Consider the following 104325-nt stretch of genomic DNA (forward strand, 5'->3'; position numbering starts at 1 on the left):
CCTTCGCTTAAGATGCTGTAGTTAGCGCACCAGTTCAAAGTTAAAGCCGGAATTATGATCATCAAGCTGCTGCAGGATCGTGTTGACGATCAGGCTCAGCAGGTTAAGCGTGCCCTGATACCCGATAACCGGATACCGGTGCATATGATGGCGGTCGAAGATCGGGAAGCCTACCCGCACCAGCGGCACCTCAGCATCCTTAGCTGCAAATTTCAGATGCGAGCTGCCCACCGCTAAGTCCACCTTGTCATTCAGCAGCAGCGAGCGCATATGCCACAGGTCCTTGCCGACATGCACAGTGGCTTCGGAACCATACGGGCTTGCGGCCAGCAGCGCCTCGGCCTCCTCCTTGAACTTGATGTCATTGTAATCGACATCCCCGTTCGAGCAGATGATATGCACCGGCTCCATCCCGGTCTCCAGGCAGAACCCGATCAGGCCGATCAGCAGATCCGGGTCACCCACCAGTGCAACCCGCTTGCCGTGCAGGTACGGATGACTGTCCATCAGTGCATCGACCACCCGGCCGCGTTCCTCCATCAGCGAGGATGGAACCGGCAGGCCGGTCAGCTCGCTGATCGCTTCCAGCAGCTTATCCGTGCCCGTAATGCCAAGCGGCGTCGACAATGCCGCAATCTGCTGCTTCCAAGTGCTGCTGATATAATCCTGCGTCTTCTTCAGCGTATACTTCTGCAGGGACAGCGTGCCCAGTGCATTGGCTGCCTGCGGCACCTCCTCCAGCTTCGTGCCGCCGTAATAATATTCGTATTCGCCGGTTGCCGGCGAATCGTAGTTTCCGCTGTGATCCCCCAGAATCGTATACTTGGTATCGAAGGCGGCCAGAATCTTGCGCATCTCCGTGAAGTTGCCGGTGTACGGCTCGAAGCCCAGCATGACATTCAGCTTCTCCCCGCTCTCCGCCCCGCTGCCCGGCTTGCTCTCAATCCCGGAACGCGTGTAGAGATAGCTCAGAATCCCCTTCAGCATCGCATCGTAGCCGGTGATATGGGAGCCGACGAAGCTTGGCGTATTGCAGTAAGCGACCGGATACTCTTCGCTGATCACTCCCTTGACCCGGGCATTGCCGATAAAAGCGTTCAGGTCATCCCCGATAACCTCGGCCATACAGGTGGTGCAGATGGCGATCATCTCCGGCTTATACAGCGCGATGCTGTTCTCCAGACCATCGATCAGATTGTTCATCCCGCCGAAGACGGCCGCATCCTCGGTCATGGAGGTGGAGACGGACGGCGTAGGCTCCTTGAAATGGCGGCTGAGATGGCTGCGGAAATAGGCGTTGCAGCCCTGCGAGCCGTGCACGAACGGCAGGGTCTTCTCGAATCCGAGTGCGGCCATGACTGAGCCGAGCGGCTGGCAGGCTTTATGCGGATTGATTACGACATTCTGGCGGCTGAAGTTCTTCTCCATATATTCGGCAGACTTGGAGTACGCCAGCGCCTCAGCGGTCTCCTGCCCGCTGCAGGGCGCTTCGAACTGCTTCTTGTTCTCCCGCTGCTGAATATAACGCTCTTCCTTGAACAGGCTGGTATTATCCTTAATATTCAGTTCGTCTCTGCTCATACGCCCGCCTCCTCCGGCTGAATGCTTCCCTTGCGGCCTACCAGCTTCCATACCGGGCTGTTCACGGTCATATCCATATCCTTGGCGAACACCTTGAAGCCGTCAAAACCATGATACGGACCGCTGTAATCCCAGGAGTGCATCTGGCGGAACGGAACCCCCATTTTGTGATAGACATATTTCTCCTTCACACCCGAGCCTACCAGATCAATATTCATCTTCTTGGTCAGCTCCTCCAGCTCATAGGCTGTCGGGTCATCCATGACGATGGTTCCCTCCTCCAGCATCGGCAGCATCTTCTCATAGTCATCCTTGTGGGCGAACTCATAACCTGAAGCTACGATATCCATCCCCAGGTCCTCATACGCTCCGATGGTATGCCGGGAACGCAGGCCGCCGATCATCAGCATGACGGTCTTGTTCTCCAGACGCGGCCGGTACTTGCGGATCACCGCATCCATAACCGGCTTGTATCTGGCAATCATCTGCTCGCAGTTCTCCTGGATCGTCTCATCGAACAGCGCCGCAATCGCCCGCAGGCTCTCATAGGTCTTCGTGGGTCCGAAGAAATTGTATTCCAGATAAGGGATGCCGTAGGCCTTCTCCATATGATCCACCATGTAGTTCATCGACCGGTGGCAGTGAATCAGGTTCAGCTTCGCCTTGTGCGCGATCTCCAGCTCATTAAGCGAGCCGTCCCCTGACCACTGGGCGATCACACGCAGGCCCATCTCCTCCAGCAGGATACGCGAGGCCCAGGCATCGCCGCCGATGTTGTAGTCCCCGATAATATTGACATCGTAAGGTCCGGTCTCCGCCAGCTCGGCACGGCCCATCACGAAATCGCGGATCGCGTCGTTCGCGATATGGTGGCCCAGCGACTGGCTGACCCCGCGGAAGCCCTCGCAGCGCACCGGCACAACCGGCATATCCAGCTCTTTGGACATTTTTTTGGACACTGCTTCGATATCATCGCCAATCAGGCCCACCGGACATTCGGACTGCACCGAGATCCCTTTGGCCAGCGGGAACATCTCGGTGATCTCACGCATAATGACGGCCAGCTTCTTATCCCCGCCGAAGACAATATCCGTCTCCTGAAAATCACTGGTGATCTGCATCGCAGTGAAATTGTCGATGCCCAGCGTCCCGTTCGCGAAGTTGCGGCGCGAGCCCCAGCTATACTGGCCGCAGCCTACAGGACCATGGCTGATATGAACCATATCCTTAATCGGGCCCCAGACGACCCCTTTGGACCCGGCATAGGCGCAGCCGCGCGGCGTCATAACACCCGGACGGGATTTGATATTGGACTTCACCGCGCAGGTGCCGCAGTCAATTGCCTGATCGTTAGCAACCTGGAAGTGCTTCTCACGGTCCTTCCGCGCTTTTTTCGGGTAGGCTTCCAGAATGCCGGCAACGAGCTTCTGATTCTCTTCAATATTCAGCCCCATGAATTGACCCTCCTTTATCTAATGGCTTACTCCTACAGTTCCAAATTTCCCCTCCGCTCCTTTTCGCTTTTCGTTAAGTTCTTTTGTAAGTCTTATAGTCCCGAAGCCTTCAGCTTCTTGATCGCCGCTTCCTCGTCTTCAATGATGCCGAATTCCATCAGCAGCTCCTCCAGCTCCTCCATCGAGATCGGAGTCGGGATGGTCAGCATTTTGTTATTGAGGATCTTCTCAGCCAGCTGCTCGTATTCTTGAGCCTGCGGGTGCAGCGGATTATACTGGGCCACGGTCATTCTGCGCAGCTCGGCGTGCTGGACCACATTGTCACGGGGCACGAAATGGATCATCTGCGTATTCAGGCGGCGGGCCAATTCGGTGATCAGTTCATCCTCGCGGTCGGTGTTACGGCTGTTGCAGATCAGGCCGCCCAGTCTCACCCCGCCGCTGGTCGCATACTTCAGAATCCCGCGGGCGATATTGTTCGCGGCATACATCGCCATCATCTCGCCGGAGCAGACGATATAGATCTCCTGGGCCTTGCCCTCACGGATTGGCATCGCGAAGCCGCCGCATACTACGTCACCGAGTACATCGTAGGAGACGAAATCGAGATCCTGATAAGCGCCCTCCTGCTCCAGGAAGTTGATGGCGGTAATGATCCCGCGCCCGGCGCAGCCTACACCCGGCTCCGGTCCGCCGCATTCCACATTGATGATATCGCCGAAGCCGGTCTGCAGGACATCATCCAGCTCCAGATCCTCTACGGAGCCGAGCTCAGCGGCCATCTCCAGTACAGAGTTCTGGGCCTTCGTGTTCAGAATCAGGCGGGTGGAGTCTGCCTTGGGGTCACAGCCTACGATCATTACTCTTTGCCCGAATTTGGTAGCCAGCTGGGCCAGGGTATTTTGTGAAGTAGTCGATTTGCCGATACCGCCTTTACCGTAGAACGCGATTTGTCTCATGATTGATCATCCCTTCAGATTGGTTTATATTTTCAAAATAAGAGCTGTACTTGATGCTTTCGAGAATGGCTTCACGGATGCCGCCTTTGCGCACGAGCGGCAGCACCCCCGCCTGGCTCAGGCTGGCCTTCGGCACATCGCCGATGCCGGAGCAGAGCAGAATGCGGCAATCGCTCAGAATGGAGACAATCTCCTGCAGGGTATCGGCTTTATCGCCGTTGCAGTCTGCCTTGCCGTGACAATACGCCTGAATCTTGCGGACACCCAGCAGCTTCACCTCTGTTCCATCTGTATCGTAGACTAAGAATTCAGTCGCATGTCCGAAATGCTGGTTCACTTTATCGCCGCCCCGTGTAGCCACGGCAACCCTGGTCCGGGGCCCGCCTTCGTGTAAGCGTCTGGCCTTTCTGGCCTGAACCCGCTCACGGATGGTGTCGTCCAGCTCACGCTGGAACATCGCCCTCGCTTCCTGATCAACCACCGGTTCGGCTCCCATCGCTTCCAGCGGGAAGTCCTGATTACGGTCCTGCCCCAACAGCCCGATAGCGTCGGCCCGGCATTGCCGGCAGTGGCGCATAACCTTCATGCCGCCGCGGCCAAGCTGCTCCTGCAGGTTAAGCAGTTCCTTGGGGCGGGGCGCCTTACGCCCGTCCGCTTCGTACCGGCTGCCCGGGGCGATGATCAGCGGCGTTACATTGTGCAGCGTCGCCCCCAACTCTTTCACCCGCCTGGACACTTCCGGGAGATGGTGATCGTTAACCCCGGGAATCATAATGGAGTTCACTTTGACCAGCACACCCAGCTTTGCCAGTAGCTCTAGGCCCAGCAACTGCCGGCTGATCAGCAGCTCCGCGGCCTCTCTTCCTTCATAACGGATGCCCTCATCAACGACCCAGGGATAGATCGCCTCGGCAACCGCCGGATCGGTGGCATTGATGGTGATTGTGACGTGGCGGATGCCAAGCTCCATAATCTCCTCTATATGCCGGTATAGCGTGAGACCATTGGTACTCAGGCATAGGGAGACATCCGGCACCTGCTTCCTGACCCGGGCAAAGGTCTCGAACGTCTGCTCCGGATTCGCCAGCGGATCACCCGGTCCGGCCACCCCCACCACAGAGAGCTGCATGAGCTGTGCGGCAACGCCCCGCACCTTGCGTTCTGCCTGCTCCGGTGTCAGCACCTCACTGACCACGCCCGGCCTGCTCTCATTCACACAGTCGAACTTGCGGTTGCAGTAATTGCACTGGATGTTACAGGCGGGAGCAACCGGGATGTGCATCCGGGCATAGAACCTGTGGGCTTCCTCGCTGTAGCACGGGTGGCGGCTAATCTCCTCCTCCGCTTCACTTGATAGACATGACGGCTGCATGTTCCCACCTCCTTTACTATTTTCCTGCTTGATGTGGTTCAGATGTCTCTTGTCTGTTTAATGTTATTTTAGTTAACACTCAGCTGACTTGATTGCTTTGATTAGTTTCATCATATTTTCAAGACTGGGGATCGTCAATCGTCCAGGCGCTGTATTTGCCCTCATTTTCCTTTTGTTTGCAGTTTCGCCATAACACATGTCAACTTATATAACCTATAGTTATCATGTTTCCGTTTTCACTTCCATTCCTTTTGTCTGATATTTGTTTTCACTGGGCATTGACAACGTCTCTTAACTCGGATATGATACTTTTAGCAAAACCGCAAAACTTCAAAATTTCATATAATCCCGTAAAGGGGAGTAGCTGTTAGATAAAATCGTCAATACGAGAATATGAGGATATTCTCCGGTTTTATCGGCAATAACCATTGTTAGCGAGACCTTTACCAACCAGGTTACCTTTATTCCAAAGGCTAATCTGTTTGGTAAAGGTCTTTTTTATATATATTTTTGGTTAAACTAATGGTATCACCGGCAGTTTTTTCAAAAAAAGCAGCTAAACCACTTGAGGAGGAAACAGCAATGGATTGGGGACTATTATTAGAATACGGATGGGTATTACTCGTTCTCGTAGCACTGGAGGGACTGCTTGCCGCGGACAACGCACTGGTACTTGCAATTATGGTAAAGCATCTTCCGGATGAAGAACGCAAAAAGGCCCTGTTTTACGGCTTGGCCGGAGCCTTTGTGTTCCGCTTCGGATCGCTGTTTGTCATCTCCTATCTGGTGGATATCTGGCAGGTACAAGCCATCGGTGCGATCTATCTGTTATTCATTGCGGGGAATCATATTTTCCGGAAGGTATTGTTTAAGAAGCCGGTTACGGAAGAAGCCAATGAAAGCGGCAGCCCTGAGGCCGTCAATAAGAAAAAAGCCAGCTTCTGGTTCACCGTACTTAAGGTTGAAGTCGCTGATATCGCCTTTGCCGTGGACTCCATCCTCGCGGCTGTAGCCCTCGCCGTTGCCCTTCCGCCAAGCGGAATCGGTCACATCGGCGGTCTCGACGGCGGACAGTTCCTCGTCATCTTCGCAGGGGGCTTCATTGGTCTGGTGATTATGCGGTTCGCTGCTTCCTTCTTCGTCAAGCTGCTTCACACCCGTCCGGGCCTGGAGGTTGCTGCCTTCTTCATCGTCGGCTGGGTTGGGATTAAGCTCGCTGTCATCACCCTGGCGCACCCTTCACTGGGCGTATTGTCCGAAGACTTCGCACACAGCACCTGGTGGAAGCTGACCTTCTACGTCGTGCTGATCATCATCGCCGCAACCGGCTGGTTCATGAGCAGTGTCAAGACTGAAGAGAACGCAGGCGAGAATCCGGTACGCGAAGTAGACAAACAGCTCGGTAAATAAGTCTTACCTCTAAAATGAACACACAAAATAACCCCACAAAGTGGAGCATTAGCGTAGGTGAGGACTCAAGTACTTTGCAGGGACCCCAAATTCTATCCAAAAAGCCCGTTCTCCCCATCAGGGAAACGGGCTTCACTTTGTCTATCTCCGCCACTTCATAAACCGGTAATCGAGCAGATCGACCAGCAGGAACAGCACGAATCCGACCAGACTGAACAGCATGATGCCCGCATACATCTCGGGATAGTCCAGCCGCAGCCAGGCATCCATAATGAAGAAGCCCATGCCATGCTCTGTACCATAGATCTCTGTAAAAAAAAGGACCGATATCGCCGTACCCAGCGAAATGCGGATCGTGCTGAGGATCACCGATAAGGCACCCGGCAGGGTGACATTCCAGAACTTCTGCAGGGGGCTGGCGCCAATGCTGGTCAGGACATCATAGGTACTCTCGGGAATGGCCTTCACGCCATCACGTACCGAGATGATGATCTGGAACAGCAGAATCAGCATAATCATCAGCACCTTGGAGGTCTCCCCCAGACCGAAGAACAGCATCACCACCGGCAGGAGCGCAATCTTGGGAATCGGGTAAGTCAGATAGACCACCGGGTCCAGCAGCTTGTTCCAGAGCGGGGAGCGGCCCATCAGCAGACCTATAAGCAGACCGAGGAGCAGCGCCAGCAGCACCCCCTCGAAGATCCGCAGCAGGCTGTAGCCGACATTCACCGCCACCTCGCGGGCTCCAAGCTGGAACATCGCCTCATAGACTGCGCCGGGACTGGGCAGAATGGCATGATTCATGAGCAGATAGGCGACATACCATACCCCGTTCATTCCGGCAAAAACCAGCAGCAGACGCAGCACATACACCATATACCGTGGCTTCACCATTTCTCCATCATGACCTTTCGGATATGCTTGCTCTGCTCGAAGTATTCCTGGCTCTCGCGCTTGTCCTCATGCTTCATCGCGAATACGTCAGCGTTATCCACCAGCTCCGGCGGCTCCTGCTGCCCTGCCGCCAGGACGATAATCTTCTGCCCGAGCAGAATCGCCTCCTCGACGTCATGGGTTACAAACAGCGCGGTCACCGGATGCTCCTGCCAGCTGCGGATGAACATCTGCTGCAGTCCCTCCCGTGTCATGGCGTCCAGCGCCGAGAACGGCTCATCCAGCAGCAGAATCGTGGGCCGGATGGCAAAAGCGCGGGCAATCGCCACCCGCTGCTGCTGCCCTCCGCTGAGAGAGAGCGGGTATCTGCCCGCAAGCTCTGCAATTCCCATTGACGCAAGCCACCGTGTAATTTGCCGCTCCTGCTCCAGCTTGTGCTTGCCGCCCTTTCCGGGGCGGGCAATATTCATAGCGATCCGCAGATTATCCCGAACTGTCTTCCAGGGCAGCAGCCCGTAATTCTGCGGCACCAGCCCGATCAGCGTGTCCTTGTCATGAACCGGCCGGCCGTTGAACAGCAGCTCCCCGCCGTAACCTGGCAGCAGACCTGCGATGGCCCGCAGAAGCGTAGATTTGCCGCTGCCTGAGGGTCCGATGACTGTGTATATCCCATGCTCGGGCAAGTCCAGGTTCATGCCGCCGAGTACAAGCTGCCCATTCTGGTATGCCACTTGCAGGTTATGGATGTGCAGACCGCTAGTTTTTAAACTGGACATCGGAGATCACTTCTTCAGCCGCCAGATCCTTGGTCAGCAGCCCCTTCTCGCGGGCCCAGGCGAAGGCAGCCTCTACTTCCTTCACATCCACCTGGTTCGCCGGGAGGTAATCCGGCACCTTAATATCCTGCTTCAGCGTGTCAGGGTAACCCACTTCCTTGATAATCAGATCGATATAGTCCGATTGGTCATGTGTCTTCATATATTCAACAGCCTCGTCATAAGCGGCATACATATCGCGGATTCCCTGTGCCTTGTCATCAATCGCGCTCTGGGGAAAAGCCAGCACAAACGGATTAATTCCCGCACTATGGGTGGAGCTGAGGACGCGCAGTCCGGCAGATTTGCCCATGGTTACGAACGGCTCCGGCAGCACCGCCGCATCAGCCTTCTGATTCTTGAGCAGCTCCAGACGGGTCGGAATCTGCGGCACCTCGGTCACGGTAATATCGTCTTCCGTCAGGCCTGCCTGCTTCAGCATCATAGCTACGGTATATTGGGTCGAAGTGTTCTTGGACAGAATCACCGTTTTCCCCTTCAGATCCTTCACCTCTTTGACCTCGTCGTTCCCGGTCAGCAGGTCGAATTCGCCTGTAGTGGTGCTGGTGATTTTGACATCAAGGCCTGCTTCATTATAGATCGAAATGGCAACCAGATCCGCGCTGAGGCCATCCACCTTCCCGGCTTGAAAAGCTACATCGCGGTCCTTGGCACTCTTGAAGGTCTGAATATCCAGGTTCACATGATGCTGTTTATCAAAGCCCTGTTCATGGGCAATAATAAAAGGAATCGCATCGATCGAAGGCAGCAGCCCTAGCGATATCGTAACGGCCTCAGCGGGTGTGCCCGCCGCATTCCCGGCCCCTGTGTTCTTGGCATTGTTCCCCTGACTTGCACTGCCGCAGCCGGCAGCAACCATACTGACCGCAGCGGTCAGCAGCAATAGCTTCGTAATATGTTTCCAGTTTCTTGTCTTCATGAATCCTGATTCCCCCATCTCCATATCGGTTACTCTTGTTGCTGTGTCTTACATACATATGCCTCCGGGAGCAGCCCGCACAGAATCATGCGCATTTATTCACATACACCTCTGTGCAGACCCTGCGCTCCGGGAAGTCCAAGTAATGCAATAGTACACCTATTGTCCTATTTTGTATATTTATAAATTGAAATATCAGTCCTCTTATGTCCAATATGTTCATGGAATTCTTTTTACAGCAGCCGCCCAAAATGACGCAAATATGCTATAATGACGTATACCTGCCCTCCAGGTACCCACTATTTATTACAATCCCATACCAAGCCTAATCTAAGGAGTTGTGTGTATGAGCGATGTCATTCTCCAGCAGATTCTAACTGAGCTGCAAGGGATGAAGTCTGAAATCACGGATATCAAATCAGATGTTAGAAGCCTTCAGTCAGAATTCGGCACATTTAAGTCAGAATTCGGTACATTCAAGTCGGAATTCAATACATTCAAGTCGGAATTCAATACATTCAAGTCGGAATTCAATACATTCAAGTCGGAATTCAACACATTAAAGTCAGAATTCAAGACATTCAAGTCAGAATTCAACACATTCAAGTCGGAAGTTGTTGCGGAGCTGGTTACGATCAAGGCCGATATCGTGGGCATCAAAGAAGATATCGTGGGTATCAAAGAAGATGTCGAGAGCATCAAGGAAGATACGAAGCTGATCCCGCTGATTCAGCAGGCAGTGTCCGAAGTCAACGCTGAAGTCGTTGCCGGCCGGGATACGCTGGAGCGGATCGACCGGACCCTTAGAGGACATGATGCCACGCTGGATATACTGGCCCGGCGTTCTATAGATCATGAAGCTGAATTGAAGCGTTTATCTGCTTCAGCATAAGCTTCTGCCACAAGCGACCGCCACCATCCGGCTGTCGCTTTTTTGTTACACATTCATTGTCTCTCCCACAAGGACACCATTCCCTTCATGAAACACAAGTCCAGTTACCATCAACTTCATCCTCTTTTTTTGTCTTTTTCAGGCGGACATTTATTTGATTTTTGGATTTCGTATGTTATAATGAAAGCGTAATCACAAGTGGATAACAGAGAGATCAAATCATTGTATTTCATCGCCAAGGAGGATGAATGAAATGCTGGCAGGAATCAAGGAATTGAAGAATTGGGTAACCGGAATGTGGCAGCCCGGAATGACTTCAGGGGAAGAAGACTACCGGAAGATGGAATACAGCGCACACCGCCATCTGCACACGCCGCCAGCGCCGCGCCCGCTGACTTACGAACAGGAATCCCGCATCAAGAGCGTCAAGTTTCATTAAGCGCACCCGGCTCACATATAGATTAGCTTACATCTCACATAAGAACTTCACATAAAATCAAGGCCGCTGAGAAGCCGGAGCAACCCGGTTCATGCGGCCTTTTATTTATCTTCAACGGGCAGGCTCTATCTTCCGCTTCAGCCACTCCAGCACCGTCTGAACACCCTCCAGATACCGCTGCCCTACGAGCAGACCGGTATGGGTGATGTTCCACAAGCCAGAATACTCTGCGCGGAAATAGTCTGCATTCGCTTGCCCCCGGCGGTCTTCCTCCTCCGTGTTCACTGCATGAATCACCAGACAAGGGCAATGGACTGCACGGCTGTCCACCGGTATGCCTGTTGCACCGTAGAAGAAGGAGAAGGCGCTGAACGCCCTGGCCGACTCCATCGTCAGATATTTCTGCTGAAAGGCGATGTCCTCTGCCGATTCATCTATGCTTGCCGCTTCCTCACGAACCGGCGCAGGCACTACGTTCCCCGGTATGGACGGAACGAGATCGCTGTATGGCACAAGGTCATGGACCTCGCGGCATACACTGGAATCCATTAAAACAAGTCCTGCGAGCACTTCACTCTCAGCCAGCTTCTGGCTCAGAATCCCGCCCATGCTGAAGCCGATGACAATCGGGGCCTCCCCGCGCTCAGCAATCACTTCATACAGGACTTCCCGTATATCCTCCAGATAGTCCTCGAAGGTAAGCCGAGTCATGTCCAGCACCCTGCTGCGGTAATGGCCTCTCAGATTCATGACATAGCAGGTCCAGCCTTCGCGGATGAAATGCGGAATGTATTTACTCCACATCCAGCTTCCCGTATAAGCACCGTGTACCAGCAGCAGCGGAGGCTTCTGTCCCGTTCCCCGTGCCTGCTCCTCCCCCTCAAAGATCTCCAGGTATAGGTCGTGCTCACCGAGGTACCTCTCTGTATGCGGCGGCAGCTCCTTGGTATAATCTCTCATTGATAACCTGCTCCTTCTACATAGTTTGATATCAAACTATCATCCAAAAATTTTTATAAGTTGGCGTTGATCTTCTGCAAAATAGCAAGCAGTGTCTGCTTCTCCTCCTCCGAAATATTACGGTAGAACTGATCCAGCATGGCGGAGGATATCGCTTCAAATACCGTCTCCAGCTCCTGCCCCCGGGCGGTCAGAGCAACATATACGTACCGGGTGTCCTCCTGATTCCTTACCTTTGTCACCAGCCCCAGCCGGACCAGCTTGTCTACAAGCGCTGTAACGGTCGATTTGTCCTTATGAATCCGGGTTGAGATCTCTGCCATTGTCAGCCTCTCTGTATGAAGCAGCGCATAGATAATATCCCCATGCGAAGTGCCGATACCCTCCAGTCCCTGCTTCGCCATCTCCTGCACCAGGAACCGGTTAACCTTCTCTCTGATTCTGGACATTAGTGAAATTACATCTCTGGTTTCCATAAACGCATTATAGTTTGATATAAAACTATTGTCAATGCCGCAGGACATTCACTCCTGACTGGAGTCATTCTCCAGCAGGATGATCTCCTCGCCCCGCTGCTGCCGGATGGCAATATTGGTTCTGCCCCAGGAGCACATCAGGTCAATAATGGCATTGGCAGTAATTCCGTACTCTGTAATATAGTACTCGACCTTGGGCGGCATTTGCTGGTACACCTGTCTGCCGATGATGCCGTCGCGCTCAAGCTCGCGGAGCTGCTGGATCAGCACCTTTTGCGAGATTCCCCGAATGCTGCGCTGAAGCTCGCTGGTTCTTTGCGGCCCGGGCATCAGTCTGCAGATGATCAGTGACTTCCACTTGCCCCCGATAATGTCCAGTGTAGCTTCAATCCCCAAATGATATTCCTTCACACCGCACCTCCAGACCAGCTATAACCATGCAGCCTATCTAATGATTTCTATTTTGCCATATCCGGCTCCCGATTCCAATGCACACCTGGAGGTAACTAGGTTACTTCATTGTGTGTATTTACATTTTCAGGAATTTACAAAATAATAGAACCAGCCGCATCGGCCAAATCTCTACCGGAAGGTGATTCCTAATGACAACCCTTGTAATCCTTGCCCATCCCAATGTAGAAGCTTCCCGGGTAAACCGGAGATGGAGACAGGAGCTGCTGCTGCACCCGGACAAAGTGACGATCCATGAGTTATATAAAAAGTATCCGGACTGGAAAATCGACGTGACGAGCGAGCAGCAATTGCTGGAGGCGCATCAGCATATTATTTTCCAGTTCCCGCTGTACTGGTACAGCTATCCTCCGCTGCTAAAAAAATGGCTCGACGATGTCTTCACCCACGGCTGGGCCTACGGTTCTAATGGTAACAAGCTGAATGGGAAAAGAATGGGGCTGGCGATGTCGATCGGGGATAAACAAGAAAATTATCTGCCTACCGGCTCTGTTTCTTTTACAGTGGATGAAGTGATCGCCCCGTTCAAGGCCAGCGCAATCCATGTCGGTGCAACGACGCTGCCTTACTTCGCAGTCTTCGGGGCCTCCTTCCAGGCGAGTGACGAAGCCATCGACCAGAGTGCCGCCGATTATATCCGGTATATTGTGCAGCATCAATAAGCCCCCGCCTGGGGGCTATTCCCGTTTCTTCCCCACCGCTTGCCCCTAAGTCAGGAATAGGGCGCTGATTGGGACAATCATGGGAACGGGTATTGGATAGGAAGATCAGCTAATCGTTGAAGTGGGAGGAATGAAGTTCCATGTTCTCAAGATCAAGAATAAATCCGTACTTTCTTAAAATATCCAATCCCAGTAAACCTTTATGAGATTTGCCGATGAAATGGACAGAGACAACAAAAACCTCCCTCCGCCGCGAAAGGCAAAGGAAGGCTGAAACGCATCACCTCAGAAGCCCGGCAGCTAGATCTTCAGCTCCCCAAGCTTAATCAGCTCGACTACCGCTTGTGAACGGCCTTTTACGTTTAATTTCTGCATTACGTTGGAGATGTGGTTGCGGACGGTTTTTTCGCTGATGAACAGAAGTCCTGCAATATCCCGTGTAGTTTTGTCCTGCACAAGAAGCTCGAATACTTCGCGTTCACGATGCGTCAACAAAAATTTGCTATGATGTTCGTTCCCCTTCAATGGTGTCACCCCTCCTTGCCCTGGGTTTGTTTGGTATAACAAGGTAAAGGGATACAGTCAAACCATACTATGTGGTGGGGCAGTTAATGGTGCTGTCACAGCATTAAAATGGGCGGGGGCAGCGGCGGATTCGGGACAATCCCGGGGAATCAGGGTCAGGGCACAGCAAAAAGACTGCATTCCCTTAGCATTAAGGGTTGCAGCCGGCGGAAGGTACAAGCCACAAGCTTTACCGGTCCGTCACGCCCTTGCGGTCACGCCGGTTTCTCCGGTAGAGCTGCTGTTGCACCCCCAGTGTATTGTATGAAATGGATTCCATAGCAAGCTTTTTTATATGCCGCAATAGATGGCGCAACAGTCTGCCGTAACGGCCGATATTAATATGATTTATGACTGGATTTCAGAACGAGAAGCTGAATTTTTCCTCCATGACCAGGCAACTACCGGAATAAGCAGCAAGGACATCAAACCTCCGGCAAGTGAAAGCATGGAATAGCCGGCACCAGCCATAACCACGCCAGACATAGCGCCGCCGGATGCGCCAGCTAGCGCAATCAGCACATCGACCGTACCTTGCGTCTTCGCACGAACCTTCGGCATTGTGGAGTCGATAATGGCTGCCGTTCCGCTAATCAGGCCAAAGTTCCAGCCTAAGCCAAGAAGCGCCAACGCTACAATAAGCAAGCCCATGGATTCGCCTGGTGCAAAAGCCGCAGTTAAACCCGCCAGCAGCAATGTTACGCCTGATGCATAGGACATAAAGGAGCGCCCAAGCTTATCCACCAGCACGCCAGTCAGCAGGGAAGGCAAATACATGCATGCAACATGGATGCCGATCACCAGACCTGCATCACCAAGACCATGGCCATGCTGCTTCATATGAACGGGCGTCATGACCATAATGCCTACCATTACGATTTGGGTAAGCACCATAACCGTTGCTCCGACAATAAGTCCTGTCCGGTTATGGGTGCTCCGCGGACGGCCTGCGTCCCCCTTCGCCTGGAGGTTTATTCCGCCTTTCACCTGCGTGCCTGTATTCAGGCTCTCCCCTTCGGCTATTGCCTTGGCAACGATAAACGGATCAGGGTGAAGAAACAGCAGCAGCACCAGGCCCGCTATCAAATAAGCAGCTGCCGCCAGAATAAACGGCCCCGATAAGGCAGGAAGACCGATGGAGGCTGCCATACGGCCAGTCGGTTCTACCAGATTGGGACCTGCCACCGCACCAATCGTCGTAAACACCAGCGCTGTACTGATTGCTTGGGCCCGCTGATCCGGCTGCGCCAGGTCCGTACCGGCGTAACGGGCTTGCAGGTTGGTTGCCGTGCCTGCTCCATAAATCAACAGGGACACAAACAGCAGCGCTATTTGATCCCAAAGCGCGGCAAACACAACGCCAACCGCTCCGGCTCCGCCCGCTATGAAACCGGCTGCCAGCCCGACTCTCCGTCCAAATCGCTGTGACAAGCTTCCTACAACAAGCGCTGCCGCCGCGGAGCCCAGCGTAAACAAAGCTGCGGGAAGACCGGAAAGGCTGTCGCTGCCCAGCATGTCCTGCGCAAGCAGCGCTCCGACGGTAAGCCCGGCAGCTAGCCCCGCCCCTCCGAATATTTGTGAGATAACAACAAGCCATAACGTTTTTTTATACAGCTTCCTCTGTTTTTCCGGCGATTTTACGTAAGCATTGACTCTGTCAGAACCGATTATTTGCCGTCCCGGCGCCATTGATGTCTGATTATTCATATGAATCCTCCTTCTCGGCACCTCCGCCGCTATCCAGATCATCTCCAAACCAATATCCGAATTATAGCGGTATTCGTCCTTCCTCTTCCATCCCTTAAAGTTGGGATATTCCAATTCTTTGATTGATATGAAGTTCTCTGTATCCCTTTTTGCACATTTATAGTTAGAATAATGTCATACGATTCTCACACAGGAGGCGCAGACGAACGTGGCTAATATTAAAGAAATTGCCCGGATAGCCGGAGTATCCGTAACCACTGTCTCGCGGGTGCTGAACAACCATCCTTATGTCAGCAAGGACAAAAGAGCCGCCGTGCTGAATACAATCGAGCAGCTCGACTATACCCGCAATATGAACGCCGTTCATCTGATTACCGGGCGTACCGGTGCGGTGGCGGTGATTCTTCCCTATATCAGTGCCTTTTATTTCTCCATTATGATGAACGGAATCGCCCATGAGGCACTGCTCTCACAATACCGGCTGATTGTGTGCCAGAGCAATTATCTGGAGGAAGAAGAAGTGAAGGTGCTGGAGATGCTGCGCCATAAAGAAATTGACGGTGTCATTATTGTATCGACTGCGCTGAAGCCGGAGATCATCGAGGAGTATACGGCCTACGGTCCGGTCGTCACCTGCCAGGACAGCGGAGAGCGGCGCTATTCTTCTGTCTATATTGAGCATTATGCGGCGTTCAGGCAGGGGCTGGAATACTTGACCGGCAAGGGTTACCGCTCCATCGGTTATTGCGAGGGCCGGCGTAACGGCAGCAGTGCGGTGATCCGGCAGGCGGCTTACCGCGAATTCATTACCGGGCAGCAGCTTGCTTTTGAAGAGGAATGGATGATCTATGATTGTACTACGGAGGAAGAAGGCGCCGCCGCGGCCAGGTCCCTGCTGAAGATGGCAGAGCGGCCGGAGGCCATGATTATCACTGGAGATCATGTAGCCGCCGGGCTGATCATAGAGGCGCGCAGAGCGGGTCTCAGCATCCCTGGTGACCTTGCGGTACTGAGCTTCGACAACCAGCCGATCGGCCGGCTGCTTGAGATCACCACCATCGACAACCACCTGTATGAGATGGGAGCCGCCGCCTTCCGCATCATCCATGAACAGATCCATTCGGGCAGCCCCCGGCCGGTATACCGTAAGCTGGACTACCGGATTATTGAGCGGTCTACGGTTTAGAATAAGCTGGAGAGCCCGCCAATTATAGAATCAGAAGCTTCAAAATATATATTCAGCGTCCTCTGCGGGGGACGTTTTTTGTGCGTTTCAAGTGAGTTTAATGTGAGTTTTCTGTGCGATTTCTGTAAGTATGACAATTATCACATTTTTGTTGACAGGCGGATTACGGAGATTTATGATAAGTCCATCATTGATAATCATTATCATTTACATATGTTAAAGTCACACATTCTTATCATTTACCTTAAGGGGTGTTCAGCCAAATGAAGATCAGTTATGCAGTGCCTGCCGGTTTACTCGCAGCGTCCCTTCTGTTCGCCGGATGTGCGGGTAAGGACAACAGTAACAACAATGGGGATAACAATAATTCCGGGAATAATGCTGCAGCCCAGGCAAGCAGCGGGACAGCCAATGTTGTGAAGGCCGGGGACGAGACTAGCGCAGACTTCACCACTGCCATTAATGAATACCGCAAATATGTCATTGAAGAATGCGATGAGTTCGTCAAGCAGACCGAAGGCTTCACGGATGCCGTCAAGGCGGGCAAGCTGGAAGCGGCCAAGGCGCTGTATGCTCCGGCGCGGATGCATTATGAGCGGATCGAGCCGATCGCCGAAGCGCTCGGTGACCTGGACCCGAACATCGATGCCCGTGAGAATGATGTAGATGCTGCGCAGTGGCGCGGTTTCCATAAGCTCGAGCTGGCGTTGTGGCAGAACAACACTACAGAGGGCATGACAGATGTCGCCGACCGTCTGCTGAAGGATGCGCAATTGCTGCGCGCCAAGGTGGAGACTGCAGGGATTGACGCCAACCTGCTCGTTACCGGAGCTGTGGAGCTGCTGAATGAAGTCTCGTCCTCCAAAGTAACTGGGGAAGAGGAGCGTTATTCGCATACGGATTTGTATGATTTTGTGGCGAATGTGGAGGGAGCCCAGAAGATCTATGAGCTGTTGAAGCCGGAGCTGTCCAAAAAAGACCCGGATCTCGCGCAAACGATCGGTGACCGGTTCACAGCCCTGCTGAATGAGCTGGCTCCGTTCAAGTCCGGGGATGGCTACGTGTCTTACGAGACCCTGAAGGAAGATGAAATCCGCAAGCTAAGCCAGAATCTCGATGCCTTGGCCGAGCCGCTATCCAACATGGGAACGATTCTGGGAGTGTGACCCCGAGATGACTAAGAAGGACAAGATTACCTTAAGCCATGCAGACGCAGAGGGCAGCCCTCCTGCCGGGGACAACAGTCTGCTCCGTCAAAAAATCAGCCGCCGCGATATGCTGCGGCTTACCGGAGCCTCAGGCCTCGGCCTCCTGCTCGGTGGAGGCGGTGTGGGCAGCATCATGGCTGCACGTCAGGCGGCAGGACGGGCAGTCCCGGCCGCCGCAGCCTCCGGGCTGAGTGCAGGAGCAGCAGACACGATTCCCTTCTACGGTAAGCATCAGGCGGGGATTATTACGCCTGCACAGAACTTCCTCTGCTTCGCCTCCTTCGATCTGACCACTTCGAGGCTCAGCGATGTACAGAAGCTTTTGCAAGCCTGGACTACAGCCGCTGCCGCGCTGACTTCCGGTACGCTGATCGGCAGCGCTAACGACAACCCCAACCTTCCGCCGGCAGATACTGGCGAGGCCGATGGCCTAACGCCCTCCAAATGTACACTTACATTCGGGGTGGGGCCGGCTCTGTTTGACGGGCGGTTCGGACTGGCGGGGAAGCGGCCCGGCTCCTTCACTGAGCTTCCGGCCTTCCCGGGAGACAGTCTCGAATCCCGGTGGAGCGGCGGCGATCTCTGTGTCCAGGCCTGTGCAGACGATATGCAGGTGGCGTTCCATGCTATCCGCAATTTAGCCCGCCTCGCCCGGGGAACCGCGGTGCTGCGCTGGACGCAGGAAGGCTTCCAGCGCAGCGGCAGCGCCGATCCGTCAGGCGGCACCCCGCGTAATCTGCTGGGCTTCAAGGACGGCACGGGGAACCCGGATGTTACCGATGACGCCAAGATGCGCAGCATCGTCTGGAGCGGCGGCACGGACGGTCCCGCCTGGATGAACGGCGGCTCCTATCTGGCGCTGCGCCGGGTGCGCTTCCGTATCGAGGTCTGGGACCGCTCCTCCCTGAGCGACCAGGAGGCCACCTTCGGCCGCCACCGGCAGAGCGGGGCCCCGCTAGGAGCACGGGACGAATTCGCGAAGCTTGATCTTACGGCCACCGATGCCGGCGGCAAGCCGGTCATCCCGCCGGATTCGCATTCGGCGCTCGCCCACGGGGATGGCTCGATCCAGATGCTGCGCCGCTCTTACTCCTATTCCAGCGGCATGGACCTCAAGACCGGACAGCTTGATGCCGGGCTGGTCTTTATCAGCTTCCAGAAGGATCTGAAGCAATTCGTAACTATCCAGCAGCGCCTCGCCGCAAACGACCGGCTGAATGAATATATGGCGCATACGGGCAGCGCTGTTTTTGCCTGCTTCCCCGGCGTACGGGAAGGCGGCACCATCGGGGAGCAGCTGCTTGAGGGATGAAACGCCTAGGCTGTGTCGGGTGGCGCTGAGGAAGCAGGAGCCAAGGGATTCTGGGGACGGAAGGGTAACGGCGATTCGGGCACCGGAGAGGACGGACAGGTAGCTGATCGTTGCGGACTGAGAGGCGCTTATTTTCTCTTTTCAAGCATATTTAGCTACTCCAACGGACTCCACGGCGCTTATTTCCGTTACGGCGGGCGGTTTCCTCCCAATTATTTGTACATAAGCTCCACTGAGTCCGTTCAACTTGCAGAAACGTTAATATTGCTAAAATAAGCGCAGCTGAGTCCGTTGCAAGCGCCCCCCTACTCGCTAAACTTGAAGGGAATGATCCCGATGAAACTCACGGTTAAAAAGAATCCATGGCGGCAGTTCCGGACAGCGGTGCTGCTGTTCTGCCTGCTGCTGTCCGGCGCGCCGTCTTCGGCTTCAGGCGCGCCGGCGGATGAGCTGCTGCCGCCCGTAGGCAGCGCGCTGGTCGAGGCCGGCCAGAGCCGCTGGGAAGCGGCGGCGGCCGATGTCGACGCGTTCGCGGCGCTATGGCGCAGCGCGAACGAAGGCACGCCGGACCCGGCACTCGCCGGTCCGGCGGCCGAGGTGGACGCCGCGCTCGCCGCCGCGGCGGAGGCTCTGGCGGGCGGCGGCGGAGCGCCCGCCAGGACGGCCCTGTCCACGCTCGCCCGCAGCGTGGACGCCTATGTCACCGCCGCCGCAGGCGAAGGCGGCGGTGACACCAGCGCCGCCGGACGCGCAGCGGCGGCGAAGCTGCTGCCCGCGGCGGAGCGCACGCGGGAAGCGGCGCGCAGCGCCGACTGGACGGCGGCGGCGGAAGCCTACCGCGCCGTCGTGAGCGGCTGGACGCCGGCGGAGCGCGGCATCCGGGCCGACAATCCCGACGTCTACAGCCTGCTGGAGACGAAGATGAGCCTGCTGCGCATCGCGCTGCAGGCAGAGCCTCCCCGCGGGGAGGCCGCGCGGGCCGAAGCGGAAGCACTGGTCACGCTGCTGACCGATTACAGCGAGGGCAAGGCTGTCAACGCCGGGGGCTCCCCGGCTGAACCAGCTTCAATTGAAGGCTTGCTCCGCTACCTGAATCAAGCCTCAGCGGCAGCGAAGGCTGGAGACAGCGCTGGAGCCGCAGCCGTGATGGAAGCATTCATCACAGCCTGGCCTTCAGCAGAAGGTCAGGTTCAGCTGGCCTCGCCCAAGGTCTATGCCAGCATCGAGAATGAGAGCACCGCTGTGACAGGGGATCTGCTCTCCAATCCCCCGAAGCTGAATCAGGCGCTGGCGCTGCTGGACAAGATGTCCGCCGAGCTGGCCCCGCTGGCCGGGGAGCAGACCTACACCGCCTGGGATGCAGCATTGATTCTCCTGCGCGAAGGACTGGAGGCAATCCTGGTGCTCGCTGCACTCCTGGCTTATCTGCGCCGGGAGGCACAGCCGGCCGCCCGGCGGTGGGTCTGGTCGGGTGCCGCAGCAGGACTTGCCGGAAGCATCGGGCTTGCGGTTTTGTTAACGTACTCTCTCTCGAAGGCTGCCTCCGGCGGGGCGCGCGAGCTGATTGAAGGGATTACCGGCCTGGTAGCTGTAGCCATGATGCTTACCGTCGGCCGCTGGCTGCACGGCAAGTCCAGTACTGCGGCCTGGAACAAGTATGTGGACCGCCGGATGCAGGGTGCACTCGCCAGAGGCAATTTATGGACTCTATTCTTCATCGCTGCACTGGCTATCTTGCGCGAAGGCGCAGAGACGACCATTTTCTATGCCGGCATGGCCTCGGCCATTAAGCCCTCCCAGCTGCTGCTCGGGATCGGGTCAGCACTTGCCGTTCTGGTTGTACTGGGCTATGCCATCATTGCACTCAGTGTAAGGCTGCCGATTGCCGCCTTCTTCCGTGCCGGAGCGCTGCTGATCTACTATCTGGTGTTCCGCTTCCTGGGCGAGAGCATCCATGCACTGCAAATCGCCGGCCAGCTTCCGGCCCATACCGGAACCGGCCTGCCTTCTATCGGGTGGCTTGGTCTGTACCCAACCTGGGAGACCGCGATACCGCAGCTGCTTATACTCCTCTTCATCCTCTGGGAGCTGCTGCGCGGCCGGATGACCGGCGGCAGAAGCGCCGGACAGACTGAATAAAAAGCAGCAACCTGCACGGCCGATCAAAGGCCCAGGTTGCTGCTTTATTTCTGTTTAGGCGATTATAATTTTCGCTTTTGTTGTAAGTGTACCATTATGCCCGCACAGTGCATCTGTTCCCCGGCAATATGCCACCCGGGCCCTTAATCCAGCCCAAAACAAAAATCCCTATTGCAACCGGTACGGATTTGATTTATCCTGATGATGAATGAAAATAATTTTCTTTTTTATATCATTTATTATGTAAAACAATTTCACAGACTAACAGCCGTACTACCACTAAGCATGTCATATGTTAGCAGCATGTCCGGTGTATGATTAGTAAAAACTACATGAATCTATAGCAAGGAAGGTGAGCGTTTGTCTCCTATTCTGCACGCCCTGGAGCACGGCAAGCCCAAGCTGTCACAAACGGAGCGCAAGCTGGCGGAGCATATCCTGGCTTCGCCCGGGGAGATTGTCCGCATGGGCATCACAGAGCTGGCGGAAGCCTGCGGCACCAGTACGGCGACGATCACAAGATTCTGCAAGGCCCTGCATTTCAAAGGCTTCCCCGACTTCAAGCTCAAGCTGGCGGCGGAGCTGGCACACAGCGACGGGGCTCCGCAGGATGGCAGCTCCTCCTACCAGGATATTGTGGCCGGCAATCCGCTGCAGGTTATTGTAGAAGCCATGCAGGCCAATCATCTGGCCTCCATCCGGGATACCACCTCGCTCCTGGACCTGGACCGGCTGCAGCGCGTCATTGATCTGCTGTGCCGGGCGCGCCGGGTCGATCTGTACGGGATGGCGACATCCTCAATCGTGGCCCAGGATTTCTACCAGAAGCTGGTGCGCATTGGCGTGAACTGCACCGCTTTTGCCGATTCCCATATGCAGATCACTTCCGCGTCTTCCCTCTCCGCCGGGGATGTCGCCTTCGCTGTCTCTTATTCCGGGGAAACGCCGGAGACCATCGATGCCTTAACCTGCGCAGCAGCAAGCGGTGCAGCTACCGTATCGTTAACCTCCTATGGCAGCAGCACCCTGGCTGCACTGGCCGATATTCCGCTGTTCTCCTCCTCGCTGGAGCAGGGAATGCGGCGCGGGGATATGGCTTCGCGTATCGCTCAGCTTCACATCATTGATATTCTGTTCACCGGCATGGTCAGCACCCGGTTTGGGGAATTCATCCCCAAGCTGGAGCAGTCTTATCGGAACGTCCAACATTACCGTCATAAACGGGGAGGTCAAAACTAATGAATATTTTGAAATTTCAGCATGAAGAAGACTTCGCAGCAACCGGAGCGAACCTCATTGCCAGTCTGCTGCAGAGCAATCCCAGAGCTGTTCTGGGTCTGGCTACCGGAAGCTCTCCGATCGGAGTATATGCCAAGCTGGTTGAGATGCACCGCAAGGGCATGGTCAGCTTCGCCAGAGCCTCTTCCTTCAATCTGGATGAATATGTCGGACTGCCCGCCGATCATCCGCAGAGCTACCGCAGCTTCATGAACGAGCACCTGTTCAGCCATATCGATATCGACCCGGCCCGCACCTATATTCCCAGCGGCAATGCGGCCGATCTGGATGCGGAATGCCGCGCTTATGACAAGCTTCTGGAGGAGCAAGGTCCGGCCGATCTGCAGATTCTCGGCATCGGGAGCAATGGCCATATCGGCTTCAACGAGCCGGATGCCAGCCTGAGCAGCGGAACCCATGTGGTCGATCTGCTGGAAGAGACTCTGGAGGCCAACGCCCGCTTCTTCGACCGGCTGGAGGATGTGCCCCGCCAGGCGGTAACGATGGGCATCGGCGGCATTCTCAAGGCGAAGCAGATTGTGCTGCTGGTCCGCGGGGAAGAGAAGGCTGAGGCCGTCAAACAGGCTTTACAGGGGCCCATTACCACCCAGTGCCCGGCCTCACTGCTGCAGAGCCATCCGAATGTGGTTGTGCTGCTGGATGAAGGAGCTGCCAAATGGTTAAAATAGGCGCTGCTGCCGGGGAACTGCTGTACGGCAGAGTGCTTACGCCTGCCGGTGTCGTTGAGCAAGGGGTCATCGCCATCTCGGAAGGCCTGATTCACTATGCGGGAGAAGCCGCCTGGCTGCCCGCAGCTTATGAAGGCTGGCCGGCTGTAACCCGGGAGCCGGAGGCTCTGTTCATTCCAGGTTTCGTTGATGTCCATGTCCATGGCGGGGCGGGGCATGATTTCATGTACAGTGATACCGATGCTCTCGACACCATTACGCGGTTTCATGCTTCTCATGGCACCACCTCCATGCTGGCTACAACCATGACCGCCTCCAAGGCAGATATTGACCAGGTGCTTGCAGAAGTGAACACTTACCGTAACCGTGAGGACGGGATGCCTTATGCCCGGCTGGAGGGAGTCCATCTGGAAGGACCGTTCATCAGCCAGCGGTGGCCCGGGGCGCAGAATCCGGAGCATATCGTTCCGGCAAACATTGCATGGCTGGAAGAATGGGAAGCCCGGTATCCGGGCATGATCCGCCAGGTGACGCTCGCTCCTGAGCGTGAAGGCGCACTGGAAGCGGTCCGCTGGCTGCGGGGGCGCGGCATCACTGCCGCACTGGGCCACACTGACGCCAAATTCGAAGAGGTCATTGCCGCAGCAGATGCCGGATTGAATCAGGCTGTCCACCAGTTCAATGCCATGACGCCGCTGCATCACCGTAAGCCGGGTGCCGCCGGAGCCGTAATGTACGAGCCGAGAATCCGCGCAGAGATTATCGCTGACGGCATCCACGTCCATCCGGCTGCCATCAGCATCGTGGCCCGGCTGAAGAATGCACAGAACCTGCTGCTGATTACCGATGCCATGTCAGCAACCGGACTCAGCGACGGGGAATACGCCATCGGCGATCTGCCTGTGATTGTCAAAGACGGCATCGCTACGCTGAAGGAGCATCCCGAAGCACTTGCCGGGAGCACCCTGACGATGATCAGCGGCTTCCGTTACCTGGTCCGCACCGTCGGCCTCAGTCTGCTGGAGGCCTCGCAGGCGGCCAGCCTGACGCCAGCGGCTTCGCTGGGCATGGAGCGGTTCATCGGATCGCTTGAAGCCGGTAAGCGGGGAGACATTCTGCAACTCGACAACGACCTGAATCTGCACGCCGTCTGGATTGGCGGGCGGAAGCTGGAATCATAACAGATGACAAGCGGAAACGGCTTTGCCGTCCTTTTAATGGACGGTACCGTTTCAGCGAGAAATAGAAGGATAAGTTATCGTGTGCAACATATAAACTCTTATATTTATACAAACACAGCCATGCAGCCCGCTGCCCGTCTGAAGGGGAGCGCCGGCCAGCATGGCTGTTCGCTTTCATGCAGTGCCGATGTCCTTTTACCTGAATAAGCCTCATATTCCGCTGGAATACTAGCTATATTCGAGGGCACCGCCCGCCTGCTTAGTATCCGCTGTGTGTCGGGAAAATACGCTCCACCATAATGCGGAACTCATTGGCAAAGCCTTTCAGCGGATGCCCTGCCCCGAATTCCCGGGCATAATAATCAGCCCGTTCCACGAAATCAGGGTTCGCCGAGACATAGACATTCTTAATATTCCGGTCTGCTTTGTGCACCTCTGCCGCAATCTTGCTCTTCACCTCTGCGGGCAGCGTGTCTGCATCCCGTGCGGCGGTTCCCTGATCGTTCACACTGCGCGTGCCGATGCTGCCGCCCGGATTCCCCCGGGACATCATCCCGTTGCTACCGCTAACACTATAATTCCCGGAGTTCGCCATCCCCGTACCGCCTACAGTACCGGTACCCGTCGTGCTCTTTGGAACACCGGCCATAGAACCGCCCGTTCCCGTCATTCCGGGAGTCCCTGCCGTTGTTCCTCTTCCGGTCATGTCCCCTGTATTCCGGGAATGCATACCGCCCGCTGCATTCTCCAGCATGACAGCGACATAAACACTTCGGCCCACCTGTATAACGTTGGCTGAACGGACCTCCGGCATCGCCGCTACCCGGTCAGCCAGCTTACGGCTGATTTCCATGCTGCCGAAGTCATTGTCTCCTGCTCCGGCCCGGTTGTTCTGTACAGCGTTGACGTGAATGCGTCCATCCGTCCCCCGTACACTTTTGGTCTGCATGTTTCCGTCATTGGCTGAGTGGTTGGCACCGCATCCGGTGATGCTTATGGCGCCCAGCAGCAGGGCCGCAGAAACTGACAGCCCCCATTTCGATCGCAGCATTCATTCATCCCCTATCACAGAATAATGTAGTGCGGTGTGACAACCATTAGCATGGCCCCGGCCCGGGGAAGCTATGCTGAAAGGATTTGGCAGGCACCGCCCCATTCCAGTCACGGGATCAGGGAATCTTGCGTATGCTATAGAACAGCAGACTGTGTTTCCGCAGGGTTAATGTCAGGAGGGAATAGCTTGAAGGTGTTGTTTACGTTCTATGTACCGAGCGGCGGGGTCGAGACCCTGAACAGGCTGCGGTGCGAGAGTCTTCAGCAGAATGGCATTGAATGCCATGTGCTGTATCTCATGCCCGGGACTGGAAGCCAGAACAGTGTAAGCTTCCCTGTGTTCATCACAGCGCAGGATGAAGATATCCAAGCGATACTCAATACCCATCATTATGACGCTATTATTGTCACTTCAGATTATTTCATGCTGGAGCGGCTGCGCAGACTCGGTTACGGCGGTATCATTATTTATGAGTCGCAAGGGCTGGGAACCCGTGACGAAGCCAGATGTGTAATTACGGAAGCAGTCCCCTTCCTGCAGGCCTTCTGTAACGCCGTATTAATTCCTCCGACAGACCATCTGCTGGAGCTGTTTATCGAAATCTGCCCCTGGCAGCAGCGCTATGTTATTTCCAATCTGGTTGATGTGCATACCTTCCGGCCTATTCCCGGTGAGAAGCCCGTTGATCCGGTGATTGCCTGGGTCGGACGGCTGGAACCCAATAAGAACTGGAGCGAATACCTGAAGATCGCCCACCGGCTCCGCAAGCATAAGCCCGCACTGCATCTCTGGATGTTCCATGATCCGGCGCTGGCCTCGGAAGATCAGAAGCAGAAGTTCAATGAAGAACTTCATATGCTCGGATTAAACGACCGGCTCATTGTATTCACCAATATACCTAATCAGATGATGCCGCTGTATTACTCCGCTATCGCCAGCTCCGGCGGCTTCCTTCTGTCCAGCTCGGTCACTGAAGGATTCGGTTATGCGGTTGCCGAGGCAGCAAGCTGCTCCTGTCCGGTGCTTAGCACAGATTCAGACGGGGTCCGTTCCTTCATCACCCATAATGTTACGGGCAAATTCTATCCCATCGGTAACGTGGAGGCTGCGGTAAATGAGGCTGTGGAGCTGATGGACAACATTCCGCTGCGGGTAGCGATCTGTGAGCAGAGCCGCCAGCATATGATCACCCATTTTGGCGCCGGCCGGTACGCCCAATCCTTCCGTGAGATGATGAACTCCTTCGCAATTTTTTAAAATTCAAAGCACCAGGCTCCGCATAAAAAACCTTCAATCCCATCAGTGCCCCGGGGTTGAAGGTTTTCTAATTATGCCTATAAATCATAAGCCCTGTCTCGATACCAGCTCGAACAGTTCGGCCTGGAAGACCGCAACGCTCCGCTCCCAGGTAAAGCGCCGGGAGTCCTCCTCGCCTCTGGCTGCCAGGCGCAGCCGGAGCTCCCGGTCATTGATGAGTGTATCCACATCCACAGCGAGTCGGTTCTCATACCGGTAGGACATCAGGCAGTTCTGCCGGTGCAGGCCGTATTCGCGGTTGCCTCCGGAATATAGCGTGACCAATGCTGCGCCGCAGCGCATGGCCTCGAGCCCCGGCAATGAACCCGTGTCATAGGTGCTGGAGCTGACGAAGATATCCGTCTCATTATAATGGTAAGCAAGTTCCTCATCATTTCCGGGTGTCCGGACCTGATAACGCCCGACGCCAAGCTTGGTCTGCAGACTCTCTGAGGCGGCATATTCAGCAGGAGGAACCATGATACAGATCACCGCCTCAGGGTGAAGCTGCTTCACCATATCGAGCTGCTCCAGCAGATAATCCTGCTCACGGTGGCCTGCGAATCCCCCCTCCGGCCGCCGCATAATAGCCGAGATTACCAGCGGCTTGCCCGGTGCATCCCGCAGATGCATATTTCTGAAGTCTGAACTGACGCCGACCGGTACGATTCTTCCCTTAATGCCGTGATTCTGCCGGACCATCTCTTGCTGCCAGCGTGACAAGACCATCAGGTTGCGGGTGATATGATAAGAAGCGAAGGACAGCGCATTGTCCGGCAGAAAGGTTGGTTCGTAGCACAAGGCCAGCCGGATATGCAGCCCTTTGCCCTGTCTGCTGGCCTGCTCTGCAACGGGAACGGTGGTATAAAAATTGGATATAATCACATCGCTGTAGGGAAAATCATCTGCCATAAGCACCTCCGCGGGCGCGGTGATGATCGGGCATTTCATCTCATATTCTACCCTTCCATTGGAAGGAAGCAGCACAGCAACCTCATGGCCGATGACCGCCAGACGGTTGGCGAGCTCGGTCAACATCCGCTGTGCGCCGCCTCTGGATAACGTCAGCACTGCAAAGACAATTCTCACGTCCCTTCCTCCTTTATCAGCACCTGTGTCAATGCCTCCCGGTGTCTGGTCTGGACAAGGGCGATTTCCCGCTTCTGCCCTTCGCTGAACAAGACAGAGCCCATTCCGCTGTGGATCCGGTAGTCCAGGAGCGGCTGATTAATATAGGACCACTCAAAGTGCGGCAGGATCCGCAGCCACATATCATAGTCCTGGGTATACAGAAGAGCCTCGTTGAACAAACCAACGGAAGAGAAAATGTTCATATCAAGCAGCACCGAGCTGCCGTTCACCGGACAGCCTGCCATCATAGTCCGGATCAAAGCCGCCCTGCTGAAGGACGGCATACGGACGATTTCGGAGAAACGCTCCCCGTTCTCATTGATATAATAATAAGCCGTGTGGTTGAAGGAGGTCCCGGAGCTGCGGATGGCCTTCATCTGCCGGATGATTTTGCCCGGATGAAATTGATCGTCTGCACTTAACCAGGCAAAATACGCTCCGCTGGACGCCTGAATTCCCATGTTCAGTGCCGAAGCCGTCCCTCCGTTCGCCTTCCGGATATAGGTGATCCTCCCCATGTACGGCTCCAGCTTCTCCATGTGAAGCGTAGAGCCGTCATCGACAACAATCAGCTCGATCTCCGGGTAGCTTTGTGCCAGTACACTCTCTACCGCAAGATGCACGTAAGGACAATTATAGAATGGAATCACTACCGAGACCCTGGTCTTCCAACTCATGCGCCGGCCTCCTTCCCGATTCAATATTAGACTGTTTTGCAGGCAAGCAGAGCATCCAGCGGCGCGTGATGCTCACCAAAGGCTTCCCGGAAGGAGGGGTTCTCGGCATGATGATACCCCTTCAGTACAGTGACGGCATATCCCCGCTGCAGGAAATCCTCCGGCTCCCAGCCGCTCCAGTGCCGCTGGTAGTATTCCCCGTGCAGGTTGTAGTGGTCCTTTCCTTCCTGCGGGAAGAAGCCCCGGGGTGTGAATACCACCACACGGTTCGCAGCAATCATCTCCGCCTTACGCAGCAGCTCTGAACCCTCGTTCATCGGGAAATGCTCCAGGGAATCAATTAAAGTGACCGCAGAGAAGGTTCCCGGCAGAAACAGCTTATCGATATGCCCGGCATCGGCATGGACGGGAATAATATGGGGAGATGTATACATCCGGTGCAGCAGATAAGGTCTGTGAATATCCAGTCCCAGTACAACAGCCGCTTCATACCGCTCCAGCAGCGTACCGGTACCGCTGCCGATATCCAGAATGCTCTCGGAGAATTTCAGCTGCTCCAGCAGGACCGGCAGGAAGTCCTTCACTTCGATTTCCCGGTACATAGGCTTCCCTCCTGAGAATTAGTTGCTTACAGTCTAAGCATCCTGCCCGTTTCCGCTGGCCGGAATCTATCCGCCCATCGAAGCGATCAAGGCGCTAAGCGGAGCATGATAACGGGCGCTGGTCGCGGCAGCCTCCGCCATGATGACATCGTAATGCCTGAGTGTGCCCATCCCCTCGTGCCTCCGGTAGGCTGTCAGGGACTGGTTGAGCATCACCGGCGGATACCCGTTCAGAATCGCGCGGTACCACAGATCATAATCATGGGTATACGGCAGGGCTTCATCGAACATTCCGATCGCGCCGAACACCTCACGCTTGAACATGACGGTACAGCCATTAATAGGATTCCCGTAGAGGAAGCAGCGCAGATAATCAAGCTGGCTCGGGAACACCGCCGCCGCGTTCAGCTCCGTCAGCTGGGAGCTTCCGTTGATATAGTTGAAGTTGGTATACGAGATCAGCAAACGGTTCTGTTCCATGAACAGAACCTGGTTGTTGATTTTGTCCCGGTAGAACATATCATCCGAGCTCAGCCAGACCACATAATCCCCTGAGGCATGGGCAATGCCGTGATTAAGTGCTGAAGCTGTTCCTCCATTGGCTTTGCCCAGATAATTGATATAAGGCAGATAGGGGGTAATGCGCTCCGAATGCATCGTTGACCCGTCATCAACCACAATAATCTCATGAGGCTGCCAGGACTGGGCCAGGGCGCTCTGCAGCGCCTGCTCTATATAAGGGCAATTATAAAAAGGAATGACTACGGAGACTCTGGGCTTCATCACATTCTTCCTTCCTTGCCGGCCCTTGCGTAGCCGATAATATCCGCCAGGGACTGGTCCAGCCCGATTCCGGGCCTCCAGCCTGGAACAACAGCAGAGCCTGCGGATTCGTCAGGTGTTATCTTTCTATTAACAGATTCAGAAGGCGGCCCCGCCGGAACGGCAGATGCCGCAGAGCCATTGCCCCGGTCTGCCTCCACCGGCTCAGGTCCCCAATCCATAGGAACCGGAACAGCGGCGTGGGCCAGCAGCTTCTCCGCGATCTCCCCCAGCCCGTGTTCCGTGCCGGAATCAATGCGGTAGATCCTGCCGGCCTCCCCTGCATCAAGAATACAGCCATACGCACGCACAGCGTCACGCACATCCAAGAAGTCACGCTTGGCCTGGCGCGAAGAGAGCCGGAAGACTGCAGGCGCAGCCTCGCCGGCTGCCGCAGCCGCTTCGCTGCGTACAATATGCCCGGCCAGCAGGGAACAGAAGCCTGTGGACGGGCCGGGACCGATCAGATTCGAGGGCTCTGCCATCAGGACAGGCAGCTTGAACAAGGTTCCCCAGGCCAGTGAGACCAATTCTTCCAGTGTCTTGCTGAGGCTGTATGGATGAGGAGGCACCTCACTGGCCGGTCTGTACTTAAGCCGGGAGCCGGCGACCAGAATACGGCCGGCCGGCTGGGAACGCAGCGCCTCAAGCAGATACAGGGTTGCCATAACATTGGTCTCCATATAGAGCAGCGGGTCCCGCCAGGACTCCGGGACCGAATTCCTGCCGGCCAAATGCAAGACAAGTTCAGGCTTAATTGCCGCAACCATGGCCGCAACCGCCCGGCGGTCCCCCAGGTCACAGACATAAGACTGTACGCCGGGGGGAAACAGGGAAGCTTCCCCGGTGCTGCGGCGTACTACGGCGGTTACCTCTGCTCCCTCACCGGCAAAATAAGCTGCGGCATGCCGGCCTGTAAAGCCGGCTGCTCCGGTAATCAGCAGCCGCCGCCCCTTCATGTCGGCATCTCCCGGTTGTACATGAAGCGGGCCAGCTCTTCAAGCATCCGTGGATAGGCTGGAAGCTGCACCTTTACATCGCTCCGGGTGCTGACCAGTGTCCGGTCTTGAACCGGGTCCTGCACGGGAATAATCTCCACATTCTCTTTATGGAAGACCGACTGCATCATCTGCAGCAGCCGGTATTTGCTTACAGGCTCCGGATGGGCCAGATGGATCAGCCCGGAGAGACCGGAGTCCAGCTGGGCATCGATCACCTTGGCCAGCTCCAGAGTGGTAACCCCGTTCCACATCACGCGTTCATATCCGCTCACCCGGCCCTCCTGGGCCAGGAACCATTCCATCAGCCCGATGCCGCCCTGGCGGATTTCCGGCCCGATGATCGAGGTGCGGATGGTCAGATGTCCGGGAGCGTGCACCTCGCCAAGACTTTTGGTCAGGGCATAGACGGATGTACCGTCGGGGATGTCCTCCTCGGTATACCCTCCGCGCGTTCCTTCAAACACACAGTCGCTGCTGATATGGATCAGCCGGGCCTGGATATTATCTGCTGCCCGCCGCAGGCGGTGGGGAAGGAACCCGTTGACATGGTACGCGCCAATCCGGTCCCGTTCCGCGAATTGATTGAGTACCCCCATCGCATTAATCATGCAATGGGGGGAGACGATCTCGACCAGCTTCTCCACGCCGGCGATGTCATCTGCATCGACATACAACCCGCCTAGGTCATTCTTATCCCGGGTTGTATGGAAGACGTGATGCTTGCCCTGGCGGCGAAAGTACTCCGCCAGCATGTGACCTGCCATACCATTTCCGCCGAGAATCAGAAGTTTCACTTGAGGAACCCTCCCCGGATCAGGATATCCTTGATTTCGGAGCGCTCCATCAGATTGTTCTCCGAGCTGAAGCTGTTGAAGGACACCGGCGGGAATGAACGGTAATGCTCCTTCAGCTCCGGCATATCCAGGGTAGGAAGGATGACCAGATATTGCTCGTCATAGACAACCGTGGTCTGGCTCTCGAAATCGCTCATTAGAATTTCGTGGATTTTCTCCCCCGGCCGGATACCGGCCTCCACCATGGTGACATCACTCCGGCCCGAAGCCTCGATCAGCACCTCGGCCAGATCTACAATCCGGCAGGTTGGCATGGTCATGACGAAGATCTCGCCGCCGATGCTGACATCGGAAGCCTTGAACAGCAGCGTAATGGCATCGCGCAGCGTGAAGAAGAACCGGGTCATGTTCATGTCGGTAATCCGCACCTGCCCTTTATCCTGAATCTGCTTCATGAACAGATGCACGACGCTGCCGTTGGTACCCAGGACATTGCCTCCCCGTACTGTAACGAACCGTGTACCTGAGCCGATCAGATTGGCATAGACGAACAGCTTCTCGCCGATAGCCTTGGTCATGCCGTAGAAGTTCGACGGATTGGCCGCCTTGTCGGTAGAGATGTAGATCGCCTTCTCCACCTGATTGGCAATCGCCGCTTCAATGACATTCTGCGTGCCGACCACATTGGTCTTGAGCGCCTCATACGGCTGGTCTTCACAGACGGGTACATGCTTGAGCGCCGCCAGATGGAAGATATAATCGACGCCGCGGCAGGCGGCAACAAGCGCCTCCTTGTCACGGATATCGCCGATGATGAAGCTGAGCCGCTGATCCTCAAACTCACGGCTCATGGCTACCTGTGCAGACTCGCTGCGGGAGAATATGATGATTTCCTCAGGATGCTGCGGCAGCAGCTGCCGGATCAGCTCATGCCCCCAGGAACCGGTACCGCCAGTCACCAGAATCCGTTTATTATTGAACATGCAGGTTCCCTCCAAGCAGAAATTTAACTACTTTATCCGAGACATCGGGGGCCAGATAGCCCTCCGGCGCCTTCCAGTCAGGCTTAAGCGACGTCATCAGCACGGTGCAGCGCAGAATGCTGTCTTTCTCTACACCAGACACTATATTACTGCCGCAATCAACCGTCTCCGGACGCTCTGTCGTCCGGCGGATGGTCACAGTGGGCACGCCCATCAGGCAGCATTCCTCCTGAACGGTCCCGCTGTCGGTAATGGCGCACAGGGCATGCCGTTCCAGATGAACGAAATCAAAAAATCCGAACGGCTCATGGAATTCTACCAGCGGGTGCATGGTCAGCGGGAACTGCTCCGTCAGCTTGGAGCGTGTGCGGGGATGGATGCTGCAGATCAGGCGGAGCCCGAAATGTTCGGCCACCAGGTTCAGCCCGGACATAATTTGGAGCAGGGCTTCAGGATCATCCACGTTCTCGGCCCGGTGGGCTGTCACCAGCAGATACTGTCCTGCTGTCAGTTCAAGCCGGGACAGTATGCCGCTGCCCCCGATTCTCTCTTCATAATGCGTAATGACTTCATGAATAGGGTTGCCGGTCAGCACGATCCGCTGGCTGGGGAACCCTTCGCTGAGCAGATGTCTTTTGCTCTGCTGGGTATAAGGCATATTTATGGTTGAGACGGCATCTATGACACGGCGGTTCTTCTCCTCCGGTACTCTCAGATCGTAGCAGCGGTTCCCGGCCTCCATATGAACGACAGGAATGCCCATCCGCTCGGCAAGAATGGCACACAGCGCACTGTTGGTATCCCCCAGCAGCAGAATCCGGTCCGGCTGCTCCTGAAGCAGGATGCCCTCCAGGCTGCCGAACATGGCGGCAAGCTGCCCGCCGAGTCCGGCCTGCTTCTCCTGCAGCACATAGTCCGGTGCGCGGAGCCCCAGCTCAGCGAAGAAAATTCCGCTGAGGCTTGCGGTAAAGTTCTGTCCCGTGTGCACCAGCACATGCCGCCCGGCATACTTATCGAGCAGAGGGATGATGAGGCTGAGCCGGATAATCTCGGGCCGTGTGCCCAAAATCGTCATGATCTTCATGGGTTCACTCCCCTTCGATGTTGGCCTGCCCTTCTGCAGGGGGCAGGCGGTTCTGGCGTGCCGTCCGCGGCATTGCGCGCGGACCTTAAGCCCCCTTGCGCCGCCGCTTCGTCCGGCGGCGCACAGCCCGGCCCGCGCGGCGCTTCTTGCCGCCGCCGCTGGCCCTCCGGCGCGCGGTGCCGGCCGCGCGCTTCCTGCGGCCCGTGCGCTTGCCGGCACGGGCCTTGGCCGAGCGGCGCAGCTTGCCGCGCCGCAGCTTCGCCGCCCGCAGCCGTGAGGCGCGCCGGGCGGAACGCTCCCGCGGCTGCGCAGCTGCGGGTGACTCTTCGCCCGCTGGCGGCGCTGCGGGCGGAAGGGCCTCGCCGCCGTGGGCTTGCGGCGGGTGGAGGCAATAGCGGAGATGCCATCTCTCCGCTAAGCCCTGCAGACGGGCGCGGTAAGCCGCCGGGCCGTAAGCGGCCCAGATGCGTTCCCGCGCCTGGCTGCCGATGGCCGCCGCCTGCGCCTGATCGGCCAGAAGAACGTTCACCCGCTCGGCCAGCAGACCGGTTTCCCCCACAGGCACAAGCAGGTCAGCATAACCTGCAGCGATCAGAATCTCCCGCAGGCCGCCGGAATCATAGGCCACAACCGGCTTGCTGAAGGCATAGCCCTCTAATGCCGTCATTCCGAAGCCTTCGCGGATCAGGCTGGGGACGACAAGAATATCCATGGCGCAATAAGCAGCGGGCAGACATTCTTCGTATCCGACGAACCGGAAGCGGGAGGTCAGACCCTCCATTTTCACTCTGCGGACACAGCGGTCATAATAGCTTTTATCGCCTGGAGTCCCGACAACGAGGTAACGGGTAGCCGGATGCTGCTCATGCACCAGCGCGGCCATGCGGACGAAATGCTCCAGCCCCTTCTCCTTATTAATGAAGGAAGAGACATAACCGATCAACGGCTCCCCCGGTGCAATCCCGAGCTCACCCCGCCGTTCGCCCCTCAGCTTGCTCCAGGCATCTAACATCATATCCGCATCATTCCAGGACGGGGGGAGCTGCGTCACCTTGCCCTCGCGGATATCGTCCGGGAAGCAGGCCGCCGCCGTCTGCGAGATCGCCAGAATCTCATCGCTGTGCTGATGGATCAGATCTACGCTCAGCGGAGTGAACTCATTGTCGATGATTCTCTCGGAGATCTTCCAGACCACCGGTATTCCCAGCGACTTCGCCGCAATCGGCGGCAGGGCATGGACACAGGTACTGGAGATAATGAAGGCCGGACACTGTACCGCCAGCCAGCGGCACAGCTCCTGGTAATCCGCGCTCTCCTGAAGCTTGCGGAGATCGGCGGGAAGACCCGCATACGGAGTGTACATTCCATAGACCAGCGGAATCGACATCAGCCGGACCTCAATCCCGTAGCTCCGGGCCAGACGTGTCAGCTTCCCGTCCTGCGGAGCTACAAGGATACAATTGAAGTAAGCTGACAGCTCCCGGCTGAAGAACAACAGCAGCTTCTCCGCACCCGTAATGCTGCGAGTATTAGATACATGGGAAAAGAGGACAATGGTAGCTTTGTCGGCCATGGTGTCTCGGCGCTCCCCCGCGAGGGGCTGTGGAGCAGCCATTCACCTCCCTAAAAGTTTTACGAAGCATCAGCTTAAGTTTTACCAAGCCTTACTCTAGGGCAGGCTAACATCTCTGCCCGGTAATCCAGTATATTGGGGGGACAAAGAGGCCGGCACGACATCTGACCCCTGTACAAATGCACATTTTTGCCCCCACCGGCCGCAGGGGTCCCTCCTCCGGTCAGCCGTAAATGATCCCCAGCATCTGGGTCAGGCGTTTGCTGTACGTGTGATCCTTCAGCGTCCGCTCGAAGGCGCGCAGCGCCATCTCCCGGCGTTCTTCCTCATGCGTCAGGTAATACTGGATTTTGTCCATCATCTCCCGGGGGCTGCTGAAGGTGTCAATCTCCTCCCCGACCTTGTAGAAGGAGCCCATATCCTCGCGGGCATCGCAGAGCTGCAGCGTGCCGCTGGCGGCGATTTCGAACGTGCGCGGATTCGGCGATACCGCCGGGATAATCAGCGTGTTATTGTTGACAGCCTCATCGATGTGCGAGCGGTGGAGGTTGATGACCACCTTCGAGCCGCTGTAGGCGACCGCCGTCTCCTGCGGAGACATCCACTTGCCGATCTCAATCCGGTCACCGTAGAGCGGCGCTTCAGGCAACCGGTCCCACCAGATCCCGTTAATAACCGTGTTATAGCTCATGAGCTCAGGCATAATATCGCGGAAGAAGTTGATCCGGTTCCAGTACGCCGACCCGATGAAGCTGACGTCGCGGCTGATCGGCGAACGTCCGGTCGTCGGGCGGTAATGCTCGCGGTGGGCGGCGAACGGAAGGTAATGGACCTCACTGCAGCCGAGGCCCCGGTAGAACTCCACGCAATTACGCTCCAATGTGAATACATAGTCATAGTGGTTCACAATCTTAATTGTGAAGTCGGTATAGTACGGATCGTCCGTAAGCCAGATGGCTGTTCTGATCCCCTGGCCGCGCAGCACGGCAACCTGCTCCAGCGGCAGGTCCATGCCGTCCAGCACCAGCACGAGATCGGGGCGCTGGGCCGCAGCCAGCTCCACCAGATTCTGGCGCACATCGGTAACCGTCACCTGGGCCGTCAGTCTTTGGAGTGAGGAGAGCACCGCCTCATCCAGCGGAGAGTACGGGTAACCTTTGCCTGAAGCTACGTACATCACATGGATGTTATGCACTGGCTGAGGCTCTTCGGGCCGGCCGTCCAGAATGGCCAGGCGTCCCCGCAGATAACCCTCATCGTAGCCGGTCTTGAAGCCGGTTAGGCGTCCCCGCAGCTTCTCCTCCTCCGCAGGGGTCCGCGGCAATGGAGGGGCAGGCATAATAAACTCGTTGTTCATAACTATTCGCTCCTTTAATAATCCAGATTGAATTTCACCCTTGCGCAGTAAGAACTCCCAGTAAGTGAGGCAGGCGCGAAGTAAACGTATGGCGCAGCAGCGTCGTCCGCAGCCCGCGCAGCGCATACTGTCGGCGCTCTTTCTCGTGATTCAGGTAATATTCAATTTTGCGCTTCAGCTCATCGGCCGAAGCGAAGGTCTCCAGATCGCGGCCCGGTGTATAGTGGCTGCCCAGATCCCCGCGGATATCCGTCAGCTGCATGGTTCCGCAGGCGCTGATCTCGTAGGTCCGCGGATTAATGGAGAGGGAAGGACGCTGGAAGGTATTCCGGTTATCCTGCCCGCCTTCCCAGGGGCGGTGGATGTTAATGACAAGCTTCGCGCCGCTGTAATAATTGGCGGTCTCCTCCGGCGGCATGAACCCGCTTTTGATAAAAGGCGACAGCTCCTGGTAGCAGTTCAGCCGCTCCCAGAACCCGCCGGCAATCAGCACCTTCTTGCCGCGCAGGTACGGGGCCAGCTGATCGAACAGCTCCGTCCGGTTGCGGAAGGCGTTGCCGATGAAGACCACATCGTAGTGATACTGCGGCCCGGTCCGGCGGGGGTAGAACATCTTCGGATTGACGCACAGCGGAAGATAGTGCACTGAGGTCATTCCAAGGGAACGGTAGAATTCCACACAATTCAGCTCATGCGTAAACACATAATCATAGTGCCTGCAGATGACCGAGGTATCCTCTGTGAAATAAGGGTCATCCACGAACCAGATCGCCGTCTTGATACCCAGCTGCCGGATTGCGGCAATCTGCTCCAGATGATTCTCAGGGAACACATGCAGCCCGTTCATCACCAGCACCGCTTCCGGCGACTCTCTCGCCGCCACCTCCAGCATCGTTTCCGGAGAACAGATAATCAGTTCGCTTACCAGTTGGCGCAGCGCTTCTGCCATTCCGGTGTCAATTGCCTGAAACCCCTGCGGGACATACATCAGCCTTAGCGGCCGGGACACTCCCACCTCAGGGGTACTCATGCGCTTGACGGCTTCACACAGGCCGAGATGGTATCCTTGCAGATAACCCTCCCGGTAATCGCGCGGATGTCCGCTTCTCTTTTTTGCTATCACGGCCCTCACCCTGCCCCGTCGTATTCTCAAGACAGTAGTACTATATGCGGAGTCAGCATCCGCCTCATGGACATCTGTCTGTATTGCGCTGAAATTGGCAGATGCCCCCTGTCTTTCGCCCGCTTGGCCCGAACCCTTGCCGTTTGTCCACGCTCTTTGCGGGGTCCGCAGAAATCATTTACAATTAGAGGAATAACCGTTCGCGGGAGGAGAGCCTACCGAGGGGGAATATGGTCATGAATTCAAGTTCAATCTACAGCCCGGCGCTGTACCTCCGTCATGCGGAGCTGCTGCGGGAGCAGGTCCCTTCCTTCGGGACATATCCGTTTAAGCTGCCCGTGGTTCGTACGCTTCAGAAGCTTGTATTTGAGAAACAGGTCACTTTTCTGGTCGGGGAGAACGGATCCGGCAAATCAACACTGCTGGAGGGGATCGCGGCAGCCTGGGGCTTTAACCCGGAGGGCGGTACGCTGAACTTCTCATTCAACACCCGTGCCTCGCATTCGGGTCTCTATGAATATCTGCGGATTGCTAGAGGGGTAAGACGGCCGAAGGACGGCTTTTTCCTGCGGGCGGAGAGTTATTACAATGTGGCTTCTTATATTGATGAGCTGGATGAGGACCCGTCCGCGGGAAGGCCGGTCAAAGACTCTTATGGCGGGAAATCGCTGCATGAGCAGTCGCATGGAGAATCCTTCTTCGCCACCTTCGTCCACCGCTTCGGGGGACAGGGCCTCTATATTCTGGACGAGCCGGAGGCGGCCCTGTCTCCTGTGCGGCAAATGTCGCTTCTGGCACGGATGCATGAGCTGGTGAAGCAGCATTCACAGTTCATCATTGCGACCCATTCACCGATTCTCATGGCTTATCCTGGGGCAGATATCTACTTGCTGGAGGGGGAACAGATTACACCGGTGGCGCTGGAGGATACGGAGCATTATTCGGTGACCCGCGCGTTCATGACAGACCGTCGGAAGATGCTGCGCGAGCTGCTGGGCGACTAACTCGCAACCCTTCGCCCCCCTGACGGGTGAGCAACATAGGTGGCAGTACCTCACATCACTCCAACGGCGGCGCCCAATGTGGTCGCTTTTTCGACCACATCCGGCTCACGCGCCACTGCCACACCAAATGTGGTCGCTTTTTCGACCACATCCGGCTCACGCGCCACTACCACGCCCTATGTGGTCGCTTTTTCGACCACATTCAGCCCACGCGCCGCTGCCACACCAAATGTGGTCGCTTTTTCGGCTACATTCGTTGCGGAACCGGTATTTACCCGCAGGTACAAGGTAATTTTAATTTGCTAACCAATTAAAAAAGACACTCTGCGGTATTCACCGTCAAAGTGTCTTTGGGATTGGCATAGCTTCTGGTTTATTCTCTAATAAAGCGAATCATCCTTCTCTGCACTGCAATCACTATACTCGTTCAGGAGCGCATCCAGCTTCACCGATTGACGGAGCACCCGATCATCCTGCATCCCGTATTCCAGGGCCAGTCTGTTCAGCTCCTGCCTCGCCTGTTCAATCTTATGCTTGTGTTCATCATTTCCCATAGCGGCCCCCTTATAGGATGAGGCTGTTTCAAGCCATTTCCACTCTTGTACTAAAGTTCCAAACACATTGTATTCTATAATCCGCTATGGGTCAATCAATCGGTTGGACAGGACTACTGTTTCAGCACCAGGACCAGCTTATGCACGGCCCAGCCGAACATGGCCACCGCCATCATATCGAAGCTGACATTGAACAGGAACAGATGCTTGCCGATATCCGCCCGGCCGTCGCCAAGGATCGGAACAAGGAAGGAGAACAGCCCGATCAGGCCGAGCAGCATCATTAATTCTCCGGCTATCCGCCCGGCTGTCTCCTTGCTGCGGAAGTATTGGTACAGCACTCCGGCATAATATACCAGATAGAATATGGCTAGGAAGCCCAGGGAATGCGGCAGATGCTTGTTCTTCAGCTCGCTCCACCCGCTGTAGATCCCCGCTACGGCTCCCGGCTGCTTGCCTTCACTCTTCTCATAGCTTCCCAGATAATAGGGGCGGATCGACATGCTGTTCTCGGCAGCATATTTCATATTGTCCAGCAGCCGCACCGGATGCTTCAGATAGAAGAACAGCACATCCTTATGCGAGACCCGGTCATAGAAATCCGGAATCAATGACGGATCATCCTGCTTAATGGCTGTATCCCCCTGGAAGTAGTTCGTGCCCGCCAGCACCTCCAGACGCTCCGGCAAGCCCAGATCGCGCAGGTCCCCCCGCACATCCGGCGATTCATTCAGAATTCCGAAGAATACCGTCTGGTAGAGATTGATATGCTTCAGCTCCTTGGGCGCGGCCGCATACATGATAACCGACACCAGCGCAGTACTTACGGCCAGCGTGAGCGCCAGCTTGCGCCAATTGCCTGTTCCATTCAGCATCCGCAGGCGGAGGAAGATCAGGGCAAAGGCCAGACCGACCGGCGCATTCTGGATTTTGGAGCAGACCAGGAACAGCACGGCGACGAAGAACAGCACCAGGCTGCGCGGAGTTGGCCGTTCTTGGCTCACCAGTCTTAGACCCAGCGCGAACGTCAGCAGCATGAAGACCATGGACACCGGTTCGCCGAACAGGGAATTGAAGTAGGCCAGATAGCCGATATCATAGAAAACGAACAGCACCGCTGCCCCAAGCAGCAGGCCGGTTACATAAGAAGCCTTCGCCCCCACCTTGACAATCAGCCAGGTTGCCGCCAGCAGCAGCAGGCCGTAGACAGCCGCCAGAATGCGGATATCGAAATAACTGCCGTGCACCAGCCCGGCAATCAGCCGCGGCACCAGCACCACCAGAATCTGCGAGGAGGGGTAGAAGCCCCGGAACAGATCATCATAGGCAAATCCGGAATGGCTGAAGCTGAAAAAGCGGTCAGCATAACTCTCCGCAGCATCGAGGTAATTCAGCCCGATCGTGTTCATCATCCGCAGGAAATCGCCATTGTCGGCTACGCCTCTAAATGGTCCTGTGAACAGCAAATAAATAATAAGAACGGAGCCAGCCAGGGCGATCAGATACTCCGCTTTGAACCGTTGTCTCATAGCTCCTCCTAACGCTGCGGCAGCAGCTTCACATATTGATCCGATAAGCCCATCAGCTTCAGGATATAGTCATAATCACTCTGGTATTTACTGAAATCCTCTACCTTCTCATACGTATCCAGCGAGAATGCCTCGCCGTCCGCGAAGCCTGTCCCCGGCACGAACATCACTTCATCATTGAAGAACGAGCCTGTCGGCAGATAATACCGCATGCCCACAACATTGCGGTCAATATTGAGCAGATCATGCCCGAACGCCGTGAAGCCTTCCTGCTTCAGCGAGATTCCGAGCAGATTGGCCACAGTAGGCAGCACATCAAGCTGTCCGCCGGTCCGCTCCACCACCTGCCCCTGGTTCATGCCGGGCACATGAATAATCAGCGGGATGTTAAAGCGGCTGATCCGGTCATCGTATTGGATACCGAGCGCTTCCTCCACCTGCTCCGCCGGAACATCCTTCGGCTGCAGGCCGAAGTGGTCGCCGTACAGCACCAGTACAGTGTTCTCCCACATGCCCTCCCGCTTCAGGCCGTCAATCAGCGTGCCTATCGCATAATCGGTATAATTCACCGCCGTCAGGTAATCGCCCAGCATCGTATCCTGCAGCCGTTCCGGCACCTCAAGCTTCCTGAAGCTGTCCGGGACCCGGAACGGATGATGGCTGGAGGCGGTGACCAGTTGGGCATAGTAAGGCGTCCCCTTCTTCTGCAGCGCAGCCAGCTTCTCCACAGCGGTGGCGTAGAGCTGCTCATCGGAGGCCCCGAAGTTATTGAAGTGGTCATTCTTGAACGCCGGCTTGTCATAATACCCGTTGAAGCCAAGGGCGGGATACAGCTTATTGCGGTTCCAGAAGCCCGCCTTATTGATATGGAACGTATAAGCCTCATACCCCTGATCTCTTACAAGGCGCGGCAGTGCGGGCAGCTCCCGGTCGCCGAAGCCGGTGGACATGGCGAGTGTGGCAATCGGGTAGATTGAAGTATTGCTCATGAACTCTGCATCGGAGGTATTGCCCGGACCGACCTGCTGATACACATGCGGGAAATAAAAGCCTTCGTCCGCCAGACGGTTCATCACCGGTGTCAGCTCCCGGCCCTCCAGCTTCTGATGCAGCGGGAAGTTCTGGAACGCCTCCAGCTGGATGATGATGACATTCTTGTTCTTCTGCGAGCCGAAATACTTCGGTTCAGTTGTGCTTGCCTGGATCTGATAGGGATAAGCTGCCTCCAGCTCCCTTACCTTCGCTATCGTCTCCTGAATATCTCCGGTGCCGATTAGACCGTTATCCTCCCGGGTCTTAATCGCTGCCACCACCTCATAATTCAGGAAGCCGGCGCTCTCCGCCTGGACCAGCTCATTGGTGATCCCCCTTGCCGATTGGATCGAATAGACCGAGAGCAGGCCGCCGCCGATGATTCCTGCAAGCCATACAACCTGGTAGATCTGCCGGGCCAACCGTGAGGGCGGACTGCTCCGGTACAGCGCCGGTCCCTGCTTCCATCTGCGGAAGAGCGAATAGAGCAGAATAACGGCCAGATCGGCAAAAAACAAATAATCCACCAGCTCAATCGTAGATTCCACGCTCTCTTTTACCTGGAAGACCTGATTCAGTTCGTAGAGCGCCAGGTATGTCGGGACAGAACCGAAGTGATTGAAGTACACACTGGCGGCAAAGAGCAGCAGCGACATCAGGCCGTTAAAACCCCAGAAGACCGCCTTCTTCATCCGCCTTGGGGTAATGACAGCCAGCACGCCCATCAGCAGCAGCACCGGCGCCAGATCTGCCGCGATCCATTGCCAGGCAATCCGCTCAAAGAACAGCATCCGCAGGAGCAGCAGCTTCAGCCAGACCAGCCCCGCCACGACATAGAAATGAGCCTGCCAAGACGCAGGTTTGCCCTCTCTCATTACAATCCCCTCTAACTCTCTTCATTAATAGTTGTGAATAGTTGTGTAAGAAGAATTCCTTGTTTCTGTAAAAAGCTCACGTTGCTCTAGTATAGCAATACTTGTAAAAGGAATCAAAAGAGGGCCATACTACTAAACCATTCAGAGGGTGAAAAGGTTCATTTTTCAGAAAACACAGCACTGCGGCTTGCGTACCCTCGTGCCTGCTCATCCCACGCCCCTGCACAATGCTCCACAGCCCACGCCTGTCCAATGTGGTCGGTTTTTCGATTACACCTCACAGCAACAAAAAAGCAGAGGAGCGGAGTCCCCTGCACAGTTATAGATCCATTCTCCGTTACATTAGTCTGGCAACCCGCCCTTCCCGCTCAAGCCAACCGCGTCTTCCCCAGCAGTCTGGTAATCGAACGGTTGGCTTCACGAAGCACAACCTCCTTATCGACCGTCTTCAGCAGCCCCTTCTCCATCAGAATCTCACCGTCCACGATGGTTGTCTCCACATCGGCACGGGTGGCGGAATAGACAATCCGCGAAATCGGGTCCACATCATAGGAGGGGAACGTATGGAAGTTGTAGAGATTGAGGATCGCCAGATCCGCTTTTTTGCCGACCTCGATGCTGCCGATCTGCTCCTCCATGCCTACCGCCTTCGCCCCGCCGATGGTGGCCATCCGAAATACGCTCCTGGCGTCCATCGCCGTAGGGCCATGCGCCGGCTTCTGGATGATTGCCGCCAGACGCATCTCATTGAACATATCGAGGTTATTATTGCACGGCGCGCCGTCTGCCCCCAGACTGAGATGTATATGCTCCTGCAGCATTCCCGGGGTATCGGCGATGCCGGAGGCGAGCTTGAGGTTGGAGCCCGGGCAATGGCTGACATGGACGCCGCGTTCCCGCAGAATCCGCTTCTCCTCCGCATCCAGCCACACACAGTGAGCCAGAATCAGCCGGTCATTGGCCAGTCCCAAGTGATCCAGATAGACGACATTGCGCATCCCGGTCATCGCCTGCACCAGCTCGATCTCCCCCGGATTCTCCGAGGCATGGGTATGCACCTTAACCCCGTAGCGGGCCGAGAGGCTGCCCACCTCCCTCAGCAGCTCCTCCGTACAGGAGATCACAAAACGCGGCGAGAACGCGTACTGAATCCGGCCGTTCCCGTAACCGTTCCACTTCTCCAGCAGATCCACACTCTCCTGCAGCGAAGCTGCGGTCTCCTCCTGGAGCGCCGCTGGCGCCTCCGGGTTCTTCTGATCCATCATCACCTTGCCGGACAACGCGCGGATGCCGCTTGCGGCAATCGCCTGGAAGGCGTAATCCGTGTGATGAACGGTCTCCATATCAACGATCGTTGTTGTCCCGCTGGTGATCAGCTCTCCGATGCCCAGCATTGCAGAGTAATACAGGGAATCCTCATCATGCGCCGCCTCGAGCGGCCAGATCCGCTTGCGCAGCCAGTCCATCAGCTCCAGATCATCCCCTTTCCCGCGGAAGAGGGTCTGGCACAGGTGAATATGGGTCTGTACGAAGCCGGGAATCACCGTCCGGTTCATAGCGTCGATTACCCTCTCGTCCCCCTGCGCTTCAAGGCCGCTCCCGATCTCCACAATCAGGTTATCCCTGATACGGATGTCTCCGTGGATGATATCCTCCTGTTTGTTCATTGTAATAATCTCCGCATGTCTGATCAGGATATTGGCCATTGTCTTCTCCTCCTGGCTGATTGATGTCCGGCTTGATTTCAACGCAAAATAGCCACAAAAATATGCCGCAGCATATTTTCGTAGCCAGAAATTTACGGTTCCCGGTAGAGACCCTTAACCCAATTATTAAGGATATACGAAAAGGACTATTCCATTGCTTATGAATAATCCCATCATACTCCGAAGACAACTTTCATGTCAATACACGTTAATTAAATTAACACAATTATTCTCGAAATGTATTATTGTCCGGAATTATGTTTTTCACGCGAATAAAATGTTATTTTATATAACACATTTCCTGTCATCCCTCTGAAATATCCGTCAATACCTTCTCGAATACCGGAAAAGCCGCCGTTCGGCCGGGAAAACGTATCTCTCCCCTCTGCAGGTAGCCCAGTGAAGGGTACAGCTTGAGCGCCTTGTCGTTCTTCGCATAGGTATCCAGCCGGATGCTGCTGTATCCGCCGCTGCGGGCGAACTCCTCGGCAAAGGCGATAAGCCGCCGGGCAATTCCCTTGCCCTGAATCTCCGGATGGACCGCTAGCCGGTGCATGATCAGATGCGGGCCTTGCGTCTCGGTCCACTCGATGTCCCGGTACTGCTCCGCCTGATTCTCATCCAGCACCAGAATTCCGGCAATAGCCCCGTGATCTGTACAGACAAACAAGGTCCCGCTCCTGATATCCTCACTGATCACTTCGCGGTTCGGATACCCCTCATCCCATTGATCGCTGCCGCCGGCCTGCATGACTTGTACACATTTGGCAATCAGATTCATAATCTCCTGGATCTCTCCGCTGTGCGCTCTGCGTATCTCATTCCCGCTCATGTACATCCCTGCTTTCCTGTCCGAATGGTGAACCCGGTAAAGATTCATTTAAGCAGTCTACCACATCCGGCCGGAAATTCCGATCCCCCCGCTTCACACGCTATCCTTAATCAGGGCTATAGAAGACGGCGCATGCTGCACCCTCCTCTATAGCCCTATCACTCAGCCCGTCAGCCGCCTGCTGCCTGCGGCTCTGTCAGCCCAGCTCCAGCTTGTGTCCGTCCTCGAAGCCCTTGGCGAATCCGGCGTCGAACCCCACGTTGTATGCTTCGGTGTAGCCCTGCTGATAGGCGTCTCCCGGCGGCAGCTCCGGAGGGACGCCCAGGTCCGGGGGGAGCGGCACCACCTGGGGCGAGAGCGGCGTCTCGATGGCTGGTGTCACCTGCACCGGCGGGTGTACAGCGCGCCGTCTGCGGATCAGGCGGCGGCGCAGTCTTCTTTTTTTGCGCAGCAGCAGCGGATTCTTCCCGCCCTTGCGGAGCAAGGATCTGCGTGTCTTGCGGCTAGGTCCTTTGCGCAGCCGTGCTTTGCGGGACAGCAGCGGTCTGCGTTTTGCCCCTCTGCTTGCGGAACGAAGCTTGCCCTGTCTCTTAGTCTTCATATCTCTACGCCTCCTGTACTTCTTCTACTGCCGGCGTCCCCCCACTGAGCAGCCTTGCTCAGCCAGGGAGCAGCAGGCACTCCTTCTTTGGGCTCATGCAGCGAGATTCCGGACATCATCCGGCACATCGCGCTCTGATACCCGCTAAGAATACGGATATTGTCGCTTAGCTTGCGGGCTGTCAGCTCCGATTGCCCCGTAACCTCGGCAATACTCTCCAGAATAGCTGCGAGCGCTGCCTGGCTGCGGGCGATCGAGCGGATCATCTCCAGCTTGACGGCGTGTTCGGAGAGCAGCCCGCCGCTCATTTGCTGTCATCTCCGAAGCTGAATCCATCCCCGTCCCCGCCGAAGTCGCCGCCCTCATCCTCACCGCTGCCCAGCACCGCCTTCAGATTGCTGTACAGCCCGTTCTCCAGCTTCGTCAATCCCTCTACCATCTCGACGATGACATCATGAATGGAGATAGACTCCTTCAGCTGATCTTCATGAGAGTCGAATGCTCTAGCGTGGATATGATGATGGGTCCACTGCTTCACTTTTTCCGCTTCCACCGCTTTGGCCTCAAGAATCATCGCGATGTTCCACTGGATAACAGCGGTTGACTCCAGCATTTGCAGATATGCCTTTTCTCTGCTCATCCTCCGCCTCCTTGCTCAGGGGATGCGCTCCCCTTACTCTTCTTCCTGACCGTTGAGTTCCTTGATGACTCTGCCCACGCCCTCAGCCATGGCCTCTTCGAGATCGGCAAAGGCGTTCAAGTAGGCAATAATGCTTTTGTTGACCTGACCTGAGCTTTCGACCAGCCCACTGAATCCGCCGAAATCAGGGTCCGCATCCGGCAGATCGTGAACTATTTGCGACATACGGACGGCTACGTGGCGTTCGGCGTCGAGAATCCGTGCCATTTGTTCGTGCGTATGGGCCATGTGCTGCAGGACTTTCGTAATTTTACTCTGCACCTTCATGTCTCCTTTGCTCAAACGCCCTGCTACAGCATATGCGGCATCCGCCTTGACGGTGCGGGGGAAGGGCGGCAAGTTGCGGGGAGCGGGCCGGCCGGCAGAAGGGCAAGAATCGGATATTGACAAAGGGCCGGGCGCGGACTATGTTTGGCTAATCCCGGAATGTACGCGTTCGGGCCGGAACAGGAGGCACTATATGATACATAGAAATAACCGGTTGGCCCTGCGGCCCTTAACCGCAGCCGAGCTGGCCTTAGCCTTGGATAATTACGCGGAGCTGGAGCAGACGATCGGGCTAAAGATTGCTCCAGCTCCAACACTGCTGGATGATGAAGATATGCGTTATGCGATGCGGGTCAGACACACTAAGGTACTTCAGGATGAAGAGAATTACACATGGCTCACCAATTGGGCGGTTATTCATCTGGAGGATCAGCGGCTGATCGGCTTCCTTATTCTGAAGGGTGCACCGAATGAATCAGGCGAGGTCATCGTAGGTTATGTTCTGGATGAGCGTTACCGGGGTCAAGGCTACGCTACGGAAGCGATGCGGCAGATCACCGCCTGGATCTTCAACCATCCCGGTGCGGCCTGGGTCATCGCCGATACCGAGAAGGACAATTTCGCCTCACACCGTGTTCTGCAGCATCTGGGTGCAGAGATGTACCGGGAGACCGAAGATTTGTTATGGTGGAGAGTCGCCCGGCCGTCCGGCGGTTGACCGGGGCGGGGGCGGCAGGGGGCGCCCCTGACTTGTAACGTGACTCAGGTGCGTTAATGCACCACATTCCGGCCCGGTGTCCGCTTTTGCCGGATTCAGGTGCACTTGTGCACCACATTTCCACCTCATGCCCGCTTTTGCCGGATTCAAGTGCACTTCTGCTCCTCATTCGCACGTTCCGCCCACCTCCGGCCGCACCAGAGGGATTTATCCCCTTCACTCCAGCACTCAGCCCACTTTCGCCCAACTCAGAGGGAGTTATCCCTCTGAGTCACCCTTTCTTTTCCTATGTAGCCCAATTAGCCGCTTCCCCCGCCTCAGCCGCAAAAAAACGCCGCCCCTCAGGGCAGCGTATCCCGCAGCTTCTCGCCGGCTTCGCGCAGAGACTGGAAGGTTCCCGCGTCACTCCACCAGCCTTGCAGCACATCATAGCTCAGCTTGCGCTCGGCGGCATAGATATTGTTCACATCGGTGATCTCCAGCTCGCCTCTCCGCGAAGGAGACACCCGGCGGATAATATCGAATACCGCTTCATCGTACATATATATGCCGGTCACACAGTATTTCGTCTTCGGCTGCTCCGGCTTCTCTTCAATATAAGCAATCAGGGAGGCATCTTCGCTGTCAAACACCGGAACCCCGTATCTCCGAGCATCCTCAACCGGCTTCAGGAGCACCTTGGCGGTCCCCTCCGGCTGCTGCAGATAACTCTCCATGTAGGGCCCCAGCTCATCCGTAAACAAATTATCGCCCAGCAGCACGACAAACCGTTCACCCGGCAGAACGAACCCTTCCGCCAGCTCCAGCGCTTCTGCGATGCCGCCTGCAGCCTCCTGGATTTTGTAAGTCAGAGATACGCCGAATTCCGCGCCGCTGCCCAAAAAGTCAGTATACTGTCCTGCGGACTGTTTGCTGATGACCAGGAGAATATCGGTAATCCCCCCCTGGCGCAGCCGTTCGATCCCGTAGCACACCATAGGGTATTTGCCGACCGGAAGCAAATGTTTGTTCATAAGCCGGGTGAGCGGGTATAGCCTTGTTCCTGTTCCGCCGGCCAGTATGACTCCTTTCACTTACTTTCCTCCTTTTTATCTACGTCTTTAGCCTTCAGCCAGATGGCTCAGATGAACTGTGACGGGTCCACTTGCCATTTCTCCATAAAAATCCTGCGGTTGCGCTCCACCAGCTCCTGCAGCGAAGCGGAATAGACCTCCCTGAAGCTGGCGCTGCCTTCATGATGAACCAGACAATCTCCGGCTATCAGCAGGCGGTAGCCCTGGAGCCGGGCGCGGTAGCAGTAATCATCATCTTCGTAATGGCCCGGCGAATACCGTTCATCGAGCAGGCCGATGGTGTCCATGAGCTGTCTTGTGAACAAAAAGCACAGACCTACCAGCCTCCGCGTCTCTATCCATTTGGCCGCATCCGGGAGATTCGCCCGGGCCGCTTCGGCATGGTAGCCGGGAATATCCGTATAGCCGGTCTGCACCTGCTGCCGGCCGCTGGCATAATTCGTCACCGGTCCGACAATACCGATATCGGGGGCACTGTACAAGGCTCTCTTCAGATTATCCAGCCAGCCCTGCGATACAATGACATCATTGTTCAGCAGCAGCAGCTCATCGCCCGCCGCCAGCTGCAGCCCCAGATTGCAGGCCTGCGGGAACCCCCGGTTCTCCGGCAGGGAGATGAAAGCCAGGCTGTTCGCGCGGCAATAAGCTTCTGTACCGTCATTCGAGGCATTGTCCACTACAATAATTTCATAGGCAGACCCGGTGTACGCCCTGATCGATTCCACACAGGAGCGCAGCAGCCCGAGTCTGTTATAGGTTGGAATAATGATGCTGGTCATTGTCATAGAGCGTTCCTCCAGGCGGCGATCTGTCTGCGGTGCTCCTGCAGATGCTCTGCCGTCAGCTGTCCGCCGGACCGCTGCTGCGCAATCACCCAGGCCAGCGCTTCGGCATGGTCGCCGGAAATCAGCCGTTCGGTGGGATTCCCTGCCCCCGTGTTGCCCAGGCGGAGACGGTTCTGCTTAATCACATTCACCGCACCGGCCTTCTCGACCTGCAGCCCTCCCAGAACGGCCAGCGCCAGTGCCTTGGGCGGAACCATGAGCTCGCGGTAACCGATGCTCTCCAGCGCCCGGCGCGACAAGGCATGGGGTACAGCCGTCATAGAGCTGGCCCCGAGATCCGGGCGGCCGAGTACCTGGTTCAGATACAGCTTGCAGCGGGTCACCGCATCGCTTAAGCCGAATGGCGGCAGCAGGGGATCCAGATCATTCAGCGCTACATCCACGCCCCGGTCCACCGCCGCGACGAACGGAGTCAGCTGCCCGGCAGGAATGACCATATCCCCGTCCAGAAAAAGCAGCAGCTCCCCCCGGCTGAGCTTCGCGCCCAGCGAACGCCCAACGTCATGCCCGGCCGGTTCCGGCAGACAGACAACCGTGGCCTGGGGACACAGCCGGGTACGCCGAAAGCTGCGGTCACTGCAGCCGTTCAGCACCACAATAATCTCCAGCGGCCGGAGCCGCATGACCTGCTCCAGCAGCTTCGGCAAGGTCTCTTCCTCATTCCTTGCCGAGATAATGACCGACAGTGAGCCGCGCCAGGCGGGAGAGGTCCGGGCTGCGGCCCGGGAGGCGGAGCCCCGCCCGGACCGGGAGCGCCGCGGACCGGCCCCTGCCGGTCTGCGGCGGCCGGTCCGCTTGACGCTCTTAACCGCCCCCCGTGCAGTGCCGCGTCCGGCAGCATGGCCCGGAGCGCCGCTGCGCCCGGACGCTGTGCGTCCCGCTGAAGACAGCCCGCTGACGGATAGTTCCTGCTCTGCCATCATCTCACCCATTCCCTTCGCCTTGTACCGTCGCCGAAGCCTGCCCGGCCCCCCCTGTGCTCCAGTACCAGGGCCGCAGCGTCCAGATGGTCCCGGAGGATGATCTCCTGCAGGGGATCGCTGCCGCTCGCCTTCCGGCGGACGGCATTCATCCTGCCCACAGGCACATGATGCACCGCCGTCACTGCCAGGCCGTTCAGCACCGCTTGCGCATGGGCGAGCGGAGGCCGTGACAACAGCCCGCTGCCCAGAACCTCCAGGGCTCTGCGGCTGATCGCATGGGGGACGGCTGTAAGGGAGCAGCCCTTCAGGTCAGGTCTTCCAAGCAGCAGGTTAAGCACATGCTTGGAGAGCACGACCGGATGCGGCAGCCTGCTCCGGACGGGGCCGGAATAATCGTTGAGGGCAAGATCCGCCCCGCCGCTAACCGCTGTCACGAAAGGCTGCAGCTTCGCAGCGGGAATGACCAGATCCCCGTCCGTGAACAGCAGAACCTCCCCCTTGGCTGCCGCCGCGCCCACGCTGCGCCCGGCATCATGGCCAAGCGGCTGCTCATACCAGATCACATCCGCTCCGCAGGAGCGCGCAAGTTCTGCTGTCCGGTCAGCAGAACCGTTAACAATGACAATAACCTCACAGCGGGAATGAACGCCTCTGGCTCCGGCAATTACGGCTTCAATCGTCTGCTCTTCATTCATCGCGGGGATAATCACCGATACATAAGGCTCAGGGTGATTCACCGCAGGCGGCACGGCAGAGGGGACCGGCCGGATCGGCCGCCGTGCCGGCCGGGCTGCCCGGCGTCCAGTGCGGCGGGCTGTTGTTCGTCTGGGCTTCATACTCATTCACCTTCCTTCAGAGGGCTGTTCCCGGGCTGAGGGTTACACCATAGTCTATGTATGCGGTCATCCCCGGTAACGGCAAGTGTCACCCCGGTGCCAGATAATTGGACAAATGCCGCTGCGCCCGCCCTGATCATGCCACAAGGCGCAGCCGACGGCTGCGCCCCAGATCGTTATATTCTGTTCCCGTTCAGTCAATCAAAGGCACGGTGGTCTGCAGAAGGTCTGCTCAGTGGCGTCCCGAGGGCAATCCAGGACAGCACGCCATAGAAATGCTGGGTCTCCTTCAGCCGCACCACTTCAATCGTCGCTTCTCCGCCCGCCCTGTTCTTCAACGAAGCATGGAAGTAGGGCTGATTGGTCATGGCGACCAGCACATAGCCGGTATGACCGAAGCTCTCGTCAAAAGATACCGTCACCTCAACACTCTGGGCATCCCCGTTAAACATAAACGCAGTCATGCCAAACTGCTGCAGCACATCACGGTTCCCGGCACTCTGCACCGGACGGAAGGAGAGATGCTCCGGGTTCACCGATCCGGGAGCCAGATGATCCCCGGTCACCGCCCCCTGGACAATGTGATGGCTGTGCACACTCTCTTCGTCGATATGACGGGACTGGATGGCGAAGGGGCTGATTTTGGTGCCGTCTACCGCCTCATCCTGCAGCGCGGAACGGCCCACTGCGCCTTCGGCCAGCTCTCTGGCCCCGATACTGCCGGAAGCCAGCTTCCCGCCGGCGATGCTGCCGTCCGGGAGCTGATCTGCGGTCATTACATCTCCCGCCAGATGCTCCGGCCGGATGCTGCCCGCGCGGATATGATGCCCGTCAATGATGGCTGGGGCCAGATGCTCCCCGATCACCGCTCCCTCGACAATGTGATAGCTCTGTACGCTGTCCTCTTCCAGATGGCGGGATTGGATGGCGAAGGAGCTGATTTTGGTGCCGTCTACCGCCTCATCCTGCAGTGCGGAATGGCTAACTGCGCCTTCAGCCAGCTCTCTTGGGCCAATGCTGCCGGAAGCCAGCTTCCCGCCGGCAATGCTGCCTTCCGGGAGCTGATCTGCGGTCACTACATCTCCCGCCAGATGCTCCGGCCGGATACTGCCTGCGCGGATATGATGTCCGTCAATGATGGCTGGGGCCAGATGGTCCCCGGTCACCGCCCCCTGGACGATGTGATGACTGTGCACACTGCCTTCGCCGAGATGGCGGGACTGGATGGCGGAGGGGCTGATTTTGGTGCCGTCTACCGCCTCATCCTGCAGTGCGGAATGGCTAACTGCGCCTTCAGCCAGCTCTCTTGGGCCAACGCTGCCGGAAACCAGCTTCCCCCCGGTAATGCTGCCGTCCGGCAGCTGCTCAGCGGTCATTATTTCTCCCGCCAGATGCTCCCGCCGGATGCTGCCTGCACGGAGATGGCAGCTGTCCACTGCTTCAGGAGCCAGGTGCCCGCCGTAGACACTGCCGGAGGCCAGATGAACAGTGCCCACCGCGCCGGCCGCCAGTTTGTTTCCTTGTATGCTGCCGTCCGGAAGCAGGTCCGCACTCCGCACCTCTCCTGCAAGATGGGCCAGCCTGATGACTCCGGCTCCCAGATGCTGCTCCTGTACTGCACCGTCTGCAAGATGTTCGGCATCCACGCTCTGCGGCTGCAGATGCAGCGAGCCTACGGCTTCTATCGCCAGCTTCCCGCTATCAATACTGCCGTCCGGCAACAGCTCCGCACTCCGTACCTCCTCCGCCAGATGGGCAAGGCCTACGATCCCGGCCCCCAGATGACGCTGCTGTACGGCTTCGTCTGCAAGATGCACCCCTTCTATGCTCTGAGGCTGCAAATGCTGTGATTGCACAGCACCGGCGGCCAGCTTCACGCTGTCGATGCTGCCGTCCGGCAGCAGCTCCGCACTGAGTGTCTCGGCAGCCAGATGCTCCAGCTGAATGCTGCCCGGACGGATATGACGGCCGTCTACCGCATCCGCTGCCAGATGACCTCCATACACACTGCCCGCCGCCAGATGGAAGGACCCTACCGCGCCTGCGGCCAGCTTGCTGCCGCCAATGCTGCCATCCGGCAGGAGCTCTGTGCTCCGCACTTCCTCCGCCAGATGGGCAAGCTTGATCAGGCCGGGGCGCAGATGACGCTCCTGGACAATGGCGTCAACCAGATGCTCGCCGTAGATGCTCTCCTGCTGCAGATTCAGCGAGCTCACCGCACCGGCAGCCAGCTTCACGCTGCCGATGCTGCCGTCCGGCAGCAGCTCTGCACTCAGTGTCTCTTCCGCCAGATGCCCGCGCAGGATGCTGCCGGGGCGCAGATGGCGGCTGTCTACTGCGCCAGCAGCCAGATGTCCGCCGTAGACACTTCCCGCAGCCAGGTGGTAGGCCCCCACTGCGCCTGCACCCAGCTTGCTGCCTGTAATGCTGCTGTCCGGAAGAAGATCGGCGGTACGCGTCTCCTCAGCCAGATGGGCAAGCGTAATTTCACCGGGCCGGATGTGCCGGCCTTCCACCGCTTGCCGGGCCAAGTGAACCGCCTGCACACTGCCGTCGGCCAGATGATTCGCTTCCACCGCGGCCGCAGCCAGCTTCTCCGGCCCGATACTGCCGTCCGGCAGAATTCGTGCGCTGCGTACTTCCTCTGCCAGATGTTCCAGCGCGATGGCTCCATCCGCGACATGCCGCCCTTTAACCGCTGCTTCAGCCAAGTGCGCTCCCTCCACACTCTCAGGGGACAGGTGACGGGAAGCAACCGCTCCGTCCGCCAGCTTGGCGGAACCGATGCTGCCATCCTGTATCTGGATGGAGGAGACTGAGCTTGGAAGAATATGCCCGTTGCCGACCGACATGGGCCGGATATGGGCTCCGCCTACACTGCCTGGTGCAAGATGTCTGCCTTGGACCGACAGATTGCCGAGGGAATCCGGGCCTACCGCCCCTGCTGACAGGTGCTCGCCTTGTACAGCGGACACCGCCAACTTATCAGCACTAACACTGCCGTCCGCCAGCTTGACGGACGTAACCGACAAGTCGCCCAGCTTATCTGTCGTAACACTCTCCGGCGACAGCTTAAGCGAGGTTACGGCATAATCGGCGAGATGATGGGGCTGTACAATGGCTGCGGAGAGATGGGCTTCCTTCACGGCACCGGAGGACAGCTTATCTCCAGTAACCGAACCGGCTTGCAGGGCCGACGAGGTCACGCTGCTCTCGCCAAGATGGCGGCGCTCGATCGCGCCGGGGGCCAGATGCCCGGCATCGACCGCTTCCTCCTGCAGCGCCCGGCTGCTGATGCTTCCATCCGCCAGATGCTTCTCTTCCACAGCACAGACGGCAATATGCTCACCGCTTACCGCTTCTTTAGCTATGATGTAACCGCCGACAGCGCCACTGGCCAGCTTAGCTGATGTGATACTGCCGTCCGCCAGCTTGGCTGCGGTGATACTCTGCGGGCTCAGATGCTCCCCGGTTACCGCTTCATAACCCAGCTGTTCCTCGGTAACCGCACCTCTGGCGAGATGAACGGTCTGCACAGAGTGCTCCTGCAGTTCCACCGATCCTACGGATTCCGGGGCCAGATGGGAATTCTCCACCGCTTCGCGGGCCAGGTGAGCCGCTGTGACAGCCTGCAGGGCGATCTGCGGACCGCGCACAGCCGATTTGGCAATATGGCGTGTGGTTACCGCTTCGTCCGCCAGCTTATGGGGCAGAATGCTCTGATCGGCTATTTTGGAGGAGGTGACCGCCTGCTCGATTAGCTGGGTTGTGCCGACTGCACCCTCCGCCAGCTTCACGAAGGAAATGCTGCGGTCGGCCAGATGCCGGCTGCCGATCTCCCCTTCGGCGATATGCTCCGCTGTAACACTCTCAGGACCCAGATGCTGGCTGCGGACCGCCTTCGCTGCGATCTGCCGTGACCCCACAGCCCCGTCCGCGAGCTGCCCGCTGTCGATAATGCCGGGCTGAAGCTGCTCCTTGCCGATGAGCCGTGCAGCCAGCTGTTCCCGCCCGATCGCACCCGGTGCCAGATGCTTGGCGGTAATAACGCCTTCGCCCACATGCCGGCTCTCGATGACCGCATCGGCCAGCTTGGTACTGCTGACTTCGCCGTCGGCAATTTTGTCGCCGGATACGGCTTCATCCGCCAGCTTGGAGCGGTCGATGCTGCCGTTGCTGATATGGCGGCTGACAATGCTGCTGCTGAGAATTTTCTCGCCGGTGACCGCCCCGTCGTCCAGCAGCTCTGCCGTGATGATGCATTCACTGAGATGCCGGCTGCTGACCGCGCCATCCGCAATATGTCCTCCGTCGATAATCCGGTCCGCCAGCTTCTCTGGGCCGATGCTGCCGTCCTTCAGCTTCTCGCCGCCGATGGAATGATCGAGCAGCTTCCCTCCGCTGATGCTGCTGTCAGCCAGATGCTCACCGGTGACCGATTCCGGTGCAATTTTGGAGGAGGTTACGGCCTTGTCCGCAAGGTTGATATTCTGCACTGCATAATCCTGAAGCCATAGTGTCCCGATGATGCCATGCTTCAGCTTGGAGCCGTCAATGGTCCGGGGAGCAATCTTCGCACCGGTAACGGCCGCGTCGGAGAGGTCGTCGGTGTAGACCGGCTGGAGGCGTTCTTTTTCCACAGGAGCTGCTGCGGTTGCTTCAAATATGGTCACTGTGCCTTCGTTCAGCGCTTCCTCCGCCGGTGCCGTTTCCTGAATATTCTCTTGATCAATCAGGGGTTGCCGGACCAGCTCTGCCGCCACCCCGCTTACCTGCAGCGCCTCATCCTGGGCCATAGCGGCCCTCACCTCAGCAGACTCTCTGTCTTCCTGTGTTCCGGGACTGCTGTTCAACATGCTAAGTTCAGTCTTATTGGGATCATCGATGAAATAAAGCGGTTTTTTGGAACGGCGTTGCTGTTTCCGTTTGGGACTCTTCACAAGCAGTCTCCTCCTTCCCTCTGTTGTTTCTTCTAGGCATCATATGCAGCCGCATGGGCGGATGACACCATTATCTTCCATAGAGAACCTGACCTTCCCCCCTGTAAAAAAGGGCATCTGCCACCGCGCATCCGTCCAACCCTGGCGGGCAAGTACATACATACAATGACAAGAGACGTCAATCTCCGGGAAGCTACTTCTAGATAACGGGAGGAACAAACATGGGGCAAACGCTCGTTGGGATACTGCTAAATGCCGCTATGCACGGGGGCGTTCCCCGGCTAAGAACCGGACAGGAGTCTCTGGCTAACTACGAAGAGGCTGCTGCCGCATACGGGTTAACCCCTTGCTTTGTGAAGCTGTCCGACATCGATACACAGTCCGGCTTCAGCAGGGTCTATATGAAGACAGGGACTCAAGGATACCGGACGCACATCGTCCCGACACCGCAAATCATCCATAACCGGGCGATTTATGATCCGCATAGCAGCGGTATAGATCGCCTGGTTCAGCAGGGGATTCAGGTCTATAACAGATGCAACCGCTACGGCAAGGATCAGATTCATGCCTTGCTGGAGCGTAACAAGGAGCTGCAGGCAGCACTGCCGGCCACCTCCTCCGGATTATCCGGCTTAAGGGAGATGATGGACCGCTATCCCGATCTCATCCTCAAGCCATGCCGGGGCAGTGTCGGCAACGGCGTGATGCGCCTGACGCGCAGCGGCGGAGAACGTTGGATCTGGAGCTACTCACCCGCCGGCTCCAGGCGCTCGTTCATCCGGCCAGTCCGCCCGGACGCGCTGCCCCGGGCTCTCCGCGCCCGCCTCGCTGCCGTGCCTTATCTGGTTCAGGAACGGATTCCGCTGGCTGAAATCGGCGGACGCCCGTTCGATCTGCGCGTCACCGTGCAGCGGGGCTGGGGCGGGGCATGGCAGGTGACCGGGATGTTCGCGAAGCTCGCCGCACCGGGAGGATTCGTCTCCAATATTGCCAGGGGAGGGGAAGCGCTGCAGACCTCATTTGTACTCGAACGGGCATTCCCCGGGGAGGAGGCAGCCAGGGTGCGCATGTCCGTCCTCTCCCTGAGTCTGGCGGTTGCCCGGGAGCTGGAGCAGAGCCTGCCGGGCCTGGCAGATCTCGGTCTGGACATCGGGGTGACGAAGCAAGGAAATCTCTATTTCATCGAATGCAACGGGCGCGACCAGCGTTACGGGTTCCGCAAGGCCGGGCTCAGCAGCGTCTGGAAAGACAGCTACCGGCAGCCGATGGGCTATGCCAGATATCTGTACGAAGCAGCATTAAGAATGAACTCTTATTGATTTGTCTCCTATTCTATGTCAATATAATGCAGAGCGGGTGGAGTCCCTTGGCACGGGCTTACACAGCTTGCATGACGGAAGGGAGATGGGCATGGTTAAACAATTGCTGCGGCTGATGACCGAGCTGTCCTCGCACAGATGGCTTTCCCGCTTGATGGGGGCTTTTTCCCACAGCAGACTTAGCCGCTTTATGATTCCGGTATTCATTCGTTCCTATGGTATTCCTGCGGCCGAGGCAGAGAAGGCTGCCGGAGAATACCGCACACTGAATGAATTCTTCAGCCGCCGCCTGAAGCCGGGAATGCGCCCGGTGGCCAGCGGCGACCATACGGTGGCCAGTCCGGTGGACGCGATGATTACGGCCATGGGCGAGATCAACTGCGGAACGATAATGAATGTGAAGGGGCAGGATTATACGCTGGAGGACTTGCTTAATCACTCGCCACACCTCGAACTCTACAAAAAAGGCTATTATTTCGTGCTCTACCTGAGTCCCACCGATTATCACCGGATTCATTCCCCGTTAACCGGACAACTGCGGGAGAGCGACTATATCCGTGGACGGGCTTACCCCGTGAACGATTTCGGGATGCGGCATATGAAGAGTGTCCTGAGCCGTAACGAGCGGCTGATTACCTATATAGCCGGCAGCTACGGCGAGACCGCCGTGGTCAAGGTAGGCGCAATGAACGTGAGCAGTATCCGTTACACCGACGAAGCTGCCACGGAATGGCAGCGGGGAGACGACCTGGCCTATTTCGAATTCGGCTCGACGGTGGTCCTGCTGATGGAGAGCGGCACCTTCACCCCGCGCCCGGGGCTGGCCCCGGACACCAAGGTGAAGATGGGCGAGCTGCTGGGTGAGATGCGGCGGCCGGTATAACCTTAATTTAACTAAAAAAGGACTTAAGGCAGAAACAGCCTGAAGTCCTTTTTAAGCTGCGGATATTGCTATTCTTCCAGAGCCTTCTTAATACGATGAGATTACTCTTGGTAAAGAGCTTATTCATGTGTACCTTCTCATCTGACAAAAGTATTTCTTACCCGTTCAGATTTCCGGAAATAAGCGATCCATATCGCACAGGTGAGCACCCCCCGGACCAGGCCGCGCAGCGTGCTTCCATCCTCAAACTCAAAGGCCATTGGAATACTCCGGAGCAGAGCATAATCAATGATGACTATCAGCAGGTTAAGTGTGTAGAGCAAAATGATCATGCGCGGCATGAGCGCTTTCTTTTGATAGAACAGAATCAAAGTTAGGACAGCAAGCAATAGAAGCACTCCATTGGCTGCGGCTTCAAATATAAGCGCAGGCGCCCAGAGCGGATGATACAATTCGCCTTGCGGGGATGCCAACACTCCCCAATATTCCCGGCCGAAGCTCGGAATATTATAATTGACCAATTGTAACGCTACGTTAAATATGGTTAAGATTAATCCGATCTGCACCAGCACCAGCCAGCCTCCTAGGCCTGACGGGCCTAGCGGTGAATAGGCCTTTGCCGGCTGCGGCTGTAAATTTGTCTCCAAAATCTGTTCCTCCTTATAATTGGTTGTTGCCTTAACAAGGATAACCAGATCACCACTTTTTTCTCAACCACAAAATTAATACAACCAAAACAAAAAGGGAGCTTCCCTGCCGAAACGGCCGAATCACTCCCTCTACTATTCCTATTCACTATAACTGACCATAAACCTGCTCCTGCTACTCCGTCACCTTACTCTGATTCGCCACCTCACGCGCCTTCTGCTGCACCTCTTCGGGTTCGCCGAGGTAGAAGCGGCTGAGCGGCTTCACATCGTCATCGAGCTTGTAGACGAGCGGGACGCCGGTCGGGATGTTGAGGTCGAGCAGCGCGGTCTCGTCGATATCCTCCATGTACTTGATCAACGCCCGCAGCGTATTGCCGTGCGCCGAGATCAGCACCCGCTCCTTCTTGCGGATCAGCGGGACAATCCGGTTGGCCCAGAAGTCGCCGACCCGGTGCACGGTGTCCTCCAGGCTCTCCCCGTGCGGAATGTCGCCGGGCCGGACTTCCTTGTAACGGACATCATTCCTTGCATAACGCGGGTCATCCGACTCCAGCTGCGGAGGCCGGACCGAGAGGCTGCGCCGCCAGATATGAAGCTGCTCTTCACCGTATTTCAGCGCGGTCTCGCTCTTGCTGAGGCCCTGCAGCGCCCCGTAATGGCGCTCGTTCAGCTTCCACGACTTCTGCACCGGAATCCACAGCAGGTCCATCTCGTCCAGGATATAGTTCAGCGTCTTGATCGAACGCTTCAGCACCGAGGCGAACGCCAGATCGAAGGTGTATCCGTTCTCCTTCAGCAGCCGGCCCGCTTTCTTGGCCTCCTCCACGCCCTTCTCCGTCAGATCGGGATCACTCCAGCCCGTAAACAGATTCTGCCGGTTATATTCACTCTCTCCATGCCGTATCAGAACGATTTCGTACATAAGCTCTCTCCTTCTCCCGTGTATAAGTGTACATTTCGCGGTGCTTTCCCTCTATTGTGTCACAGAGCGGTGTCCGCTTCAACTTCAGGCCCGCCTGCTGCACCAATCCTATGTATATACCCCGGCAGGCAGGATTTCAACACGTTGTGCGGGCCCATTCCCTGCTGTGCTGGACGGTTTGCGGACTGGAGAGCCGCTATTGCAGCGATACAGCCAGACCACGCAACTCAGGCGGACTCAGATGCGCTTAAGCCGGCCCACACGCCTCCATTTCGGCCCCAATCCGCCAGATAACGGCCCCTGAGTCCGCAGCGGGCGGAAGTAGTGCTTTTTTCGCAAAATAAGGTCCTCTCAGTCCGCATAGCACACAATGGCACGTTAAACATCTAAGCCCTCATAGCACCCATCACACTACACATTGGCACATCAGGCACTCATAGCACTTATAGCACACCCAGCACAACTCCCCCGCTTCAGCGGATCTCCGACGGACTCTTCCCGGTGTGCTGCTTGAACTGGCGGCTGAAGAAGAAAATATCCCGGTAGCCGAGCGCATCCGCCACCTCTGTGACGTTCATGCCCGCGTAGAGCAGCAGGTGCTGGGCCCGTTCAATCCGTGCGCGGATCACATAGGACTGGACCGAGGAGCCGGTAATCTCCTTGAACTTGATCGAGAAGTAGCGCGGGGACAGCCCGGCCCGGGAGGCCAGGTCCTCGACCCGGTGGGCCGCGCCGGGATGCTGGCTGACATAGTTCGCGACCTCATGGATTACCTCGGCGAGCTGGTTGCTGACATGGCGCTCCACCGGCACCACCTGATCCTGCCGCAGCAGATGGATCATCAGCTGCTTCAGAATCAGCCGGCCCTCCTCCTCCGCAGCATAGGTCTGCACCAGGAACAGACGGACGTAACGGGCCAGCAGGTGCTCGAATTCCACCGTCTCCTCCAGCTCATGATAAGCGGCCGGAAGCTCGGTGACCTCCTCGGTCACATCGAAGTGAATATATGTAATGACGAGCGGTTTTTGCGGATTATGTGTTGCGCTGGTGTAATCCCCCGGCCGGAACAGGAAGCAGCTTCCCTTTCCCACCTGATAAGGCACTCCGTTACGCACAACCGTACCCTCTCCGCTCCAGACATAGAACAAGTCATAATTTTGCAGCGGCTTCTCTCTTTTTTGCCACTTCCAGCCCGGTTCACAGACAATCTTCGCCAGGGCCGGGAGGATGACAAAAGAGGATGGCGATGCATGAAGCATATCATTCCCTCCTAAACATAATGCGGATAGCCCGCTTCTTCAGAATAACAGTACAGCAAATTCACAGTAAAAGTGTACGCTTACTTTTTTATAATACCTTGTCCGCTTCCTGTTTGTACATCTTCACACCAGCCGCTGTTCAGGCTTCTGCAAAAGTATTTATGAAAAGACAGCATTCTTCGTGACGGGGGCAATCGGCGATGTTATAATGTTAGGCAATGTTAACGTATCTATCCCAGAAGAATACCGGAAGGATGAAACTGATGAATCCACTGGCTGGACAATTGAATGACAGCATTAAGGCAGGCAATGAATATGTGTACGATATGCTCTCTAGTCTCGGCAAAGCGATCTATTTCCCCAAAGAGGGAATCTTGAGCCAATCCGCAGAAGCAGCGGCTCATGCCAAAAAGTATAATGCGACCATCGGGATTGCTACCGAGCACGGGATGCCGATGCATCTTGATGTGATTCAGAATAAGTTATCCGCGTTCAGCCCCAAGGACCTGTACGGTTACGCGCCTCCGGCGGGCAAGCCTGAGCTGCGCTCGGTCTGGCGGGAGAAGATGATCCGCGAGAATCCGTCGCTTGAAGGCAAGTCGATCAGCAATCCGGTGGTCACGAACGCGCTGACCCACGGGCTGAGCATCGTTGCCGATCTGTTCGCAGAGCCAGGGGACGCCGTCATCTATCCGGACAAAAACTGGGAGAACTACGAGCTGACCTTCGGCATCCGCCGTCTGACCGAGACGGTGAATTACCCGCTGTTCACCGAAGACATGAGCTTCAACAGCGAGGGGCTGCTGGATGCCCTGCTGGCCCAGAAGGAGCGCGGCAAGGCGATTGTGCTGCTGAACTTCCCGAACAACCCGACCGGCTATACCCCGGGCCTCAAGGAAGGCGAAGCCATCGTCGCCGCCATTGCGCGCGCCGCCGAGGAAGGCATCAATGTGGTGGTGGTGAGCGATGATGCTTATTTCGGACTCTTTTTCGAGGAGTCGCTGAAGGAATCACTGTTCGGCAAGCTGGCGAACCTGCATCCGCGCGTGCTGGCCGTCAAGATTGACGGAGCCACCAAAGAGGAATTCGTCTGGGGCTTCCGCGTCGGCTTCATCACCTACGCCTCGGAGAATAAGGAGCTGCTGGCAGCGCTGGAGCAGAAGACGCTCGGTATTATCCGGGCCACCATCTCCAGCGGAGCGCATCCTTCGCAGACCTTCGTGCTGGACGCCCTGAAGTCGCCGGAATTCGCCGCCCAGAAGGAAGAGAAGTTCCAGATCATGAAGGGCCGGGCCAACAAGGTGAAGGCGCTGCTGGACAGCGGCAAATACGGCTCTGACGTATGGACCTATTATCCGTTCAACTCCGGGTATTTCATGTGCCTGAAGCTGCTGACCGTGCCTGCGGAAGAGCTGCGGCTCCACCTGATCCACACCTACGGACTGGGAACCATCGCGCTCGGCGACAGCGATCTGCGCATTGCCTTCTCCTGCATCGAGGAAGATCAGCTGGAGGATCTGTTTGATCTGGTCTATGCGGGCATCCGCGACCTGGAGAAGGCCTGATTCGCAATTTACATGTGTTTTCATCAGCTCCCGGACGGGGGCTGATTTTTTTATGCGGTGCTGCGGCATTGGCCTATACACGTTCTTCCCTCCGCACATACAATACGGTGTACTCAAGTACAACAACTCACACGCGAAAGGGGAATGAACATGAGCGAAGAAGTTAGAGGCGGATACGGATACGGTCCTTTCACAAGTACAGGTGCGATCCTGGTTCTCTTCATCCTGCTGGTTATCATCAGCCGTTCACTGTTTGTCTAATCGGGAATAACCCCCGGGAGGGAGCCCCGCGCTCTCTCCGCTCTACGTGTTATAGCATTCCCTGCTCCACCGGATATGAAGAGAGGGACTCCTCTTTACAATGAATGACAATGGCCTCACGTCTCTGCAGCAGCAGAGCGTGAGGCCATTTGTGATATGCCTACAGATCATCCTCATCCGCGCGCGCTTCCTTGCGGACCGCTGCGGCCCTGAACAGATACGCCAGCAGAAGCCCGCAGGCGAAGGTTCCGAGGACCGGCAGCAGCCGCTCACCAAGCTGAAGCAGAAGAGGCAGTCCGGTCAGCAGGGCCAGCGCCAGATGACAGCGGAACACCAGCCGGATCGTCTCCCGGCCCTTGCTGCCTTCCGGCAGCGGGTAGACCGTCAGCCAGAACGATTCGCTGTGCAGCTTGCGCAGCGCAGTGAGCTGAACGCCCAGCAGGAAGAGGAAGACGAGATAAATGCCGCTGGCAAGATAGCTGTCCTGTGTCATCCAGACCAGGAACAGGTCCAGCAGGGCAATCCGCAGAACAATGCCGAAGATGTCGCCGCGGGCGAAGCTTTTGGTCAGGAGGAACCGGTAGGCCGTGCCCCGCGTCCAATGGATACCGCTGCCCCACTTCGACAGGTAACGCCGGGCGTATACCCGCTGCTCGCGCCCGGGAATATCGACGAACCAGCCGAGGACCATCAGCGCCCGGGTGCCTTGATTCTTCTCCATCGTAATCAGTCGTTCCCAGGCCACGGCATGGCGGCCGGGTACGGCCAGCGCCGCCGCATAGGCGGCGCCCAGAATCAGAATGAAGATCACGGCCCGGATGGACGGCTGCCAGAACCAGGCGAAGACCATCAGACCGCCCACCGCCCAACGCAGCAGCGTATACCCTGCCGCAGCCGGCCGGGAGAGCATCGCCGTCTCCCGCCATAGCCCATAGCTGGCAAGCAGCTTGACCAGAATCAGCACCAGCAGGGTGGCCAGCAGATTCTTCGGGGACACATCAGTGCGTATGTACAGCGGCCATAACGTAATGAGGACAAAAGCCAGACGCAGAATCTTCCACACATTGCCGCTAACCCAGGATGGAGCGAAGTACTCCCTCATCCGGTGGCCCTGCGGCAGCAGGAAGATCGTATCCGGGGTCTGCAGATACGTCCGGAAGCTGCTGTGTACCGCCGCAGGCACCAGCAGAACAAACATAATCCAGCGGATGGGCAGGCCGGCCGGAATGTCGCGCAGCAGCGCCGTGTACCAGGCGGAGAACATGATCAGCACCAGCAGGAACACCATGGCTACTCCGCTCTGAATGATATATCCGGCATAAGGAATCAGACTGCCTGTGAACCGGCTGCGCCGCTGCCGCCGCAGCTCCTTCAAATCCATATCATTTCCCTCCCTGCACCAGCTCGTAGAACAGCTGCTCCAGATTCAGGCCCTGCCGCCCGGCCTTCGCGGTCATCTCGGCAAGTGTACCCTCTGCAATGACCTGCCCGCGGTGCAGCACAATGAACCGGTCGCAATAGTTCTCAATCGTGGAGAGGATATGCGAGCTGAGCAGAATCGACGCCCCGGAGCGCTTCAGCTCCAGCATGAAATCCAGCAGCGAGCGGATGCCCAGCGGGTCCAGACCGAGGAACGGCTCATCGATTACATACAGGGCCGGACGCGCTACAAAAGCACACATAATCATAACCTTCTGCTTCATGCCCTTGGACAGGTGAGAGGACAAGGTATCCATCTTGTCCTCCATATTGAAGAGTGCCGCCAGCTGGCCGGTGCGCGATTCATAATCGCTGCGGTCCACACCGTAGGCTCTGGCGGTGAATTCCACATGCTCACGGACTGTCATTTCCTCATAGAGCAGGGGCGATTCCGGTACAAAAGACAACGCGCTGTGATAGCTCTCGGGATCACTGCTGCGCGTCTTGCCCTGTACAGTAATCTCGCCTTTGTGCGGGGACATCAGCCCCAGGATATGCTTCATTGTCGTGCTCTTGCCCGCGCCGTTCAGTCCGATCAGCCCGACCATCTCACCGGGCTGTACCTGCAGGCCGATGTCATGCAGCACCGGCTTGTTCAGGCTGTAGCCTCCGCTGAGGCCCGTAATCTCCAATACAGGAGCAGTACTCATTGACCGTCACCTCTCGGGGTCTTATTCTTGAGCCATTTCGGGGCTCCCTTATTCTTGCGGTCTCTATCCCGCTCCGCCTGGCTGCGGGCCTTGCCCCCGCGCCCGGGCCCTCCCGCCGCGCGCGGCGCGCCGGCGGCCTGTCCCGGCCGGTGCTGCTCGCGCCGCACCGGCCCCTCACTGCTGGCAGCCGCTGTGCCCGGCTGCCCGGCCGGCAAGCCTTCGGCGCCTCCGGCGGCTGTACCAGCCGCCGAGATCCGCGCCTGCGGCTTGCCGGAGCGCGGCGCAGTGAAGCCGCCGCCCTTAAGCCCGTCGCGCCCGCCCTGGGCCAGCGCCTGGCCGAAGGCCATCTCCCGCTCGTCCAGCTGGATATCCAGCTCGCGGGCGAATTTGCGCATGATGAACGTCTGCTGCTCCGTAACGATCGTTACGGACAGCCCACGTTTGCCCATGCGCCCGGTCCGTCCGGCACGGTGGACATAGTGCTCGGAGTCGAAGGCCGGGTCGAAGCTGACGACCAGCGTCAGATTCTCAATATCCAGACCGCGCGCCGCCACATCGCTGGCGACCAGCACCTTGAACTTGCCGTCCCGGAAGCGGGCCAGCACACTTGCACGCGTCACCTTGTCGGCATCGCCGTACAGTGCTGCAGCACTCAGCCCCAGATGGTTCAGCTTGGCTGTTACCTCGGCGATCGTCTCGGTGGCGTTGACGAAAACAATCGCCCGCTCCGGCTTGTAGTGGCGGAGAACCCGGCGCAGCATGTCGATCTTGTTCCGTTCCTCGCACACTACATAATGATGCTCCAGGCTCTGGGCCGTCATCATGCCGGGATCGATGCCGACCTCCGCCGGGTTCTTCATCTCCCGGCTGGCCAGCAGCCGGGTCTCAGGTCCGATCGTGGCTGACAGCATGACCAGCTGCCGGGTGCGCAGCGCGCTGCTGACGATCTTCGTCACTTCACCGGCGCCGCTGAGCTGGAACATCTGATCCGCCTCATCCAGCACAATCGTACTCACCTCATGCATCTTCAGCTTGCGCAGCCCGATCAGCTCCCTTACGCGTCCCGGTGTGCCTACCACCAGGTGGGGATGCTCCCGCAGCTTGTCAATCTGGCGCTTGATCGCCGCCCCGCCGATCAGACCCATCGCCCGGATGCCGCGGTGCGCCCCGTAGCGCTCGGCCTCGCGGAGAATCTGCATGGCCAGCTCCTGGGTCGGGGCCAGCACCAGCTTCTGGAGGGAGCGCTGGTCCGGGTTAATCCCTTGCAGCAGCGGCAGCAGGTAAGCCAGCGTCTTGCCTGTGCCGGTCTGGGATGCGGCCAGAACATCTCTTCCTTCCAGCAGAAGCGGAATCGTCTGCTCCTGTACAGGGGATGGTTCAGTAATGCCGAATTCAGCCAACCGGGCCGCAAGGTCCTCCTGGATGCCGATCGCCGCAAAAGAAGCTTTATTCATAATAGGGTTTCATCCTTTACACTTAATATAATATGTTCATTATATGCCAAAAAGGCCTCTCCACCAAATGGAAGGCCATACATTCCCGTCCCGGCCGGGGAACAAACGGTTGCTTGAGTGGCCGGAGCGTCATTTTCGGTTCATCATGTTGTACGTCAGCTTATCCGCCAGCCGGGGGAACAGGTTATAGAGACGGATGCCGAAGCCCGCCAGACCGGGAAGATCCACTTCCTCCCTGCCCTTCTCCATCAGCTTCACCATCTTGGCGGACACATGCTCCGGAGTCATCATGATCCGGCTGACGCTCCGCTCATAATTGCCGGAAGGGTCGGCGGTCTTGAAGAAGTCCGTAGCGATCGGTCCGGGATTCACCGCAGAGACGGTAATCCCGCTCTTGCGCAGCTCCTGGCGGAGCGCATTGGTGAAGCCGAGCACCGCATGCTTGGTCGCGGTATAGGCAACCGAGCGGGCTGTGCCGATCTTGCCGGCCATTGAGGCCACATTCACAATCTGGCCGCTGCCGCGCGCCAGCATATGCGGCACAACAGCCTTGGTGCAGCGGACGATCCCCATATAGTTCACATCCATCATGGCAGCGAATTCACCAGGCTCCATCTCGGTAAAAGCAGCAAACTTGCCATAACCCGCATTATTCAGCAGAATGTCAATCCGCCCGTACCGGTCCAGCACCGCTTCCATGGTCCGGTTAACCTCGGCCTCATCGGTCACATCACAGACGAACCACCCGGATTCGCCCTTCAGCTCTGCGGCAAGCGCCCGGAGCTTGTCCTCCGAACGGGCCAGCAGCACAGGAACAGCCCCGCGCTCACTCAGCATCTGTGCCGTAATCGCGCCGATTCCGCTGGAAGCGCCCGTAATCACCACAATCTTGCCCTGCAACTTCATCGAATCTTCAGCTCCCGGTTTCCGCTTAAAAGGACATTCTAAGAGATCATCACCTGAATATCAAGCTCTCCAATGCCTTCCATCATCAGCGGGATGCTCAGCGCCTTGCGCGGCAGGACGGACATCCCATCCGACTTCATCAGCCGCGGCGGAGTAATGTCTACCGCTACTCCCTGATTGGAGAGAATAGTACTGGCATTACCGCTGATCATATTGCCCAGCTCGGAGATGGCACTCTGCCCCATCTCATCCATCTCTGTAATCACATAACCGCCCATCATCGCCGATACGATCTTCAGCGCCACCTGTTCAGCAATACCGAAGATAATATCCCCGCTGAGCTGACCTGTCATTCCCACTTGAATCCATATATGATTATCGATCAGTTCGATGTCCTTGATCCCCAGCATACCGGTGGATGGCGAGACCTGGATTACCTGCTCAATTACGGTTCGTGCAGACTCTAGAAACGGATTAATGACTTCTGCTTTCATGAAAGTGCTGTCCCCCCTCGACCAGTCTTTGGTCATATACCAAAAGTCCTAAGCAATAATGATTTATTATACTTCATATATCGGTATTATTCACCAAAAATTAATGGTCTTGTCGAATGAATTCTGAAGTTAGTTGAGACCGCAACATTGCCCTCCCGGGAGTAATCTCCTATAATTTAATAAAATGACGACACCCGAGCGGATACGCCTGCACCAGCCTTAACCCTCCGAGTCAGCCATCAGCAGCACATCTCCTGTGTATTTTGCCGGAACCGGCAGCCTGCAGACTCTTGTGACAGGAACCATGCCTTAAGCGTATCCACCTTCCGGAAAGCAGCGGCTTTCCCTGTATGTACAACTATTCGGCGGCACGATTCCGGTGCCATAAGGGGGCAAGTCCATGAACATCAGCCAGCTCGAAACACTGATTACCATCTCCAAAACCATGAGCTTCCGCAAAGCGGGCGAACTGCTCAACCTGACCCAGCCGGCGGTCTCGGCGCAGATCAAAAGCCTGGAGGAAGAATTCAAAACCCAGCTCGTTGACCGGAACCAGCCGGTGACGCTGACGGACAGGGGCAAGGTCTTCCTCGCCCATGCAGAGCAAATTGTCGGAATTGTGGACGAGCTTAAGCAGCGCCTTGCCGATCTCGAAGAGAATCCCCAAGGGCATATTATTCTCGGCACCACAACCTCCATCGCCATCCAGATCCTACCGCGGGTGCTCTCTTATTTCCAGGACCAGTTCCCCCATATCAAAACCTCGATCTCGTCCATGTCCTCCTCCCAGATCTATCAGCAGGTCGAGAACGGGATTGTAGATGTCGGCATCGGTTACCTGATCGGGCGCAATCCCGGGATGACCACCTCTGTGCTGTATTATGATACTTTTGAACTGGTTGTCTCGCCCCGCCATCCGCTGGCCCAGGTCAAATCGGCCGGGATTGAGGCCCTGGGACGCATTCCGCTGATCCTGCTCTCGCCGGATACCGTCGGCCGCAAGTTCGTCGATGAGGTGCTGGCCAAGCACGGCATTCACCCTCAGGTCATCATGGAGCTGACCAGCAGCGAGGAAGTGAAGCGGATGGTCGAGCTGGATCTCGGGGCCGCAGTCATCTCCAAGCAGTCGGTGATGGCCGAGGTCAGGAGCGGCACCCTCCGGATCGTCCCGATTATCGAGCTTGAGGTGACACACCCTGTAGGAGTCATTACCAAATCCGGCAAATACGTCAATTCAGCGATGCGGCAGTTTCTGAGCGATCTTAAGGGAATGCCCGAGACCCAGTTCATCGGTTCAGAGTAAACGTACCTAATCCGCCATTTTGGCCTAAGGAGATGTTTCTATTTATGAATTTCGACCTGCACACCCATCATTTCCGCTGCGGTCATGCGGACGGCAATATCAGAGATTATATTGAAGCGGGCATATCCGCCGGTCTGGATGTCATCGGGATTTCTGACCATTCGCCTTACTTCGGCAGCCCGGAGGAGCAGGCTTTCCCGCGAATCGCCATGGCGAAGTCTGAGCTGGTTCATTACGTAGAGGAAGTACTGGCGCTGCAGAAGGAATACGCGGGGCGTATCGATGTCCTGCTCGGCATGGAGTCCGACTATTTCCCGGAGCATGCGGAGCTGTACCGCCAGATCTATGCCGCATATCCGTTCGATTATATTATCGGCTCGGTGCATCACGTAGAAGAGGTCAGTATCTTCAATCAGGGCCGCTGGAAGGGACTGACGGACGGGCAGAAGCTGGCATCCAAAAGCGAATATTACCGGCTGATCGCCGAATCCGCGCGCAGCGGCATCTTCCAGATTCTCGGCCATATTGACGCGATGAAAGGCAACTATCCGCCGTTCTCGGAGATACTTGCACCCAGGGAGATTGACGAAGCCCTGCGCGTCATAGGCGAGTGCGGAACGGCGATTGAGATCAATACCTCCGGCGGCACCAAGCTGTGCGGCGGCTGGTATCCGTCAGACGAGATTCTGGAGCGGGCGCTGCATTTCGGTGTAGAGGTTACCTTCGGCTCCGATGCGCATTTGCCTGCCCGTGTGGCTGACCAGCGCAATCAGGTGGCGGCCCGGCTGAAGGAGATTGGCTTCAGACATTGGGTCTATTACAAGCAGCGGCAGAAGGTTACGGTTGCGCTGTAGACGTTGTTAGACTTAGCTGGAATTCCCCGCATTAAAAAGCACCGCGCTATCAGGTACAGACGTGACTATCCCCTGTCACGCTGCCTGCTGCTGCGGTGCTTTTATGTTGTACAACTCTGCTTATTGCTGATTCAGATTCCTGCAGGTGAAGCCCTGCTGCTTCAGCGTCCGCTGGGCATCCCCGTACTGCGGATTCAGGGCATAGAAGCGGGCGATCATGCTGCTCCAGTCCCGCTCCGTCAGTCCCTGCGCCTTCAGCGATTCGCGGTGGACCACGTTGTATTCTTCGATCAGGCCTAACTGATCCGGGTTATAGATCTCTTCGTGGCAGACAGCGGCCATAGGCAGGCGCGGCCGCTGCGGCTGCTCCTCCGCCGGATAGCCGATACAGAGGCCTACCACCGGGAAAACATACTGCGGCAATTGCAGCAGCTTGATCACTTCAGCGGTATTGCGGCGGACGCCGCCAATCGGGATAATGCCCAGCCCCAGCGATTCCGCGGCTGCCACCGCATTCGCCAAGGCGATGCCGACATCGGCCGCGCCGACCAGCAGGGCATCCACATCCTCAGCCGTCTCAAACGGCTGCCCCTCCAGCTCGGCCGCCAGCTTCGCCCGGTGGAAGTCCATGCAGAAGACCAGGAAGACCGGCGCTTCCGCCACATGCTTCTGGTTGCCGCTCAGCACCGACAGCTGCTGCCTGCGTTCTTCACTCCGTACAGCAATAACCGATACCTGCTGGCCGTTCACCCAGGATGGCGCTGCCTGGGCCGCTTCCATAATCAGCCTCAGCTTCTCCGGCTCCACCGCCTGGGCAGAATAGTGCCGGTAAGAGCGGTGGTTCTTAAGTAATCTAATCACATCATTCAAGAGCTCATACCCTCCCCAATTTACATACTGTTCCAATGTACCATGTACACTATCATAGCCCAATTCCCGTCAGGACCGCCAGCGTACAATGGAATGCTCCTCATTCGCCCGTTCGTTCCGCCCATTAACCTCGAATTCAGGTGCACTAATGCTCCTCATCCGCTCGATCCGCCCATTATCCACGAATTCAGGTGCACTAATGCTCTTCACCCGCTCCGCCCACAGAAAGTAGCAATAAATCAAATATCGTGGTCTAAGCAAAAGGTTAGTTACAATATGTGGTAAGATAAATGATATGAGGACAAAGTTAATTCAAGGGAGATGAATTCATAATTGAAAAAGATCATTGCCGGAAGCATTCTATTATTCTCTGGAATAATCTTATACTTAGGAGTATATATTGAGGCCGCACGTCATTCGTCCACTTTAGGAGGTTGGACAACTCCTCCTGGACGATTCGCAACAGCTTTGAATGAAGTGGGTGGAACAACCACGTTTTATAGTTCTATAGTGATGATTATTTGCGGTATCATTTTATTACTTTGGGGCTGCTTTGAAGATGATGTGGTGAAATTAATAAAACTTATCGTAAAGAAAAAGGATACATGAATGTAACGTTAATTAAACAAGACGTGACATAGCCAGACAGACAAATTCAGGTGCACTAGTGCTCCTCATTCGCTCATTCCGCCCACTAACTACGAATTCAGGTGCACTAGTGCTCTTCATTTGCCCGTTCCACCCGCTATCCACGAATTCAGGTGCACTAGTGCTCTTCATTCGCTCATTCCGCCCGCTATCCACGAATTCAGGTGCACTAATGCTCCTTATTCGCTCATTCCACCCGCTATCCACGAATTCAGGTGTACTAGTGCTCCTCATCCGCTCAATTCGCCCACGCCCCGTAAATTCATGGTTCTCCTACAGCTACTCACAGCCGTACCAAAAGGATTTATCCCTTTCATTCCACCTCTCAGCCCACTTTCAGCCGCACCAGAGGGATTTATCCCTTTCATTCCACCTCTCAGCCCACTTCCAGCCGCACCAGAGGGATTTATCCCTTTCATTTCCCCTCACAGCCCACTTTCAGCCGCACCAGAGGGATTTATCCCTTTCATTTCCCCTCACAGCCCACTTCCAGCTGCACCAGAGGGATTTCTCCCTTTCATGCGCCCTCCCATCCCACTTTCCGCCCACTTCCACCCACGCCTCAATAAAACCGCACAAAAAAATGGACCCGAAGCATCGGGTCCGAGCAGCAGTTATATTTTCAAAAGGGGGTCATGTACTTAGTTTAACCGCTGACTGTTAGAGTTTGATAACGGCTTTATTTCAATTGTGTAACAAGTGTGTAGATCTTCATTACATCGCCCGAGCCGTCCGCCATCGGCAGTGTCCGCTCCAGGGTCAGCCCATTCTTGAGCATCACCCGGGCGGAGCGGAGATTGTCTCCCCGGCAGCGTCCCTCCACCTGCCGGAGTCCAAGCTCACGGAAGCTGTAGTCCAGCAGCAGCCTGAGCGCCTCTGTCGCATAGCCGCGGCCCCACCATTGCGGACTAAGCATGTAGCCTAGCACCGCCTTGCCCTCATGGCGGCTCCAGTTCTGCAGCGAGACCGACCCGATCAGCTCCGGCTGTCCCTTGATATAGATTCCGGCGTGAAGCGCAGAGGGATCATAGCCGTGCAGCATCCGCTTCACCAGCTTATCCAGTACCCCCTGCTGTGAAGAGGATCCTTGGCGGAGTTGGATATGCGGCTGCACCTCCGGGTGGGAGAGCAGCGACTTCAGCATTGCCCCGTCAGCGGGCGCCATGGTCTTCAGTTCAACGGCCTGGCCTTGCAGCGCCATGCCCATAATCATCTCATACGTGCTCATGAGCTCTCCTTCTTCCGCTCTTGTTAGGCCACTCCCCGGAGCCGGAGCCTGACCCTCCAGCGTCCACTACGCCCGGCGCAACGTGAAGACGGTAAGCTCCGGGCGGCACAGGAAGCGCAGCGGCATCATCGTCTCGCCGAAGCCCCGGTTCACATACACCGGCATCCCTGTATTCTCTGTATAATACAGGCCGTCTATGTATTTGCGCGACCCGTAAGGCGTGAACGGGGCTCCGGCCAGCGGCAGGCGGATCTGTCCGCCGTGGCTGTGTCCCGAGAGCTGCAGGTGGAACGGATATGCCTCGGCAATATCAGCGTAATCCGGCTCATGCATCAGCAGCACCGTGAACGTGCCGTCCGGAATATCCTTGACTGCCGCCTCCGGGTCCGGCTTGCCGTGCAGCATATCATCCAGTCCGGCTACCGCCATTACTGCGCCACCCTGCCGGATCAGGTAGGCCTGGTTGCGCAGCACCCGGAATCCGGCTTCCTTCAGCAGCTTGGTCAGCAGCTCTGTATTCTTGTAATCATGATTGCCGAGGATGGCGTACTTCCCAAGCGGGGCCTCCAGTTCAGCCAGTATAGATACCGAATCGGTCAGGTCCTCAGCATAGCTGTCCACGATATCCCCTGTGAAGCAGATCAGGTCCGGCTGCTCTTCCCGGATATTCTTCACCAGCCGGGCCACATCGCGGGCATCCTTATTGAACCCTAGGTGCACATCGCTGAAATGAACCAGCCGGGTTCCGGCAAAAGCCGAAGGCAGCTCCTTCAGCGGCAGCTCCAAGCGGTTCACCTCTAACCAGTTCGGCTCTCCCTGCCAGGCATAGCCGCCGGTCAGCAGAGCCGCACCGGCCAGCGTCCCCAGCCCGCGGGCCAGGAACTGGCGGCGCGTCATGGTGCGCCTTCCCGGTTCTTCCGGCTGCGGCGGGACCTGTCCTCCGCCTTCCGCAGCAGCGGGTATCGTCTTGCCCGGAGAGCCTCCGAACGATGGTTTGCTCATCAGGAGATTCTCCTCTCTGTCTTGAATTCTAATTGGATTATTGCCGATCTTCTACGGCTTCGTCCACCTTGTCATCAATATCTACTTCAATGGCTGCCTCAACCTCTTCCTCCGTGGTATTTACCCCAAGAATCTTACGGAACAAGCCCAGCATGGACAGCGCATAAGCGACCGTAATGAAGCTGAAGCAGATCTGCATAACTACAACCAGCCTTGAGGAATTGTCTATGGGAGCAATATCCCCGTAACCGACGGTCGTAAAGGTAGCCACGCTGAAATAGAGAAACGTAACCAACTGGCTGAGCAGATCCTGGCCTAAGCCCTTCCCCTCGAACGAGGACTGTCCAAACAGCTTATAAATCGATGTATATACGACTGTAAAGAAAATAATGCAGGTAAACGTAGCGATGCTGATCCGGACCAGCGTCTGCTGCAGCCTGACTTCCTTGCTGTTGGAATCCCTGATTTCATGGAAAATAAACAAAATATAGAACAGGACTGAAGCCAGGACAAAAAGCAGAATCAGTCCGCGCAGGCCCCGGTTGCCGGGCACAATCGTACCCAGATCGATCAGATTCAGCAGATCCTCCACCGAGAACAGCGCATAGATCAGAATAGGAGCAAGCAGCACGCCTCTGCCCATCCAGTTCAGATTCAACCGGGCAAACCTCAGTACCAGCAATACAATGACAACGATATTGAAAGCCCAGATCCACCATGCCATGGCTTTTACGCTCCTGTTCTATGCTCTTGCCTTCCCGCCAAGGTCCTTATCCGTTCTTAGCCCGCGAATCTTCTTCCGGTCCGCTTATGACTCTGATCTTGCATTCTTCCTCCGGCGCCTCATGGTAAGCCCGGGCGATGCCCTTATCCTGTACCGCCTTAAGGCTGACCCGCCGCTGCTTGAAGCTGACCTCGATGTCCTGTGTGAACGGGAACGGGGCCAGCGTCAGCGTACGGTTGTCCCGCCACTTCGCATGGATCGCACGGCCGGAGGTGAAGCTGAACTCCTCGCTGCCGGAGAAGCCGTCCACGAACCACGGATGCTTCTTGGATTCCTTGCTGCCCGGCTCGTTCAACGCCAGGAACAGTGAGAGATCGTCGCAGAACTGGAGCAGTCTGGCATCGTAATACAGCTCGCCCTCTTCGAGCGGCTTCTCCTGCTCCAGCCTGCGGTGGATGCGCGCTCTGCGCTCTGCCTCATCCTCCAGGTACTGCGTCAGCTCAGGGCACTCTTCCCCGGACACCTCGATCAGCCGTTCAAAATGCGAGCTGCACAGCAGCGCCCCGTAAGGCGTCTTGGCTTCAATCTCATCGATGCCCCGTCTGTAGAAGGTCAGCTTCGGCACCACCGGGAAATCGATGAAGCTGTACGGCTGTCCCTCCGCATCATTCCAGAACGGCGTCTCGTCCAGATCGATCCAGCCCCGGTCATGATGGCTCACCGCCCACAGCACCTCGGCCCGCCGCCCTTCGGCCGGCGTATGCTCCTCCTTGAACCATTTCGCGAAATTCCCGGCCAGCAGCCCGTGATCATGCTGCTTCATCATAATGAGTGCGCCGTCCTGCTCACGACATATCATTGCTCATTCCTCCCCGTTGTCCATTGCCCTTAGCTATGTAGATTAATGTAGATTATAACATATCCGCCTATATTTCTCGGAATCCGGCGGCCTATGGATATTGTATGTGTACCCTCTTTGAGACTGTACAGAAACATTACAGCGAGTGGCAGTCATAACCAAACAGGCCATTCAGGAGGAGTCCCGAATGGCCTGCGGCTATGGTTATGGCTTAGACACCCAGCCAGCGCTTGAACATATGCTTGGTGGTCTGCTTATTAATCTCTGCAATGGAGGTCGTCAGCGGAATGCCCTTAGGACAGGCGCGGACACAGTTCTGCGAGTTGCCGCAGCCGTCAATGCCGCCGTCCTCCATCAGCGCATCCAGGCGTTCCTCCGCATTCATCTCACCTGTAGGGTGAGCGTTGAACAGGCGGACCTGGGAGATGGCTGCCGGACCGATGAAGTCGGTCTTCTCATTGACATTCGGGCAAGCCTCCAGGCAGACGCCGCAGGTCATGCATTTGGATAATTCATAAGCCCACTGCCGCTTCTTCTCCGGCATACGCGGTCCCGGACCGAGATCATAGGTGCCGTCAATCGGAATCCAGGCCTTGACCCGCTTCAGGGCGTTGAACATCCGGCTGCGGTCAATCACCAGGTCACGCACGACCGGGAAGGTCTTCATCGGCTCAATGCGCACCGGCTGCTCCAGATTATCGATCAGCGCAGCGCAGGCCTGACGCGGCTTGCCGTTGATGACCATGGAGCAGGCGCCGCACACCTCTTCCAGACAGTTGGATTCCCAGCATACGGGAACGGTGCTGTCGCCCTTTGCATTCACCGGATTGCGCTGAATCTCCATCAGTGCGCTGATCACGTTCATCCCCGGACGGTAAGGAAGCTCGAATTCCTCTGTATACGGGCTTGTCTCCGGTTCATCCTGGCGGGTAATAACGAATTTAACATTTTTGGGAGCTGCTGCAGTTTCCGCCATGTCAGTTACCTCCTAGAAAGTTTGGATAGTCCGGCCTGCTTCCGAATCTTTGTTCGCCAAGCCGGCTTCACTTAATCCTTCGAATAATCGCGTACCCGCGGAGGAATCAGCGACACATCCACATCCTCATAAGAGATCTGCGGACCGTCTGCCGTCCAGGCGGCTATAGTCGTCTTCAGGAACTCCTCGTCATTGCGCTGCGGGAATTCCGGCTTATAATGTGCGCCCCGGCTCTCGTTGCGCATCAGTGCTCCGAGCGTCATCGCCTCCGACAGCTCCAGCATGTTCCACAGCTGGCGGGTGAACGCTACTGCCTGGTTGCTCCAGCGGGAAGTGTCGCTCATGTTAATGTTTCGGTAGCGCTCCTTCAGCTCTTTGATTTTGCCGATGGTGGATTCAAGCCGCTTGTTCTCACGCACCACGGTCATGTTCGCTGTCATCCATTCGCCAAGCTCCTTGTGGATCACATAAGCGTTCTCCGTGCCGGTCATGCCGAGCAGCGCCTCATATTTATCGGTCTGTGTCTTGTGGAAGCGGTCGAATACCGTGGAGGAGATATCCTGCACCGATTTCTTCAGCCCCTTAATATATTCAACAGCCTTCGGCCCGGCCACCATGCCGCCGTAGATCGCCGAGACGAGCGAGTTCGCTCCCAGACGGTTCGCACCGTGGTATTGATATTCACATTCCCCTGCAGCGAACAAGCCGGGAATATTGGTCATCTGGTTGTAATCAACCCACATGCCGCCCATCGAATAATGGACTGCCGGGAAAATTTTCATCGGAATCTTACGCGGATCATCGCCCATGAATTTCTCATAGATCTCGATGATGCCGCCCAGCTTAACGTCAAGCTCCTTCGGGTCTTTGTGGGACAAGTCGAGGTAGACCATGTTCTCGCCGTTGATGCCCAGGCCCTGATCCACACAGACATTGAAGATCTCACGGGTAGCAATGTCGCGCGGCACCAGGTTCCCGTAGGAAGGATACTTCTCTTCGAGGAAGTACCACGGCTTACCGTCCTTATACGTCCAGATCCGTCCGCCTTCACCGCGCGCCGATTCCGACATCAGCCGCAGCTTGTCATCGCCGGGAATCGCCGTCGGGTGAATCTGGATGAATTCCCCGTTCGCATAATGCACACCCTGCTGATAGACCGCACTGGCCGCGGTTCCGGTATTAATGACGGAATTCGTGGTTTTGCCAAAAATAATCCCCGGGCCGCCGCTGGCCAGAATGACCGCATCCGCCGGGAAGGTCTGAATCTCCATCGTCTTCAGGTTCTGGGCGCTGATGCCGCGGCAGACCCGCTCATCATCCAGGATCACAGAGAGGAACTCCCAGTTCTCGCTCTTGGTGACCAATCCTTCGGCCTCCCAGCGGCGCACCTGCTCATCCAGCGCATAGAGCAGCTGCTGGCCGGTAGTCGCCCCGGCAAAGGCCGTGCGGTGGCGCTTCGTGCCGCCGAACCGGCGGAAGTCAAGCAGCCCCTCCGGCGTGCGGTTAAACATCACGCCCATCCGGTCCATCAGGTGGATAATGCCCGGTGCGGCCTCACACATGGCCTTCACCGGAGGCTGATTCGCCAGGAAGTCGCCTCCGTAGACGGTATCGTCGAAATGCTCCCAGGGCGAATCTCCTTCGCCCTTGGTGTTCACAGCGCCATTGATGCCGCCTTGTGCGCAGACGGAATGCGATCTTTTGACAGGGACCAGTGAGAATAGATGTACATGCGCGCCGGATTCGGCGGCCTTAATGGTAGCCATCAGGCCGGCCAGACCGCCGCCCACGATGATGATATCGGCTGATGCCATGATTGTTCCCTCCTAAAAGTAATGCGGAAGCTCCGCTTCTTCGTCTGTATTCTTAAACCCCGCTGCCTATCGACTGCATTGCCGTAGCTGCGGCTTGGAATTCATCACCACGGAAGGTCACCAGGGACAGCACGAACATGAAGGTGACAATCACGAATATTCCCAGGCAGAGAACCGATGATACTCTCTGGGAACGCGGGCCGACCGTAATTCCCCAGCTGATCAGGAACGACCACAGACCATTGGAGAAGTGGAAGCAGGCGGCCACGATACCGACGATATAGAGTGTCATCAGCAGCGGCTGGGTCACAATGTTATGCATGACTCCGCCAAGCTGATCATGCTCCACCTTGCCGAGCGCTACCTGGACCCGCGTATCCCACAGATGCCAGATAATGAAGACGAAGGTGATCACGCCGGTGATGCGCTGCAGCGTATAACGCCAGTTGCGCTCCAGATTGAAGCGGTTCAGGTTCGGCTTCGACTGGTAAGCAATGTACAGCCCGTACACGCCATGGTACAGCAGCGGCAGCCAGATGCCGAACAATTCCAGGAAGAAGACCAGCGGCAGGCTGTTCAGCCACAGCACACTGTCAGTGAAACCGGAAGCACCACCCTCAACAGCCGAGAAGTTCGTCAGCATGTGCTCAAGGAAAAAGGCCCCGAGCGGGATGATGCCGAGCAAGGAATGAATCTTTCTGGAATAAAATCCTCTCATGCAAAGTGTCCCCTTTCCAATTAAAAAAACAGCGTTTTCACAAGTTGAAACGGCTGCTCTGTCCTTGAGAAAGGACGGTACCGTTTCAGCGAGAAAGATAAGCAAAATTTAATGTGCAGAGCACATAAATTCTTATCTTTTTAAGAGCATACACAGCCGGAAGTACAGTTGAAACAGGGCGGCGGCAGGCCTACAACTGCTGGAATAAGCCATTTTCGCCACATATCATTGTTTTCCCGGACTTTGCTCTATCATTCACAATATGTGAATATCTTGTGTCACTTTTCATGTTACTCTTTTTTCGCTTATAAGGGAATTGCAATCTAATTATTAATCGTTATACAATATCTGCATAAGAATATTTTTAATGTGATAATAATTCTCATTTAGCTTGCGGATTGACTTCATGATATTGCATATATCCTATAATTTCGACAACTCCCCCGTCTCCTGCTATGCCTTTTATCACAATCTGCGGTTTGAAGGAGGGTAAGAAATGTACGATGACTTAGATGCTTTTGCTGCAGTAGTGGAGCATTCCAGCCTGAACCGCGCTTCCCGCCAGCTCAATCTGTCCCAGCCCGCCCTCTCCCGCAAAATCTCCAAGCTGGAGGAGCGCCTGGGCGTTGCCCTGTTCAACCGCTTCGGCAAGCGGCTGGAGCTTACGGAGGTGGGCCGCCTTGCCTACACCTATGCGCTGGAGCAGCGGCAGCAGCGGTCCAGGTTCCTGGAGGCATTATCCAAGTTCAAGGAAGGCGAGCCGCAGTTCGTGACGCTGGGTGCCAGCCTCACCACTCTGCAGACGACGCTGCCCCCGCTGGTGAAGGCCTATACAGAGAAATACCCGGCTGCCGAGCTGAAGCTCATCACCGGGAAGACGCATGAGATGGTGACGGCGGTCAGCGAAGGCAAATGCGATGTCGGCCTCATCGCCTCCCAGGTGCATGAGCCGGGCCTGCGCTCGATTCCCTTATTCGAGGACCAGCTCCGGCTGGTCGTCTCCGAGCAGCACCCGCTGACCCTGACGCCCCGGCTCACCATGGACCACCTGTCCCGGCTGCCGATGATCCTGTTCTCCAAGGGAACATGGTACCGCCGGACCACCGACGATCTGTTCCACCGCTGCGGGGTGGAGCCGGATGTGCGGATGGAGATCGATTCGTTCGAGGCGATCGTCCGCCTGCTGCCGACCGTCAAGGCGGCCGCCCTGCTGCCCAACTCCTATCTCCGCCCCGAGCTGCTGAACGGAGGGGGACTGGTGTCACTGCACATCAAGGAGCTGGAGCAGACCCAGCGCACCACCTGCCTGATCTATCAGAGCAGCGGCGGACTCAGCACAGCGGCCCGCTGCCTGGTGCAGGTCACGGAGGATGTGTTCCTGAACACCCGGGACTAGCCGCCCGCCGCAGCTCACAGCAATGACCCGGCAAGCCTTCTGATCGCTAAGGATCGGCCTGCCGGGTCATTTTATCCAAGGTTAAGTTATTTCTGCTATTGTCCTCTGCTCCTTCGCCTTACCGGAACTTGCCGGCATCGATGGCTGCCTGCTTCTCATCGAGAATCTCCTGATAGCCCGCTTCCAGATAGGTCTTCTTGGCCGCCTCATAGGTGGCGTCGAATTCGGCTTCCGGGGCCAGCACCACCTTCACGTACAGCTCCTGGAACAGTGTATTCAGGTCAGCCTTATATTCATTCACCTTCTCCAGCACCGTGCTGAACAGGGCATCCGGCGTACGGAATTCAGCCGTCTCGTCATAATATTTCACTAAGTCCTCCGCCAGCTGCTCGTAACCGGCCGGAGCCCAGTTGCGCAGGTTAGCCTTGCGGGTCTTGGCCTCATCCGGGTACTGGGCAATTTCCGTCACCAGACCCCAGTAGTCCTTGTTGTTGTTCTGCGCCAGCACCGCTTCACCCTTGTAATCCGGGTTCTTCAGGGCAATGCCGTCCGCATCCAGCGTATAGTTCTCCCCTTCAATCCCGTTCTGGAACTTGAACAGGTTCTCCGGCTGGCTGAGCCATTCCAGGTACATCCAGACCGCTGCCCGTTCCTCCGGCGTGGATTCATAGTTGATGCCCATGATGAAGCCGAACGGCCAGTAGGCGCGCCCCTGCGGCTTCTTGCCTTCCGGTACGCCTGCATACGGCGGCACTACAGCGAATTCAGCCTCCGGGTTGTTCTGGAGCGTTGCAGCGAAGACGTCGGTGTTATTGGCGAGATAGAAGCCGAAGGTGCCTGTTTTGCCGGCTACGAATTCCGCCTTAATCTTAGGCTCATCGTTGCGGAGGTAGAACTCCTTGTCGATTAGGCCGTTATTATACTGATAGTTGAGATTGCGCAGATAAGCCTCTGTCTCCTTCGTGGTCAGGTCAGCCACACTAAGGTCGGAGTACAGCGCGCGGTATTTGGGGTCAACCGGCCAGTCCCGGAATGGATAATTGAAGTTGAAGAAGTTCTGCAGCAGCGCTCCGCCCGTCACGCCAAGACCCGCTTCCTTCCATTTGACCAGCATCTCGTTATACTTCTCCAGGGAGGTCAGATCCTCCACCTTCATGCCGACCTTCTCCACCCAGTCCTTGCGGATAATGCCGACAAAGTTATCTGCCTCCGGCCGTGCGGCGAAGAAGAACGTATTCTTCTCATCCACCACCCCGTACTGCTTAATAGTCTCGCCCATATTCTTCCAGTAGGTAGGTGCATAATTCTCAATTTCGCTCCAGTCCAGCTGCTGCAAGACGTCTTCACCATAATAAGTAAGCGCTTGCGGCATATCATAATGGAAAATAATATCCGGCGCCTTATGCGAGGCCAGCAGCTGTTCGAAATCGGTGACCTCCTTGGAGCGCGTAATCGGCACATAATTCACCTGAATATTGTACTTGTCGCCGAACTCTGCCTGCACCCAACGGGTATAGTAGTTATCGGACACGTTCCAGCCCTCATAGGCGCGTTCGTAGACAGGGATGTCGAGCGAGACTTTTTTCTCGAAGCCCTTGGAATAATCCGGATAGGCCCCTTCCGCCTGGTTCGTAGCTGCCGCTGTCTCCGCAGGCGCATTGGTGGCTTCGGCATTCTTGGCCTTGTTCCCCCCGGTGCATCCTGCCAGCAGACCGGCTGTCATGACTGATGCCATCAGTATTGAATATACACTTCTTCGGTTCATCGCAATTCCCCCATGAATTCATATTCTTTACTCCTTGACCGCCCCTAACATCACGCCTTGAACAAAATATTTCTGAACGAACGGGTACACACAAAGAATAGGCAGCGTAGCGAACACAACGACCGATGCCTTCAGCACCTCCGGGTTACTGAGCTGCACCTGGCTTGCTTCCAGCTGGAAGCTCTCACTGGCCTGAATGACCAGATAATACAGCTTAAGCTGCAGCGGTCGGAGCGAGGTCTCATGCTTGATATAGAACAGGGCATCCTGATAGGCATTCCAGCGGCCGACTGCGTAGAAGAGAGACAGTGTGGCCATAATCGGCTTGGACAGGGGCAGCACAATACTGAACAGAATGCGGAAATGCCCGGCCCCGTCAATGCGCGCCGATTCCTCCAGACTGACCGGAATGCTGCTGGTCAGCGAGGTTTTCATAATCAGCAGGTTGAACGCACTGAAGGAGAGCGGCAGCACCAGCGACCAGATCGTATCCATCAGTCCCAGATTGTTGATGTTCATATAATCGGGAATAATGCCGCCGCTGAAATACATCGTGAACAGGAAAATGAAGGTGATCACCCTCCGCCCCTTGAACTGGGTCCGGGACAGCGGATACGCGGCGCAGATGGTCAGAATCATGCCCAGAATCGTGAACAGCACGGTTACAATCACCGAGATGTACAAGGAACGGAGGATGCTGGCATCCGCGAAGATTTTGCGGTACGCTTCGATGGTGAAGCCCTGCGGCCACAGGAAGACCTTATTGGCGATGACGAAGGAATCAGCGCTTAAGGATTTGGAGACGACATGCACGAACGGCAGCAGGCAGATCAGGGAAGCGGTAATGATGACGAGGCGGATCAGCCATTCCCAGATATCAACTCGCGCTTTATGGGATACGGCCGGGCCTCCGGTTGCAGCTTTCATGGTTCCTCTCCTCTCTACAGGATTCCATCCTCACCCAGCTTCTTGGCCACACGGTCGGCGGAGATGACCAGGATAATACCGATCACGGACTGGAATAATCCGATGGCGGTGGCACGGCTGAAATTGCCGCTCTCGATCCCCCAGCGGTAGACCAGCACCGGAATGGTGGTGGTGAACTCCGTGGTCGCCTTATTCTGCAGCGCATAGATCCGCTCGAAGGAGCCGTCCATCACTTTGCCGAGGGCCATGATCAGCAGCGTGACAATCGTCGCCCGGATGGACGGGAGCGTAATATTCCATACTTTTCTCCAGCGGCCTGCCCCGTCAACCGTAGCGGCTTCATACATTTCGGGGTTGATGCCGCTCATCGCCGCCAGATAGATAATCGTCCCCCAGCCCATGCTCTGCCACACGCCGATGACCAGATAGCTGACCAGCCAGTGGTTATCCTGCTGCAGGAACGGAATCCGCTTCCCGCCCATCAGCTCTATCAGATTGTTGACCACCCCGCCGCCCTCACTGAGCAGCTGGTAGGCGATCGCGCCGATAATGACCCAGGACAGAAAGTGCGGCAGGTACAGCACCGTCTGGTTAATGCGCTTGAAGCGGATGCTCCTGATCTCATTAAGGAGCAGCGCCAGCACGATCGGCATCGTGAAGCTGAAGATGAGGTCCAGCACGTTCAGCAGCAGGGTGTTGCGGATAGCCTTCATGAAATCCGGCTTGGCAAACAGCTGCTGGAAGACCTCCATTCCCGCCCATTCACTGCCCCAGAAGCCACGTGCGATCTTGTAGTCCTTGAAGGCGATGACCAGGCCGCCCATCGGCAGGTACTTGAATACGATGACAAAAGCGAGCGGAAGCATCACGAGCAGATAGAGCTGCCAGTCCCGCTGCAGATAATAGCTGAAGCCTTGTTTTCTTTTTAATAGAGGACTGTGATCTGTTTGTGAAGCGCTTGCAACTTTCAATATGTTCACCCCCCGGCTGAAAGTTCTATGACCGGTCTAATGTGATCCGGCTTGCTTCCTATGCTATCCGCTCAGCCCGGGCTTTGAATATCATGACTATTGATGATTGCCTATCACATTTGATGAAGCCACGCCCCTCAAGGCCTCAGCAGCGGGCAAATAATCAAATCTGATAGGCATTGCCAAAAGTTATAAAGCGCTTACAATAAGCTGTTCTAGGAACTTTTGCTCTTGGCCGATCTGTAGCCGCTCGGCGGCATCCCTTCATACTTGCGGAAGAAGCGGTTGAAGCTCTGCACATTATAGTAGCCGACCTCTGCGGCAATCTGCTTGATGCTTAATCCCGGCTCCAGCAGCAGCTCCTTGGCCTTCTCGATCCGCAGCTGATTGACGAAGTCGATCATGCTTTTCCCGGTCTGCTCGTAGACAAGCTTGCGCATATAGGAGTAGCTGATGCCAAGCTGCTTGGCCATCTCCTCGAACACAATCTCTTCCTTGTAATGCTGCGTCAGATAGTCAATGATCCGCTGCGCATGATTGGTCTCCCGGGGGCTGCGGTCCAGGCTCTGGACAATGTCGCAATAGAACCCGTACAGATATTCCTCCAGCTCATCCAATGTATCCATAGCGGCAAGATTAGAGTATACATTGCCCTGGCCCGTCATCATCCGCCCGGTCCCGAGATGGTTCTCCCGGAGATGCTTGAGGGTCGCCCCCACCAGCTGGTAATAGATAAACATAATATTATCGTAGGCGATATTCTCCTCAGCGGCGATCCGGCTGCGGAGGCTCTGCAGCTCCTTGAAGATTCCGGCCAGGTTGCCCGCATCCAGGAAGTTGAGAATCCGCCGCTCGCTGCTCTCAGAATCGAGATACTTGCGGCTGTTCTCCTCTTCCTCCTCCTCATGCCAGTACATAATGCTTCCGGCTCCGTTAATCATCCGGCGCTTGATCAGCTCCATCGCTTCGAACAGCCGCAGCGCCACTCTTCCCGGGGTATCCGCAGGGTCGCTTACCCCAATCGTGACGGAGTGCTCCAGCAATTCAAGCGACTCATCCCGGATCTCCTCCAGCGCCTGATGGATCTGGCCGCTGAACGCCTCCCCCTCCTCCGGGTCAAAGTTCAGAACGATCACCATACAGCCGTCATGATGATAGACACTGCGGGCGTTCAGCGGCTCCGGGAACAGGCCTTCATACTTGGCACCCAGCAGATATTGGTGATAACTCCGCGTCTCTGTGTTTGTATGGGCGGCATATCTCCGGTACTGGTCAATGGAGACAACGATGACCCGGTAGCAGCGATAGGGGAACACCTCCGCAATCCGCGGCGGAATCTCGCCGCGCAGCAGGCGGTGCACCGCCAGGCTGCGGGTATCCTGCTCACGCTCCTGCAGCAGCTGGAACAGGCTCTCTTCCTCCTCCTGCATCCGTTTGAAGGCCAGGCTCAGGAAGGCCAGCTCATTCCTGTTCACTACCCCCAGATCGCTCTTCGCACGGATCGTCCGTACCAGCTGCCGCAGCGGCCTGGACAGCCAGGTGGCCAGAAGAATCGCCAGCAGCGTTCCGAGCACAATAATGGTTCCGGTCAGCAGGATGATCTTCCCCTGCATCTCCTTGGAACGCTGCATCAGCTCATCCATCGAGCTCCAGCTTACATTCCACCAGCCCGACATGGGCGAACGGCTCCAGGCATAGACCATCCGGTTGCCCTCAAGCTCACGGAAGGTATACCCCTCATTGGACTCCTGGCCCATAATCTCCCGGAGGAAAGGGAGCTTCCGGCCGTCGGATAGCAGCCGGGCCCGGTCATTGAAGGAGATCACTGTTCCCGAGGCATCCAGCAGCAGGCTGTTGCTTCCGGCGGTCTCCGTACCGTGAAGGTAATTGCCGATCTGGCTCTCCTTCAGATTAACTACAATAATCCCGCTGGTGGTAGTGGACAGACGGTTGAGCGGATACACATACGATACTACATACTCCCCTGACGCCAGCCTGCGGGGGACCCATACCCCGCTGATTCCCTTGTGCCCTTCGAGCGCCTTGTCCATCCAGTCCAGCGGCTCATAACGGGCAAGCGTGGTGATGCTACTGTCGGTCGAGAAGACATAATCCGAATCCTTCAGATAGAAGAAAGAGGAATACACACCGTCCACGCGGCGGTTCAGATTCAGCAGCTCCTTGGTCACCGAGAGCGCCAGGCTCACATTGTTGTAATTGGCGTTGATGTCTTCGTACGTCCTGAAGCTGCGGATGCGGTCAAAAATATTCGTCGCCGCCAGACGCGACGTATCCTGGGCCAGATTGGCCAGCGCCGTCTCGTTCAGGCGGCGGCTTGCATTCAGTCCGGCCAGCGAGGACTCCCCGATGGCTGCCTCAGAGTTCTCTATAATCTGCGATCCGCTGTACCAGGTCAGAACCGCCGTGGGAATGGCCATAATGCAGAACAGAATGAAGGCCAGCTGCAGGAGCATCGGCGTTTTTTTCATTATCTATCCCCCTAAGATCAGAAATTCAACATTTTTATTTTATCATTACAGGATACATTTAACATATATGTATAGAGAAATTAGCGATGAGGAACATAGCGGTTTTTCGATTACATTTGGTACACACGCCCCCGCTTGGCGCAATGTGGTCGGTTTTTCGATTATATTTGGCCCGTACGCCTTCACTTGGCGCAATGTGGTCGGTTTTTCAATTACATTTGGCACACACGCCCCCGCTTGGCGAATTGTGGTCGGTTTTTCGATTACATCCGGCCAGTATACGCAAAAAAGCCCGGATGTCTAATCATCCAGGCCCGGGCTGCGGCTATTCGCCTGCTTACCCTTCCACGTTCACCGCTTCATCCTCGAACTCCTCGATGCTCTCGTTGGAGCCGATCACCACCATGATGTCCCCCTGCTGCACGTAATCATGCGCTGTCGGGGCGACGATGATCCCATCCCCGCGGTTCAGGGCGATGATGCTGCAGCCGTACTTGGCACGCGTGTTCAGCTCGGAGAGGCTTTTGCCGTTCATACAGGCAGGCACGGCCAGCTCTACAACCTTGTAGTCCTTGGAGATCTCGATATAGTCCAGCAGATTCGGCGTCACGAGCTGATGTGCTACACGGATGCCCATATCCCGCTCCGGAAAAATCACCCGGTCCACCCCCAGCTTCGACAACGCCCGCCCGTGCAGAATCGAGATCGCCTTGCCGACCACCTGCTTAACGCCGAGCTCCTTGAGCAGAATCGCAGCCAGGATGCTCCGCTCCATATTATCGCCGATCGCCACAATGCCGCAGTCGAAATTACGCACCCCGAGGGAGCGCATAATCCCTTCATCCGTGGCATCCGCCATCACGGCATGGGTCAGCTGCCCGGTCATGGCCTCCACCCGTTCCTCCTGGTGGTCGATGCCAAGCACCTCATAGCCCATGGACATCAGCTCCAGCGCCAGGCTCGAACCGAAACGGCCCAGGCCGATTACAACAAACTGCTGTGGTCTCATATTCCGTTTACCCCTTATCCAATTATCATTTTGCCTTCCGGGTACTTATACAATGGTTTACCCTGTTTCGGCCCCAGCGCATAAGCCAGCGTCAGCAGCCCCAGCCGTCCGGCGAACATCGTCAGGCAGATCAGCACCTTGCCGACCTGTGTCAGCTCGGGCGTCAGCCCCAGGCTCAGTCCCACATTGGCGAAAGCCGAGGTTGTCTCGAACAGGATGATCAGGAAGGGCAGCTTCTCCGTAGTCGAGAGCATCATCGAGACCGTGACGATCAAGAGCAGCGCGAGCAGGGTAATCGTCAGTGCCTTGAACACGCGCTCCTGGGCCAGCCGGTAGCGGAAGAGTACAATATCCTCCCGCCCGCGCAGCATGGAGATGACCGATCCGACCATCAGTGTGAAGGTCGTCGTCTTGATGCCGCCGCCGGTGGAGCCCGGCGAAGCACCGATGAACATCAGAATCACGAGGAAGAACTGGGTCGCCTGGCGCAGGCCCGTAATATCAACTGTATTGGCCCCGGCCGTACGCGGAGCGGCAGATTGGAACAGGGATGCCCACAGCTTGCTGCACAGGTTCAGCGGACCCAGCGTCCGCGTATTGGTGAATTCGAAGATGAAGATCACAGCCATCCCGGTCAGAATCAGTCCGGCGGTCATCGACAGAACCACCTTGCTGTGCAGCGATAACCGCCGCTTGCGGCGGTAGTCCGCGAGATCGGAGATGACAATGAAGCCAATCCCCCCGCTGATGATCAGGGCCAGCACCGTCAGATTGATGACCGGATCGCCGACATAGCTGATCAGGCTGTGGTCATGTCCGCCGAACAGATCGAAGCCGGCGTTGTTGAACATAGATACCGCATGAAATACTCCATAATATATAGCACGGCCCAGCGGCATATCGAAGGACCAGCGGACCGACAGCAGAACCGCCCCAGCCGCTTCGATCATCAGAGAATAGAGCAACACCTTGCGGATCAGCCGCACGATTCCCTCCATCGAGCTCTGATTCATCGCCTCCTGAAGAATCAGCCGGTCGCGCAGGGAGATTCTGCGCCGGAACACCAGCGCAAGCAGCGTAGCCATCGTCATGAAGCCGAGCCCGCCGATCTGAATCAGCACCAGGATGACCGCTTGTCCGAAGCCGCTCAGATGGGTTCCCGTGTCAACCACAGCCAGCCCGGTAACACAGGCCGCAGAGGTAGCGGTGAACAGCGCATCCATGAAGCTGAGCGGGTGGCCGGATACTGCGGATACGGGCAGCATCAGCAGCAGCGTTCCGATAAATATGACAGCGGCGAAGCCAAGCACGAGAATCTGCGGCGGAGCCAGCTTCAGGAACCGGAAGTTCGTATTCTTGGGAAACGGTGAAGCCACACCCCTCATCCTTTCAGAGTTCAAATAAACATACCAAATTATATACGTTATTGCCGAACTTCACAAAGCATCATTTCTTCAATAAAATCCCCCGCTTGAAATTGTATGGTGCCAAGTGGTACACTATAAATATAAAGTGTATGGTCAGTATCCATACACACCATAATGAATAGAATTTAGAAAGGAGGCCCCCGGTGGATTCATCCTATGAGCTGTTGCCGGAGCAATTCCTGATCAACCCTTCACTGCCGATCTATGAGCAATTTGTCCAGGCCATCCGGGAACGGATTGTCAGCGGTATGATTCCGCCTGGCGTACGCCTGCCCTCTGTCAGGGATCTGGCCGCCAGCAGAGGCGTCAATCCTACTACAGCTGCCCGCACGTATCAGGAGCTGGAGCGGATGGGACTGATTGTAACCTACCGTGGTCAGGGAACCTTCGTCACCCGGGAGGAAGGGGTCATTGCAGATGCACGCAAGGCAATTATTCGCCAAGCTGTACAGCAGTTTAAGGAGATTGCGGCCTCACTTGGACTAACCGCTGAGCAAATGCTGCAAATGAATAAGGAGGAATGAAGAAACTATGAATATAAATAGAACGGCACAAGACGCACCGGCCGCTCCCGCGGCGGTAGAGTGCCGGGATTTACGGTTCGTGATTAAGAACCGGGTGATCCTGGACGGCATCAGCTTCCATATTCCCCAGGGCAGCATCACCGGCCTGCTTGGACCGAACGGTGCAGGCAAGTCCTCCCTGCTGCGGATTATATCCGGTCTGACTCCCGCAGGGTCCGGCACGGTCAACATTAACGGCAGACCCGCCGGTATTGAGCGGCTCGGGGAGATCTCCATGCTTCCTGACCGCAGCAGTCTGCCCGGCTGGCTGACCGTGCAGGAATGGCTGGGCTTCGCCGCAGGCATCTATCCGGACTGGGACAGCGGCAAGGCGGCAGAGCTGCTGCTCAGCCTATCCGTCACACCGGACTCGCTAATCTCCACCATGTCCCGCGGCGAGGAAGCCCGCCTGCAGCTCTTAACCTGCCTCTCGCGTCAGGCAGCGCTGATTATCCTGGATGAACCGTTCACCGGCGTGGATCTGATCTCCAGAGAAGTGATTGCCTCTGCTGTTGTAGGAGAGATGGCAGGCGGTTGCCGTACCTTCCTGATTGCCACCCATGACATCCGTGAGATGGAGCTGCTCTTTGACCGCCTGATTCTGATCGGCGGAGGACGGATTCAGGGAATTGATGATGTGGATCAGCTGCGGCGCTCCGGCTATTCTGTGGAATCACGTTACCGGGAAGTGTTCGCATGACGGCGCTTAAGACTATTGTGAAGCTGGAATACAGCCGCTATCGTCTGAAGAAGGTGCATGAGCTGCTGGCCGGCCTGGCTCTGATGGCAGTATTGCTGCCTGCCGGCCTGTTCTTTCCGCTCTCCGGCATCACTCCACAGTCTCCGTTCCTTACGGCTGCGATCCTGCTGTGGATTATCGCGATGGGAGTATCCGCAATACATATGATCAGCTTCTACGGGCAGCGGCATAAGGATTGGTTCCTGACCTTTCCGGCTCCGCGGCTTACCCTGCTCCGGGCCAAGGCGCACAGCCTGCTGAAGCTCTGCCTGAGAATAGCCGGTCCCGTCTTCACTGCTGCCGCTCTGCTCTATGGGCTCTCTGTTCTGTCCGGCCGGTATGAGCCGCTGCCCGCCTTCGGGTTCATCTATACATTGATTGCTTACAGCTTGCTTATTCTCACCCTGTTGCCCCTGGCCATCATGAGCGGTCTGCTGGTCAGTGTGCTGATGTCTATCCGCAGCCAGGTTCTGCTCCTGCTGCTTGCAGTTCCTTATTCACTGCTCTGGCTGGCGCCTTTAACCGCCGCCATTCTGTTGAATGATGCCGCCACTGCTGCCGCCTTCTACGGATCTGAGTATCTATCACCGCAATATATGCTAATATATAGCGTGATATTGCTTATACTCGACTTGAGCGTCTACTACGTTCTGCTGCCCGTGATTGCCGGCAAGGGCTTCAGCATGCTGCCCCAGCCGGAGAGCAAGCCGGCTGAAGGCTCACCCCTGCATTCGGGCTATAAGACGCCCCGGGGTCTGGCCCGGTCTGCATGTTCTACAGGCAGCCGCTCCCCCTTGCTGAGCTTATACAGATTGGATGCCAGCCGGCTCCGCTCCATGGAAAGGCACAGGAGTGTAGTGGTATTGAAGCTCGCTCTTCCGGTTCTTATGGCGGTTGCCGCTTATTTCTTAACCGGCGACCTTGAGGCTTTCCTCACATGTCTCGGAATTCCCTTTACTCTTCCTGTGATGTTCGGGTTCTTGTGGATGCTTTCCCGTAGCAGCCTGGAACAGAAGCAGCTGTCCTGGTGGCTGCTATTCCCCCAGAGCCGGCTGCGTCTGCTGCTCTCCGGAGTTGCCGCTGTATGGGTTACGGTTATGCGCATTCTGCTTGTACTGGCCTGTTCTATGCTTGCCGGCATTGCTGCAACACAGGTTATCGGGAGTCCTGCTCCATATCACATAAGCCTGTACATATCCTGGCTATGGTATTCCCTTGTTGTCTACACACTGGCCTTAACACTGGGCCTGGGTGTGCTGCAAAGCATCTATTACCTGATGAAATCCAAGGCACTGGCACCATTGCTCTTTGTAGTGATAGTGGCCGTCTTACTTATCCTGCCTCAGATCAACAAATACTTGTTCCCGGACCAGTTCACCGTCGCTCCTTATCCGTCATGGTCCATCCCCGGCCTAGCCGCATTGATCGGTTTGCCGCTTGCCATGTGCTGCACCGTGGCAGGTGCCAAGTATTTTCACCTGGCACTCGGAACAAATAAAGAGCAGGCGGCTAAGAAACAGGCATAAGCCCGGCCATCTTGACGTAAGAGGATAGTACGGCTTTTCAAGCAGCACAGCTAAATTCAAACCAAGGAGGCATTCCATGAATCCCATCGGCCAGCCCCTAGAGTCCCGGCCCCCTGCGCTCAAGCTAATCATTGCCGGAATTCTCGGACTGATCCTGTTCGTTCTGTTCCAGATTGCCCCTCAGCTGCTCCAGGAATCCGGAGGGAATCCGGCTCCCCTCCCCAAGGCGGATATCCGCGAGAAGGCTGCTGATTTCGCCGCGAAGCAGCTCGGCTACGAAGCCGCAGCCGGGGATGAATGGGTGGTTCTGTATAAGACGGACTCCTCATTCTACGGCTATATGTCCCGGGAGAAGCTGCTGAGCGATTATTCCAAAAACAAGCTCGATCAGCGCTACCCGTTCGATGTCTATCACGCCGTGCTCTACACCTCCGGGGAAGCGGCGGCCCGGCTTGCGGTAGACCTCAATATGTATACCGGCCAGGTCGCCGCTTTCGCCACCGGGCCCGATGCCGATGCGGCGGCCGGACGTGACTACGGGGAGAGACCGGCCGCACCGGCGGCTGGGCGCAACGGAAAGGCTAATCCCGCCAGCAGCATACCGGACTTAAGTCTGGAGAAGAAGGAGAGCCTCGCCCGCCCCTGGCTGCAGCAATGGGGAGCCAACCCCGCGAAGCTGCAGATGGAGTCTGGCACAGGTGGCTTCGGGCTTGTCTACTCGGACAGCTCGGTCAAAGTAGGCGAATCTCCACTGTATTACCAGTTTAATTATGACGGGGAAGCGGTCTCTTATTTCCGCGCCGGATTCTCCGCCCCCGCCTGGCATGATTCCTATGTGGACGGGCAGACCTCCCTGGCCAAGAAGCTGACCTTGTACGGATATGGCCTGCCTACGCTGCTGCTGGGCATTCTGGCGCTGATCTACGGCATTCTGCGCAGACGGCACACATCCTGGCGGCGCGGGCTCTTCCTCAGCTCGGTCCACTTCGTGATTATGATGGTCAGCAGCTACAACGCGGTGTCCGAAACCGGCAGCGGCAGTGCCGAAGCGCGGGTTACAGCGGTCGTCATGTTCATCATCTATGTGCTGTACAGCCTGCTGATGTCGCTGCTGCTCTACTTCTCACTGGTTGGCGGCGACGGCCTCTGGCGCTCCGAGGAGAAGCTGAACCCCTGGCCCCGGGCGAAGGAGCCGGGGTATGGCCGCTATGTGCTGAACAGCATCCAGGCCGGTTATATCTGGGCCTTCATTCTGCTTGGCGTTCAGACCGTTATGTTCATTATCCTGTCATATACGCTGGATAACTGGTCCACCACCGATGCGGCACAGTCGCCCTACAACATGAAGTATGCCTGGCTGCTGCCGATTGTCGCCTGGCTGGCCGGCCTCTCTGAGGAGGCAGTCTACCGGCTGTTCGGGATTCAGATGCTGAAGAAGCTGGTCAGGAATACGTTCATCGCTTCACTGATTACGACCCTGATCTGGGCGCTCGGACATACGCTCTACCCGATCTATCCGGTCATCTCGCGGCCGATTGAGCTGACGGTGATCGGGCTCTTGTTCAGTTACATTTTCCTGCGCCACGGGTTCATCGCCGCGATGTTCAGCCATGTCGTGTTCGACAGCATCCTGATGGGCGCGACGCTGATCTTCATGCAGGATAAAGTGAATGTAGGGGCAGGCATCGTGACCATCATTCTCCCATTCATCGTCGGTTATCTGGTATACCGCTTCAACCCTCCACGGGAGCCGAAGCCGGCAGAACCAGTCCCTACTCCATAAGCACCAGCAGCGGCTGCGCCTCCTGATCCGGGATAGCGCAGCCGCTGCTGCTGTAAAGAGCTATAATTTTTTGCTATGCCTCTTCCGGCACAGAATGATAAGGGCGGTAAGGAAAGCGGAGCCTAATCAGCGTGCCTTCGCCCAGCGAGCTGTGAATCGCTACGCCATACGGTCTGCCGTACTGCAGCTTGATCCGCTGGTCCACGTTGCGGATGCCGTAGCCGATGCCCTGGCCCGCAGGCGCAAGGATCTGCCCGATCAGCTCCTCCTTCATTCCGAGCCCATTATCCTCCACCTCGAAGACCACATCCCCCTCTTCCAGATAAGCACGGATCATTAGTGAAATCTCATCGTCATACCAGGCATGCTCCAGCGCATTTTCTATAAACGGCTGCAGAATAAATTTCACGCTCTCGCTCTCCAGTACCTCCGGTGCAATCGCATAGGCAACCTGAATCCGGTCGGCATTCTTGATCCGCTGAATATCGAGATACGATTCGGCAATCTGCAGCTCCTGCTTCACGGGAATAATCATCTCTCCCCGGTGCAGCGTCAGCCGGTAGAACCGGGCCAGCGAGCGGATGACCTCATGCAGCTTATCAATCTCCCCCAGCTTGGCCATCCGGCTGATGGAGGAGAAGGTGTTGTAGAGGAAATGCGGGTTCATCTGGGAATGCAGCACCTGAAGCTCGGTCTCCTTTTTCTCCAGACTGACGACATAGACCTCATCAATTAACCGCTGAATCGTTGAAGCCATCTCGTTAAAAGCACTGCTGATCTCCGCAAACTCATCCTTGCCCCGGACCGGCATCCGCTTATGAAAGTCCCCTTCCTGAAAAGACTTCAGGGAAGCAACCAGCTTCTGGAAGCTGCGCGAGAAATACTGGGACATCGCCAGACTGATCAGCACGAGCAGCACCAGGGTGACCAGACAGATGCCGATGGTTACATTACGGACCTGCTGTGAATTCTTTTGCAGGGAGGCATAGGGAATCCAGGCCACTACACTGGCTGGCATATTCGTTACCGGCCGTTTAATCTCCATATAAGATTTGGGCTGCTTCATATAACCTGAAGCATCCGAAGAGAGCGGATCAGGGATAAGCCCGTTCCGGGGGCTGGTGAAGAGCAGGCGGCCGCCGTTGTCCACGACGAACAGGATGCTGTCCTCCCCCAGCTGCCCCGATACGGCATCCGAGAAGATGTACTTCATATCCGCTGTCATCATGATCAGACCGTTCAGTTGCAGAGTATCATAGTTAATCAAGGGCCGCAGGTAGGAGATGCTGCCGTTCGCCCTGTCATTCCCCACCTGCCGCCATTCCCTGGAGCCGTAATGCAGATTGAGCTTGGTGTACCATTCTTCCTCCTCAATCCGGTCCATGTGAAACAAAGAATACTTCCGGACATCCTCTGCGGCATGATCGTTATAATAGAATTCCCCTACAGCCGGATTGCTTACATACATGGACAGCTCGACCTCCGGGTCGGGCAGATTCGCCGCGTTCTTCAGCCTGGGAAGAATATACTGCGACATAATGCTGTATTTCTCCCAGCCGGAATGATAGCCTGCCAGATAACGCGCCAGGGCCTGGTCTGCGTACAGCTCATCGGTACTGCGGACCATATCTTTCAGCCGGAAATCCACGTTGCTGGCCATTTGCTTGACTGCCACCTCCAGATTGCTTCTGGTGTGCTCCTCGATGGAACGCACAGACGACAGGTAGGCATAACTGCCGATGGCAATGATCGGTGTCAGTACCAGTACCAGATAGGAGATAAGCAGCTTATAACTTAAGGGAAGGTATACGGATTTCGCACGCTTCATCTGCATGAGAGATCAGCTCTGCTTCCTGTAATCGGCTGCGGTCATATGGAAATATTCCCGGAACTGCCTGCTGAAATAAGCGATGTTCTTGTAGCCGACCTGATCAGCCACCTCATAGATTTTGTATTGAGGCTGGTCGAGCAGGAGAATCGCCTTCTCCATGCGGAGCCGCACAAGATACTCATTGAAGCTCTCGCCCGTGTGTTCTTTGAACAGAACTCCGAGATGATTCGGCGAATAGGCGAAATGGCCGGCCACCCCCCGCAAGGTAAGATTCTCCGTTAATCTCTCCCTTATATAGGCTTCAATTCCCTCCATCAGCCGGCGGTTCTTGTGCCGCTTCTTCAGGAACAGCAGCTCGGAAATCTCGAATAAGGTACGCCGCAGCCAGCGTTTGATATCGTCAACAGTCTCCAGGTGATGAATAGCGTCCATCTGCTGCAGACTCTCGTAAGTTTCGTTGAGTGTGCCCAGATACGCCTCCAGCCGGGTAACGATATGAATGGAGAAATGATAGACCTTCACCGGATGCTCGAACAGTGCCGCTATCTCGAACAGCTCATCAAGCCAGTCGCAAATATCCGCCAGCCTGTAGGCAGCCATAGCCGCGAACATCCCCTCCAGAACCACGCTCAGCTCCTTGATATCCTGGACCATGCCCGGCTTGTTCATCACCGGCGGAATGACCCTGTTCTTGCCGATGAACATCTTGCCGTTCATATAAGCCTTAGCCTGGGAAAAGGAGGCGGCCAGCTCCCCCAGAGACCACACCTCGGCTCCATAACTCACAGTTATGGTGTAGTCGGTGTGCTCACGGACCCTCAGCACAAGTTGCTGGAGCCACTCTTCCAGTGTCCGGCGCGGGCCGGTATAGACGAAGCCGAGCTGTGAACGGTTCAGCCGGCACCATTTTCCGGCAGCGGAAGCGTCAATCTCTGAGCCGATATATTGAAACAGCCTGTCCAGACCGGCATAGCCCCCCTCCGGCTGCTCCTGCACCCGCATCAGAACATCATCGGCCTCAATCAGCACGGCGGAGGCGCTGGTGAAGGACAAATCCAGCGGATACCGGGCCAGAAATTCACCCAGTGTAGCCCCGTCAATGCTGCCTTCCAGCAGATGCTGCAGCACATCATTCTTAATGAAATTGAAGGAAGCGATCATGCCGCCGTCTTCCGGCACCCTCCTTCGTTCCAGCTCGAGCTCGGCGGTAGCTGTGCGCAGCACGCTGATCAGCTCCTCATCATCTACCGGCTTAAGAATGTAGGCATGGGCCTTCAAATCGAGGGCCTGCTTGGCATAATGAAATTCCTGGTAGCCGCTGATGAACACGATTTTGAGCCCCGGATTCAGCTCCAGCGCCACGCGGGACAGCTCCATACCGGAAACAGCCGGCATCCTGATGTCCGTAATCAGCAGGTCGATCTCATGATTCTCGATATATTGAAGAGCAGCCAGCGGATTGCTCTCGCTGCAGACCGCTTCAATCCCAAGCTCACGCCAGGGAATCAGGCAGCGCAGCCCCTCCAGGTCATAATTCTCATCATCCACCAAGACGGCTCTATACATCGCATTCAGCATCCCTTCATGCGGAAAAGAGGGTACATGACGTATCCCTCTTTTCCCTAACGTTTAGTTTTCCGGTGAATCGTCCTTGATCTTCTTAAGATTGCTCTGCCACACTTCTGTCTTCCAGGCCAGCAGCCTGTCATACCCTATGTCCGTTGCTTCCTTGTCTGCTTCCTGGAGCAGTTCCAGAAGTTCTTCATCACTTGCCGCAAAAATCATCCGGGGAACCGCCTGCGCGTATTGATCCCTCAGCCTTTGCAGGATAAGCCCCTCTTCCGAGGCGGGCGCCGGATCAAGATTGGAGAATTCGGTGATATTCATCGAAGTCTTGAACGTTATATTCGCCTGTCCCAGGGTCGTCCAGTCCCGGGCCCCGGCGGGCAGCAGCTTCTCGCGCCTTGCCTTGGCGGCATCAATATAAGAAGTATTGCCGTACCAGTTGAATTCTCCGAGCTTCAGCTCATCATACCGCTTCAAATCCCGTCCAATATAGGCACCATTTGGAATGGGGATTTCATCCTCTACTGTATCATAAAACAACCCTTCCGGCCCGAAAAAAAGAATCCGCTGCCCCTCGGGACTCGTCGCCCAGTTCATATAAGAGAAGATGGCCTCCGGGTCTTCTGCAGAGGTTGTAATGACATTGACATTCCAGCCCAGCGTATTGTACCCGGAGGGGTAGACCTTGCCCGGATCCACACCTTCCCGGTGCACCGGCCAGATAAGCTCATAACCGCCCAGCGGATCCTTCGCCGAGAGCAGATTATTCGCTTCCCGGCCAATCCCCTCCACGACGGCGTCATAAGCGCCGAATACGGCGATCCGGCCGCTCTTCAGCTTCTCCAGCACCTGATCCCGAGTCCCGGTCAACAGATCCGGGGAGGTCAGCCCCTGGCGGACCAGCCGGCTTGCCAGCAGCAGCGTCTCCCGGAATGCCGGGTCCCGGTACACGGAAGTCAGCCGGGTCCCGGCGGGTACACCGAAGATTTGGCCTGAACCGGGAGCGGTGAAGACTGGCGTCCGGTTCTCCGCCGCCCCGCTGTAGAGCATACCGATCATCTGGATATCCACGCTGTCCCGGGTCTCCCCGAAATCAATGGGCACAACATCCGGGTACTTCTTCTGCACTTGCTTCAGATATCCTTCTAGATCATCCCATGTTTCCAGCTTAGGAGAGCCTAGAGCACTGTATATTTTCTTCTCCACCAGGAAGCCGGCATTGCCGCTGCCTCCGCTGCCGTTAATATACCAGTTCGGAATCTGGTACAGTCTGCCGTCTTCACTGCGCAGCATGTTCAGCGTGTTCTCGCCGATCATTCGGGCGAATTCAGGATATTGCTCCAGATAAGGGTCCAGCGCCACCAGCTTACCCGCCTTCTGCAGCCGTTCCACCTCCTTGCCGCGATCCATAACCAGGACATCGGGAAGCTGATCCGACACAATCATCGCGTTCAGCTTCTGGGCGGCGGCCCCGCCCGAGGGGACCGGGCGAAGTGTGACCTTCAGGTGATCGGTGATCCACCGGGTATGCGGCCTTCCCTCCCAGTCCGGCGCGGTATACCAGTCATAGTTCACAAAGACGGAGAACCGGACCGGCTTCACCTTGGCGGCCAACTCCGAGAGGGGGGCGGCTGAAGGATGGCCCGCAGGCAGCGGATTGCCGGAACCGCTGCTGTCTGCGGCCCCCCTGCGGTTAGCGCTATCGGCATTGCCGGTGGTAGTCGCGTTAGCGGCACTGCTTGCCGTATGGAGAGCCGCCGGCTTCCCCGGATCGCTGCCCGAGCAGGCACTGAGGCTGCCCAGAACCAGTAAGAACAAGAGTGCTGCTGACCTGTGCCTTAATAGATTGACAATTCCCATAACGAATAGCCGTATTGTGTGCCGCGCTCCGTCCCGTTCACCTTCACATACCGCGCACTGACCGGGGTGAAGCTAATATCGTCGATGTCTCCATCTCCGGTGGTTGTGGAATACGCCGTTGTCCAGTTCGTTCCGTCTGCCGACGTCTCAATGGTATAGGCTTTGGCGTACGCCCCCTCCCAGTTCAGCAGCACACGGCTGACTGTCTGGGCAGAGCCGAGATCCACCTGAATCCATTGCGGGTCACTGAAGTCCGATTCCCAGCGGGTGCCCAGATCTCCGTCCACCGCTCCGGCAGCGGGCTGCTTCGGATTCTCCGAAGCGGTTACCGCCTTGTTCAGGGCCAGGTTCACAAGCGGCGGTGTTCCGCCGGTAATCACCTGCTGCACAGATGCGTCATTATATCCGGCTGCAGTGATTGTAACGGTGTAAGTCTTCCCCGTAGGGAACAGCGCTGGATTCAGGGTGATTTTACCGGCTGCCACGGTATAATTCGCCGCCGCTGCCGCCACTCCATCCACCCTCACCGCAGTGATTGCATTTCTCCAGGCTGCATCCTCCGTGAATGTCAGCTCAATCGGCTGGCCGGCTGCGTTCTCAGTGGTATCAGCTGCCAGGGCAGGCGGAGCCAGCGGTGTCACGGCGCTGCCGCTGCCGTACACCTCCAGTTCCCATAAGGAATACCCGTACGGCGTACCGCGTTCTGTCCCGTGCACCTTCACATACCGCGCATTGACCGGGGTGAAGCTGATGTCATCGATGTCTCCGTCTCCGGTTGTTGTCGAATAGACCGTTGCCCAGTTCGCGCCGTCTGCCGATGTCTCGATCGTGTAGGCTTTGGCGTATGCCCCCTCCCAGTTCAGCAGGATACGGCTGACCGTCTGGGCAGAGCCGAGGTCCACCTGAATCCACTGCGGATCACTGAAATCCGATTCCCAGCGGGTGCCGTCATTACCGTCCACAGCGCCGGCAGCCGGCTGCTTCGGATTCTCCGAAGCAGTAACCGCCTTATTCAGCGCAAGATTCCCAGACGGCGTTGTTCCGCCAGTGATCACTTGCTGCACCGAAGTATCGGTATATCCGTCTGCTGTTACGGTAACCGTGTAAGTCTTCGCCGTGGGGAACAGCGCGGTGTTCAGGGTGATTTTACCGGCTTCTACAGAATAATTCGCTGCCGTTGCTGTCACTCCATCCACCTTCACCGCAGTGATTGCATTTCTCCAGGCCGCATTCTCCGTGAACATCAGCTCAATCGGCTGGCCGGCTGCATTATCAGTGGTATCGGCTGTCAGTGCAGGCGGAGTAAGCAGCGTATCCGTGGTCACCTTCGTCGGGTCGACCTTCACCAGCTTACCGGCTTGAACCAGAGCCGAGCCTGTAACCCCTCCGCTATTACGGAACGTAACGGTTATGGCCGCATTCGTCGGATTCCAGACCAGCGCGCGGTAGTCCGAACCTTTTTTATACACCGTTGCACTGTATCCGTTCTCTGCCCAAATGTCCTTGGTGCGTGATCCAAGCGTTGCCATATTGTGCACGAACCAATACGTATTGAACAATTCGTTCTGCTGCGGCAGTGCCGGGTTCCATTTATTCAGCACAGCCTGCGGATCGCTCAGCGCCTGAATCGGCCAGACAATATGGTACCAGTCCGGTTCCGGCCCGCCGTTATCGGCCACGAAGCCATTATATAATCCGGCCGCCTTGGCCGTATCGAACCCGTAGCTGGTCAAATATTCTGCTGTAGGCAGCCAGTGAATGCCATAGACATACACCGGATTCCCGTTGAAAAAGGTGCCGAAGAAATTCGAGCTTCCGTAAATCTGACCCACCGTTTTATGCGTATAGCCCGGCAGCCAGTTATCCTGGTCGTAGTTGAACCAGTACTGCTGTACCGCTCTAAGCTCTGTCGTGAAGCCCATAATAGACGCATCCCGGAAGGCAGTGTTGCCGGTGAGTGTGCTCCACATATACTGGCCGACCCAGCCGAACAGCGACTCTCCTGCCGCTTCCTGATTATTGCCGCTGTCATTGTCGGCATAACCGCCGGCCCATGAATGCCCTTCATACGGGTCGAAGTTGCGGAAGTACGGATACTTCGAGTCCGTCTTCGACGGGTTGGCATAATCCCGGATCAGCTCATCGACCATGCCGCTGAACTTATTTCTGAAGTCGGTATCATAGGTGGCAAGCACGGCTGATGCAAAAACATAATAGCCATACGTGAAATGATGGTCCGTAATGCCGGAGTTCGCGCCGAACTCGCTGTTTTTATAGATCAATGTTCCCCAGTCAGAGTTGTAGTCGAAATAATAATCGGTTTCCCCCGAGGTGTACGTATACCAGTCTGTAAGCACCGTCTTCATCCGGGACAGGAACAGATTCTTGTAGCTCTCATTGCCGATCTGATCGGCGATCAGCACACCCATGGCCAGCGGATGCAGCTTCTTGCCCTGCCAATACGCATCGGCCTGCATCAGATTCGTGGCGGTGTCCGTATCGAGCAGCGCCAGGTAATCAAGCAGATCCTGACGGGAATAGGTGGAATCGCCCGGCTCAGTGAACTGCGGCACAATACCGTGGAATTTATCCTTAGTGGCAAACGAATTGCCCTCTGTCACCTTCATCGTTCCGCGGATGGACGGGAAGGAGACGGCAGTCAGCGGTGTTGTGGTGACCTTCCATTGGTGGGGAAGCTGCGCCATCAGCGTGGTATTCGGGAAGCCTGAACGCTTGAGTTCTGTTACCGCATTGAAGGTAGTTGTGACATCCGAAGTCGTCTCGTTGAAGGTATAAGCCACCTTCGTGTCCGTCACGAAAGCATAGCCGTGCTGGTAGAAGAAATTCAGATTAGACGGTGCCGGAAGTGCCGACAGGGACAGGTAATTCTGGCCTCCGCCGAGCTGGATTTTGAGCTTGGCGCCGACCCGCTTGAAGGTTGTACCGGCCGGAGCATACAGCCCGTAGTGTCTGGTCACCATCTCAGGTGTTGGCGCGCCGTTGGAATTGGTGACCGCAATGCCGATATGGTCTGCCGTTACTGTAGCGCCGTCTGCAGCGAGAATCGTAGTGTTGCTGTCGTTGAAGAAGCGGGCCCCGGCTGGCAGATACAGTTCAGGACTGGACGGATCGCTGAATTGCGAATAGAGGTACGGCGAGCCTTTGACGAACGTTGTCTTCAGCTTCTCCGCAGCGCCGTCGCTTAGCACCGCAGTCGCCGACCAGTCGCCGTAACCGGTAATCCGGTTGGACATGCCCGAAGTATTGATATTGCCGGCCATCAGGTACAAGTCCGGGCTTCCCGCGGCTTCCTGTGCCTTGCCGTCAGCACTTAAGTAGCCTGCGCCCGGATTCAGAATGCTCAGTCCCTGCTTGGTATATTTCGATTTAAGCGGAAGTGTGATAATGCCGTTACCAAGCTGATTGATCATGATCGACTGCCACCAGTCATTGGAAGGCAGCGGCGCAGTCAGTGAATCCGATTTATACAGCGGATATTTGGGCTGGGGAACCGAGAGGTCATTCGCCGCATGGCTGCCTTGGCCTACGGGCACTGTGGTCAGCTGCGGCAAGGCCGGAATGTTATAGACTGGCTTCGGATCACCTGCCACATAATCATAGGCCTGGAATTCAAAGATCGAGTACCCGAAGGAGGTGGCTCTGCTGATACCCTTCATCCGCAGATAACGGCCACTCGCATAGACGGGAAGATTAAGGGTGCCGCCGTCGCCGTGAAGCTCCCGGTATACTGTAGTCCATGAGCTGCCGTTATCTGACACCTGAATATCATAGATCCGGCCGGCGGCTGCCTCCCAGTTAATGATCACCCGGCCCAGCGTACGTACGCTGCCAAGGTCAACGCTCAGCCATTCATTATCGGTAGCGTTGGAGGACCAGCGTGTGTTCAGGTTGCCGTCCACCGCCAGCTCCGGCAAGGTAGAGCCGACAGGCAGATAGTCGGCCACCTGGTAGGATGAGGCCGTCGCGGGCTTATTCAAAGCCACATTCGGCCCAAGAACCACCGGAGGAGGATTAACGCCGCCGGTGCCGTAGACCTCGAACTCATAGAGGGAGATGCCGTATTGTGTCAGAATTCGCTCCGTGGCGAATACCCGGACATACCGGCCTGTGCCGCTGATCGTCAATTCATCCACACCGCCATTTCCGGTAGTTGTGGAATAGACATCCGTCCAGTTCAATTCGTCAGGGGATACCTGGATTTTGTAAGCCTTGGCGTAAGCTCCTTCCCAGCGGAGCACTACACGGTCAATAGTAGCCGTTGCCCCGAGATCCACATAAATCCAGTTCGGGTCCGTGCCCCACGAGCTGCTCCACCTTGAACCTGTATTGCCATCCACCGCCAGATCCGGGGTATTATTGCCCTCCGTGCCCGAGGCATACGCCGGCCGGTCTTTGGAGAGCAGATACGAGTCCGCCGCATGTGCCCGTCCTGGCGGAAGGGCCAGCACGACACTCAGCAGCATGATGATGCTCAAACCCAGAGCGATTCCGCTCATTCCCTTCTTTCGCCTTACTGTTCTTGAATACGCCATTCCTTCATCCTCCTCTATACGATAGATTGCAGCTTTTCAGCCTGTAAATCTGACTTTTCCCGGAGTTCATTCTCGGAGTTCATTCTCGGAGTCCATTTCCGGGAGTACTTATCCTGGCATCCCTATGCCGGAGTCGTTACCCGGAGTCCTCATCAGCCCCCCTTACCTTGATTCTGGAAGTCTTCACCTTTCACACAAACACTTTCATAGATTCATAATAAGTATCCATAATAAGCGTACCCTTTACCGAAACCGGTTGCAATTGCACAAATCAACGATTTTATGCAGAAAGTAAAGATTAAGTAAATTATGCAGCAGTTCGTAGTGTTCAGTTTACTATGTACATTTGATCCACACGCTTCCGCCATGCGCATTGGGCCCACACAGCGCCACCATGAGCAATGTAGTCGGTTTTTCGATTACATTTGGTCCGCGTGCCTCCATCATGCCCAATGTAGTCGGTTTTTCGATTACATTTGGTCCGCGCGCCTCCATCATGCCCAATGTAGTCGGTTTTTCGATTACATTTGGTCCGCGCACCACCACCCGACGCAATGTAGT

The 104325-nt window shown here is 56.5% G+C and carries 91 protein-coding genes, 1 pseudogene and 1 riboswitch; of the genes and pseudogenes, 26 read left to right on the forward strand and 66 right to left on the reverse strand.

Translation table 11 applies throughout. From position 1 onward, the window contains the following. Positions 1–21: 21 nt before the first annotated feature. The 4 genes from nifK to nifB form a co-directional block, all read right to left on the reverse strand. Positions 22–1581, reverse strand: coding sequence for a nitrogenase molybdenum-iron protein subunit beta (gene nifK, locus K1558_RS14020; RefSeq protein WP_238652206.1), 1560 nt, complete (start codon positions 1579–1581; stop codon positions 22–24). Further along, positions 1578–3035, reverse strand: coding sequence for a nitrogenase molybdenum-iron protein alpha chain (nifD, locus tag K1558_RS14025; RefSeq protein WP_238652207.1), 1458 nt, complete (start codon positions 3033–3035; stop codon positions 1578–1580). Before nifD ends, nifK begins: the two co-directional genes overlap by 4 nt. 92 nt (positions 3036–3127) lie before the next feature. Next, positions 3128–3994, reverse strand: a complete 867-nt coding sequence (gene nifH, locus K1558_RS14030) for a nitrogenase iron protein (RefSeq protein WP_238652208.1) — start codon at positions 3992–3994, stop codon at positions 3128–3130. After that, the gene (nifB, locus tag K1558_RS14035) at positions 3969–5366 is read right to left on the reverse strand and encodes a nitrogenase cofactor biosynthesis protein NifB (RefSeq protein WP_238652209.1); all 1398 of its coding nucleotides are present in this window, start codon (positions 5364–5366) and stop codon (positions 3969–3971) included. The genes nifH and nifB overlap by 26 nt, the downstream gene beginning before the upstream one ends. A 582-nt stretch (positions 5367–5948) precedes the next feature. On the opposite strand from nifB, the gene K1558_RS14040 reads away from it, so the two are divergent. After that, positions 5949–6776 carry a TerC family protein gene (locus K1558_RS14040; RefSeq protein ID WP_238652210.1) on the forward strand — a complete coding sequence of 276 codons (828 nt, stop codon included), beginning with the start codon at positions 5949–5951 and terminating at the stop codon, positions 6774–6776. A gap of 141 nt (positions 6777–6917) precedes the next feature. On the opposite strand, the gene K1558_RS14045 is transcribed toward K1558_RS14040, so the two are convergent. Genes K1558_RS14045 through K1558_RS14055 form a run of 3 tightly spaced genes read right to left on the reverse strand, consistent with a single transcriptional unit; the run spans position 6918 to position 9425 of the window. Continuing rightward, entirely contained in the window at positions 6918–7670 is a 753-nt protein-coding gene (locus K1558_RS14045) for an ABC transporter permease (protein WP_238652211.1), read from the reverse strand. Continuing rightward, the gene (locus K1558_RS14050) at positions 7664–8446 is read right to left on the reverse strand and encodes an ABC transporter ATP-binding protein (RefSeq protein ID WP_238652212.1); all 783 of its coding nucleotides are present in this window, start codon (positions 8444–8446) and stop codon (positions 7664–7666) included. Before K1558_RS14050 ends, K1558_RS14045 begins: the two co-directional genes overlap by 7 nt. Beyond that, positions 8427–9425, reverse strand: coding sequence for an ABC transporter substrate-binding protein (locus K1558_RS14055; RefSeq protein ID WP_238652213.1), 999 nt, complete (start codon positions 9423–9425; stop codon positions 8427–8429). The genes K1558_RS14050 and K1558_RS14055 overlap by 20 nt, the downstream gene beginning before the upstream one ends. Before the next feature lie 346 nt (positions 9426–9771). On the opposite strand from K1558_RS14055, the gene K1558_RS14060 reads away from it, so the two are divergent. Next, entirely contained in the window at positions 9772–10317 is a 546-nt protein-coding gene (locus tag K1558_RS14060) for a DUF713 domain-containing protein (RefSeq protein WP_238652214.1), read from the forward strand. A 253-nt stretch (positions 10318–10570) separates the two neighbouring features. Beyond that, positions 10571–10756, forward strand: coding sequence for a hypothetical protein (locus tag K1558_RS14065; RefSeq protein ID WP_238652215.1), 186 nt, complete (start codon positions 10571–10573; stop codon positions 10754–10756). Between the two features lie 111 nt (positions 10757–10867). On the opposite strand, the gene K1558_RS14070 is transcribed toward K1558_RS14065, so the two are convergent. The 3 genes from K1558_RS14070 to K1558_RS14080 form a co-directional block, all read right to left on the reverse strand. Continuing rightward, positions 10868–11716, reverse strand: a complete 849-nt coding sequence (locus tag K1558_RS14070) for an alpha/beta hydrolase (RefSeq protein ID WP_238652216.1) — start codon at positions 11714–11716, stop codon at positions 10868–10870. Between the two features lie 53 nt (positions 11717–11769). Beyond that, positions 11770–12165, reverse strand: coding sequence for a MarR family winged helix-turn-helix transcriptional regulator (locus K1558_RS14075; protein ID WP_238652217.1), 396 nt, complete (start codon positions 12163–12165; stop codon positions 11770–11772). Positions 12166–12240: 75 nt separating this feature from the next. Next, positions 12241–12603: a winged helix-turn-helix transcriptional regulator gene (locus tag K1558_RS14080; RefSeq protein ID WP_238652218.1), complete on the reverse strand. Its 363-nt coding sequence runs from the start codon at positions 12601–12603 to the stop codon at positions 12241–12243. A 191-nt stretch (positions 12604–12794) separates the two neighbouring features. On the opposite strand from K1558_RS14080, the gene K1558_RS14085 reads away from it, so the two are divergent. Beyond that, positions 12795–13325 carry an NAD(P)H-dependent oxidoreductase gene (locus tag K1558_RS14085; RefSeq protein WP_238652219.1) on the forward strand — a complete coding sequence of 177 codons (531 nt, stop codon included), beginning with the start codon at positions 12795–12797 and terminating at the stop codon, positions 13323–13325. 300 nt (positions 13326–13625) lie between these two features. On the opposite strand, the gene K1558_RS14090 is transcribed toward K1558_RS14085, so the two are convergent. Both K1558_RS14090 and K1558_RS14095 read right to left on the reverse strand, forming a co-directional pair. Beyond that, a complete protein-coding gene (locus K1558_RS14090; protein WP_019908812.1) occupies positions 13626–13850 on the reverse strand; it encodes a helix-turn-helix domain-containing protein in 225 nt (74 codons plus the stop codon). Positions 13851–14237: 387 nt separating this feature from the next. After that, positions 14238–15578, reverse strand: coding sequence for an MFS transporter (locus tag K1558_RS14095; protein WP_238652302.1), 1341 nt, complete (start codon positions 15576–15578; stop codon positions 14238–14240). Between the two features lie 226 nt (positions 15579–15804). Here K1558_RS14095 and K1558_RS14100 point away from each other — a divergent pair, with 226 nt between their 5' ends. The 7 genes from K1558_RS14100 (at position 15805) to nagA (ending at position 24589) form a co-directional block, all read left to right on the forward strand. After that, positions 15805–16782, forward strand: a complete 978-nt coding sequence (locus K1558_RS14100) for a LacI family DNA-binding transcriptional regulator (RefSeq protein ID WP_238652220.1) — start codon at positions 15805–15807, stop codon at positions 16780–16782. Between the two features lie 263 nt (positions 16783–17045). Further along, positions 17046–17948, forward strand: coding sequence for an iron uptake system protein EfeO (gene efeO / locus K1558_RS14105; RefSeq protein WP_238652221.1), 903 nt, complete (start codon positions 17046–17048; stop codon positions 17946–17948). A gap of 7 nt (positions 17949–17955) precedes the next feature. Beyond that, complete coding sequence (gene efeB, locus K1558_RS14110) at positions 17956–19302, forward strand: iron uptake transporter deferrochelatase/peroxidase subunit (RefSeq protein WP_274528568.1); 1347 nt, start codon at positions 17956–17958, stop codon at positions 19300–19302. 336 nt (positions 19303–19638) lie between these two features. Continuing rightward, positions 19639–21441: an FTR1 family iron permease gene (locus tag K1558_RS14115; RefSeq protein ID WP_238652222.1), complete on the forward strand. Its 1803-nt coding sequence runs from the start codon at positions 19639–19641 to the stop codon at positions 21439–21441. Between the two features lie 360 nt (positions 21442–21801). Further along, complete coding sequence (locus K1558_RS14120; RefSeq protein ID WP_238652223.1) at positions 21802–22680, forward strand: MurR/RpiR family transcriptional regulator; 879 nt, start codon at positions 21802–21804, stop codon at positions 22678–22680. Further along, on the forward strand, positions 22680–23408 hold the full coding sequence (gene nagB, locus K1558_RS14125; RefSeq protein ID WP_238652224.1) for a glucosamine-6-phosphate deaminase: 729 nt from the start codon (positions 22680–22682) through the stop codon (positions 23406–23408). Before K1558_RS14120 ends, nagB begins: the two co-directional genes overlap by 1 nt. Further along, the gene (gene nagA, locus K1558_RS14130; RefSeq protein WP_238652225.1) at positions 23396–24589 is read left to right on the forward strand and encodes an N-acetylglucosamine-6-phosphate deacetylase; all 1194 of its coding nucleotides are present in this window, start codon (positions 23396–23398) and stop codon (positions 24587–24589) included. Before nagB ends, nagA begins: the two co-directional genes overlap by 13 nt. 340 nt (positions 24590–24929) lie before the next feature. On the opposite strand, the pseudogene K1558_RS14135 reads toward nagA, so the two are convergent. Continuing rightward, positions 24930–25640 (reverse strand): annotated as a pseudogene (locus K1558_RS14135) (YhcN/YlaJ family sporulation lipoprotein); the annotation flags it as partial. Between the two features lie 195 nt (positions 25641–25835). Here K1558_RS14135 and K1558_RS14140 point away from each other — a divergent pair. Further along, on the forward strand, positions 25836–26900 hold the full coding sequence (locus tag K1558_RS14140; protein WP_338019696.1) for a glycosyltransferase family 4 protein: 1065 nt from the start codon (positions 25836–25838) through the stop codon (positions 26898–26900). Between the two features lie 84 nt (positions 26901–26984). On the opposite strand, the gene K1558_RS14145 is transcribed toward K1558_RS14140, so the two are convergent. The 11 genes from K1558_RS14145 to K1558_RS14195 form a co-directional block, all read right to left on the reverse strand. Then, positions 26985–28028: a glycosyltransferase family 4 protein gene (locus K1558_RS14145; protein ID WP_238652228.1), complete on the reverse strand. Its 1044-nt coding sequence runs from the start codon at positions 28026–28028 to the stop codon at positions 26985–26987. Beyond that, a complete protein-coding gene (locus K1558_RS14150; protein WP_238652229.1) occupies positions 28025–28747 on the reverse strand; it encodes a glycosyltransferase family 2 protein in 723 nt (240 codons plus the stop codon). The genes K1558_RS14145 and K1558_RS14150 overlap by 4 nt, the downstream gene beginning before the upstream one ends. Positions 28748–28773: 26 nt before the next feature. Beyond that, positions 28774–29349 carry a class I SAM-dependent methyltransferase gene (locus K1558_RS14155; RefSeq protein WP_238652230.1) on the reverse strand — a complete coding sequence of 192 codons (576 nt, stop codon included), beginning with the start codon at positions 29347–29349 and terminating at the stop codon, positions 28774–28776. A 66-nt stretch (positions 29350–29415) separates the two neighbouring features. Beyond that, positions 29416–30132: a glycosyltransferase family 2 protein gene (locus tag K1558_RS14160; protein WP_238652304.1), complete on the reverse strand. Its 717-nt coding sequence runs from the start codon at positions 30130–30132 to the stop codon at positions 29416–29418. Beyond that, positions 30132–31130 (reverse strand): NAD-dependent epimerase/dehydratase family protein, encoded by a 999-nt coding sequence (locus K1558_RS14165; protein ID WP_238652231.1) that lies wholly within the window; start codon positions 31128–31130, stop codon positions 30132–30134. Before K1558_RS14165 ends, K1558_RS14160 begins: the two co-directional genes overlap by 1 nt. Then, positions 31127–31966: a dTDP-4-dehydrorhamnose reductase family protein gene (locus K1558_RS14170; protein ID WP_238652232.1), complete on the reverse strand. Its 840-nt coding sequence runs from the start codon at positions 31964–31966 to the stop codon at positions 31127–31129. The genes K1558_RS14165 and K1558_RS14170 overlap by 4 nt, the downstream gene beginning before the upstream one ends. Beyond that, positions 31963–32949, reverse strand: coding sequence for a polysaccharide biosynthesis protein (locus K1558_RS14175; protein ID WP_238652233.1), 987 nt, complete (start codon positions 32947–32949; stop codon positions 31963–31965). Before K1558_RS14175 ends, K1558_RS14170 begins: the two co-directional genes overlap by 4 nt. Further along, entirely contained in the window at positions 32939–34033 is a 1095-nt protein-coding gene (gene wecB, locus K1558_RS14180) for a non-hydrolyzing UDP-N-acetylglucosamine 2-epimerase (RefSeq protein ID WP_238652234.1), read from the reverse strand. Before wecB ends, K1558_RS14175 begins: the two co-directional genes overlap by 11 nt. 85 nt (positions 34034–34118) lie before the next feature. Then, positions 34119–35606 (reverse strand): glycosyltransferase, encoded by a 1488-nt coding sequence (locus K1558_RS14185; RefSeq protein ID WP_238652235.1) that lies wholly within the window; start codon positions 35604–35606, stop codon positions 34119–34121. 223 nt (positions 35607–35829) lie between these two features. Then, positions 35830–36963, reverse strand: a complete 1134-nt coding sequence (locus K1558_RS14190) for a CgeB family protein (protein WP_238652236.1) — start codon at positions 36961–36963, stop codon at positions 35830–35832. 34 nt (positions 36964–36997) lie between these two features. Continuing rightward, positions 36998–38086: a CgeB family protein gene (locus K1558_RS14195; RefSeq protein ID WP_238652237.1), complete on the reverse strand. Its 1089-nt coding sequence runs from the start codon at positions 38084–38086 to the stop codon at positions 36998–37000. A gap of 236 nt (positions 38087–38322) precedes the next feature. Here K1558_RS14195 and K1558_RS14200 point away from each other — a divergent pair, with 236 nt between their 5' ends. Beyond that, positions 38323–39090, forward strand: a complete 768-nt coding sequence (locus tag K1558_RS14200; protein ID WP_238652238.1) for an AAA family ATPase — start codon at positions 38323–38325, stop codon at positions 39088–39090. A gap of 380 nt (positions 39091–39470) precedes the next feature. Here the strand turns inward: K1558_RS14200 and K1558_RS14205 are convergent, their stop codons facing one another. The 9 genes from K1558_RS14205 to K1558_RS14245 form a co-directional block, all read right to left on the reverse strand. Further along, positions 39471–39644: an aspartyl-phosphate phosphatase Spo0E family protein gene (locus tag K1558_RS14205; protein ID WP_238652239.1), complete on the reverse strand. Its 174-nt coding sequence runs from the start codon at positions 39642–39644 to the stop codon at positions 39471–39473. A 113-nt stretch (positions 39645–39757) separates the two neighbouring features. Beyond that, entirely contained in the window at positions 39758–41173 is a 1416-nt protein-coding gene (gene wsfD / locus K1558_RS14210; protein WP_238652240.1) for a glycan biosynthesis hexose transferase WsfD, read from the reverse strand. Between the two features lie 8 nt (positions 41174–41181). Continuing rightward, entirely contained in the window at positions 41182–43080 is a 1899-nt protein-coding gene (locus tag K1558_RS14215) for an LTA synthase family protein (RefSeq protein ID WP_238652241.1), read from the reverse strand. A gap of 368 nt (positions 43081–43448) precedes the next feature. Continuing rightward, positions 43449–44786, reverse strand: a complete 1338-nt coding sequence (locus K1558_RS14220; protein ID WP_238652242.1) for a 5'-deoxyadenosine deaminase — start codon at positions 44784–44786, stop codon at positions 43449–43451. A gap of 61 nt (positions 44787–44847) precedes the next feature. Then, positions 44848–44946, reverse strand: a riboswitch (purine riboswitch). 144 nt (positions 44947–45090) lie between these two features. Beyond that, complete coding sequence (locus K1558_RS14225) at positions 45091–45618, reverse strand: GNAT family N-acetyltransferase (protein WP_238652243.1); 528 nt, start codon at positions 45616–45618, stop codon at positions 45091–45093. Between the two features lie 196 nt (positions 45619–45814). Beyond that, positions 45815–46219, reverse strand: a complete 405-nt coding sequence (locus tag K1558_RS14230; RefSeq protein ID WP_238652244.1) for a FliH/SctL family protein — start codon at positions 46217–46219, stop codon at positions 45815–45817. Beyond that, positions 46216–46527, reverse strand: coding sequence for a hypothetical protein (locus tag K1558_RS14235; protein WP_238652245.1), 312 nt, complete (start codon positions 46525–46527; stop codon positions 46216–46218). The genes K1558_RS14230 and K1558_RS14235 overlap by 4 nt, the downstream gene beginning before the upstream one ends. Next, positions 46524–46859, reverse strand: coding sequence for an alpha-helical endospore appendage domain-containing protein (locus K1558_RS14240; protein ID WP_238652246.1), 336 nt, complete (start codon positions 46857–46859; stop codon positions 46524–46526). The genes K1558_RS14235 and K1558_RS14240 overlap by 4 nt, the downstream gene beginning before the upstream one ends. Before the next feature lie 33 nt (positions 46860–46892). Beyond that, positions 46893–47180, reverse strand: coding sequence for a DUF3131 domain-containing protein (locus K1558_RS14245; RefSeq protein WP_238652247.1), 288 nt, complete (start codon positions 47178–47180; stop codon positions 46893–46895). A 199-nt stretch (positions 47181–47379) separates the two neighbouring features. On the opposite strand from K1558_RS14245, the gene K1558_RS14250 reads away from it, so the two are divergent. Then, positions 47380–47904: a GNAT family N-acetyltransferase gene (locus K1558_RS14250; RefSeq protein ID WP_238652248.1), complete on the forward strand. Its 525-nt coding sequence runs from the start codon at positions 47380–47382 to the stop codon at positions 47902–47904. A gap of 341 nt (positions 47905–48245) precedes the next feature. Here the strand turns inward: K1558_RS14250 and K1558_RS14255 are convergent, their stop codons facing one another. From K1558_RS14255 to K1558_RS33030, 5 genes are all read right to left on the reverse strand, one after another. Next, a complete protein-coding gene (locus K1558_RS14255; protein WP_238652249.1) occupies positions 48246–48977 on the reverse strand; it encodes a sugar phosphate nucleotidyltransferase in 732 nt (243 codons plus the stop codon). A 47-nt stretch (positions 48978–49024) separates the two neighbouring features. Next, positions 49025–49762, reverse strand: a complete 738-nt coding sequence (locus K1558_RS14260; RefSeq protein WP_238652250.1) for a glycosyltransferase family 2 protein — start codon at positions 49760–49762, stop codon at positions 49025–49027. Further along, a complete protein-coding gene (locus K1558_RS14265; protein ID WP_238652251.1) occupies positions 49759–50754 on the reverse strand; it encodes a glycosyltransferase family 2 protein in 996 nt (331 codons plus the stop codon). Before K1558_RS14265 ends, K1558_RS14260 begins: the two co-directional genes overlap by 4 nt. Further along, positions 50742–51581: a glycosyltransferase family 2 protein gene (locus K1558_RS14270; protein ID WP_238652252.1), complete on the reverse strand. Its 840-nt coding sequence runs from the start codon at positions 51579–51581 to the stop codon at positions 50742–50744. Before K1558_RS14270 ends, K1558_RS14265 begins: the two co-directional genes overlap by 13 nt. A 197-nt stretch (positions 51582–51778) precedes the next feature. Further along, a complete protein-coding gene (locus K1558_RS33030) occupies positions 51779–56521 on the reverse strand; it encodes a WIAG-tail domain (protein WP_238652253.1) in 4743 nt (1580 codons plus the stop codon). Positions 56522–56742: 221 nt separating this feature from the next. On the opposite strand from K1558_RS33030, the gene K1558_RS14280 reads away from it, so the two are divergent. Beyond that, positions 56743–57840 (forward strand): YheC/YheD family endospore coat-associated protein, encoded by a 1098-nt coding sequence (locus K1558_RS14280; RefSeq protein ID WP_238652254.1) that lies wholly within the window; start codon positions 56743–56745, stop codon positions 57838–57840. Positions 57841–57931: 91 nt separating this feature from the next. Then, positions 57932–58723, forward strand: coding sequence for an archaetidylserine decarboxylase (gene asd, locus K1558_RS14285; RefSeq protein WP_238652255.1), 792 nt, complete (start codon positions 57932–57934; stop codon positions 58721–58723). Positions 58724–58860: 137 nt separating this feature from the next. Here the strand turns inward: asd and K1558_RS14290 are convergent, their stop codons facing one another. The 3 genes from K1558_RS14290 to K1558_RS14300 form a co-directional block, all read right to left on the reverse strand. After that, positions 58861–59370: a DUF2569 domain-containing protein gene (locus tag K1558_RS14290; RefSeq protein WP_238652258.1), complete on the reverse strand. Its 510-nt coding sequence runs from the start codon at positions 59368–59370 to the stop codon at positions 58861–58863. Positions 59371–59545: 175 nt separating this feature from the next. After that, positions 59546–60295 carry a 2,3-diphosphoglycerate-dependent phosphoglycerate mutase gene (gpmA, locus tag K1558_RS14295; protein WP_238652261.1) on the reverse strand — a complete coding sequence of 250 codons (750 nt, stop codon included), beginning with the start codon at positions 60293–60295 and terminating at the stop codon, positions 59546–59548. Positions 60296–60768: 473 nt separating this feature from the next. After that, on the reverse strand, positions 60769–61554 hold the full coding sequence (locus tag K1558_RS14300) for a helix-turn-helix domain-containing protein (protein WP_238652262.1): 786 nt from the start codon (positions 61552–61554) through the stop codon (positions 60769–60771). 263 nt (positions 61555–61817) lie between these two features. Between K1558_RS14300 and K1558_RS14305 the strand changes: the two genes are divergently transcribed. Together K1558_RS14305 and K1558_RS14310 are read left to right on the forward strand one after the other, a co-directional pair. After that, entirely contained in the window at positions 61818–63119 is a 1302-nt protein-coding gene (locus tag K1558_RS14305; RefSeq protein ID WP_238652263.1) for an aminotransferase class I/II-fold pyridoxal phosphate-dependent enzyme, read from the forward strand. A gap of 150 nt (positions 63120–63269) precedes the next feature. Continuing rightward, positions 63270–63380: a YjcZ family sporulation protein gene (locus tag K1558_RS14310; RefSeq protein WP_238652264.1), complete on the forward strand. Its 111-nt coding sequence runs from the start codon at positions 63270–63272 to the stop codon at positions 63378–63380. A 160-nt stretch (positions 63381–63540) separates the two neighbouring features. On the opposite strand, the gene K1558_RS14315 is transcribed toward K1558_RS14310, so the two are convergent. The 5 genes from K1558_RS14315 to K1558_RS14335 form a co-directional block, all read right to left on the reverse strand. Next, positions 63541–64761 (reverse strand): ABC transporter permease, encoded by a 1221-nt coding sequence (locus K1558_RS14315; RefSeq protein ID WP_238652265.1) that lies wholly within the window; start codon positions 64759–64761, stop codon positions 63541–63543. A 1-nt stretch (position 64762) separates the two neighbouring features. Continuing rightward, the gene (locus K1558_RS14320) at positions 64763–65509 is read right to left on the reverse strand and encodes an ABC transporter ATP-binding protein (RefSeq protein WP_238652266.1); all 747 of its coding nucleotides are present in this window, start codon (positions 65507–65509) and stop codon (positions 64763–64765) included. Continuing rightward, positions 65506–66963 (reverse strand): DEAD/DEAH box helicase, encoded by a 1458-nt coding sequence (locus tag K1558_RS14325; protein ID WP_238652267.1) that lies wholly within the window; start codon positions 66961–66963, stop codon positions 65506–65508. Before K1558_RS14325 ends, K1558_RS14320 begins: the two co-directional genes overlap by 4 nt. Positions 66964–67092: 129 nt before the next feature. Next, positions 67093–67869, reverse strand: coding sequence for an SDR family NAD(P)-dependent oxidoreductase (locus K1558_RS14330; RefSeq protein ID WP_238652268.1), 777 nt, complete (start codon positions 67867–67869; stop codon positions 67093–67095). Between the two features lie 38 nt (positions 67870–67907). Continuing rightward, positions 67908–68363 carry a chemotaxis protein CheX gene (locus K1558_RS14335; protein ID WP_238652269.1) on the reverse strand — a complete coding sequence of 152 codons (456 nt, stop codon included), beginning with the start codon at positions 68361–68363 and terminating at the stop codon, positions 67908–67910. 400 nt (positions 68364–68763) lie between these two features. On the opposite strand from K1558_RS14335, the gene K1558_RS14340 reads away from it, so the two are divergent. Next, positions 68764–69666 carry a LysR family transcriptional regulator gene (locus tag K1558_RS14340; RefSeq protein ID WP_238652270.1) on the forward strand — a complete coding sequence of 301 codons (903 nt, stop codon included), beginning with the start codon at positions 68764–68766 and terminating at the stop codon, positions 69664–69666. A gap of 44 nt (positions 69667–69710) precedes the next feature. Continuing rightward, positions 69711–70520 (forward strand): histidinol-phosphatase, encoded by an 810-nt coding sequence (locus K1558_RS14345; protein ID WP_238652271.1) that lies wholly within the window; start codon positions 69711–69713, stop codon positions 70518–70520. A 120-nt stretch (positions 70521–70640) separates the two neighbouring features. On the opposite strand, the gene K1558_RS14350 is transcribed toward K1558_RS14345, so the two are convergent. Together K1558_RS14350 and K1558_RS14355 are read right to left on the reverse strand one after the other, a co-directional pair. Beyond that, positions 70641–71381 (reverse strand): NADPH-dependent oxidoreductase, encoded by a 741-nt coding sequence (locus tag K1558_RS14350; protein ID WP_238652305.1) that lies wholly within the window; start codon positions 71379–71381, stop codon positions 70641–70643. A 78-nt stretch (positions 71382–71459) separates the two neighbouring features. Next, the gene (locus K1558_RS14355) at positions 71460–71600 is read right to left on the reverse strand and encodes a hypothetical protein (RefSeq protein WP_238652272.1); all 141 of its coding nucleotides are present in this window, start codon (positions 71598–71600) and stop codon (positions 71460–71462) included. Between the two features lie 123 nt (positions 71601–71723). On the opposite strand from K1558_RS14355, the gene K1558_RS14360 reads away from it, so the two are divergent. Further along, a complete protein-coding gene (locus tag K1558_RS14360; RefSeq protein WP_238652273.1) occupies positions 71724–71999 on the forward strand; it encodes a hypothetical protein in 276 nt (91 codons plus the stop codon). Between the two features lie 718 nt (positions 72000–72717). Here the strand turns inward: K1558_RS14360 and K1558_RS14365 are convergent. From K1558_RS14365 to K1558_RS14395, 7 genes are all read right to left on the reverse strand, one after another. Then, entirely contained in the window at positions 72718–73266 is a 549-nt protein-coding gene (locus K1558_RS14365; protein WP_238652274.1) for a GNAT family N-acetyltransferase, read from the reverse strand. Between the two features lie 66 nt (positions 73267–73332). Then, on the reverse strand, positions 73333–74268 hold the full coding sequence (locus K1558_RS14370) for a metallophosphoesterase (protein ID WP_238652275.1): 936 nt from the start codon (positions 74266–74268) through the stop codon (positions 73333–73335). 37 nt (positions 74269–74305) lie between these two features. Beyond that, on the reverse strand, positions 74306–74992 hold the full coding sequence (locus tag K1558_RS14375; RefSeq protein ID WP_238652276.1) for a potassium channel family protein: 687 nt from the start codon (positions 74990–74992) through the stop codon (positions 74306–74308). Between the two features lie 46 nt (positions 74993–75038). After that, positions 75039–75851: a DUF3891 family protein gene (locus tag K1558_RS14380; protein WP_238652277.1), complete on the reverse strand. Its 813-nt coding sequence runs from the start codon at positions 75849–75851 to the stop codon at positions 75039–75041. A 211-nt stretch (positions 75852–76062) separates the two neighbouring features. Continuing rightward, positions 76063–76827 carry a succinate dehydrogenase iron-sulfur subunit gene (gene sdhB, locus K1558_RS14385; RefSeq protein WP_238652278.1) on the reverse strand — a complete coding sequence of 255 codons (765 nt, stop codon included), beginning with the start codon at positions 76825–76827 and terminating at the stop codon, positions 76063–76065. Positions 76828–76898: 71 nt separating this feature from the next. Further along, positions 76899–78641 (reverse strand): succinate dehydrogenase flavoprotein subunit, encoded by a 1743-nt coding sequence (gene sdhA / locus K1558_RS14390; protein ID WP_238652279.1) that lies wholly within the window; start codon positions 78639–78641, stop codon positions 76899–76901. Positions 78642–78693: 52 nt separating this feature from the next. Then, complete coding sequence (locus K1558_RS14395; protein WP_238652280.1) at positions 78694–79359, reverse strand: succinate dehydrogenase cytochrome b558 subunit; 666 nt, start codon at positions 79357–79359, stop codon at positions 78694–78696. A gap of 496 nt (positions 79360–79855) precedes the next feature. Here K1558_RS14395 and K1558_RS14400 point away from each other — a divergent pair, with 496 nt between their 5' ends. Further along, positions 79856–80755 carry a LysR family transcriptional regulator gene (locus K1558_RS14400; RefSeq protein ID WP_238652281.1) on the forward strand — a complete coding sequence of 300 codons (900 nt, stop codon included), beginning with the start codon at positions 79856–79858 and terminating at the stop codon, positions 80753–80755. A 118-nt stretch (positions 80756–80873) separates the two neighbouring features. Here K1558_RS14400 and K1558_RS14405 read toward each other — a convergent pair whose 3' ends face one another. From K1558_RS14405 to K1558_RS14430, 6 genes are all read right to left on the reverse strand, one after another. After that, on the reverse strand, positions 80874–82520 hold the full coding sequence (locus tag K1558_RS14405; protein ID WP_238652282.1) for a type 2 periplasmic-binding domain-containing protein: 1647 nt from the start codon (positions 82518–82520) through the stop codon (positions 80874–80876). A 27-nt stretch (positions 82521–82547) separates the two neighbouring features. Further along, the gene (locus tag K1558_RS14410) at positions 82548–83447 is read right to left on the reverse strand and encodes a carbohydrate ABC transporter permease (protein WP_238652283.1); all 900 of its coding nucleotides are present in this window, start codon (positions 83445–83447) and stop codon (positions 82548–82550) included. Between the two features lie 14 nt (positions 83448–83461). Continuing rightward, entirely contained in the window at positions 83462–84418 is a 957-nt protein-coding gene (locus K1558_RS14415; protein ID WP_238652284.1) for an ABC transporter permease, read from the reverse strand. 215 nt (positions 84419–84633) lie between these two features. Beyond that, on the reverse strand, positions 84634–86907 hold the full coding sequence (locus K1558_RS14420; protein WP_238652285.1) for an AraC family transcriptional regulator: 2274 nt from the start codon (positions 86905–86907) through the stop codon (positions 84634–84636). Positions 86908–87244: 337 nt separating this feature from the next. After that, positions 87245–87916, reverse strand: a complete 672-nt coding sequence (locus K1558_RS14425) for a potassium channel family protein (RefSeq protein ID WP_238652286.1) — start codon at positions 87914–87916, stop codon at positions 87245–87247. A gap of 14 nt (positions 87917–87930) precedes the next feature. Continuing rightward, entirely contained in the window at positions 87931–89292 is a 1362-nt protein-coding gene (locus tag K1558_RS14430) for a TrkH family potassium uptake protein (protein ID WP_238652287.1), read from the reverse strand. A gap of 194 nt (positions 89293–89486) precedes the next feature. Here K1558_RS14430 and K1558_RS14435 point away from each other — a divergent pair, with 194 nt between their 5' ends. The 4 genes from K1558_RS14435 to K1558_RS14450 all read left to right on the forward strand — a co-directional run bounded on the left by K1558_RS14435 (position 89487) and on the right by K1558_RS14450 (position 93954). Beyond that, on the forward strand, positions 89487–89867 hold the full coding sequence (locus K1558_RS14435; protein WP_238652288.1) for a GntR family transcriptional regulator: 381 nt from the start codon (positions 89487–89489) through the stop codon (positions 89865–89867). Between the two features lie 7 nt (positions 89868–89874). Further along, positions 89875–90606 (forward strand): ABC transporter ATP-binding protein, encoded by a 732-nt coding sequence (locus K1558_RS14440; RefSeq protein WP_238652289.1) that lies wholly within the window; start codon positions 89875–89877, stop codon positions 90604–90606. Next, on the forward strand, positions 90603–92171 hold the full coding sequence (locus tag K1558_RS14445) for a hypothetical protein (RefSeq protein WP_238652290.1): 1569 nt from the start codon (positions 90603–90605) through the stop codon (positions 92169–92171). The genes K1558_RS14440 and K1558_RS14445 overlap by 4 nt, the downstream gene beginning before the upstream one ends. 76 nt (positions 92172–92247) lie before the next feature. Continuing rightward, positions 92248–93954: a CPBP family intramembrane glutamic endopeptidase gene (locus K1558_RS14450; RefSeq protein ID WP_238652291.1), complete on the forward strand. Its 1707-nt coding sequence runs from the start codon at positions 92248–92250 to the stop codon at positions 93952–93954. A gap of 73 nt (positions 93955–94027) precedes the next feature. On the opposite strand, the gene K1558_RS14455 is transcribed toward K1558_RS14450, so the two are convergent. From K1558_RS14455 to K1558_RS14475, 5 genes are all read right to left on the reverse strand, one after another. Continuing rightward, positions 94028–95788: a cache domain-containing sensor histidine kinase gene (locus K1558_RS14455; RefSeq protein WP_238652292.1), complete on the reverse strand. Its 1761-nt coding sequence runs from the start codon at positions 95786–95788 to the stop codon at positions 94028–94030. Positions 95789–95794: 6 nt separating this feature from the next. After that, complete coding sequence (locus tag K1558_RS14460) at positions 95795–97351, reverse strand: response regulator (RefSeq protein WP_238652293.1); 1557 nt, start codon at positions 97349–97351, stop codon at positions 95795–95797. A 63-nt stretch (positions 97352–97414) separates the two neighbouring features. Next, a complete protein-coding gene (locus tag K1558_RS14465; RefSeq protein WP_238652294.1) occupies positions 97415–99169 on the reverse strand; it encodes an extracellular solute-binding protein in 1755 nt (584 codons plus the stop codon). A 20-nt stretch (positions 99170–99189) separates the two neighbouring features. Beyond that, positions 99190–103764 carry a galactose-binding domain-containing protein gene (locus K1558_RS14470; protein ID WP_238652295.1) on the reverse strand — a complete coding sequence of 1525 codons (4575 nt, stop codon included), beginning with the start codon at positions 103762–103764 and terminating at the stop codon, positions 99190–99192. 336 nt (positions 103765–104100) lie between these two features. After that, on the reverse strand, positions 104101–104325 hold a 225-nt coding region (locus K1558_RS14475), incomplete at its 5' end, for a hypothetical protein (protein WP_238652296.1).

Origin of the sequence: Paenibacillus piscarius (genome assembly GCF_022234545.1) — a bacterium.
In the GTDB taxonomy this organism is placed as follows: Bacteria; Bacillota; Bacilli; order Paenibacillales; family Paenibacillaceae; genus Paenibacillus_AQ; species Paenibacillus_AQ piscarius.

Coding starts and splice junctions, on each gene's coding strand:
- nifK (WP_238652206.1), bottom strand. CDS start 1,581: ATGAGCAGAGACGAACTGAATATTAAGGATAATACCAGCCTGTTCAAG.
- nifD (WP_238652207.1), bottom strand. CDS start 3,035: ATGGGGCTGAATATTGAAGAGAATCAGAAGCTCGTTGCCGGCATTCTG.
- nifH (WP_238652208.1), bottom strand. CDS start 3,994: ATGAGACAAATCGCGTTCTACGGTAAAGGCGGTATCGGCAAATCGACT.
- nifB (WP_238652209.1), bottom strand. CDS start 5,366: ATGCAGCCGTCATGTCTATCAAGTGAAGCGGAGGAGGAGATTAGCCGC.
- K1558_RS14040 (WP_238652210.1), top strand. CDS start 5,949: ATGGATTGGGGACTATTATTAGAATACGGATGGGTATTACTCGTTCTC.
- K1558_RS14045 (WP_238652211.1), bottom strand. CDS start 7,670: ATGGTGAAGCCACGGTATATGGTGTATGTGCTGCGTCTGCTGCTGGTT.
- K1558_RS14050 (WP_238652212.1), bottom strand. CDS start 8,446: ATGTCCAGTTTAAAAACTAGCGGTCTGCACATCCATAACCTGCAAGTG.
- K1558_RS14055 (WP_238652213.1), bottom strand. CDS start 9,425: ATGAAGACAAGAAACTGGAAACATATTACGAAGCTATTGCTGCTGACC.
- K1558_RS14060 (WP_238652214.1), top strand. CDS start 9,772: ATGAGCGATGTCATTCTCCAGCAGATTCTAACTGAGCTGCAAGGGATG.
- K1558_RS14065 (WP_238652215.1), top strand. CDS start 10,571: ATGCTGGCAGGAATCAAGGAATTGAAGAATTGGGTAACCGGAATGTGG.
- K1558_RS14070 (WP_238652216.1), bottom strand. CDS start 11,716: ATGAGAGATTATACCAAGGAGCTGCCGCCGCATACAGAGAGGTACCTC.
- K1558_RS14075 (WP_238652217.1), bottom strand. CDS start 12,165: ATGTCCAGAATCAGAGAGAAGGTTAACCGGTTCCTGGTGCAGGAGATG.
- K1558_RS14085 (WP_238652219.1), top strand. CDS start 12,795: ATGACAACCCTTGTAATCCTTGCCCATCCCAATGTAGAAGCTTCCCGG.
- K1558_RS14095 (WP_238652302.1), bottom strand. CDS start 15,578: ATGGCGCCGGGACGGCAAATAATCGGTTCTGACAGAGTCAATGCTTAC.
- efeO (WP_238652221.1), top strand. CDS start 17,046: ATGAAGATCAGTTATGCAGTGCCTGCCGGTTTACTCGCAGCGTCCCTT.
- efeB (WP_274528568.1), top strand. CDS start 17,956: ATGACTAAGAAGGACAAGATTACCTTAAGCCATGCAGACGCAGAGGGC.
- K1558_RS14115 (WP_238652222.1), top strand. CDS start 19,639: ATGAAACTCACGGTTAAAAAGAATCCATGGCGGCAGTTCCGGACAGCG.
- nagB (WP_238652224.1), top strand. CDS start 22,680: ATGAATATTTTGAAATTTCAGCATGAAGAAGACTTCGCAGCAACCGGA.
- nagA (WP_238652225.1), top strand. CDS start 23,396: ATGGTTAAAATAGGCGCTGCTGCCGGGGAACTGCTGTACGGCAGAGTG.
- K1558_RS14150 (WP_238652229.1), bottom strand. CDS start 28,747: ATGAGTTGGAAGACCAGGGTCTCGGTAGTGATTCCATTCTATAATTGT.
- K1558_RS14155 (WP_238652230.1), bottom strand. CDS start 29,349: ATGTACCGGGAAATCGAAGTGAAGGACTTCCTGCCGGTCCTGCTGGAG.
- K1558_RS14160 (WP_238652304.1), bottom strand. CDS start 30,132: ATGAAGCCCAGAGTCTCCGTAGTCATTCCTTTTTATAATTGCCCTTAT.
- K1558_RS14165 (WP_238652231.1), bottom strand. CDS start 31,130: ATGAAGGGGCGGCGGCTGCTGATTACCGGAGCAGCCGGCTTTACAGGC.
- K1558_RS14175 (WP_238652233.1), bottom strand. CDS start 32,949: ATGTTCAATAATAAACGGATTCTGGTGACTGGCGGTACCGGTTCCTGG.
- wecB (WP_238652234.1), bottom strand. CDS start 34,033: ATGAAGATCATGACGATTTTGGGCACACGGCCCGAGATTATCCGGCTC.
- K1558_RS14185 (WP_238652235.1), bottom strand. CDS start 35,606: ATGGCCGACAAAGCTACCATTGTCCTCTTTTCCCATGTATCTAATACT.
- K1558_RS14190 (WP_238652236.1), bottom strand. CDS start 36,963: ATGAACAACGAGTTTATTATGCCTGCCCCTCCATTGCCGCGGACCCCT.
- K1558_RS14200 (WP_238652238.1), top strand. CDS start 38,323: ATGAATTCAAGTTCAATCTACAGCCCGGCGCTGTACCTCCGTCATGCG.
- K1558_RS14205 (WP_238652239.1), bottom strand. CDS start 39,644: ATGGGAAATGATGAACACAAGCATAAGATTGAACAGGCGAGGCAGGAG.
- wsfD (WP_238652240.1), bottom strand. CDS start 41,173: ATGAGACAACGGTTCAAAGCGGAGTATCTGATCGCCCTGGCTGGCTCC.
- K1558_RS14215 (WP_238652241.1), bottom strand. CDS start 43,080: ATGAGAGAGGGCAAACCTGCGTCTTGGCAGGCTCATTTCTATGTCGTG.
- K1558_RS14220 (WP_238652242.1), bottom strand. CDS start 44,786: ATGGCCAATATCCTGATCAGACATGCGGAGATTATTACAATGAACAAA.
- K1558_RS14225 (WP_238652243.1), bottom strand. CDS start 45,618: ATGAGCGGGAATGAGATACGCAGAGCGCACAGCGGAGAGATCCAGGAG.
- K1558_RS14230 (WP_238652244.1), bottom strand. CDS start 46,219: ATGAAGACTAAGAGACAGGGCAAGCTTCGTTCCGCAAGCAGAGGGGCA.
- K1558_RS14235 (WP_238652245.1), bottom strand. CDS start 46,527: ATGAGCGGCGGGCTGCTCTCCGAACACGCCGTCAAGCTGGAGATGATC.
- K1558_RS14240 (WP_238652246.1), bottom strand. CDS start 46,859: ATGAGCAGAGAAAAGGCATATCTGCAAATGCTGGAGTCAACCGCTGTT.
- K1558_RS14250 (WP_238652248.1), top strand. CDS start 47,380: ATGATACATAGAAATAACCGGTTGGCCCTGCGGCCCTTAACCGCAGCC.
- K1558_RS14260 (WP_238652250.1), bottom strand. CDS start 49,762: ATGACAATGACCAGCATCATTATTCCAACCTATAACAGACTCGGGCTG.
- K1558_RS14265 (WP_238652251.1), bottom strand. CDS start 50,754: ATGGGTGAGATGATGGCAGAGCAGGAACTATCCGTCAGCGGGCTGTCT.
- K1558_RS14270 (WP_238652252.1), bottom strand. CDS start 51,581: ATGAAGCCCAGACGAACAACAGCCCGCCGCACTGGACGCCGGGCAGCC.
- K1558_RS14280 (WP_238652254.1), top strand. CDS start 56,743: ATGGGGCAAACGCTCGTTGGGATACTGCTAAATGCCGCTATGCACGGG.
- asd (WP_238652255.1), top strand. CDS start 57,932: ATGGTTAAACAATTGCTGCGGCTGATGACCGAGCTGTCCTCGCACAGA.
- gpmA (WP_238652261.1), bottom strand. CDS start 60,295: ATGTACGAAATCGTTCTGATACGGCATGGAGAGAGTGAATATAACCGG.
- K1558_RS14300 (WP_238652262.1), bottom strand. CDS start 61,554: ATGCTTCATGCATCGCCATCCTCTTTTGTCATCCTCCCGGCCCTGGCG.
- K1558_RS14305 (WP_238652263.1), top strand. CDS start 61,818: ATGAATCCACTGGCTGGACAATTGAATGACAGCATTAAGGCAGGCAAT.
- K1558_RS14310 (WP_238652264.1), top strand. CDS start 63,270: ATGAGCGAAGAAGTTAGAGGCGGATACGGATACGGTCCTTTCACAAGT.
- K1558_RS14315 (WP_238652265.1), bottom strand. CDS start 64,761: ATGGATTTGAAGGAGCTGCGGCGGCAGCGGCGCAGCCGGTTCACAGGC.
- K1558_RS14320 (WP_238652266.1), bottom strand. CDS start 65,509: ATGAGTACTGCTCCTGTATTGGAGATTACGGGCCTCAGCGGAGGCTAC.
- K1558_RS14325 (WP_238652267.1), bottom strand. CDS start 66,963: ATGAATAAAGCTTCTTTTGCGGCGATCGGCATCCAGGAGGACCTTGCG.
- K1558_RS14330 (WP_238652268.1), bottom strand. CDS start 67,869: ATGAAGTTGCAGGGCAAGATTGTGGTGATTACGGGCGCTTCCAGCGGA.
- K1558_RS14335 (WP_238652269.1), bottom strand. CDS start 68,363: ATGAAAGCAGAAGTCATTAATCCGTTTCTAGAGTCTGCACGAACCGTA.
- K1558_RS14340 (WP_238652270.1), top strand. CDS start 68,764: ATGAACATCAGCCAGCTCGAAACACTGATTACCATCTCCAAAACCATG.
- K1558_RS14345 (WP_238652271.1), top strand. CDS start 69,711: ATGAATTTCGACCTGCACACCCATCATTTCCGCTGCGGTCATGCGGAC.
- K1558_RS14365 (WP_238652274.1), bottom strand. CDS start 73,266: ATGAGCACGTATGAGATGATTATGGGCATGGCGCTGCAAGGCCAGGCC.
- K1558_RS14370 (WP_238652275.1), bottom strand. CDS start 74,268: ATGAGCAAACCATCGTTCGGAGGCTCTCCGGGCAAGACGATACCCGCT.
- K1558_RS14375 (WP_238652276.1), bottom strand. CDS start 74,992: ATGGCATGGTGGATCTGGGCTTTCAATATCGTTGTCATTGTATTGCTG.
- K1558_RS14380 (WP_238652277.1), bottom strand. CDS start 75,851: ATGATATGTCGTGAGCAGGACGGCGCACTCATTATGATGAAGCAGCAT.
- sdhB (WP_238652278.1), bottom strand. CDS start 76,827: ATGGCGGAAACTGCAGCAGCTCCCAAAAATGTTAAATTCGTTATTACC.
- sdhA (WP_238652279.1), bottom strand. CDS start 78,641: ATGGCATCAGCCGATATCATCATCGTGGGCGGCGGTCTGGCCGGCCTG.
- K1558_RS14395 (WP_238652280.1), bottom strand. CDS start 79,359: ATGAGAGGATTTTATTCCAGAAAGATTCATTCCTTGCTCGGCATCATC.
- K1558_RS14400 (WP_238652281.1), top strand. CDS start 79,856: ATGTACGATGACTTAGATGCTTTTGCTGCAGTAGTGGAGCATTCCAGC.
- K1558_RS14405 (WP_238652282.1), bottom strand. CDS start 82,520: ATGAACCGAAGAAGTGTATATTCAATACTGATGGCATCAGTCATGACA.
- K1558_RS14410 (WP_238652283.1), bottom strand. CDS start 83,447: ATGAAAGCTGCAACCGGAGGCCCGGCCGTATCCCATAAAGCGCGAGTT.
- K1558_RS14420 (WP_238652285.1), bottom strand. CDS start 86,907: ATGAAAAAAACGCCGATGCTCCTGCAGCTGGCCTTCATTCTGTTCTGC.
- K1558_RS14425 (WP_238652286.1), bottom strand. CDS start 87,916: ATGAGACCACAGCAGTTTGTTGTAATCGGCCTGGGCCGTTTCGGTTCG.
- K1558_RS14440 (WP_238652289.1), top strand. CDS start 89,875: ATGAATATAAATAGAACGGCACAAGACGCACCGGCCGCTCCCGCGGCG.
- K1558_RS14445 (WP_238652290.1), top strand. CDS start 90,603: ATGACGGCGCTTAAGACTATTGTGAAGCTGGAATACAGCCGCTATCGT.
- K1558_RS14450 (WP_238652291.1), top strand. CDS start 92,248: ATGAATCCCATCGGCCAGCCCCTAGAGTCCCGGCCCCCTGCGCTCAAG.
- K1558_RS14455 (WP_238652292.1), bottom strand. CDS start 95,788: ATGCAGATGAAGCGTGCGAAATCCGTATACCTTCCCTTAAGTTATAAG.
- K1558_RS14460 (WP_238652293.1), bottom strand. CDS start 97,351: ATGTATAGAGCCGTCTTGGTGGATGATGAGAATTATGACCTGGAGGGG.
- K1558_RS14470 (WP_238652295.1), bottom strand. CDS start 103,764: ATGGCGTATTCAAGAACAGTAAGGCGAAAGAAGGGAATGAGCGGAATC.